Below are 115,343 nucleotides of genomic sequence, written 5' to 3' on the forward strand. Positions count from 1 at the left end.
CGCCGGCGAATCGGGCGAGCTCCTCATCCGTGGGCCGCAGGTGTTCCAGGGCTACTGGAAGCGGCCGGATGAGACGCGCGAAGTGCTCCTCGCCGGCGGCTGGCTTCGCACCGGCGACATCGTCACCGTGTCCGACGACGGCTTCGTGACGGTCGTCGACCGCAAGAAGGAGCTCATCATCACGGGCGGCTTCAACGTGAGCCCCTCCGAAGTCGAGGAAGCCCTCACCGCGCACCCCGATGTCGAGGGCGCCGCAGTTGTCGGCCTCCCGCGCAGCTCCGGGGGTGAGGATGTGACCGCCGCGGTCGTGCTCCGCGACGGTGCCACGTTCGACGGCGACGCCCTGCGCGACTTCTGCCGCTCACGCCTCGCGTCCTACAAGGTGCCCAAGCGTGTCGTGCAGGTCGAGGAGCTCCCCAAGTCGCTCATCGGCAAGGTGCTCCGTCGTCAGGTCCGAGACCGACTCGTCGCCAAGCGCAGCGAGTAGCAGCCCACGGCCTGGCTCCCGCGCCGCCCGCGACTGCCGCTCGGAACCAGAGAGATCACCGGAGCGCAGATTCCGTGGCGACGGCTTCGCGGGTGACCTCGGGCGTCCCGAAACGCGCGTCGCCGCGTGCTGCTGCGCGCGCGTCGAGGCGTGCGTCGAGCCAGTCGAGCAGCACCTCGTTGACGGCGGTCCGGGCGAGGGGTTCGCAGTGAGAATCGGCGCCGTTGACAGCCGTGAACCGAACCAGCTCCGCGTCTGGCACAAGGCCTGCCAGCTCGTCCGACTGTCCGGGCCAGAACTGCTCGTTCTCCGGCGCCGTGATGAGCAGCGGCGTGGTGATCAAGCCGGCGAGCTCCGGATTGAGCCGGTACTTCCCGACCTCCCGGTAGACCGCGAAGTAGCCGGTGCTCGCGTAGGGCTTGGCGCGGAAGTTCCACACGGCTCGTTCGGCGGCGCTGTGCCCGAGACCGAGCTTCATGTACTGGTCGAAGTGCTTCGAGTCGCCCTTCTCCAGCTCGTGACGCAGCGGTGACGGCAGGTGTCCGACCCACGAGGTCGACACGTCCGTCACCCCGGGGTCGACGATCGCCGCTGCCACGCGATGCTCGAATGCCAGCGCCCGCGGCACCCAGTACCCCGCCTGGCTGACCCCGTAGACGGCGACGCGGGACCCGTCGACGCCCGGCAGACCAAGCGCGTGGTCTATCACGGGCGTCAGGACCGCTTCGAAGTCGGGTCTGAAGTGGGAGCCGGCGACGAGCTGGCTCTGCTGACCGGGCCCGTCGAAGTACAGCACGGCGTACCCGCGGGTGGCCGCGGCCGCACCGATCGTCGCGTAGAGGTCCGTGAGCGTCCCGTCGCTGCCGTTGACCAGCACGAGCAAGGGCGACAGCCCATCCCGCGGTGGCACATCCGGGCGCTGCAGGTAACCGGGAATGGCGCCTTTCCCGTAGCGGATCGAACACCCCTCGAGGGGCACACGCCTGAGCGACGCGAAGCGGTCCCATGCCGCGCGGTGCATGGCGAACGCGTTGGCGTACCCGTCGGTGTCGCCGATCGCCGCGATCGCGTTGAGCGCGTGGCCGTAGTAGGCGGATGCTCGCAGCCACTGCGCGGCCGCGGTGGCCGCCCGCCCGTTGCTCTCGGAGACCTGCGCGAGCTGCTGCGTGGCCTGCGCTCTCGCGAACCAGGCCCTGACCCACGACTCCCGCTTGCCGTCCTCGACAGCGGCGAGCGTTGCGAAGATCTCGCCGAGGTCGCCGGCACCTGCGCCGACGGATCCGAGAACGATCTTGGCTTCGAAATTCTGATCTGCGTCGTGGAACAACGGCCGCGACAGTGCTGGATGGTGCGACATAGCCACATCATCCTCCTGTCGCCACCGGCCCGGTCCGATCCGCAGGGAGTTAGGAGGAAACACCGATCGCTAAGATGCCAGCACGGTCGTCGATCAGCGGCGAACCCAGGGAGGGAGCATCCATGTCGTTCCAGTCGTACCTCGACAACATCGAGGGCAAGACGGGCCTCACGCCGCGTCAGTTCATCGCCATCGCCCAGGAGAAGGGTCTCGATGCGCCAGACACGAAGGCGGGCGACATTCTGGCCTGGCTGAAGGAGGACTACGACCTCGGGCGCGGGCACGGCATGGCGCTGGTGCACGTCATCAAGAACGGTCCGCAGATCAGCGCGAAGCACGTCGGCAAGTCGGGGGCACACGGCGACGAGTCGGACACGCTCTGGCTCGACGGCGTGGCGACGAAGCCAGCGGCGGGGGAGTGAGCGCACCAGAGGGGGCGCCACGCGGTTCTGCCCGAGCCCCTGCGGAACGCGTCGACAACGCAGCTCCGCCTGCTGCCGACGTCTGCCCCTGCGGCAGCCGCCTCGCGTACGAGCCATGCTGCGGAGCCTTTCACGCCGGTCGACCCGCCCCTACAGCAGAGACGCTCATGCGCTCCCGCTACTCGGCATTCGCGCTCGGCCTGCCCGGCTACCTCGCGGAGACGTGGGCGGAGGCGACCAGGCCCGACGAGATCGACCTCGACGATGGCACCGTCTGGCGCCGCCTGCAGATCGTGGACATCCTCGACGGAGGCCCGGATGATGAATCCGGAATCGTCGAGTTCCGGGCCGCGTACCGGGACCCTGACGGCGCGGGCCTCCTCCACGAGCGCGCCCGCTTCATCCGCGCCGACGGCCGCTGGGTCTACCTCGACGGGCAGATCCGCGGGAGCTGAGGTCGAGAGCATGGCCGCCACCCAGCACGGGTGACGGCCATACTGTCGGCTTCGCGCGACGACGTCCCGCCGTCGCGGAGCGTCAGCCGGTGTTCTGCAGTCCCGCTGCGACGCCGTTGACCGAGAGCAGCAGGAGGCGCTGGAGCTCCGCCGCCTCGTCGCTGTCTGGCTTCCTGGCGTCGTCGCGCAGGCGACGCAGTGCGCGGAGCTGCAGCAGCGAGAGCGCGTCCACGTACGGGCTGCGCATCTTCACGGCACGCTGCAGCACCGGCTTCCGCTCGAGCAGCTCAGCGCCGCCGGTGATGCGGGTGACCCAGCTGGCCGTGAGGTCCAGCTCGTCCGTCACGAGTCCCGCGAGCTCCGGCCGGTCCCCGAGTTCGAGGTAGCGGCGCGCGATCCGTACATCCGTCTTCGCGAGGCTCATCGCGACGTTGTCGATCATCGACCGGAAGAGGGGCCACTCGGCGTAGGCCGCCTGCAGCTGCTCGAGGTCGCCGACCGCCTCGAGGGCGGTGCCCAGGCCGAACCACCCGGTGAGGTTGATGCGAGCCTGCGTCCACGCGAAGACCCAGGGGATGGCGCGCAGGTCCTCCAACGACTCCACCGACAGGCCTCTGCGTGCCGGTCGTGAGCCGAGTGCGAGCATCCCGACTTCCTCCATCGGAGTGACGCGAGCGAACCAGGGCGCGAAGCCGGGCGCCTTGACGAGCGCGAAGAAGCGCTCGCGCGAGGCCGCATCCATCGTGGCCGCGACGCCGGCGTACTTCTCGGCGGCGTTCGCATTGCGCGACTCCGTTGAGGGTGCGGAGGCGAGCAGCGTCGCGGAGATGACCTGGTCGATGTGGCGGGCCGCGATGTCCGGGTCGCCGTACCTGGCGAAGATGACCTCGCCCTGCTCGGTCAGCTTGAAGCGGCCGTCGACCGAGTGCGGCGGCTGGGCGAGGATAGCGACGTTCGCGGGGCCGCCCCCACGCCCGAGAGCGCCACCGCGGCCGTGGAAGAGGGTCAGCTCGATGCCGTTCTCCTGCGCCCACGCCGCGATCTGGCTCTGCGCCTCGTAGAGGGCGAGCGTCGCGGCGACGGGGCCGACATCCTTCGAGGAATCGGAGTAGCCGAGCATGACCTCGAGCCTGCGGCCGTTGCCTGCGAGCAGCTCGACGACCTCCGGCTGCTCGAGCATCTCGGCGAGGATGCGGGGAGCCGCCTGCAGGTCGGCGAACGTCTCGAAGAGCGGGATGACGTTGAGCGCAGGCGGCGTCGCGCCCGGACCTGTCGCCGCCAGGGCGAGCTTGAAGACATTGGCGATGTCCTCGGATGACTGCGTGAACGAGACGATGTAGCGTCCAGCGGCGCGAGGCCCGTGACGCTCCTGGATGAACGCGACCGAGCGGAACACGTCGAGGACCTCGGCGGCGAGCTCGCTCGGCTCGTCCCCGGCTTCCAGCTCAGCCAGCTCGGCGAGCACCTTGCGGTGCACCTGGGAGTGTTGGCGCACCTCGAGCTCCGTGAGGTGGAAGCCGAACGTCTCCACTTGCCAGATCAGGTGCTGCAGCTCGCCGTACGCGTGCCGGCCCGCGCCAGCCGCGACGAGCGAGGCCTGCAGGATGCGCAGCTCGCGCAGCAGCTCGTCTGGCACCGTGTACGCAAGGTCGGCGTTGCGTCGCCGCGTGGCCTCGATGCGCCGCGCGATGAGCAGCAGCACCCGGCGGTGCGGTTCACCGGGCGAGCGCTGTGCGATCTCCGCAGCAGCCGACTCGTCGGCACTCCCGAGGCGCGCGAGCAGAGTCGCCGCGGCCGCATCGAGCGGGGTCGTGTCGGACCCGAGCGTGAGGGTACGGCCGATACGGGCTGACGCGCGCTCAAGGCCGAGCAGCACGTGCTCGGAGGCGATGACGGCCGCCTGCCGGCTGACCTTGGCGGTCACGAACGGGTTGCCGTCCCGGTCGCCGCCGATCCAGGAGCCAACCCGCACGAACGGCTTCGCGAGGGGAGCCACCGTGCCGGAGATGCCACCCTGCAGCGCCTCATCCACCCGGCGGTACACGCGCGGGACGGTCGTGAAGAGCGTCTCATCGAAGACCGCCATGACGGTGCGCACCTCGTCGACGGGAGTCGGCTTGTCGCTGCGCAGCGGTGACGTGCGCCAGAGGAGGTCGATCTCCTCGAGCAGGCGACGCGTGAGTTCCTGCGCGGCCGCGCTGCCGTCGGACGCGGAGCCCAGGAAGCGCAGTTCGTCGCGCTCCTCGAGCAGGTCGCTGATGCGGCGGATCGCGGACGACACGGCCCGGCGGCGGGCCTCCGTGGGATGCGCGGTGAACACCGGGTGGAAGCGGAGGCCGCGGACCCGCTCAGCGGCCTTGTCCTCGCCGATCTCCGAGCTGAGGCGAGCGAACGCCTGAGAGATGGTGTCCTCCTGCTGCTTCTCTGGGGAGGCGCCGCGGGCGCGGAGCACGCGAACCCGGTGGTGCTCCTCGGCCAGGTTCACGAGGTGGAAGTAGCAGGTGAACGCACGGGCGACCTCATCCGCACGCGCCGGCGAGAGTGCATCCACCAGCTCCTCGGCGGATGCGAACGAGTCGTCCGCGACCTCGGCCCCGTGCTCGTACGCCGCGATCGTCAGGCGGCGCAGCCGCTCGACGTCGTCGAGGAGCTCCGGGCCTCCCGTCTCGGTGATGACCTGGCCGAGCAGGGTACCGAGAAGGTGCACATCAGAGCGCAGTTCGTCCGGCAGTTCTGCGCCAGCCTCAGTTCGGCTGGCGGGGGAGTTCGTAGGGGCTTCGAGCATGAGCACAGGCTACCGATGCTGTGTCTCGACAATGTGACACGCCATCCATCATGACCGGGAATGACATTCGGCGGCGGGTGGTTGCTGGGGTCCCGTCTCAGTCGGCACCGGGGGTTGGCGGCTCGAGGTAGTCCTCGAATACGGGCTTCTCGAGCCCATCTTTCGCGGCCAGCATCGTGTCGAGGTAGAAGTTCCAACCGGCACGGATGTCCGTCAGCATGCCGACGGGCACATCGAAATGCTCGAAGATGAGCCGCGTCGATGCTCCACCGGGGCCTTCAGGCTCCAGCGAGACCTGAAGATGCCACACGCCTGCAGCATCCTCGGTCGTGACCTCCAACACTCCCGGCGCCTCACAGCGTCCGATCGTCGCGCTGCTCGCCGGGGTGCCCTCCTCAGCCACCAGCTGGAGTCCGATCTGCCCGGCAGCCTGATCGGTGTAGTGCCACGGGCCGATCCACTGCGCAGTCCGGTCGCTCTCCGTGAACCACAGCCACAGGTCCTCCCGGGGAGCCGCCACGACGCGCTCGATGCGAATGGACTGTGTGCCGGCGTCGCCGGATGGTGTCTCAGACATGTCCGTATCTCAGCACACGACGTCGGGAAGCAGCTCGAACTCGGCGAAGCCGAAGCGAACGCCGTTGACCTGCAGCTCGATGGCGTGAACTCCAGGGTGGTAGCGGCGCGTCGTGATCGGCACGATCTTGTGGCGCTTCGCAATCTTGAGCGACTCGCCCGGAGCGAGCGTGGTTGTCGAGATCTTGAAGGTCTTCGGGGTCCTGCTCCCATCCGCCTTGACATGGTGTACGACGTAGTCGACGACCAGTTTCGCGGGCTCCTGGCCGGTGTTCCGGATCGCTCCGCAGATGAGCAGCTCCTCGCCGAGCACGATGCTGCCGCGGTCGAGCGTCGGCCCGTCCACGACCACGTCGGTCGCGACGAAGCCGAGGATGCCCAGCGCCTGCTGGTCGCCACGCTTCACGAGCGTCCTGAGGGCGCGGCGCACGAGCTTCGGCGTGTGCTCGTCGCCCTCCGCCAGCCAAGCCGCGGCCAGTTCGCAGACGAGTCCCGCGTCGTGCCGACTGATGTCGTTGAGGTGATTCGCGACCGAGCGGCGGACGTACTCGCTGTCGTCCCTGGAGAGGGCATCCAGGATCGGCGCGGTCAGGCGAGCGTCGCGAGTGATCCCCGCCACCCTCGTTCCCCACGGAAGGTAAGGGCGCGTTCCCTCGGACGCGAGGCGACGCACGTGCTCATCACTGCTGCGCGTCCACGCGAGCATGATCTCGAGCGCCCGTCCGAGGCGCGCACGAAGCATCGCCCGAACCGCCCACTCGCACGTGAGTCGAGGAGTCAGCTCGGCGAGCAGCTGCATGCCGTCGTCGAACGCCTCCTCACCGCCGTCGGCGATCGCCGCCGCGGAGACGGCCACCGAGACGGGCCAGATCATCCACCCGGTGAGGGATGGAGACTCCAGCGCTCGGCGCACGATCGCTGCGAAGGCGGGGTACGGCACAGCGAGGTCGACGGCGAGCGAGGCGGCGAGGTGCGCGCTCCGAGCACCCAGCGGAAGGTCGTCGAGCTGCTGGGCAGCGCTGCGTGTCTCGGTGAGGCGAACGGCGGCCGCCGTTTCCAGCAGGTCCGTCATGGCGGAGGCCTGCTGGCGTCCGAGCAGTTCGTCTGCGAAGGGCATGCGTCATCTCCTCTCTGCCCGAGGCCATCTCGGTCGAAATCGTCGTGGGATCGTCGGGAACGCGGCTGGGTTGGGCTGGTCGGTCATTGCGCAACAACGTGGTCATCGAACACCGAGTCGAGGAGGCCTGCGACGCGCTCCGCCTGCTCGGGGGTCGTCAGACTCGGCAGAATGATCCGCCAGTGCGTGGCGACCCGCGCCACAAGGTCGTGTCGGCAGCTCACAGCGCCCGAGAGGAGCTGGGTCCCCGTGAACGTCGACACGAGCAGAGAGCTGAGGTCCGCCGCCGCCACATCGCGGCGGATGCTTCCCTCGCGCTGGCAGAGCTGGATGAGCGGCTGCAGGCGTGCGAGCCAGTCGAGATACGGCCCGTGAGCGAGGAAGTTCGACCCGATCTCCGTCGTGACCAGGACCCCGGCGAGCACCACGACGTCGCTGCGCAGGAGCCGGGCGAAGGCGAGCGAAACCTTGAGGAGAGCCTCGATGCCACTGGTCGCGGAGCTCGTCGCATCCGTCACCGAGCGCGTCGCGCGCTGCGCGTACTCGGCGAGGACCGCCTCCGCGACCGCCTCGCGGGTCGCGAAGTGGTGGTAGAACGCCCCGTTGGTCACCCCGGAGTGCTCGCGGATCCGCGCGAGCGTCGACCCGGCGAAGCCGAACTCCACGAAGGTGGTGGCGGCTGCGAGCACCAGCCGACTCCGCGTCTCCACGCTCCGCTGCTGCTGGGGCGCGTTCGACGGTCGGGGGAGGGCGCTCATAGCCAGTGAGTGTAATGACGACCGCCCCGCCGCCGACAGAAGGCGAGCGGGAAAGGCCGAATTCTGCGCCCGGGCCGGAGACGGTCGTCGTGCTGACGGAGGTGACCCTCGCCCCCGGCGGCATGCAGTCGTGGGCGCAACCACCGACGGTAGCGGGCACGGCTCCTGGCATCCTTGAATCATGAAGCTCTCGCATCGCGCCCAGACCGTCGAGCCGTTCCACGCCATGGCCTTCGGGCAGCGGGCGGCGGTCCTCGAAGCCGCTGGTCACCGGATCGTGAAGCTCTCGCTCGGCGAACCCGACTTCGGGGCACCCCCGGCCGTGCGCGAAGCCATGCGCGAAGCCATGGACGGTCGCCCCCTGCCCTACACGGTCGCGCTCGGGCTGCCCGCGCTCCGCCAGGCGATCAGCGGCTTCTACCGTCTCCGCCACGGTGTCGACATCGACCCGGCGCGCATCATCGTGACGTCAGGAGCATCCGCCGCGCTGCTCCTGGTCGTCGCAGCCACCACCGACGACGGCGATGACGTCCTCATGGCCGATCCGTCCTACCCGTGCAATCGTCAGCTGGTCGAGGGCTTCGGCGGCCGAGTCGTCAGCGTGCCGTCGACCGTGGGGTCTCGCTACCAGCTCGACCTGGCCAGCGTGCGCGCCGCCTGGAGCGAGCACACGAACGCGCTCATGGTGGCGACGCCATCGAACCCGACCGGAACATCGATACCGTTCGACGAGCTCGCGACCATCTGCGCGTTCGCCCGCGAACAGGGAGCGTGGCGCATCGTCGACGAGATCTACCTGAACCTCTCCGACCCAGGTGCCGACGGCACGCCACCGCGGAGCGTCCTCAGCGTGGACCCGGACGCGATCGTCATCAACAGCTTCTCGAAGTACTTCGGCATGACGGGGTGGCGGCTCGGCTGGGCGGTGCTGCCGGAGGCCCTCGTGCCCGCCGTCGAGAAGCTCGCAACCAACTACTTCCTCTCGGCGTCGGCGCCCGCGCAGATCGCGGCGCTCGCCGCGTTCACGCCCGAGTCGCTCGAGATCTGCGAGGCGCGGCGCGCGGAGCTGCGTGTGCGACGCGACCTCGTGCTGGATGGGCTCGCCCGCATCGGGCTGCCTGTCCCGGTTCTCCCAGATGGGGCGTTCTACGCGTACTTCGACGTGTCGGCCACCGGTCTCTCCGCGTGGGAGTTCTGTGACCGAGCGCTCGAGGAGGCACACGTTGCCCTCACGCCAGGACGCGATTTCGGAGCGGCGACGGGGGAGACGCATGTGCGGCTCTCCTACGCCGCCTCAGCGACCGAGCTGGCGGAGGGGCTGGCGCGCCTCGGTCGCTTCCTGGAGACGCTGCGCCGCTGATCGCAGGCGACTCCGCGTTCGTGACCCCGAGGTGCAGACGAGCGCCGTCGGCCAGCTGCTCGTGAGGCGACTTGCTCAGCGTCTGCGGGCACGGGAGGATGGATGCATGCCAGCGGTCCGCGTCGAAGGGGTGTCCGTAAGACGCGGCGGGACCCGTGTGCTCGCCGCGGTCGACTTCGAGGTGGCGGCGGGCTCCGTGCTGTGCCTGACCGGCGAGAACGGGTCCGGGAAGACGACAGTGCTGCGCACGCTCACAGGACAGGTCACGCCGAGTTCAGGCCGTGTCCTCATCGTCGGGGAACCCGTTGATGAGCGGAGCCCGAGGTTCCGGCGAAGGCTGGCGGCGCTGCTCGGGTCCGTCCCCTTCTCCATGACGATGACCGCGCGAGAGCATCTCACCGCGGTGGCCGCCTCCTGGGGTGCCTCGGTCCGCGACGCGAACGCCAGCGCCGATGAGGTGCTCGCGCGTCTCGACATCCTGGACCTCTCCGATCGCTTCCCGCACGAGCTGTCGTCCGGCCAGTTCCAGCTCCTCTCGCTGGCCACCGCGCTCGCGCGACCGTTCGAGGTGCTGGTGCTCGATGAGCCGGAGCAGCGCCTCGACGAGAACAGGCGCGAGCTGCTCGCCCGCATCTTGACCGAGGAGCGAGCCCGCGGCGCGGCGATTGTCGTGGCGACCCACAGTCGTGCCCTCATCGATGAGCTGGGAGCCGCCGAACTGCGTCTCGCGCGCAGTCCCGGTGCCCGCGACAGTGGCATGGGTGACGCTCGCGGTCCTGGCGGTGACGATGGCCGTGCGGCGTGAGGGTGCATACCGGGTCTACCTCGCTGTCGCCGTTGGGCTCATCGCGGTTGCTCCGGTCGTGCGGATGCTCTTCCTCGCGCTTCTCCAACCCCCGTCGGTCGGCTGGCTGACCTCTCCGGACTTCCTCGAGCAGCTGCGTGTCCTCGCGGCCGCAGTTGGCCCTGTCGGCATGCTCGTGGGCACCGTGAGAGGGCCGGCCCTGCTTACCCCGTTCGCGACGGTGACGCTCGGCTCGAACCACCTCCCGAGGAAGCTCACGCTGAGGGGCCCGTTCCTGAAGAGCCTGATCGTCGCGGCCGCCGTCTCCGCCGCAGTCGTGTGTCTCCCTGGAACCGCGCTGGGTGTGGGCCTCGGCGCTCCGGCTCTGTCGGTGGTGGCCTGTGCTGTCGCGGCGGCGGCGGTGGCCTCCCTCGGCGTGGTGTCGGCGTTGCTCGGTCAGGTGATCATCGGCCCGCGAGTGTGGGCTTGCGCCGTGCTCCTTGGAGTCTGGGGTGCGTCTCCGTTCGGTGCGGGTCACTGGTTCGCAGCGGCTTGGGCTGGTCTCATCGGCGACGCCAGTGCCGGTATCACCGGCACAGTTCTCCTGGTCGCCGCGGCGGCTGTCGCACTCGCCGCTGTGCCTGGCCTCCTCGATCGTCTGCGCGGTGACGCTCTGCTGCCGCAGGCGGCACGCCGCGAGTCGGCGTCTGTCGCGGTTGCCACCGGTGAGTTGGCGGGTGTTGCGGCGACGTATCGAGAGCGCCCCACCGCAGGCAGAAGGCTGAGCGCCGTGGTCGGTGGGCCACGCGTCCTCGGGATGCTGGTCCGCGATGCGGTCGGGGCAATGCGAACGCCCCAGCGGACGGTTCTGGGCGCTCTCGGTCTCGCGGTCGGTGCCGTGCTGCTCGGGTTTGCCACGGCACCCTCGGGCGCTTCCGAGCTTGCGGGAGCGGTGACGACGACTGGAGCGATCGCTGGCATCGCCGCCGTCGCATCCGTGCTCATGTATCTCGCGCTGGGGAGCTTCGCAGACGGCTTCAGGCACGCCGCCGACGCTGCGGTCGGCGCCGCGGTCTTCGGAACCCCGGTCGGAGAGCAGTTCCTCCTGCACGCGGTGTTCCCCGTGGCTCTGGTCGTGCTCGTCGTCGGCGCGCTCGTTGCGATCTCAGGGGGTGGTCCGCTGCCCGTCCTCGTCGGCCTCGCCCTGGTCGCCGTCCGAGCGTTCGACGCCGCACGCGGGCACCTGCCTCCCCTCTTGTTGACACCTATGCCGAGTGAGGTCGGCGATCTGTCGGTGGTCGCGCGTATTGCCTGGCAGTTCGATGGCGTGCTCCTCTCCGTCGCGCTCGGTCTCGGCCTCACGCTTCCCTGGCTGGCGGGCGCGCCAGCCCTCTCGATCGCGACTCTCGTGGTCGCGACGCCGCTGCTCGCCCTCGCAACGGCGGCGAGGCTCCGTCAGGGGCGCGGGTAGCGGACCTCGTAGTGCGCGTGCACGAACTGGCCTTCGACGTGCGCCGACTTCAGGTGGAGCGCATCCGCCTCGATGCGACGCGGGAGCACCGGCGCCCCCGACTCGAGGACGACGGGGGCGATGGAGAGTCGTATCTCGTCGAGCTGCCCGGCCTCGTAGAACTGACCAGCCAGGTCACCGCCACCGACCACCCACACGTCGCGGCCGCCGGCCGCCTCCGCGATCTCGCCGAAGTGGTTGCTCACGGCGCCCTGGACGAGGCGGATGTCGAGTCCGTCCGGGACCGGGAGCTCGCGTGTCGTGAACACGAACGCGGGACGCTCGGCGTAGGAATCCCGCCACTTCTCGGGATGCTCGTCGAGCCCCTCATGGGTGTAGACCCACTCGTAGGTCGTCGAGCCCATGACAAGGGCACCGACCCCCTCGAGGAACGGGCCGAAACTGTTGTCCTCTGGCTGCTCGACCACGAACAGCCAGTCGAGCGAGTTGTCGTCGTCTGCGATAAATCCGGAAAGCGTTGTCGCGGTGTTGTAGATCACGTTCGTCATGTCGGCACGGTACCCGTGGCCACCGACAAATCCGGTGGAGCCCTGATCGCACCGTCGGCACACCTGGAGGGCCGACGCGAGAGGGGCCGGGAATGCCACGCAGGTCCCGAACGCTGTGCCCTGCATGCGCAAGAACATCGGCTTCCTCTCCTTCGGCCACTGGCATCCATCACCCCAGTCGGGAACACGGACCGGCGGTGATGCGCTCGTGCAGTCGATCGAGCTCGCCGTCGCCGCCGAGGAGCTCGGCATCGACGGCGCGTACTACCGGGTCCACCACTTCGCGCGGCAGCTCGCCGCGCCGTTTCCGCTGCTCGCAGCCGTGGGGGCGCGCACGAGCCGAATCGAGATCGGCACGGGCGTCATCGACATGCGCTACGAGAACCCCCTCTACATGGCGGAGGAGGCCGCCGCGGCCGACCTCATCAGCGCCCACTCCGGCGGCGAAGGTCGACTGCAGCTCGGGCTGAGCCGAGGCTCACCGGAGCCTGCCCAGAACGGCGCGCACGCGTTCGGGTTCACCCCGCCGGAGGGGAAGACCGACGACGATCTGGCCCGCGCGAAGACGGAGCTGTTCCGCGCGGCCATCGCGGGGGCCGGTCTGGTCGAGGGCAACCCGCAGATGACAGGATCCAACGCCCCACTGCCAATCCAGCCGCGCTCGGCGGGTCTCGACGACCGCATCTGGTGGGGATCCGGGAGCCGCGCGAGCGCGGTCTGGGTCGCCGAGCAGGGCATGAACCTCATGAGCTCAACCTTGCTCACGGAAGACACCGGTGTGCCCTTCGACGAACTGCAGGCCGAGCAGATCCGGGGCTTCCGTGACGCGTGGGCCGCTGCAGGCCACGCCCGCGAGCCGCGGGTCTCCGTCAGTCGCAGCGTCATCCCCATCACGACCGACGAGGACGTCACCTACTTCGGGGGTCGCGGCGGCAGCGAAGGCGACCAGGTCGGCATGCTGGAGGGCATGCGCTCTCGGTTCGGGCGCACGTACCAGGGCGCCCCCGACCGCATAGCCGAGGAGCTGGCGGCGGATGCGGCGGTCCAGTCCGCAGACACGCTCCTGCTCACGGTGCCGAACCAACTGGGGGTCGCCTACAACACGCGCCTGCTGGCGACCATCGCCGAGCACATCGCGCCGGCGATCGGCTGGTCGCGGCAAGTGTGACCGCGAAGGTCGTCTCCGCGGTGTCGCTGCTCACCGGATGACGCGGTAGCGGAGGTGCACGACCCCGGACTCGAAAGTGCGCGTGTCGAGCAGCTCAAGTGCAGTGCGGCGGTTGTTCCGAGAGAAGAACGGCGTTCCGCCTCCCACGAGGACCGGGCAGATGCGAAGCAGGTATTCGTCGATCAGATCGAGGTCGGCAACCTGGTGTGCGAGTTCAGCGCCGCCGATGGCGATCGTGCCATCACCTGGCTCGTTCTTCAGCTGGGCGATCTCCTCGGCGAGCGTGCCGACAGCGATCCGGGTATTGCCCCGCACCTCGGCGATCGTGTTCGAGAAGACCACTTTCGGGAGGGCGCGCCAGAGATCCGCGAACTCCTCCTCGAACTGCCCGTGGTCTCGCTCCTCATCGGTCGGCTCCCAGTAGACCATCGTCTCGTAGAGCCTGCGCCCCATCAGGTGGACGTCGACGCCGCGAACTTCGTCGGTCGCAAGCCGGAACACCTCCTCGCTGGGGTCGCCCCAGTCGAAGCTGCCGTCCTCATCCTTGATGTAGCCGTCGAGCGTGAGAGCAAGCGAGTACGTGACCTTTCGCATGAGCGAACCTCCTTGTTCGAGAGTCTGAACCTACCACCGGCGAATGGTGCCGCTCGAAGCGGGTGTCGGGTGTGCGAGACACGCACGTGACCTGGCCTTTTTCTGCTAGTTTCGCCGTCTTCGTCTGGAATGTCGGTGGTCCGGTCCAGGCTGCAGCTATGTACTCCTACGACGGTGAACCGCTGAAGGTCCTGGGGCTTGACGCCCAGGACCCGGCTTCGGTCGCGGCGTGGCGGAAGTTCCTGCTGGACTGGGATGCGGACCTCGCTGTCATGGCGGCCATCGTGGCCGCGGACCAGGTGCGGGTACGCGCGAAGTTGGCGGAGATGGCGTCGGTTCTGGATGCCCTTGACGGCACCGCGGAGCATGCCATGCACGTGCAGTCGGTCGCGGCGGAGGTCGCACTGATTGAGCAGGTCGGGCAGTCGGCGGCTGAGGGCGCGTTGTCGGATGCTGGCATCGCGGTGCGCGAGTTTCCTGGTCTCGTCGATGCGCTCGGTGAGGGGAAGCTCAGCGAAGAGCAGCTGCGGGTGCTCACGGGTGCCGGGTTGTCGGTGTCTCATGTTGATTCGGTCGAGCAGGCGGCGCGGCGGGGTGAGTTCGTGCGGGTGATGCTCGCCGAGCTGGGTTCGCGAGTGCTGCCGCCGAAGGCGCTGCGGATGGCCGCGGCTCGGGTCGCGGAGTCGCTGACGGAGGAGTCGGTGTCCGAGCGGCACGAGCGGGCGCGGAAGACCCGCTATGTGTCGGTGACGGCGACTGAGAACGGCATGTGCCTGTTGCGTGCGAGGCTCCCGCTGATTGAGGGCACGGCGATCGCGGACCGGCTGCGGAAGCAGGGCAAGGCGCTCATCAAGGCGCGACCGAAACCCGCTAGCACGAAATTCGCCAGGAGCGCGACGAGCGCCGGTGCAGCCGGGAGGCGAGGGCCGTCCGGGGCCGGGGCCGGGGCAGGCGCAAGGGCAGGGGCAGGCGCAGGGGCACATGCCGATGCCGCTGCCCGCGCCGATGCCCATGCCCGTGCCGATGTCGACGCCGGCGCCGCTGTCGATGCCCGCGCCGACGCCCATGCCGATGTCGACGCCGGCGCCGCTGTCGATGCCCGCGCCGCTATCGACGCCGCTGCCGGCGCCCGTGCCGCTGCCCCTGCCGGCCCCGCCGTGGTTGCGCCTGATGAGCGCACCATCGACGAGGTCAAGGCCGACCTGTTCGCGGACATGCTGCTCACGTCCGACCCGATGTCCTGCGCCGCTGCGGCAGGCATCCAGGCGAACGTCGCCTTCACGATCCCGATCCTTTCGGCCCTCACCGCGCCGGGGAGGAATGGCGCGGCCCGTAATGCCAGTGCTGTTGCTGGTTCCGGCGTGAGCGCCCTGGTGGTGCGTGCGGCGTCGTTGCCGGCGCCAGCCGCGCGTCAGGCGCTCCCCGCCTCACCCCGGCCCCAGCGCTGCTCGACGGCATGGTCCCGGTTCCGCTCGAAGAGGCGATGCGCCTCGCCGCGAATGCACCGTCATTCCTCCGGATCCTCACCGACCCGATCACGGGCACCGTCGAAGCCGTCGACAGCTATCGCCCTACGGCGGCGATGCGGAATTTCCTGGCCGCCCGCGACATCCACTGCCGCTGGCCCGGCTGCCGACAACCCGCCGCGAGATGCGACCTCGACCACACCCACGCTTGGGAACACGGCGGCACCACAACCCTGGAGAACCTCTGCGGGCTCTGCAAGCACCACCACGTCATGAAACACGCCACCGCCTGGAGCGTCGAACAACTCGGCGGCGGCATCCTCGACTGGCGCACCCCAAGCGGCAAGGCGTGCACAGACAGACCCGAGCACCACGACGTCTACTTCACACCCAACGACGACTACCTCACGCCGGGGGAGTCATCGCCAGCAAACGGCGGGACGAGCCCGCCCGCTGCTGAGCCCCCGGACACGAGACCAGCCGATGAAGCTCCGTTCTGACCGAGGCCCCAGGGTTCGAGGCCCGACGTCGCGGACAGGCGCTACCGATTGGCGACACGCTTCGGTTGGTCGGGCGACACCGCCTGGTTGGGCGACACCGCCTGGTTGGGCGACACCGCCTGGTCGGGCGACACGGCTTGGCCAGGCGACACGGCTTGGTCGGGCGACACGACACGCGCGCGGTGTGCCCCTGATGGGGCGGCTGGCGCGCACCGAACCGACGGATGAGGATGGGGAACGTCCGAGACGCGTGCGGAACCTTTACCGGGCTTACCGGGCTTAACGGCGTTTGCGCTTCCCGCCCGAGCCACCAGCCTTGGCCCGCTTCGCAGCCAACTGGGCGCCACGGCTCGTGCCGGACGACGTGCCGATCCGCTTCGCCGTCGCGCGCTTCTTCTGCTGCTCCTTTACGCGGCGCTCCGCCTCCGCGAGCGCCTGCTGCTCCTCACGCTGCAACGCCGCCGACTTCGCGCCCGTGCGGCCTCGCGAGCTCCCGGCCGTCCGTCCTCGGACGATGCCCACGAACTCCTCTGTGTCGAGGCGATCATCCTCAGCCGCCCAGATGATAGACACCGGAACCCGGGGGAGATCGCTGATGACGCGATACGTGACGTCCTTCCGCGCGTGCTGCCGAGCGACGGACTGCGGGACGACAGCAACTCCAGCGCCTCCAGCTACCAGCTCCATCGCATCCGCGGCGTCGGTGGTCATGGCCGACGCACCCGAGTCGAGCCCGAGCCGCTCGGCGGCCTCCGCCCAATCGGGCGTCCAAGCGGCCAGCACCAGCTGCCAGTCGTCGAGCTCCTCGAGCTGCAACGGCTCGTCGACATCGAGGTCTGACTCCACGGCGACCACGGCCACCACATCCTCGGCGAACAGGTCGATGGCGTTCACGCCATCACGGTCGAAGGGATGGCGCACGAACGCGACCTGCGCTACGCCGTCGAGGACAAGCTGGCGAGCCTCGGCAGCGTGCACGGTCGTGAACTCCAGCGGCGTCTCCGCTCGTCGCTCCTCCCACACACGAGACCACTTCCGTGGATTGATGCCGGGGGCCAGAGCGACCGTGAGGTGCGTCGGAGTCTCCATGCCCGCAAGGCTACTGGGTACGATGCACAGATGAGCGAATCAGAGGGCACCTCGACCGACAACCAGCCGACGGACGAGAACGACACCGCAGCAGACCGCGGGCCGGAACAGAAGATGAAGCCGGCCACGGCGGCCAAGAAGCTCGGCATCTACCTGCCGGCCGCACCCGAGGCATTCCAACAGACGCCGCTCACCCGCAGCGCCTTCCTCGAACTGCAGGAGACCCCGCCGGAGTGGCTCCAAGAGCTGCGCCGCACCGGCCCCCACCCGCGGGACGTCGTCGCCCGCAAACTCGGCATCACCAACTCGGGCCTCGCCAGGGGCGGCGTCACCGAAGCGCTCACGACCGCCGAGATCCATGCGCTCCTCGAAGAGGCCCCGTCATGGCTCTCCCACGAGCGCGGCGTCCAGGCGAAGGTCCGCGCCGAGGACGCCCGCGTCGCCAAGCTGCACGCCAAGCGCGCCAACTGAGCCGACCTTGGCCAGTCTGCTCGCCGTCTGCGCCGTCGCGCAGCTCCGTGAAGATCCAGGCGCCATCGGCGTCACCGCCATCGACAAGCGTCCGCTCAATGGGACCGTGAAGGTTGGCCGCTACGGGGTCTACGGCGACGTGCAAGCGGACCGCAAGCACCACGGTGGACTCGACCAGGCCATCTACGCCTACTCGCAGACGGACGCCGACTATTGGGCAGCGGAACTCGGGAGGGAACTCGCGCCGGGCTTCTTCGGCGAGAACCTCCGCATCGACGGCATCGACGTCAACGAGCTCCGCATCGGGGACACGCTCCGCATCGGCGACTCGACGTCGGCGAGTTCGTCCCGCACCGTCGAGCTCGTCGTCACCGCCCCGCGGGTTCCGTGCCAGACCTTCGCCCGTTGGGTCGGCGGCGAGGACGAGCGCGGCTGGGTCAAGCGATTCGGCTCGACCGGCCGCGTCGGCGCGTACCTGCGCGTCGCGAAGACGGGCAGGGTCGCCGCCGGCGACCTCGTCGAGATCGTTCCGGGTGCCGTCGGAGCGCCGACCGTGCGAGAGGTCTTCGCCGGCACTGGCGCCTGATGCCGGGCCCGGCATCACCTGCCCCCGTGATGCCCGTGTGCCGTCGGGCTATTCGGGCCGCCCGTAGGCTTCAAGCAGACGCAACCACAGTTCGCTCATCGTCGGGAACGATGGCACCGCGTGCCAGAGCCTCGACAGCGGCACCTCACCGACGACTGCGATCGTCGCCGAGTGCAGCAGCTCGCCCACATCGGGGCCCACCATGGTGAACCCGACGATGACGCCACGATCCTCGTCGACGACCATCCGCGCCGTGCCCTCGTACCCCTCGGCGTGCAGCGACGCCCCCGAGACCTTGCCGATCGGGACGTCAACCGACCGCACACGGAGGCCCTGCTCCTCCGCCGCCGCTCGCGTGAGACCGACGGCAGCCACCTCGGGATCCGAGTAGACCAGCTGCGGCACCGCGACGTGGTCGGCCGTGGCCACGTGGGTTCCCCACGGCCCGTCGTCCAGAGCACGTCCCGCGGCCCGAGCCGCGATCGCGTCGCCTGCAGCCCGAGCCTGATACTTGCCCTGGTGGGTGAGAAGCGCGCGATGGTTCACGTCGCCCGCCGCGTACAGCCAGTCGCTCCCGCGCACCAGCATCGTGTCGTCCACGTCGATCCACGAACCGGGTTCGAGCCCGGCCACCTCGAGGCCCACATCATCGGTCCGAGGGACGCGCCCCGTCGCGACGAGCAGCTCAGCGCTCTCGAGCACGCGGCCGTCGTCGAGACTCACCGCGACGCGGCCAGCTGCGTCACGGGCCACGCTCGACGGCGAAGCGCCCAGGATGACCTCCGCGCCGCGCGAGCGCAGGGCGTCAGCCACCGCCTTCCCGGCGAACTCCTCGAACCCGCCGAGCACGCGGCTCCTGACGATCAGGGTCACCTTCGCGCCGAGGTCCGTGTACGCCGTCGCGATCTCGACCGCCACGACGCCTCCACCGATGATCGTGATCGACTCGGGGATGCGCTCGACGGCAGTCGCCTCTCGGCTCGTCCAGGGGGACGCGTCGGCGAGGCCGGGGATATCGGGCAGGAGCGCCGCCGAACCGGTCGCGACGACCACGGCGACCCTCGCCGCGTACGTGGTGTCGCCGACGGTCACCTCCCGTTCCCCCGACAGGCGCGCGTGCCCGCGGACCAGGTCGATGCCAGCGCCAGACAACCACTTCACCTGACCCTCGTCGTCCCAATCGGAGACGTAGGAGTCGCGCCGAGCGAGAACGGCCGAGACGTCGAGGTCGCCGGCCGCGGCTTCCCGAGCCCCGGGGACCGCGCGCGCCGCGCGGAGCGCTGAACCGCTGCGGAGGAGCGCCTTCGAGGGGATGCATGCCCAATACGAGCACTCGCCCCCGACGAGCTCCTTCTCGACGACGAGGGCCTTCAGGCCCCCACGCACGGCACGGTCCGCCACGTTCTCGCCGACTGGGCCCGCGCCGATCACGATCACGTCGTAGGCGGTTGCGTCGGCTGCCCCGCTCTGTGAGTCAGTGTCCACGAGCGATCCATTCCTCGAGATGCGGAGCTTCCGCGCCGATCGACGTCGCGTCACCGTGTCCCGTGAGCACCGTCGTCTCGGGCGGCAGGGTCAGCAGGCGATCCGAGATCGAGGCGATGATCGTGCCGAAGTCGCTGTAGCTGCGTCCCGTGGCTCCCGGGCCGCCGCTGAAGAGCGTGTCGCCGCTGAACAGCGTCCCGAGCGCCGGCGCGTAGAAGCACACCGACCCTGGGGAGTGGCCCGGGGTGTGCAGCACCTGCAGGTCGACCTCGTCGATCAGGATGCGGTCGTCATCAGTGAGCTCGATGTCGGGTGCTGCGTCCGGGTAGACGGCGTCCCAGAGCATCCGGTCGCCCCCGTGCAGTGCGATGGGGGCGCCGACGAGCGTCGCAAACTCCTGCGCCGCCGCGATGTGGTCGTCGTGCCCATGCGTGAGGAGGACGCGCCGCACGCGCCGATCTCCCACCGCGTCTCGGACCGCCTGCGCGTCGTGGGCAGGGTCGATGACCACAACGTCATCGTCGTCACCGACGAGGTAGACATTGTTGTCGACGTCCCAGGTGCCACCGTCGAGTGAGAACGTGCCCCTCGTGACGATGCGATCGATGCGGACCTTCCCGTGGGCGCTCACAGCTCCACCACCGATCGGAGGACGGTGCCGTCCTTCATCCGCTCGAACGACGCCTCGATGTCTTCGATGCCGATGCGCTCCGACACGAACGCGTCGAGGTCGAGCCTGCCGAGGCGGTACTGCTCGACGAGCATCGGGAAGTCGCGGCTCGGGAGGCAGTCGCCGTACCAGGACGACTTCAGGGAGCCGCCTCTTCCAAACACGTCGAGTAGCGGTAGCTCGAGGGTCATCTCGGGGGTCGGCACCCCGACCAGGACAACCCGGCCCGCCAGGTCGCGCGCGTAGAACGCCTGCTTGTACGTCTCTGGCCGTCCGACAGCCTCGATGACGACGTCGGCGCCGAAGCCGCCCGTGAGGGCGCGGACGCCCTCGATGACGTCCTCTTCGCGGGAATTGATGGTGTGGGTTGCGCCGAAATGCGCCGCACGCTCGAGCTTCGCGGCGTCGATGTCGACGGCAATGATCGTGGTGGCACCGGCGAGGGCGGCGCCAGCGATGGCCGCCATGCCGACGCCACCGCAGCCGATGACCGCGACCGACTCGCCGCGCTTCACCTCGCCGGTGTTGATCGCGGCTCCGATGCCGGCCATGACGCCGCAGCCGAGGAGGCCGACCGCAGCGGCGTCCGACTCCTCGTCGACCTTCGTGCACTGCCCTGCGGCGACGAGCGTCTTCTCGATGAAGGCGCCGATGCCGAGAGCGGGGGAGAGCTCGGTGCCGTCCTCGAGCGTCATCTTCTGCGTCGCGTTGTGCGTGTTGAAGCAGTACTGCGGCTGCCCCTTCGCGCAGGCGCGGCACTCGCCGCACACGGCGCGCCAGTTCAGGATGACCCGGTCGCCGACCTCGATCTCGGTCACGCCCTCGCCGATCGCCGACACACGGCCGGTGGCCTCGTGGCCGAGCAGGAACGGGAAGTCGTCGCTGATCCCACCCTGCTGATAATGGAGATCGGTGTGGCAGACACCGCTCGTGATGATGTCGACCACCGCTTCGCCTGGCCCCGGATCGGGGACCAGCACCGTCTCAATCGACACCGGTTCGTTCTTGCCACGGACAACTGCACCTTTGACACGGGAGACCATGTGGCAAGGGTAGTCGTAGTCTCTCTGGATGGTCATCCTGATCGATCCGCCCGTCTGGCCCGCGCACGGCACGACCTTCTCGCATCTCGTCTCCGACTCCTCAGTGGATGAGCTGCACGCGTTCGCCGCGAAGGCCGGCATCCGGGGCAGGGCCTTCGACCTCGACCACTACGACGTTCCCGCTGAGCAGTACGGCGCCCTCGTCGCGATGGGAGCCGAACCGGTCGGAGGCTCCGAGCTCGTGCGCCGCCTCGTCGCAGGGGGCGTGCGCGTACCGGCGAGGGACCGGCCGAAGCGAGCCCGCCTCACCCTGATGCGCCGCTGGGACGAGCTCGAGCGAGAGATAGCCGGCGACAAGCAGTCGGCGGCGGATGCGCTCCGCGATGACCTGCTCGACGCCTGGTCAGGCACCTCCCGCAATTACCACGACGTCACGCACCTGCTGTCGGTGCTCGACGCCGTCGACACGCTGCGCCGCAGAGCCGCCGAGACGGGGTTCCCGCTGAGGGGGCGCGAGCTGCTCACTGCCCGCCTCGCCGCCTGGTTCCACGACGCCGTCTACGAGGGAGCGGCGGGTGACGACGAACGCGCCAGCGCAGCCCTGGCGGTGGAGCGGCTCGGTGCCCTCGGTCTCGAGCCCGAGCTCGTGGCGGACGTCGAGCGCCTCGTGCTCGCCACGATCGACCACCGGGTCCAGCCCGGGGATACCGCGGGGCAGATCCTCATGGATGCGGACCTCGCCGTGCTCGCGCGTCCCGAGGACGGCTACGCGCGTTACGTCGCCCTTGTCCGGCGCGACTACGCGCACGTGCCAGACGCGCAGTGGCGCATCGGCCGAGCGTCTGTGCTTCGCGCGCTCCTCGGGTCGGCGCGCCTCTTCGTCTCGCCCGCGGCTCCCGAAGACTGGGAGCCGCGAGCACGACGCAACCTCGAGCGCGAACTGAACGGTCTCGAGGCGAGCACGAGCTGACCAGTCTCGCTGGATGACGTTCCGCCGGGTGCCGCCGCGCGATCGTCGGCCTCCGCGACGCTACGCGCCGACGTAACGTGCCAGATGCTGCCCGGTGAGCGTCGAGGAGTGTTCGACGAGCTGCGCAGGGGTTCCCTCGAAGACGACGGAGCCCCCGTCGTGCCCTGCACCTGGCCCGATATCGATGATCCAGTCGGCGTGCGCCATGACGGCCTGGTGGTGCTCGATGACGATGACCGACTTCCCCGACTCGACGAGCCGGTCGAGCAGCGAGAGCAGCTGCCGCACATCGGCGAGGTGCAGACCGGTCGTCGGCTCGTCGAGCACGTAGACGCCGCCCTTCTCGGCCATGTGGATCGCGAGCTTGAGCCGCTGGCGCTCGCCTCCCGAGAGCGTCGTCAGCGGCTGGCCGAGGCCGAGATAGCCCAGGCCGACGTCGACGAGCCGCGCCAGCACCTTGTTGGCCGGCCCCGTCGAGAAGAACTCGTGCGCCTCGTCGATCGACATCGAGAGCACCTCGCTGATGTTCTTCCCGTCGAGCGTGTACTGCAGCACCTCGGCCTGGAAGCGCTTCCCTTCGCACTCCTCGCACACGGTCGACACGGCCGCCATCATCGCAAGGTCCGTGAAGATCACCCCGAGGCCGTTGCACTTCGGGCAGGCCCCTGAGGAGTTCGCGCTGAACAGGCCGGGCTTCACGCCGTTGGCCTTCGCGAAGGCCGTGCGGATCGCGTCCAGCACGCCCGTGTACGTGGCGGGCGTGCTGCGGCGAGACCCGCGGATCGACGTCTGGTCGACGACCACGACGTTCGCGGACTTCGGGATCGACCCGTGGATGAGGGAGCTCTTGCCGGAACCTGCGACGCCGGTCACGACCGTCAGCACCCCGAGAGGGATGTCGACGTCCACGTCTTTGAGGTTGTGGCGCGTCGCGCCGCGGACCTCGAGGCTCGACGTCGAGGTGCGAGTCGTGTCCTTCAGCGAGACGCGGTCGTCGAGGTGCTTGCCCGTGAGCGTGCCGGACGCGCGCAGTCCCTCGACGGTGCCCTCGAACATCAGCTCGCCGCCGCCAGAGCCGGCGCGCGGGCCGAGGTCCACGACGTGGTCGGCGATCGCGATGGTCTCCGGCTTGTGCTCGACGACCAGCACCGTGTTGCCCTTGTCGCGCAGCCGCAGCAGCAGCTCGTTCATGCGCTGGATGTCGTGGGGGTGCAGCCCGACCGTCGGCTCGTCGAAGACGTAGGTGATGTCGGTGAGGCTCGAGCCGAGGTGACGCACCATCTTCACGCGCTGCGCCTCGCCCCCGGAGAGGCTCCCGGACTCGCGGTCGAGGCTGAGGTAGCCCAGTCCGATGTTCACGAGCGAGTCGAGGGTCTCCTGCAGCGTGGCGATGGCGGGCGCCACCTGCGGGTCCTGCACGCCCGCCATGAAGACGGCCAGGTCGCTGATCTGCATCGACGAGCAGTCCGCGATGTTCTTGCCGTCGATGCGGCAGGCGAGGGCCGCCTGGTTCAGGCGGGTCCCCTCGCAGTCGGGGCAGGCCGTGAACGTGACGGCCCGATCCATGAAAGCGCGGATCGCCGGCTGGACCGCCTCGGGGTCCTTCGACAGGATCGACTTCTGGATGCGCGGGACGAGCCCCTCGTACGTCATGTTCATGTTCAGTGCTGGCACGTGGACCTTCGTGGCCTCCTTGTACAGGAAGTCCTGAAGCTCCTGGTCCGAGTACTCGGCGACCTTCTTTTCGCCGTCGAGGAAGGGCGCCTCGGAGTAGCCGCGAACCATCCACCCGTCGACCTTGTAACCGGGAATGGTGATGGCGCCCTCGTTGAGCGACTTCGAGCGGTCGACGACCTCGTCGAGATCCAGGTCGGTCACGCGGCCGATTCCCTCGCAGCGCGGGCACATGCCCTCAGCGAGGTTGAAGCTGAAGTGACCGGCTGGCCCGGCCGAGGGCGACCCGAGCCTCGAGAAGATGATGCGAAGCATGGTGTGCGCGTCGGTGGCCGTGCCCACCGTTGAACGCGCGTTCGACCCCATGCGCTCCTGGTCGACGACGATGGACGCGCTCAACCCCTCCAGCACCTCGACGTCGGGCCGAGCCAAGCTCGGCATGAACGACTGCACGAAGGCCGTGTACGTCTCGTTGATGAGTCGCTGAGATTCCGCGGCGATCGTGCCGAAGACGAGCGAGCTCTTTCCTGAGCCGGAGACGCCGGTGAAGACCGTCAGCTTGCGCTTCGGGATGTCGACGTCGACTCCCTTGAGGTTGTTCTCGCGAGCACCGCGAACGCGGATGGTTTCATACATGCAGTGATCGTAGCGAGCGGCATGCGGTTCGCGGCGGGCAGCCGGACCTCGGCGTCGACCGGATGCGGCGCGCGGGCGGCGGGACCAGTGCCTGAGTGTGCTTGCATTTCCCACATGCCCCCGTTCCACTCTCTCGACGATCTTGTCGAACTCGTGACCACCGAACTCGCCCGGGGAGACCTCAGCGCTGTCGCGTCTGCGCTGGGGAGCGCGCCGATGCCCGACGTCGCCGTGCTGCTGGAACGCCTGCCTGCAGGAGACGCCGGGGTCGCGTTCCGGCTCCTGCCGAAGGACGAGGCCATGACCGTCTTCGAGCGCATGGACGCACCCGCGCAGCGCGAGGTCGTCGCGCAGCTCTCCGACGCCGACGTCGCGAGGGTGTTCTCGGAACTCGACCCAGACGACCGGGTCGCCCTCATGGACGAGCTCCCGGCGAAGATCGCGAAGCGGCTCATCCAGGACCTGCCGGCGGATGAGCGCGGCGAGACGGCCATCATCCTGGGCTACCCGGTCGGCTGCGTCGGCAGGCACATGACCCCCGACTACGTCCACGTCTACCCGCACGAGCGCGTCGGCGTCGCCCTCGAGCGCATCCGGCAGCGGGGCGGTGACGCGGAGACCATCTACACGATCCCCGTCATCGACGACGAGCGGCGCCTGCTCGGTGTCGTGAGCCTCCGGGAGCTCTTCTTCGCCGACTCGGACGACGCGGTCGAGCACCACATGGCCACGGCCTTGTACGCGCACGCCGACGACGACGCCGAGGTGACGGCCCGCACCCTCGTCGACCGGGGCGTGCTGGCGATGCCGATCGTCGACAGCGAGAGCAGACTCATCGGGCTGCTCACGAGCGACGACGCGCACCGGATGGTCGAGGCCGCTCGCGACGAGGACGAGGCCCACGCGGGCGCAGCCGAGCCGCTGCGGCGCCCGTACCTGACGACACCGGTCTTCGCCGTCGTCCGCTCCCGCATCGTCTGGCTGTTCGTGCTCGCCGTCTCCGCGATTCTGACGGTGAGCGTGCTCGAGCTCTTCGAGGCGACCCTCGAGCAGCAGGTGGCGCTCGCGCTGTTCATCCCGCTCCTGACCGGCATCGGCGGCAACACCGGTTCGCAGGCGGCGACCACGGTCACGAGGGCCCTGGCCATGGGGGAGGTGCGCCCCAGGAACGCCTGGCCGGTCGCGCTCAAGGAGCTGCGTACCGGCATCGTGCTCGGCATGACGCTCGGGGCCGTCGCATTCGCTATCGCGACCACGTTCTACGGCATCGGCATCGGCACGGTCATCGGTCTCACCCTGCTGTCGGTCTGCACGATCTCGGCGACGGTCGGTGGCGTCATGCCGCTCGTGGCGAAGTCCATCCGGGTCGACCCCGCAGTGTTCTCGACGCCATTCATCTCCACGTTCTGTGATGCGACGGGGCTCCTCGTCTACTTCTCGATCGCGAAGTCGGTCCTGGGCATCTGAGCCGAGACACGCCCGAGCGAACGCGGTCCAAAAATTTGCTCCGTGGGCCGGTTACCCGGTGAATTCATGGTCGCTCTCACGCTTTGGCGTCACAAATATGTGAAATGGGCCAGCGAAACTCGGGCTTCATCCAAGAAACGGGTGCGGCGACCCGAGACGCGGCGCGAACGCATACAACGCGCGTGTCCCCAAAACCGTATCGTGGGGGCGCGGCGTGGTAGCGGAGGACGATCTCCGCGATCGTGCCGGACTCTGGGGGGAGTCCACGGCGCCCGACGCCGAGAATCAGCAGGAGAGAAGCGAATGTCCAGCACGACGCTCAACGGCGACCACCGCGGGGGAGAGCCTTGGCAGATCGCGGAACGCGACCGCCTCTCCGGCGTTGCTCTCGAGGGCCACGCCCTGACCTTCCTCGTCGGCATGCCGGGAAGCGGACGCACCACGTTGCTCCGGCAGATGCAGACGAGGCTCGAGTCCGTCGGCGAGGCGCACGTCTGGTGCTCGTCACGCTCGGGGTTGCAACGTGTTCTGGACGACCTCGACGACGGGAAGCGCTCGGGGCGCCTCGCGATCCTCCTCGACGACGTCATCGTCGCGCAGGACGACCAGCTCTGGGACCGCATCAAGCGGCTGGCCATGCCGGCGGACGGCGATGAGGCCGCGGACCGAGGAAGCGCCCCCCGATTCCTCATCGCATCGCTGTCGATGCCCGATTGGGCCTCCGCGCACGGAGCAGCCGGTGCGGTCCTGAGGCCCCGAGACCTCGCCTTCGACGCGTCGGAGCTGAACGCGGTCCTTGCAGCCAACGCGCCAGGCGCGCCCCGAGAACTCCGGATGCAGCTCCTCGACTCGTTCGCCGGGCATCCGCTCACGACTCGCGTCGCGTTGCAGCGATTCCGGGTCAACGCCCACGCTGAGGGCTGGTCCGTCGTCAGCGGCAGCTCGAGTGCCGCTCTGACGCTCCAAGAGCTTCGTCGATTCGACCCTGCTGAGCTCGACCGCGTCGACGCCGTGCAAGTGATGCGCGCCGCCAGCATTCTGCGGCGCCTCTCGAGGGATGACCTTCACCTGCTCGCGCCGGAGCTGACCGGTGACTACTGGTTCGACGAGCTCGCGTCATCCCCGTACGGTGTCACGGAGATCAACCCGGTGTCCCTCGACGTCGAGTTCGTCTGGCACGCCGACACCTTCGCGCGCCTCGGCGCCGAGCGTTCACCTCACGAGGTCCGCGCGCTCGCCGCGCGGGCCGTGGCAGCTTTCCCCGGCGAGAGCAACGTCATGCAGAGGCTCTTCCTCTCCCTCCGGGCTCGCGCCTGGGGCGAAGTCGAGTCGATCGCGCAGCGCCACTTCAGAACCATCTACGAGTACGCCCCGCGGGAGACCGTCGAGGAGATGCTCCAGGCCCCATCCAGTGTGCTCCCGCGGCTCGTCAGCACGAACCTGCTCATCGCCCTCTTCCGCTGGCGCAGATCCGGTGCGACGCGGAGCGTCCTCCACAGCCTGCGCGAGTCCAGCATCGCCACGACTCGCATCGCCGCCAGCGACCCGATCGGGTTGTTCTCGCAGGTCACCAGGCACTCCCTGGCCACCTCCTTCGGGGGAGATCGTGCCGCGGCCGACCGCTGCCTTCGCGACGCGAAGGCCCTCATCCGGGATGTGGAGGGGAAGCTGCACGCCGCCCTCTACGCGTCGCCCATCGCCCGCGGTCGCTTCGCGGCTGACTGCCTCGCGCTGGTCTGGGCGGCCAGCCTCCTCGAGGACATGCCGCTCGCGCTCGAGCTGTCGAATATCGCCGCCGAGCACGGCCAGAGCTTCAACCGCACCGACACCGACGCGCTCCGGCACATCGAGATCATCGGGGTCATCGCCGGCGTGCGGCAGGCCGATGCGGCCAAGCTCACCGGTCGCTCCCTGCCGGGCTTCGCGGACTGCTTCGACCTGCTCGACAACGGGGAGGAGGCGAAGGCGCGCGACCTGGCGCGTCAGCTACGCGACCTCCCCCGTTCCGTCCTCCCGCACGACATCGGGGCGAGCGTGCGGATCCTCCTCGAGGCCCTCGTGGGCGACGAGGACCCGATCGCCGAGGTCGATGAGCTCCTCGAGCTCAGCGGGGCCTCATGGCGCGACGGGCTCCCGTCCACGCTGCTCACCCTGTCGGCGACGACCTTCTACCTCACGCGCGGCCAGAGCCTGCGCGCCCAGAAGGCGGCGGACTACTCTGGTGCGGAGGGCGACTGCTATGTGAGCCTCGCGCGCGCCCTCGTCGAGCTTGCGAACGGCCGACCCGGGGAAGCCATCGCCCACGCCGAAGCCTCCCTCGCCGACGACAAGATCGCCCCACGCTTCGCGTCGATCGCGCGCACGCTCGCGGCACTCTGCATGCTGAGGCTCGGGAACCTGGATGCGGCGGCCAACCGCATCGCGACGATGGCAACGCAGTGCCTCGACGATCGCAACGCCAGGTTCGCCCTGCGCTTCGCGACGACAAGCGATGCTGAGCTCATGACCTCCATCAGCGATAGGCTGCCGAAGCGCATCGCCGATCTGCTGGTGGTCTCCGCACTCGACTCGCGGCCGCTGTCAGATTCCACCGTCGGCGAGGAGCTCTCGAGCGCCGAGATCGAGGTTCTGCGCCTCGTGGGGAGGAACAGGACCAACGCGCAGATCGCCGCGCAGCGCTTCGTCTCCGTGCATACGGTCCGCGCGCAGCTGCGCAGCGTGTTCCGAAAGCTCGGCGCGAGCGACCGGCGCTCGGCCGTGGCGGCAGCTGAGCGGCGGGGGCTGCTCGACTAGCTTCGTTGGGTCCTCGCCGTGCTGCGCGTCGCAGCCGCGTGATCGGCGAGACGCTGCAATCCCTCTTCGAGGGAGACCGCAGGCGACCACTCGAGGTCGGCTCGGGTGCGGCGCTGGTCGAACCAGTGCGCGGTCGAGAGCTGCTCGGCGAGGAAGCGCGTCATGGGCGGCTCATCCTGACCTGGTCGGATGCGCCACACGCCTTCGATGATCGACCCCGCAGCACGAGCCACCCCGGCTGGGATGCGCAGTCGCGGCGGTGGCGCACCGCCGGCCAGGCAGATGCCCTCCATGAGCTCGGCGACGGTGCGCGGCTCGCCGTTCGTGATCACGTAGCTGTTGCCGTGCGCGGCGGGCGCTCTCCGGAGCGCCGCTGCGATCCCGGTTGCGGCGTTGTCGACGTAGCAGGAGTCGATGAGCGCGGCTCCGCGTCCGAGGATCGGGAGGGTCCCCTTCGTGGCGCGCTCGAGGATGCGCCCGATGAGCTGCGTGTCACCCGGCCCCCAGACGAGGTGGGGACGAACCGCGATCACCGCGAACTGGGGGGCGTCCGCCGCGAGGGCGAGCAGCTCGGCCGTCGCCTTCGTACGGGCGTAGCTGCCGTGCGCGAGATCGGGCCTCGCCTCATCGGCGCTCGCGCCGTGGATGGCGGCGCCGAAGTGCGCCACCGATGGGGAGGACACCATGACGAAGCGTGTGGCGCCAGCGGCCCTCGAGTGTGCGAGCAGACGCTTCGTTCCCGTGACGTTGACGGCCTCGAACTCGTGTTCCGCGCCGCTCAGCGACACCTTGGCGGCGAGGTGCACAACGCCCTCGGCGCCGGCGACGGCTCGTTCGATGGCAGCCTCGTCGGTGAGCGATCCGAGCGCATCCGTCACCCCGTCGATGCCGCTGGGACCGCGCTGCATCGTCGTGACCTCGTGGCCGCTGTCGCGCAGCTCGGTCGCGACGGCGCGCCCCAGCATTCCGCTCGCGCCCGTGACGAGAACCCTCACGGCGCTGAGACCCGTTCCCCGGAGAGCGCGCGCTCAGCCCAGGCGGCCAGCGCGCTCCGGTCGATCTTCGAGTTGTGCCTGATGTCGGCGGGGAGCTCGGGCACGATGAAGGCGGCCGCGATGGGATGCGTCGTGGACGCGCGCAGGGCGTCGGCGAGTTCCGCTTCGGCGACGCGCACCCGACGCGTCGGCTCGCGCGTCTCGAGCACCGCAACCGCCTGCGCCGTGCCGGCTGGGCCGACGCCGACGACGGCAGCACGCCGAACCCAGGGCAGCGTCTCGAGGTCCTGCTCGGTGCCGACGGGCGCGAGGGGTCCGTCCGCCGTCACGAACACGTGGGGGAGGCGGCCCTCCACCCAGAGGCGGCCTTCGTCGTCGAGGTGGCCGACGTCGCCCGTGCGATGCCAGCGCCCCTCGGGGGGCAGTTCGCGCGCGGCGGCGCGGTCCGTCATCGCGAGTCGGTCGTAGCGCTCTTTGAGGTGCGGTGCGCTGATGACGATCTCGCCGAGCACGCCGGGCTCGTCCGAGGGCTCACCCCGCGCGGCTCCAGAGGAGTCGAGGGCGCTGATGCGCACCACGTTGCCGCCGATGGGCGCGCCCACGCAGACCCCGTCGTCGGGGGCGAGCGCCGCGGCCGAGATGCCGTCGCGGTCGATGTCGGTCACGAGCAGGCACTCGGTCATGCCGTAGGGTGTGTGCGCCTCGGCGTTGGGCATGAGCGCGCAGGCATCGTCGAGCAGCCTCGCGCCGATGGGCGCGCCCGTCGAGAGGAACGTCTGGACGCGCTCGAGCGCCGCACGCTGCGTCGCGTCGAGCCCGTCTCGGGTCGCGACGACGTTGAGGATCGCCGCTGGCGACAGGAACACGATGCGGGCGTCCGCTGCGATGACCGCGTCGGCAACAGCCGTCGCCGTCAGTGTGCGTGGCGAGGTGACGTCCATGTCCGGGGTCACTGATCGTGTCCCGAGGGCCGGGCCGAGCAGCGCGAACGGCGCGAACCCGGTGACCAGGCCCGACTCGGCGGTGACGCCGTAGGTGTCGCGAAGCGTGTCTCGCACGGCCTGCAGCTGGTGATGCGTGTACACGACGCCCTTGGCGGGCCCCGTGGAGCCGGAGGTGAAGAGCACCGCTGCCAGGTCGTCGGGGCCGGGGGCATCGGGAAGGGCCGCGCCGCGCCCGAGCTCGGCGACCTCGGCGAGCGAGTGGGCGACCCCGAGAGCCGCGCGGCTGCTGGCGGGGATGCTCGTGGCACTGATGCGGAGGCCCGGCCAGCCGAGCACCTTCGCCGCGGTCAGCCCGGGGACCTGCCCGATGACGACGTCGGGCCACGCGCCGCGGACGGCACGCGAGAGGCCTTTGACACCGAGGCCCGCGTCGGCGACGACGACGACTGCGCCGATGCGCAGGCAGGCGTAGACGATGGCGGTGAGGGTCACGCCGGGCTGCACGAGCAGCGAGACGCGGTCTCCGCGGCGGACGCCGACGGCGCTCAGGCCCGCGGCGAGCTCGTCGACGCGGGCGGCGAGCTGACGCCAGGAGACGGCGAGCGGTGCCCCGTCGGGACCGCGTCCCATCTCGAGCGCGGCGACGGACGGGTCGTCACGGTGCTCGTCGAGGGCCGCCCACATGGGTGCGGCGCTGCGGACGATGACCGGGGCGGGGGAGTTCGCCGGCTGCTCGCGCCGGCGCGCACGACCGGCGGCGACGTCGTCGAGCCAGGTGAGGAGATGCGTCGCGTACGGGGCGTCCTCGGCGATGAGGTGGCCAGCGCCTTCGAAGCGGTGCACCTCGGCGTGGGGGAGCCGACGCATGAGGTCGCCGAGATAGAGGTCGGTGAAGATCGGGTCGCGGGGGCCCCAGAGCAGCAGGGCGGGCACCTCGAGCTCTGCGACGCCCGATGAGACGTCCAGCAGCGCCTCGTGGCTCTCTGTGTCTTCGTCGACGGGGATGTCGGCGACGAACTGCTCGATGCCGAGACGCGACGCGCGGTCCAGGTACGGCGCGGAGTACGCTGCCTTCACCTCGGTCGGAAGCGGGGGGTTCGCAAGGGCGAGCGTCGTCCGCAGGAACGCCGGGCTCGTCGACGTGGAAGCGCGCAGCACCGGACCGAAGCGGGCGAGTCGCAGCGCCGCCGGGATGGGCAGGTCGCTCGGCTGGTCGACGGCGGTGTTGAGGGAGGCGACGGCGGCGAGCAGCTCAGGATGGCGGACCGCCCAGCCGAGTGCGACGACGCCGCCCCAGTCGTGGCCGAGCGAGACGATGCGGCCGTCCAGGCCGAGCTCGGCGGTGAGGGACCCGAGGTCGAGGATGCGCTGCTCGAGCGTGCGGCGCACGTCGGTTCGCTCGGAGAAGCCCATATCGAGCTGGTCTACTGCGACGACACGCCAGGCGGCGCCTCCGGACTCAGCGGCCGCGAGCGACTCGTTGGCGAGGGCGCGCCACAGGTAGGACCACGTCGGGTTGCCGTGCACAGCGAGGACCGTGCCGACCGGCTCGATGCCGAGCTGCGCCAGCGACGGCCCGGTGTCGAGGACATGCCAGCCTCGCCGGGTGCCGGCGTCCGCGCCGACGCCCGGAGCATCGACGATGCGGCTGAACCTGTCCTGGAGTCCGGGCAGGCCGGAGGGTGGGCGTGTGGCCGACCTCACCACTTGAGTTCCATCATCGCCGTGTTCAGGCCTGAACCGACCCCCATGAGCAGCACTCGGTCGTCGCGCTTCAGCGTGCTCGACTGCAGGTCGAGCGTGATCGGGATGGAGGCGGGGCCGACGTTGCCGAGCGTCGGGTACGTCGTGGGCACTCGCTTCCTGTCGAGCCCGACCGCCTTGACGATCGCGTTCGTGTGCACGCGGGAGACCTGGTGGGTGATGTAGTGGTCCATCGACGACCAGTTCCAGTCGGCCTGGGCTTCCTTCCAGGCGGAGACGACGAGGTCGAGCCCTCCCTTGAGGAGCGCCTTCGCGTCGGTGAACATGCCCTGGACGCTGCCGACGCAGAGCTCGTGGAACTGGGTGGCCGCCCGGGTCACGCCGCCGAGGATCTGGTGGCCCTCCGGATGCTCGTCGGTGCGGCCGAGCACGGCCGCCGCCGCCCCCGAGCCGAGCGTGAGACTCGCGAACTCGCTCATGAAGTCCTCGCGGCCGATGTCGTCGCGCAGCAGGCGGTTGATGGTGTTGACCTGGATCTCGTCGGCGTCCTCGCCGTTGACGATGATGGCGTAGCGGATCTGCCCGGCCTCGATCATCTGGGCGGCGAGCGTCATGCCGTTCACGAAGCCCAGGCACGCGTTCGCGATATCGAAGTTCACGGCCGAGCTCGGCATCCCCAGTCCGTGGTGCATGCGGACGGCGACCGAGGGCTCGAGGTGCGTGCGGGTCACGGAGGTGTTGATGAGGAGGCCCACGTCGCTGGCGTTGACGCCGGCACGCCGCAGCGCCTCCTGTCCCGCGGCCACGGTCGCGTCGGTGAAGGACTCGCCGTCGGCCCAGTTTCGCCGTTCGGTGACCCCGGCGACGCGCTCGAGGAGGTTGCCGGGGAGTTTCAACCGCTTCAAGCCCGAGGCGAGCTGGCCTTCGATTTCCGAGGAGGCGGTGGCCTTCGACGGGAGGCGGCTCGCGACCGACAGCAGCGAGACGTTGTGGAAGCGAGTAGTCGCGTTACCTGTCATAGATGTGATTTGCGTCCTGAGCCGTACGAGGGGTGTGGAGGGGCGTAACCACGTCAGTCTAGGTGCTCGACGGTGACCGAACTCTCAGGCCGAATCAATAGCGTGCAGAGATGTTGCCAAGTGATATTCCCACCCATGAAGATCTGCTTGAACTGACCGAGTACCGGGGCGAGGGCAGCGTGAGCATCGCCATCCCGGCATCGAGTGCTCCGAGCGAGTCCGAGGCTCTGCGACTTGAGCTGCGCGCGGCGGTGAGCCAGGCGGCGAAAGAGCTCGAGGCGCTCGGCCTGGACCGGACGCGAATCGCGAAGACCCTCGATCCCGCGAAGCAGCTGGAGTCCGATCCTGAGTTCTGGCGGGCGCAATCCCGGTCGCTCGTCATCCTCGCCTCACTTGACCGCTTCCGCACCTTCCGCCTCGCGAACCGCCTCGGCCAGCACGTCGCCGTCGGCGACCGCTTCGATGTCGGCGCACTCCTGCGGGCCACCACCTTCCCGAACTGCGGGTTCGTGCTCGGGCTCTCCCGAGGCGAGGTGACGCTGTTCGAGGTGCTCGCCGACGCGAAGCCGCGCCAGCTGCCCATCGAGGGGCTCCCCGACGACCTCCCCCTGGTGCTCGAGCACACGACGACGGGCGGACGCTTCGACCGACAGCGAGCGCAGGGCACGACGGGCGACCGCATCGGCCACGAGCGGTTCGCGAGGATCGTGCAGGAGCAGGTCATCCCGATCCTCCGGGAATCGGGCGCACCGCTCATCCTCGCGGCGACGGGCGACTTCGACACCGCCTACCGGGCAGTGAACGAGTACCCGGGGCTCCTCGAGCAGCGCATCGGAGCGCATCCCGGGTCGTTGGCCGCCGGCGAGCTCGACGCGAAGGCCCGCGGCATCCTCGACGACCACTACCGCAGCGAGATCAACACGTGGCGCGAGGAGTTCGGGACGAAGCGCAGCAACGGGCACGCGACGACCTCGATCAACGAGGTGGCGAGGGCCGCGTCGCAGGGCGCCGTCGCTGAGCTGTACTTCGACATGGACTCCACGCTCGAGGGAGAGCTCGACGAGCACGGCAGGCTGACGCGCGCCGAGACCCCCGGTCCGCACACCTACGCGATCGTCGACGAGATCGCGGCGCGCGCCCTCAAGCACGGCGCGAAGGTCAGGGCAGTGCGCAGAGGCGACCTGGTGGACGGTGCGGAGGTGGCCGCGACGCTGCGCTACCCGCTCGACGCCACCGCGTAGACCGGCGGCAGGGCCCGACGGGGGTGGGGTGCGGACTCGGATCGAGTCGGTGTCCCACCCTTTCCCGTGCGTCCCCTCACGCGCCGCCGAACCGGAGCGCCTCGGCGTCGAGGCGGTTTTGGGCCTGCTCGATCGTCCGCGACGAGTAGGTACCGGATGACCTGGCGTCGAGCAGCGCGAGCTGGGCGTTCTCGAGCAGGATGCGCGTGAGCTCTTGGCGCTGCAGGTGCGCGTCGTCGAGATCCTCGTCGAGCTCCGCGCGGTTGGCGAGCAGGCCGCCCATGCGGGACGCGAGCGCGCGCACCTGCTCGAGGACCTCCGGGTCGTACGCCTGTCCGTCCGCGCGCCGCAGCTCGGGGTTCGCGAGCGAATCCTGCGCGACCTCGAAGACCTCGTCAGCGAGGCTCGAGAGCTCCCGCGCGTCTGCCTGCGCGTCGGTGCCGGTCACGCCGAGCCGCTTGATGAGCCACGGGAGCGAACCGCCCTGGACCACGAGCGTGACGATCGCGACGGTGAAGGCGATGAGGATGAGCTGCGGACGGTACGGGAAATCCGAGGGCAGCGACTGTGCGGCGGCGAGCGTCACGACGCCCCGCATCCCCGACCAGGCGAGCACGGCTCCACCGCGCCATCCCAGCCCCTCGTCCCGGTAGAAGGCCATGTCCGCGCTCGCCCGCTTCGCCCGGTCGAGCAGGCGTGGCCGCACGTTGTCCTTGCCGGCGACGCGTTCCAGGAACCGGTCGAGGCGAGGAGCGACGAGCGTGGCCCTGCGCTGTTCGCTGCGGAGCATCAGCACCAGGGGAATGACGAACGCGACCCTGATGAGGACGAGTGCCGCGGTCGCGAGGAGTCCGATGCCGACCGCGCGCAGGAGGCCGATGCCGTCCTCGTCGCCGTCGACCGACTCGATGAGCGCCGAGAGTTCGAATCCCATGAGGAGGAAGACGCCGTTCTCAAGGAGCAGCTGCGCCGTGCGCCAGTTGGTGCGCTCGCTCATTCGGTCCTGTGGACTGAAGCGGCTGGCACTCGCGTGCCCTGTGACGAGACCCGCGACGACGACGGCGAGCACGCCGGAGCCTCCGATCTCCTCGGTGGGCACGTAGGCCAGGAACGGAACCGTGAACGAGATCGCGGTCGTGAGCACGGGGCTGCCCAGCTTCGAGCGCACGAACACGGTCACTGCACCGACGACGGCGCCGAGCACCACGGCGAGCGCCACGGCGAGCACGAAGTCGCCGACCGCACCCCAGAACGAGAGGGCCCCGGCCGTCGCCGCGATGGCACTGCGCAGCATGACGAGGGCCGTGGCGTCATTCACGAGCCCCTCGCCCTCGAGCACCGTCACGAGACGGGGTGGCAGCCCGAGCCGCTTGCCGATGGCTGTCGCCGCCACGGCGTCCGGCGGGCTGATGACGGCGCCGAGCGCGACCGCTGCGGCGAAGTTCAGATCCGGGAGCAGCGCGAAGAGGAGCAGCCCGCTGCCGAACGCGGAGATGATCACGAGCAGCACGGACAGGCCGGTGATGGAGCGCAGGTTGCGGCGGAAGTCGGTCAGCGGAACGTTCACGGCGGCCGAGTAGAGGATCGGCGGGAGCACGATCGTGAGGATGATCTCCGGCGGGAACTCGAAGTCGGGGACCCCGGGGAGATAGCCGACGCCGATGCCCACGAGGACCAGCAGGATGGGCGCGGCCACCCCGAGCCTCGGTGCGATCGCGGCGACCGCGACGATGATGAGGATCGCGGCGACGCCGAAGACTGCGAGTTCGAGCTCCATGGAACAGCAGACTAATCGGCTGGGGAAGACCGGCCGCCCCGGGACGCGCGTCGAAATGTTGCACTCCATTTCGGTCGGTGACGCGCCCCGACTCACGGCCTTCACGCGCGGACCTACGATCGGGCAACTCCACGCACCGTCAGCACCTCTGCTCCGGCGTTCGTGGGGCCCACGATCCCGTGAGAGAGGCACCATGACGAGACGCCAAGGCCCCGGACGATTCACGGTCGGACTCGCCCTCCAGGGAGCAGGCTGGCATCCGGCCGCCTGGACGGTCCTCCCGCGCGGTGACGGCACCAGGCTCACTGAGCTCGGCTACTGGCGCGACCTCGTGCAGCACGCCGAACGAGCCGGCATCGACTACGTCACCTTCGAGGACGCCTACCAGATCGAGGGGAGCGCCCCAGACTGGGAGGCGCCCCGCGACCTCGCCGAGGTGTCGCTCGACGCGACCCTCCTGGCAGCGTCGCTCGCGCCGCTCACGAAGCGCATCGGTCTGGTCCCGACCATCGGTCTGACGCACGCGGAGCCCTTTCACGCGGCCACGAGCATCCAGACCCTCGACCACGTCTCGCTCGGCCGCGCCGGACTGCGCGCGAAACTGAGCGCGAGCGCGGCCGAGGCCGCGAGCTTCGGCCGCAAGAGCTCGCTCGGCCTCGACGCGATCTTCGCGGAGGGCACCGACGCCGTCGAGGTCATCCGCCGGCTCTGGGACAGCTGGGAAGACGACGCCGTCATCCGCGACGAGAGTACCGGCCGCTTCATCGACGCCGATCGCCTGCACTACGCCGACTTCGAGGGAGAGCACTTCAGCGTCAAGGGGCCATCGATCGTGCCCCGCTCACCGCAGGGCCAGCCCCCCGTCTTCGCCCTCGCGCAGGCCGAGGAGTCGTTCGAGTTCGCGGCTCGGCAGGCAGATGTCGTGTTCATCACTCCGGGTCGCTCGACGGTCGCGGAGCTGGTGGCGACCATCAGGGACGCGGAGCTGCGTGTGGGCCGCACGGGGGAGCCGCTGCGCATCGTCGCCGACCTGGAGATCTTCCTCGGCGACGAAGACGGCTCCACCGAAGAGCACTTCCGCGCCCTCGACGAGCGTGTCCGCGCGGACTCCGGGTATCGCAGCGACACGAGGGTCGTCGTGCGCTCGAACGTCATCACGGCAGAGCTGATCGCGAAGTACGCCGACGCTGGCCTCGACGGCGTCCGGGTCCGCCCGCTCACGCACGGCGACGTGGCCGAGTTCGTCGACCGCGTTCGGCCGATGCTCGAGGCCAGGGGCATCGTCGCGCCCCCGAACCCGCGCGAGAAGTCGCCGAGCCTTCGAAAGACGTTCGGCCTCGTCCCTCGGCCGGCCAACCGGTTCGCAGCCTCCCACGCGGAGCGGCCCGGGACCGCAGGCTCCGCAGCGACTCGCGCTCACAAGAGCTCCGCGCAGCCGGCACCCGCACGAAAGGCACACCGCGCATGACCAGCTCACCACTCAAGCAGGTCCACCTCGCCGCGCATTTCCCCGGCGTCAACAACACCACCATCTGGACCGACCCGGACGCCGGGAGCCAGATCGACCTCGCCTCCTTCCGCACCTTCGCGGAGACAGCGGAGCGCGGCAGGTTCGACTACCTCTTCCTCGCAGAGGGGCTGCGGCTCCGCGAGCACAAGGGGCGCATCCACGAGCTCGACGTCGTCGGTCGCCCTAACACGCTCGTGATCCTCGCCGCCCTCGCGAGCCTCACCACCCACATCGGGCTCGTCGGCACGCTCTCCTCCACCTTCAACGAGCCCGCCGACCTCGCACGCCAGCTCGCGACGCTCGACCACCTCTCCGGTGGCAGGGCGGGCTGGAACGTCGTCACCTCGAGCGACGCCTTCCATGGCCAGAACTTCCGCCGCGGCGGCTTCCTCGAGTACTCGGAGCGCTACGAGCGCGCCGAGGAGTTCGTGCGGCTCTCGAAGCGCCTCTGGGACTCCTGGGAGTCCGACGCGATCGCCGCGAACCCCGGCCGTGGAGAGTACCTGCGCCAGGACGGCGTGCAGCGCATCAACCACGTCGGCAAGCACTTCGACATCGAGACAATCTCGAACGTGCCGCGAAGCCCGCAACGGTATCCGGTCATCGTGCAGGCCGGCGACTCGCCGGCGGGGCGCGACTTCGCATCCGCGAACGCCGAGATCATCTTCTCGCTGCACGCGGCCTTCGAGGACGGCAGGCGCTTCTTCGACGACGTCAAGTCCCGCCTCCCCGCCGTCGGGCGGTCGAAGGACTCGCTCCTCATCATGCCTGCCGCGACCTTCGTCGTGGGGGACTCCGAGGCGGATGCACGCGAGCGGTCCCGCGAGGAGGCACTCGCCCAGATCAGCCCGCAGACGGCGATCGCGATGCTCGAGCAGGTGTGGGGGAAGGACCTGTCCGACGTCGACCCGGACGGGCCGCTTCCCGACCTCGAACCCGGCGACCAGCTCATCCGTGCCGGTCAGGCCAACGACCTCTCCAAGCAGCGCGCCCAGATCTCGAAGTTCCGGGAGATCGCGGAGCGCGAGTCGCTCAGCGTCCGAGAGCTCATGCTGAAGCTCAACACGCGCCACACGTTCGTCGGAACCGGCTCGCACATCGCCGACGAGATCTCGCGCTACGTGCAGGGCGGTGCCGCGGACGGGTTCGTGATCGTCCCCTCCCTGATCCCGAACGGGCTCGACCGGTTCGTCGACGAGGTCGTCCCCGAGCTGCAGGAGCGCGGCGTCTATCGCGAGGAGTACACGCCGGGTGCGACCCTCCGCGAAACCCTCGGCCTGCCGTCCGAGCCGCCGTCGGCGGAGGCACCGAGCGGTCAGCTGCTCGGCACGGGAGGCACCGTGGGGGCCTGAGCTCCTGGCGCAGGGACGAGCGCCCCGAGTGCGCGGCGAGGTCAGCGCTGGAGTGGCGCGAGGCCTCGCGCGTCGAGCGCGGTCTCCAGAAGGCCGACGGCCCTCGGGCCCACACCGTGCAGCGACAGGAGGTGCTCGCGGCTCGCGCCAGCGACGTCTCCGAGCATCGTCTGGCCAGCCTCCGCCAGCGCGCGCGTCGCCGGAGCGCCGATCCCGAGGCGCGCGAGCGGTTCCGCGTCGGCCGTCGAGGGCTCGGCGGGAATGCGATGCACGCCGAAACGGTCCTCTGGGTCGATCCGGCCCAGCAGCTTCTGGGAGAGGCGGCCGAGCGTGCTGAACTCTTCCGGGGTGAGGGCGTCGACGATGAGCTCGCGCACCTTGGCGACGTGCCCTGGCGCGGTCTCCTCGAGGAACGACATCCCCTCGTCGCTGAGCTTGGCGATCTTCGCCCGTCGATCGTCTGGGTGGCTCGTGCGCTCGACGTAGCCTCGCTGCTCGAGACCGAGGACGACCCTGGAGAGGCGGGGGAGCGTCGCGTTGGTGCGCGTCGCGAGGTCGGTCATCCGCAGGCTGCGCCCCGGCGATTCCGAGAGCACGGCCATCACGAGGTACTCGTAGTGCGTGACGCCGGCGTCACTGCCGAGCTGAGTGTCGAGTGCCCCCGGGAGGAGCTCGACGACCCCGATGAAGTGCAGCCACGAGTGCTGCTCGTCTGCGGTCAGCCATCTGGGTTCGGTCATTGCCCCATTGTCCCGACTTTTAGTTGTAGATGCAAGTTTTTGAGTGCTACGGTTCCTGCCATGACGACAACAGACGGCGACAAGCTCGACGCAGGCACCGGCATGGGCCTCGTCTCCCTCCACGTCGGCGACCTCGCCGCGCAATCCGAGTACTACCGAACGGCCCTCGCGCTCGAGCCGATGGCCGAGGCCGACGGCGAGATCACGCTCGGCCGCGGGCAGACTCCGCTCGTGCGCCTGCGCCACACCCCGGGCCTCCCGATTCCCTCGCGCCGTGCCGCCGGGCTCTTCCACACGGCGCTCCTCTTCGAGACGCCGAGCGACCTCGCCGCGACGGTCTACCGAGCCGCGCAGCACAAGCGCTCGCAGTTCGTCGGCTCCTCCGACCACCACGTGAGCGAGGCGTTCTACTTCACCGATCCAGAGGGCAACGGCATCGAGCTCTACACCGACCGGCCCCGCGACACCTGGCTCGACGCCTCCGGCCGCATCGCCATGTCGACCGAGTTCCTCGACCCGAACGCCTACCTGCGCGCCAACCTCGTCGAAGCGACCGCGGATGCGCCGAACACCGCAGCGGCCGACGTCGGCCACGTGCACCTGCAGGTCGGCGACGTCGACACCGCTCGAGGGTTCTACGTCGACACCCTCGGCTTCGAGACGACCACGACCTATCCGGGTGCCCTCTTCGTGAGCGCAGGCGGTTACCACCACCACGTCGCCCTCAACGTGTGGAACAGCGCGGGAGCCGGCCCCCGAGCCGCGACTCTCGGACTCGGCCAGCTCACCATCGAGGTGCCGGCCCGCGAAGAGATCGATGCGGTCGCCGACCGACTTCGGCGCGCAGGCCTGCAGTTCGCGGATGACGGCGCCTCCATCACCGTGCTGGACCCGTGGCGCTCCGAAGTGGTGCTCCGAACACGCGACCAGGCGGTCGCCGCATGAGCCACCTCGCCATCACGACGGCCCTCACCTCCGCTGGGGGAAGCCTTCAGGACGAGGCGACCGCCCGTCCGATCCTGCTGCTCATGCATGGCTACGGCTCCCATGAGGACGACCTCACCAGCCTCCTCCCGTCACTCGGCGACGGCTTCGCCTGGGCCTCGCTCCGCGCGCCGCTCGTTCTCCGCGAGCAGACACCCGCCGAAGTCGGCTCGTACGCGTGGGTGCCCATCGAGCGTCCCGGGCTCCCGGACCCGGCGCAGGCCGCGGCCGCGACCCACGCAGTGCTCGCTTGGCTCGACGAGCACACGCCGCCGACCGCGAGCATCATCCCCGTCGGGTTCTCCCAGGGTGGGCTCATGGTGACGCAGCTCCTCCGACGCGACCCGCAGCGGTTCGCGCGGGGCGCCGTGCTCTCCGGCTTCTCCCTCCAGGGCGAGCAACCCGGTGACGCTGAGCTGGCACGCATCCGCCCGCCGGTGTTCTTCGGTCGCGGAGACCGGGACCAGATCATCAGCGACCTGACCTTCGAGCGCACCACGGGCTGGCTCGCGGGCCACGCCACCCCGACGGAGAAGGTCTACCCGGGGCTCGCGCACGGCATCTCGCCGCAGGAGCTCCAGGACCTCGCGGCGTTCCTCGCCTGAGAACCGGCCACACGGAATGTGACCCCGCGTGTCCCCCTGGTACTCGAGATTTCGGCCGCCCGCTTCCGCTGGCGGCCGTCTTCCTAGTCTCTGGACATCCCCACCACGAAGGAGTCCAGATGACCCGCTCGACCAGATCCCTCTCCGCTGCCGCCCTCGCTGCGGTCGGGATGATGGCCCTGGCGTCGTGCGCCGGGCAGTCCGGGGCGACCCCGGCGGCGGATGCGGACCCGGTGCAGGGCGGCAACCTCCGCGTCGGCATCCTCAGCGACATCGGGTGCATCGACCCAGCGCAGGTCGGCAACAACAACAACGTCAACATCGCCCGCCAGACCGTCGCATCGCTCACGACGCAGGACGTCGAGACGGGTGAGGTGCTGCCGTGGCTCGCCGAGTCGTGGGAAATCTCCGACGACGCCAAGGAGTTCACCTTCACTCTCGCCGAGGGCCCGACCTTCGCCGACGGCACGCCGATCGATGCGGAGGCCGTCAAGGCCAACGCCGAGGGCATCCAAGCGCTCGGCGCGAAGTCGCCGCTGGGCAATCTCTACCTGGCCGGCCTCGAATCGGTGACGGTCGTCGACCCGCAGACCGTCACCTACACCTTCGCCGAGCCGTCCGCGCAGTTCCTGCAGGCCACCTCGACCTTCACGCTCGGGCTCGTCTCCGCGGAAAGCAGCAAGCTCAGCCAGGAAGAGCGCTGTGCCGGCAACCTCGTCGGTTCCGGACCGTTCTCCGTCGAGTCGTACACGCCGAACGCCGAGACCGTGCTCACCGCGCGCGAGGACTACGCGTGGGGTGCATCCACGACTGGGAACACCGAGCGTCCCTACCTCGACACCATCACGTACTCGGTCATCCCAGAGGCCTCGACGCTCACCGGCTCGCTCCAGTCCGGTCAGCTCGACGTGTCCACCGACGTGTCCTTCGTCGACCTCGACCCGCTCAAGAGCGCAGGAGCAACCGTCGAGAACCGGGCGAACCCGGGCGTCGTCTACAACCTCATCCCGAACGCCTCCCACCCCATCCTCTCGGACGAGAAGGTGCGCCTCGCCGTGCAGAAGAGCATCAACCGCGAGGAGCTCCTCGCGCTCCTGACGCCGGAGGACAGCCCGGCGACGAGCGTGCTCGCAACCTCGACCCCGTACTACAGCGACAAGAGCGACATCCTCGAGTTCAACACCGAAGAAGCCGCCAAGCTGCTCGACGAAGCGGGCTGGACCGAGGGAGCCGACGGCGTCCGCGAGAAGGACGGGCAGAAGCTGAGCTTCGAGCTCGCCTACTGGCAGCCGACCACGAACGTGCTCGAGCAGGTGCAGGTGCAGCTGGCAGCCGTCGGCATCGACCTCCAGCTCCGCGAAGCACCCATCGCCGACGTCACCGCCATCAACGACGGCACGCAGCCGTTCACCTGGGCCAACATCACCCGCGCCGACCCGGACGCGCTGCGCATCTTCTTCTCGGCCGAAGGCGGCAACAAGTACAACTACCGCGAGGTGGGCCCGATCGACGAGGTCCTCAACTCGCAGGCGGCCGTCATCGACGCGGACGCGCGCCAGACGTCGGTCGACGCCGCCGTCACGCAGCTGCTCGAGGAGGGCTACGCCGTTCCTGTCATCCAGCTGTCGACGAACCTCGTCCAGGCGCCCGGCGTGCAGGGCACCCAGTTCGAAGCCTCCAGCCGACTCGACTTCTCGGCAGCCTGGAAGGCCGCGGAGTAGTTCATGGTCCGCTACTTCGCTGCCAGGCTCGCCCTGGGGATCCTGGTCCTCTGGGCGGCCTTCACGCTCTCGTTCCTCCTGCTCTACCTTCTCCCCGGTGACGCGGCCGCAGTGGCCGCGGCCGGTGGAGGTGAAGGCGCGGCCGATCCTGCGGCCGTCGAGGCGCTGCGTGCGGAGCTCGGGCTCGACGCCCCGTTCCACGAGCAGTACCTTGCGGCCCTCGGCGGGGCCCTGATGCTCGACTTCGGCAGCTCCGTCCAGAACGGCATCCCGGCAACCGAGGTACTTGCCCGCGCCCTCCCGTCGACGGCCACGCTCGCCGGCGCAGCGCTTGTCCTCTCCATCGTCGGCGGCGTCGGCCTCGCACTCGTCAGCAACCTCGTCCGGTCGTCCTGGCTGCGCGGCATCCTCCAGTCGCTGCCGTCGCTCGCCATCGCCGTCCCGACGTTCTGGCTGGGCCTGCTGCTCCTGCAGGTCTTCTCGTTCCAGCTCGGCTGGGTGCCGGCCTTCGGAAGCACCGGAATCGTCGGGCTCATCCTGCCCGCGCTCACGCTGTCCATCCCGACGGGGGCCTACCTCGCGCAGGTGCTGACGCGCAGCCTCCACGAGACGCTCGCGCGGCCGTTCGTCGAGCAGGCGAGGGCCAAGGGCGCGGGAGACACGCGCATCCTCGTCCGCCACGCTCTGCGCAACGCGGCCCTCCCGACCCTCACGATCGGCGGCGTGCTCGTGGGCCAGCTCCTCGCCGGCACCGTCGTCACCGAGACCGTCTTCTCCCGCGACGGCATCGGCCGCATGATCGTGACGGCCGTCGCGAACCGCGACATCCCGCTTGTCATGATCGCTGTCGTCTTCGCCGCGGTCGTGTTCGTCGTGACCAACCTCATCGTCGACGCGCTCTACCCGCTCATCGACCCGCGCCTGTCGCACTCCACGAAACAGCAGCGCCCCTCGTCGAAGGGGCGATCAACGCCCCCGCCGACGCCCGGGCTCGTCCCGAACGAGCCGGCTGCCGCGAGGAAGACCGAGGTCCCAGCATGAGCCAGCGTCTTCTCGAGACCGGGCCGGGCCTCGCCCCGCTCAGCCGCACGGAACGCTACGTCGCACCCAGCGCCCGGGACACCCAGGAACACCGCGACGCCCCGGACTGGCAAGAACAGAGAATCGCTGAGCGGACGCCGCAGCCGGTGCCCGAGGCGGTCAAGCCGTCGTCGTTCGCACGCTTCAGCGGCCTCCTGCGCCTGCCATCCCTCATCCTCGCGCTCGCCGTGCTCGCCACGGTCATCGCCTGGGCGATAATCCCGTCCGTCTTCACGCCGTACGACGCCATCAACGGCACGCTCCTCGACCGCCTGCAGCCGCCGAGCGCCGCGCACCCGTTCGGGACGGACAACCTCGGCCGTGACACGCTCGCTCGGTTCATCTACGGGTCGCAGACCACGCTCCTTGCCTCCGGCCTCGCCGTGGTCATCGCCCTCGGCACCGGCGCGCTCCTCGGCCTGCTCGCGGGGTACCTTCGCGGGTTCGTCGACGAGGCGATCATGCGGTTCATGGACGTCATCCTCGCGATCCCGGCGCTGCTGCTGTCCCTCACGATCATCACGGGACTCGGCTTCGGGACGCTCAACATCGCCATCGCGGTCGGCCTCGCCTCGACCGCGGCCTTCGCACGCATCATGCGCTCACAGGTGCTCTCGGTCGCGACGGCCGGCTACATCGAGGCCGCGAAGCTGTCAGGCGCCCGCTGGCCGAGCATCATCTTCCGCCAGGTGCTGCCCGCCGCGATCACCCCGGTGCTCGCGCTCGCCGCCATCGAGTTCGGCGCAGCCGTGCTCGCCATCTCCGCGCTCAGCTTCCTCGGCTTCGGCGCCCCGCCGCCCCAGCCCGAGTGGGGCGCGCTCATCTCCGAGGGCCGCGACTACCTGCAGGCCGCCTGGTGGCTCACGACGCTGCCCGGCCTCGTCATCGTCGCGGTCGTGCTCTCCACCGCCCGCCTCTCCCGCTGGCTCCAAGACCGAGGAGACCGCTCATGACCGCAACGCAGTCACCCACCGTCGGCGGGGCTCCTGCCGAGCCACTGCTCTCCGTGCGCGGCCTGCAGCTCGCCTACAAGGGGGCCACGACGCTCGCCGTCGCCGGCGTCTCCTTCGACGTCTACCCGGGCGAGCAGGTCGCGATCGTCGGCGAGTCCGGCTCCGGCAAGACGAGCGTCGCAAAGTCGATCGTCGACCTCCTCCCGTCGAGCACGGACGTCAGCGCGGATGCGCTCCGCTACGACGGACTCGACCTCACGGCCCTCACCCCGCTCGAGTGGCGCGCTGTGCGCGGCGCCCGCATCGGCCTCATCCCGCAGGACCCCTCAGCGTCGCTCAACCCGCTGCAGACGGTCGGCTCGCAGGTTGCCGAGGTGCTCCTCATCCACGGCCTCGCGACGAAGAAGGACGCTCGTGCGCGGGCCGTCGAGCTGCTGGCGGATGCGGGCATCCCGGACGCCGCGAAGCGCGCAGCCCAGTACCCGCACCAGTTCTCCGGCGGCATGCGGCAGCGCGTCCTCATCGCGTCAGCGCTCGCCGCCTCGCCTGGCCTCATCATCGCGGACGAGCCGACAAGCGCCCTCGACGTGACGGTCCAGCGCCAGATCCTCGACCTCATCGCGGAACGCGCCGCCGAGGCCTCAACGGCGGTGCTCTTCATCACCCACGACCTCGGCGTGGCCGCCGACCGTGCGGACCGCATCCTGGTCATGCAGCACGGCGCGATCGTCGAAGCGGGACCTGCCGCTGAGGTGCTCGAGGACCCGCAGCATCCATACACGAAGCGACTCGTCGCGGCGGCTCCGACGCGGAGCTCGACCAGGCTCGTGCCGGCGCAGGGCTCCCTCGCGGTAGACCGGAGCAGGCCCGTGCTCGAGGTCTCCGGCCTCAGCAAGGCCTTCCGGCTCCCAGGCGGGGCACGCGTGGATGCGACGAAGGACGTCGGGTTCTCGATCGCCCGCGGCGAGAGCTACGCGCTCGTCGGGGAATCGGGCTCCGGCAAGAGCACCACGGCGCGACTCGCGCTGCTGCTCGAACGGCCAGACCAGGGCAGCATTCGCCTCGACGGCGTCGAGGTCGCCGGAGCGCGAGGCGGCGCGCTCAGGGCCTTCCGTCGCAGGACGGGGCTGGTGCACCAGGACCCGTACTCCTCGCTCGACCCGCGGTTCACCGTCGCCGAGTCCATCGAGCAACCACTGCGCGCCTTCGGCGTCGGCGACAAGGCGTCGCGGCGAGCGCGCGTCCTCGAGCTGCTCGACGACGTCGCACTGCCCGAGAGCTTCGCCGAGCGGCGCTCCACGCAGCTCTCCGGCGGGCAGCGCCAGCGCGTGGCCATCGCCAGGGCGCTCGCGCTCAGGCCCGAGCTCATCGTGCTCGACGAGGCAGTGTCGGCGCTCGACGTCTCCGTGCAGGCACAGATCCTGCAGCTGCTGGTCGACCTGCAGGCGGAGCACTCGCTGAGCTACCTCTTCATCACCCACGACCTCGGCGTCGTGCGGCAGATCGCCGACAGGGTCGGCGTGCTCCGCCGGGGAGAGCTTCTGGAGGAGGGCACGGTCGACGAGGTCTTCGAGCGCAGCACCAACGACTACACGCGGGCGCTCGTCGACGCGATCCCGGGTGTGCGACCCGCCGAGCGAGTCCTGGAGGTCATCGCGTGACCTCCGCCGCCAGACTCGTCGACAGCGACAGCAGCAAGGGCGCGCGCTGCATCGCCGTGATCGGCGCGGGCCCGCGCGGCGCCGGACTCCTCGAACGCATCGTCGCCAACTACGACGCCGACCGCACCGGTCAGCTCGTCGTGCACCTCATCGACCCGCACCCGCCAGGCGCCGGGCGCATCTGGCGCGACGCGCAGTCCGGGCTCCTCAAGCTCAACTCGCTCGCGGCCGACGTCACGATGTTCACCGACGAGACGAGCACCATCGAGGGGCCCGTCCGCGAGGGGCCATCGCTGGTCGAGTGGGCGCAGCTCGCGACGCGCGGCGCGCTGCCCGGGTACGACCTCGACGCGGAAGTCCCGCAGCTCGCCGCGGAGATCCGGGCACTTGGTCCCGCGAGCTTCCCCACCAGGCGGCTCCAGAGCCGGTACCTCGGATGGTTCTTCGAGCAGGCCGCGGATGCCGCGCCGGAAGGGCTGACCGTGCTGGTGCACACCGCGCACGTGACAGGCGTCACGACGCTCGAGAACGGCTCCCAGCGGGTCGAGCTCGACACGGGCGACGGGCTCACGGTCGACGTGGTCGTCTACGCCCTCGGCCACTCGGGGACACGCGTCCACGAGGGCACCAGGACGGCCGAGCTCAGCGACTTCGCGGCGCGCCACGAGCTCGCATACGTGCCGCCCTCGTTCACTGCAGACGCCGACTTCAGCGCCGTTCGAGCAGGGGAGCCCGTCATCGTCCGCGGGCTCGGACTCGCCGCCGTGGACCTGCTCGTGCTCCTCACCGAGGGCCGGGGCGGGGCGTTCGTGCGGAGCCCGGACGAGGGACGCCTGACGTACCTACCTTCAGGACGCGAGCCGCGCATCCTCGTCGGCTCAAGGCGCGGCGTCCCGTACCACTCGAAGGTCACCAGCGTGCTGCAGGGAGAGCCATTCGAGACGCGCTACTTCACGCCGGACATCGCGCGGGAGGTCGTCGCGCGGCACGACATCCTCGACTTCCGCGCGCACTTCTGGCCGCTGCTCGCGAAGGAGATGCTCCACGGCTACTACCGGGAGCTGTTCACGGGCCACCCGGAGCGCGTCCGCATCTCCTGGGTCGAATTCCGGGCGGAGCTCGACCGTTTCGGCGCGCAGTCTCCAGAGCTGCACGACGCGGTCATCGCCGCGCTCGTCGACCCAAGCGACGAACTCGACATCGCGACCTTCGACCACCCCCTTCGCGGGGCCACCGCCACAGACGTCGGGTCGGTCTCAGCCTCGCTGCACGCGTACATTCGCGAGGATCTGCGACGCAGGAACCGGCAGGAGCACAGCGAGAGCCAGGGGCTCTTCCTCGCGCTCCTCTTCTCGTACATGACCTTCGTGGAGTTCCAGGACGCACCCAACTGGTCACCCGCATCCCTCGTGGGGGACGTGCGCGTCTGGTGGAAGGGCTTCTTCAGCTACGTCGCCTCCGGTCCACCCGGGCACCGCCTCGACGAGCTCCTCGCGCTCAGCGAAGCCGGTGTCGTCCACTTCCTCGGAGGCGACCTCCGAGTCTGGGAAGACGAGGAGACCGGGTCGTTCCGCGCGAGAGGCAGCACGCTCGAGCAGGAGGTCTCGGCCCGCGCGCTCATCGACGCCTGGCTCCCGGACTCCGACGTCGCGCACACCGACAACGACGCGCTGCGCCAGCTCCTCGCGTCCGGTGAGGGACGCGAGCGCGTCGCCGTCACGCCGGAGGGCAGCCTCGCCATCGGCGTCATCGAGGTACGACGCGCTGACTCGCGCATCGTGCGAGCCGACGGAACCGCGCATCCGCGACGGTTCGCCGTCGGTCCGTACACCTCGAATCCGTTCGTGGGCGCCTTCTCGCGCCCGAGGACCAACGCCGTGTCATTTCGCGAGAACGACGCCGTCGCGCTGAGTACCTTGAGACTTGTCGGCGACATCAGCAGAGAGAACCAGGATCGGGAGCAGCATGACCACGCAGCAGAGCACCACCACCGGAGACCAGTTCGGCAGGCGCTGGGCGGCCTGGCACGACAGTCGTGAACGCGCGGTCCGAGCACCGTACGGGCCCGCGGCGCTCGTCGCCACGAACTGGCTGGCCGACGGCATCGAACTCAAGCTCGACACCGTAGCGGGAGCCTGGACGATCACGGACGGGGCCGTCGTCGGCACGGGGCTCGCCTCGAGCGGGTACACCGACGCTTCCGGCGAGGCGGTCGGGGACCGGGTCGCGCTCACCGCGGGAGAGGAGCTCCGCGACGGCGAGCGCATCCTCCGTGCCTTCGCTCGAGACGACCAGCGGGCGCTTCGCGTGCTGGACCCGGGAGCTCCCGGACGCGCGGCGCTGCTCGGCATCGACAGCTACGCGCCCGGTGACGACTACGTCGTCTCCGCCACCTTCCGCCCGTCGACCGAGCAGGTCGACGTGCTCCAGGCCGACGGCTACGTCTCCAGGAAGGACCTCGGCGGGAAGCTCGACTTCACGCTGGGCGGAGCCCAGTTCTCGATCGACGCCGACCCCTCGGAGGCTGGCCTGCAGGTTGTCTTCGCGGATGCCACCAGCGGCGACGAGAGCTACCGTTTCCGGTTCCTCACCGTCCCAGCGCCAGAGGCCGATGGGTCGACGACGATCGACTTCAACCGCGCCTACCTGCCGCCGTGCGCTTTCAGCGACCAGTTCGTCTGCCCGACGCCCGCCGCAGACAACCGCCTCACGGTGCCGGTACGAGCGGGGGAGCGTAACGCCATCACGGCGTAGGACTCGACGTTCCCGGTTGGAGCCTCGTCCCGCTGGAGGTCGATTCGGGCACGGATCGACGGCGCCACGGCCGCAGGCCGCCCGCTCACTCCTCCGCGCCCCAGGGCTCCGGTTCGATGTCGCGACCGCGGATGCGATCGATCTCGCGCCGCTCGCGCTTCGTCGGCCTGCCGGCACCACGGTCGCGGAACGCGATGGGCGCGGCGAACTCCCGCGGGGGAGGCGGCGGCGAGTTGTCGATGAGAGCCTTCGCCGCGATCGGCGCGCCGACGCGCTTCTTGAGCAGCTGCTGCGCGACCAGGATCCGATCACGATCCGTGCGCACGCGAACCTCGTCGCCGACGTGGATGCGCTGGGCGGGCTTCGCCCGGTCGCCGTCGATCTTCACGTGCCCGGCCTTGCAGGCGGCCGTGGCGGCGCTGCGCGTCTTGAAGATGCGCACGGCCCAGAGCCAGACGTCGACGCGCACGGACGCGGGGCCGGCTTGTGGGGAGCCATGCTCGTCGGGGTCCATCCGCTGATGGTAGCGAGTCCGAGCTCGTCCGCGAATCGCGGTCCGCCGTCGGCGTACGACGCGACCATCCGGCGACACGCTGGCCCACCCAGTCGCTGGGGTGCTGCCGCTGAGAGAATGTGCGCATGGTGAGCAGAGAGCCGGAGGCCCCGATGCGGTGGGTGACGCTGCCGAACGCCATCTCGGTGGCTCGGCTGCTCGTCTTCGTGCCGCTCACGATCTGGCTCGCCGACGATGGCAGAGCACTCGCGGCGACCCTGAGCCTCGCTGCCTTCGGCGCGACCGACTGGATCGATGGGTTCCTCGCCCGCCGCCTCGGGCAGGTCTCACGGGTGGGGGAGGTCCTCGACCCGGTCGCGGACCGACTCGGCATCATCGCCATCGGCCTCGGGCTTGCCCTCCTGGGCTACTTCCCGTGGTTCGTCCTCATCACGATCTTCGTGTGCGACGTGGCTCTGCTCGTGATCGGGCTCACCCGCCTCGACCGCGTCCGCGAGGGGAGGGTCAACCTGCTCGGCAAGGCCAGGTCGGCGTTCATCATGGTCGCGATGCCGCTCCACCTGCTCTCCTACGCCGCTCAGGTGCCGGCTGAGCCCCTGCGCGGCATCACGTGGTGGATGCTCGCGATCGGCACGGTGCTGCACGTCGCCGCTGGTGCGGTCTACGCCGTCAGGTACCTGCGCCGCCGGGCTCCGTGACGAAGTCGATGAGCTCCTCGACGCGGCCGAGCAGCGACGGCTCCAGGTCGCGGTAGTCGCGGACCTGCTCGAGGATGCGCTGCCACGCTCTCGCGGTGTCCGCCTGCTCCTCGGCCGGCCAGCCGAGCGCCCGGCAGATGCCCTTCTTCCAGTCTTGCCCACGGGGGATGACCGGCCAGGCCTTGAGCCCGAGGCGCTCGGGCTTGACCGACTGCCACACGTCCACGTAAGGGTGCCCGACGACGCGGACGTGGGACGCGCCGAAGCGCTTCGTGATGTCGTCCGCGATGCGCTGCTCCTTGGAGCCCTTGACGAGGTGGTCGAGCAGCACGCCGACGCGCCGCGTCTGGCTCGGGCCGAAGACCGTGAGCACCTCGGCGAGGTGGTCGGCGCCCTGCAGGAACTCGACGACGACGCCGTCGATGCGGAGGTCGTGGCCCCAGACCTTCTCGACGAGCTCGGCGTCGTGCTTCCCCTCGACGAAGATGCGACCCGCCCTCGCGGTGCGGGCCTTCGCGTCCGCGACGTGGAACGACCCGGATGCGCTCCTCGCGCGCCCGGACGGCTGCTTGGCGACCGGAGGGCCGAGGAGGACCGGCTCGTCCTCGAGGAGGAAGATCGAATCGGCCGGGAAGGCCTTGCGCTGCCCGTCGAAGTCCAGCAGCGTCACGGTCTGCTTGTTGGCCGAGGCGAGGCGACCGTAGAAGCCCGTAGCGGCGTCCTCGAGCCACATGCCGCTCGCCATGGGGACCTTGCGCGTCAACGGGGCGGATTTGCGCGCCCGCATCTGTGCGACGGGATCACCGCCGTAGCGGTCGTCGGATGCGTTCTCGTCAGAAGAAGACAGGTGTGCCACCCAGGGAGTGTACGCCGAGGGTGAAAACCGGCAACGATTCGGTCGCTCGTTTCGACAACACTCAGTCGTCTGACGCACAATGGCTGGCGGTGCTTGTGCAGTTCACCGACCGGAATTCGGGCACCCCCGATTCCGCTACGCTTGAGCACCGACTCGAGGAGGCAAATATGGCTGGGTCTGACGCTGAGGCGCGAACCCCTGACGGCGACGGCGTCGTCGATGAACAGACGCAATCGTCGACGATGTCGTTCACTGGCGATTTCAGCGCGCAACTCGCCGCGCTCATCGCCGGCGGTGTCTCGAAGGAGGAGATGGAGTCGATCAGCGCCCTTCCCTCCGGCTCCGCGCTCCTGATCGTGCGCAGGGGCTCCAACGTCGGGGCCAGGTTCCTGCTCGACACCGACCTCCAGGTCGCCGGTCGCCACCCGAACGCTGAGATCTTCCTCGACGACGTCACCGTCTCTCGTCGTCACGCTGAGTTCACGAGGCACGGCCGCGAGTTCCACATGCGCGACCTCGGCTCGCTCAACGGCACCTACTACAACGGCGAGCGCATCAACTCCGCAGTGCTCACGAACGGCGGAGAGGTGCAGGTCGGCAAGTTCCGGCTCACGTTCTACAGCTCGCCGCTCGACACGAGCCTCACGTCCGCGTCTGCCGGGAACTGACGGTGGCCGCTATCGCGGCGGCTTCTTCCAGTGGACAGGGCCGCATGCTCAGCATCGGACAGGTCCTCCAGCGGCTGAACGTCGAGTTCCCCGAGCTGAGCCCGTCGAAGCTGCGGTTCCTCGAGGACAAGGGGCTCGTGCATCCCGAGCGCACGCCCAAGGGCTACCGCAAGTTCTCCGCCGCCGACGTCGCTCGGCTGCGCGAAGTGCTCACCATGCAGCGGGACCTCTACCTGCCGCTCAAGGTCATCGCGGAGTACTTCGACGCGCTCGACCGTGGACTCGAGCCAGAGCTGCCGGGTTCGAGGGCGCCGCAGCGGCAGACGATGCTCGCTGCCGGCACCGTGCTCGATCGCGCACAGCTCCTCGAGCGCTCCGGCGCGAAGCCCGCCCTCCTCGAGCAGGCAGTGAGCGCTGGGTTGATCCCGGCGGCCAGCCGGTACCAGGACGACGAGCTCACGATGCTGAGCACGCTCGTCGAACTGGAGAAGGTCGGTATCGAGCCGCGACACCTCCGACCGTTCCGCGCCGCAGCGCACCACGAGTTCGGTCTCATCGAGCAGGCCCTGTCGACAAGCACTCGACGGTCGCGTTCGGGTGGCGAGACGCTCGAGCGGGCCCACGAGCTGGCTGAGCACCTCGAATCCGTCCGGCGATCGCTCATCCGCCAGGCTGTCCGCGGTCGCAGGTAGCTTCACCCTCCACTTGAACGTCAAGCGGATTCGCACGGCGCGAGCTCTCGTCGCGACACGCCGCTGCTCGCATCCCGAAGCCCGAGATTCAGGGCGACACAGCTCGGGATCACATCGTTGTCGTTCGGAAGTAGCCGAGTCGCACGCGCTCCAATAGAATCAACTCAGACGGCTCGGGACTTACCTCAAGTTCCCCTGTGGTAAGACCCACTGCTTCCGCCCCAGTGCTACTGGGAGCTGAGCCAGTCGAAAACGTGTGAAAGGTGCAGGCATGAGCGAGCAGGGACAGGGCGACGCGCCAACCGGCGGCGAGTTGGTCTTCACCGACGGCATTCCGGACCTCGATCCGGGTTCCGGCTACCGCGGCGCCGTTGCCGCGCGGGCCGCCGGCATCACCTACCGCCAGCTCGACTACTGGGCTCGGACAGGCCTCGTCGAGCCGACCGTGCGCGGTGCGAAGGGGTCTGGCTCCCAGCGTCTCTACTCGTTCAGGGACATCCTCGTCCTCAAGCTCGTGAAGCGACTCCTCGAGACCGGCATCTCGCTGCAGCAGATCCGCACCGCAGTCGACCAGCTGCACGAGACCGGTGTCGTCGACCTCGCGCAGACGACCCTCATGTCCGACGGTGCGAGCGTGTATCTCTGCACCTCGAACGACCAGGTCATCGACCTCGTGCACCGCGGTCAGGGCGTCTTCGGTATCTTTGTCGGCCAGGTGCTCCGCGAGGTCGAATCGACGCTCGTGGACTTCGAGCAGCAGACCATCGACCCTGTTGACGAGCTCGCCGCTCGCCGCGCAAGTCGCGCCAGCTAGCCGCCGGACGCCGCGCCCTCGTTCTTCGACCGGCCCCGCTGACGCCCACGCGTCACCGGGGCTTCGTCGTTGGTGCCGGCGGCGTTCGCGTATGGGCCGAGACGCCCCGCGCGCATGATGCGCTCGAGGAGCGTGTCGAAGCTCGCGGCCATCTCCTCGGCGGAGCTCCCGGGCCACAGGTGCACGGGCTTCGCCGCGCCCGTGGCCTGCTGCAGCGACGTCCGCTCTGGCAATGCGGGGGAGAGGACAAGCGGTCCGAACATGTCGCGCAGCTCGCCGAGCCTGAACTGGTGCTCGATCGACTGATGCTTCGCTCGGTTGACGATGATGCCGAGCGGCTGCAGCCTCGGCGAGAGCTCGCGCCTGATCTCGTCCACGGCGCGCAGGGCGCGGTCCGCGGCCGCCACCGAGAAGAGTCCCGGCTCCGTCACGACGGCGACCCGGTCAGACGCAGCCCAGGCTGTCCTGGTGAGGGCGTTGAGGGATGGCGGGCAGTCGATGAGGACCAGGTCGTAGTCGGCTTCGACGATGGCCAGGGCCTCCTCGAGGCGCCAGATCTCGCGGATCGACGGGTTCGGAGTGTCGAAGCTCAGCGCTGCCGGGCTTCCGACCATGAGGTCGATGACGCCGTGGCCGCCCTCGCCCCACGACGAGCGGGCGATCGCGGCTCGCACGGTGCTCGGCTTGGGAGAGCGGAGCACGTCGGCGATCGTGGCGCCATCCTGCGCGCGCGCGTCGAGCCCGGTCGAGACATCCGACTGCGGGTCGAGGTCGACGACGAGGGTTCTGAGCCCGCGGGCCCATGCGGCGGAAGCGAGGCCAAGGGTCACCGTGGTCTTGCCGACGCCGCCCTTGAGGGAACTGATGCTGAGGACGAACACCAGCCCAGGCTACATTCACTAGGCTGGCGTCACGTTGCTGCATGCCCCTGTCGTTGTTGTCGGAAGGTGGAACACCGGTGTTCAAGAAGATCCTGGTTGCCAATCGAGGCGAGATCGCCATTCGCGCATTCCGTGCTGCCGTGGAGCTCGGAGCCCGGACGGTGGCGGTGTACCCCTACGAGGACCGCAACTCGCTTCACCGCCTGAAAGCTGACGAGGCATACCAGATCGGCACCGTGGGACAGCCGGTCCGGGCCTACCTCGACGTCGCGGAGATCCTGCGAGTCGCGAAGGAATCCGGCGCAGACGCGATCTACCCCGGCTACGGTTTCCTGAGTGAGAACCCAGAACTCGCGCGGGCCGCCCAGGAGGCGGGGATCGCCTTCATCGGGCCGCCCCCTCGGGTCCTCGAATCCGCCGGCAACAAGGTCACGGCCAAGAACCAGGCGATCGCCGCGGGGGTGCCGGTGCTCGCTTCGAGCCAGCCCTCCACCGACCTCGACGCGCTGTGCGCCGCCGCCGACGAGATCGGCTTCCCGATCTTCGCCAAGGCGGTCGCGGGCGGAGGCGGGCGGGGGATGCGCCGCGTCGAACGCCCGGAGGATCTGCGCGAAGCGCTCGAGTCCGCGATGAAGGAGGCGGACAGCGCCTTCGGCGACCCCACCATGTTCGTCGAGCAGGCTGTGCTCCGTCCGCGCCATATCGAAGTCCAGATCCTCGCCGACGAGCACGGCAACGTCGTGCACCTCTTCGAGCGCGACTGCAGCGTCCAGCGACGCCACCAGAAGGTCGTCGAGATCGCTCCTGCGCCCAACCTCTCGCAGGAGGTGCGGGAGCAGCTGTACGCCGACGCGGTCGCCTTCGCCAAGTCCATCGACTACGTGAACGCCGGCACCGTCGAGTTCCTGCTCGACACGGCGGGCCCACGAGCCGGGCAGCACGTGTTCATCGAGATGAACCCGCGCATCCAGGTCGAGCACACGGTCACCGAGGAGGTGACGGATGTCGACCTCGTGCAGGCGCAGATGCGCGTCGCCTCTGGCGAGCGCCTCGATGACATGGGGCTCGAGCAGCACCAGCTGGAGCTGCACGGCTTCGCGCTGCAGTGCAGGATCACGACCGAGGACCCGTCCCAGGGGTTCCGGCCGGACACGGGCGTCATCACGACCTACCGCTCAGCCGGAGGTTCCGGCATCCGCATCGACGGCGGCACCATCGCGACGGGAGCCGAGGTGCTGCCGCACTTCGACTCGATGCTCATGAAGCTCACGGCCCGCGGGCGCGACTTCCCGGCCGCGGTGCGGCGCGCACGACGCGCGCTGTCCGAGTTCCGCATCCGAGGCGTCGCCACGAACATCCCCTTCCTCCTCGGTGTGCTCGACGATCCCGACTTCCAGCGCGGCGACGTCGCGACCGACTTCATCGAGAAGCGCCCAGGCCTGCTCGAGTACCGTCGCCCCGGCGACCGCGGCACGAAGATCGTGAACTGGCTCGCCGACGTCACGGTCAACGCGCCACACGGCGTGCGCCCGACTTCCGTCGAGCCGCGGACGAAGCTGCCCGCGCTCGACACCTCCGTCCCGCTTCCCGACGGGCGGCGGCAGGAGCTCCTGGACCTCGGCCCCACGGGGTTCGCAGCCCAGCTCCGCTCCGAGAAGCGCCTCGCGGTCACAGACACCACCTTCCGTGACGCCCACCAGTCGCTGCTCGCGACGCGCGTCCGCACCCGCGACCTCGTCACAGCGGCGCCCTACCTCGCGAGGCTCACACCCGAGCTGCTCTCTATCGAGGCCTGGGGCGGCGCGACCTACGACGTCGCGCTCCGCTTCCTCGGCGAGGAGCCGTGGGAGCGCCTCGCGAGTCTCCGCGAAGCCGTCCCGAACATCCCCCTCCAGATGCTGCTGCGGGGCCGCAACACCGTCGGCTACACGCCGTACCCGGAGGCCGTGACGAAGGCGTTCGTCCACGAGGCGACCGCGACCGGTGTCGACATCTTCCGCATCTTCGATGCCCTCAATGACGTCTCCCAGATGCGGCCCGCGGTCGAAGCGGTCCTGGAGACGGGAACGGCTGTCGCCGAGGTCGCTCTCTGCTACACGGGCAACCTCGCCGACCCCGACGAGCCGTTCTACACGCTCGACTACTACCTGCGCCTCGCGGAGCAGATCGTCGACGCGGGCGCCCACATCATCGCCATCAAGGACATGGCCGGGCTGCTCCGTCCGCAGGCAGCCTCGAAGCTGGTCACCGCGCTCCGCGACCGTTTCGATCTGCCCGTGCATCTGCACACGCACGACACGGCTGGCGGACAGCTCGCCACACTCCTCGCCGCCAGCGAGGCTGGCGTCGACGCCGTCGACGTCGCGAGTGCCCCCATGTCGGGCACGACCAGCCAGGCGAGCCTCTCCGCGCTCGTCGCCTCCCTCGAGCACACCGAGCGGGACACCGGCATCAGCCTCACGAACGTCACAGACCTCGAGCCCTACTGGGAAGCGGTCAGGCTCGTCTACCGTCCCTTCGAATCCGGGCTCCCGGGCCCGACCGGTCGTGTCTACAAGCACGAGATCCCGGGAGGTCAGCTGTCGAACCTCAGGCAGCAGGCCATCGCGCTCGGCCTTGCGGACCAGTTCGAGCGCATCGAGGACATGTACGACGCAGCCGACAAGATCCTCGGCCGCATCCCGAAGGTCACGCCGTCCTCGAAGGTCGTGGGCGACTTGGCCCTGCACCTCGTGGCCGTGGGCGCAGACCCGGCCGATTTCGCGGAGAACCCCGGAAAGTACGACATTCCGGATTCGGTCATCGGCTTCATGGCCGGTGAGCTCGGGGAGCTGCCGGCCGGATGGCCGGAGCCGTTCCGCAGCAAGGTGCTCGAGGGACGCGACGTCAGGATCGAAGTCACACCGCTCTCCGACGCCGACGAGGCAGGACTGGCGGGGGACAGCCTCGAGCGCAGACGGACCCTCAACCGCCTCCTGTTCCCGCAGCCGACGGCGAGCTACGAGGACACCGTCCGGCTCTTCGGCGACCTCTCCGTGCTCGACACCCTCGACTACCTGTACGGGCTCGAACCGGGAGAGGAGCACGTCATCCACATCGGCAAGGGCGTGCAGCTCTTCGTCGGGCTCGAAGCCATCGGCGAGCCGGACGCGGACGGCATGCGCACGGTCATGGCGACGCTCAACGGGCAGCTGCGTCCGGTCTTCGTCCGCGACCGCAGCATCAAGGTCGACACCATCGAACGTGAGAAGGCCGACAGTGGCAACCCCGGTCACGTCGCCGCGCCGTTCTCCGGAGTCGTGACGCTCCGCGTCGAGGTCGGCGAACGTGTGGCGCAGGGGCAGACCGTCGCGACCATCGAGGCCATGAAGATGGAGGCCGGCATCACGGCCCCTGTCGCGGGCGTCGTCGAGCGCCTCGCCATCTCCTCGCCGCTCGAGGTCGGCAACGGCGACCTGCTGGTCGTCGTCCGCCCTGGCGCTGAGCGTGCAGATGACTGAGCGCCCGGTCGCCGAGCACTTCGACCTGCTCATCATCGGCGCAGGCTCCGGCAACACGCTCCCACCAGGTGACGAGGGCGGGCCGAAGACGGCCATCGTCGATGACGGTCCGCACTTCGGCGGCACGTGCCTCAACGTCGGGTGCATTCCCACGAAGATGTTCGTGCACGTCGCCGACGTGGTTCGAAACGCACGGGATGCGCAGCGGCTGGGCGTCCATGACGTCCGCCTGCGTCCGTCATGGCCGGAGGTGCGCGACCGCGTCTTCGGGCGGATCGACCAGATCAGCGAGGGCGGGGAGAGCTACCGGGAGCACGGGAACCCGCGGGTGACGCTCGTGCGCGAGCGCGTCGAGATGCTCGGTGACCGCGAGGTGCTGACCGCCTCCGGGCGAAGGCTGAGCGCGGAGACGCTGGTCATCGCTGCGGGCAGCCGGGCACGCCACCACGATGTGGTGCCCCTCAGCTCGCCGCTCGTGCACACGTCGGACACGATCATGCGCATCGACGATGTGCCGCGCCGCCTCGCGATCATCGGCGGTGGGTCGATCGCATCGGAGTTCGCGCATGTCTTCAGCGCCTTCGGCTCCGAGGTCACGCAGCTCGTGCGCGGGCGCGTGCTCTCCTCGCTCGACGCGGACGTCGCCGCGACGTTCACGGAGGCAGCCCGCGAGCGTTGGCGTGTCGAGACCGGCACCTCCGTCGTCGACTTCTCCGAGGACGGTCGAGTCGCGACGCTCACGACCGACGCGGGGGAGCGGATCCAGGTCGACGCCGTGCTGGTGGCAATCGGCCGCATCCCCAACACGGACACGCTCGGCACCTACGAGGTCGGCTTCGACCACCACGATGACGGCCGGTTGCGAGTGGACGCCTACCAGCGTGTGCTGCGTGACGGCCACCCGGTCCCCGGAGTGTTCGCGCTCGGTGACATCGACTCGGAGCACCAGCTCAAGCACGTCGCCAACCACGAGGCGAGAGTCGTCGCGCACAACATCGCTGTCGAGTCCGGGCGCCGTCTCATGAAGAACACGCTGGGCCCCGTGCCGGACGTGGTCTTCACCGACCCCCAGATCGCGAGCTTCGGAGTGACGCTCGAGCGCGCCGAGCAACTGGGCTACGACGCCTTCGAGGTCATGAACCACTACGGTTCCACCGCGTGGGGCTGGGCGCTCGAAGACCAGCGGAGCTTCTGTAAACTCGTCATCGCGCGGGGCAGCGCGACCATCCTCGGGGCACACATCGTGGGTCCGGATGCGGCGGTCCTGCTCCAGCCCCTCGTCCTCGCGGCGAGCTTCGGGCATTCCATCAGGGGCCTCGCGCGTGGCCAGTACTGGCCTCACCCCGCAGCGAGCGAGGTGGTCGAGAACGCGCTGCTGCGCGCCGAGGAGGAACTGTGACCGTTCGCCCCATCCGCTACTACGGTGACCCGGTGCTCCGCACGCCCGCCGAGCAGATCACCGTGATCGATGACCGCATCCGCAGCCTCGTCACCGATCTGCTGGACACGACATCGCTCGAGGGGAGGGCCGGCGTCGCCGCGCCGCAGATCGGCGTGGGACTCGCGGCCTTCTCGTACAACATCGACGGTGCGACCGGCTACGTGCTCAACCCGGTGCTCGAGAGCGCCTGGGGCGAGCTCGACGAGATCGACGAAGGCTGCTTGTCGGTTCCTGGGCTCTGGAACAAGACATCGCGGTACGAGCACGCGCGTGTGACCGGCATCGACCTGGACGGCGAGCCCGTGGTGCTCGAGGGTTCCGGGCTCATGGCGCAGATGCTGCAGCACGAGACCGACCACCTCAAGGGCGTGGTCTACATCGACACGCTGGCTCCGGAACACCGGAAGGCAGCGATGCGCGAGATCCGCGGCAGCGAGTGGTTCGCGCCGGCGACGGCGGCCAGTGCGTCCAAGGCAGGCACGAGTGCAGCAAGCGCCTTCGGCCGCCCGACTCGCTGAGGGGCATGGCCGAAGGCGCAGGATCGCTGCTCTGCCGATCTACTTGAGCGTGATGCCCTGCGTCGCGGGGGCTGCGTTGTAGATGCCCTCAATGATGCCTCGATACTTCTCGAGGATCACGTGGCGCTTGATGGACATCTTCGGCGTGAGCGTTCCGTTGGCTTCCGTGAACTCCCCGTCGAGCACGACGAACTTGCGGATCGACTCGGCCCGCGAGACGCGCGTGTTCGCGCGATCGACCGCGTGCTGGATCTCGGCGAGTACCTTGGGGTGCTCGGCCGCCTGGGCGACCGTGAGCTCCGGGTTCTCGCCGTTGTTGCTCAGCCAGGTCTTCAGCATCTCCGGGTCGAGCGTCACGAGCGCGGAGATGAACGGACGCTGGTCCCCGACGACCACGATCTGCCCGACGAGGGGGTCGGCGCGAATCGGGTCCTCGAGCGCCGCGGGGGAGACGTTCTTCCCGCCGGAGGTGACGATGATCTCCTTGATGCGACCGGTCACCGTGATGTAGCCGTCATCGTCGATCGAGCCGAGGTCCCCGGTCTTGAACCACTCGCCGTCGAACGCCGCAGCGGTCGCCTCTGGGTTCTTCCAGTACTCGCGGAAGACGTTGATGCCCTTGACCTGCAGCTCGCCGTGCTCGTCCGTGCGCACTGCGACGCCGGGCAGCGCGGGGCCGACGGTCCCGATCTTGGACTTCTCGGCGAGGTTCACGGACGCGGGGGCCGTCGTCTCGGTGAGGCCGTAGCCCTCGAGGATGTTCACGCCGATGGCGCGGTAGAAGTGGCCGAGGCGCGAGCCGAGCGGGGCCGAGCCGGAGACGGCGTGCTTGACGCGCCCGCCCATCACTTCCCGCAGCTTCGAGTAGACGAGCTTGTCGAAGAGCTTGTACTGGAGCCCGAGCACGAGGGGCGTGCGCCCGGCGTCCTGCGACTCCGAGTAGCGCACGGCGACATCGGCCGCCTTCCGGAAGATCTTGCCGCGGCCGCCGGCCTCTGCCTTCTGCTCCGCGGAGTTGTAGACCTTCTCGAACACGCGGGGCACCGCGAGCAGGAAGGTCGGGTGGAACGTGCCGAGGGACTCCACGAGCTTCGTGGTGTCGTGCTGGTGCCCCACCTTCACGCCGCCGTAGATGCAGAGCACGGAGATGAAGCGGGCGAAGATGTGGGCGAGCGTGATGAACAGCACGGTGGATGCGCCAGGGTAGATGAGCGCGCCGAGCGGGCCCTTGACGTTCCGGCAGAGCTCGACGAAGTTCGAGTGCGTGATGACGCAGCCCTTGGGTCGTCCCGTGGAGCCTGACGTGTAGATGAGCGTCGCGATGTCGTCGCCGTTCGCGATGGAGCGCCTGCGCTCGATCTCCGCATCGTCGACGCCAGCTCCGAGGCGGATGAGCTCCTCGATGGCACCAGCGTGCAGGGCGTAGCGCACGCGCAGCGTCGAGACGGTGTCGGCGATCTCGTCGAGCTTGTCGTCGTGCTCGGCGAGCTCGGAGATGATGCCGACGGCCTCCGAGTCCTCGAGGATCCACTCGATCTGGGCAGAGGAGCTCGTCTCGTAGACGGGGACCATGACGGCGCCCGCGTACCAGAGCGCGAAATCGACGAGCGTCCACTCGTAGTTGGTCTTCGCGACGAACGCGATGCGCTCGCCGACCTCGACGCCCGCGGCGACGAAGCCCTTCGCGAGCTCGTTCACCTTGGCGTGGAACTCCTTGACGGAGACATCGCGCCAGCGATCGCCGTCCGGCAGTCCGAAGAGGGCGAGATCCGGCGATTCTCGAAGTCGGTACTGGAGCAGGTCGGTGGTGTTCCAGCTCGGCTCCGGGCTGACTACGGCGGGGGTCTCGGATAGCTTCATTGCAACTCCTGAGTGTGGTCCTGGTCGTGAGCCGCCTGAACGTCCATCGGCCAGTGTCGTCCGGCTTCACGTCCAGTGGCCTCCAACACTACCGTTTCGGACACGGCGAGCGGCGCACCGGTGCGTGGCATGTCCCGAGTACACTGATGTGCCATCGCCTATCGGGAGGCCACGCATGTTGTATTGGGTGCTCAAGCATCTCTTCGCAGGGCCCTTGGTGCGCGCGACGTTCCGTCCGTGGGTTCGAGGAATCGAGAACATCCCCGCGAAGGGGCCGGTCATCCTGGCGTCGAACCATCTCTCGGTCGTCGACTCGTTCTTCATGCCGCTCTCGATCGACCGTCGCGTCTACTTCCTCGCGAAGAAGGAGTACTTCACGGGCACCGGCATCAAGGGTTGGCTGACCGCGCAGTTCTTCAAGTCAACCGGGATGCTCCCTATCGATCGAGGCGGCGGAGCCGCGAGCGAGGCGTCGCTCCAGACCGGGCTCCGCGTCCTCAGCGAGGGCCGCGTCCTCGGTATCTATCCGGAGGGCACGCGCAGCCCGGACGCGCGCATGTTCCGAGGCCGGACGGGCATCGCCCGGATGATCATGCAGGCGGACAAGCCGGTGACCGTCGTGCCGGTCGTGATGGTCGACACCGAGCGTGTCCTGCCGATCGGTGCGAAGGTGCCGCGGCTGCGCAAAGTCGGCATGGTGTTCGGCGAGCCGCTCACCTTCACTCGCTATGAGGGCATGGCGGCTGATCGGTTCGTGCTCCGCTCCATCACGGACGAGATCATGAGCGAGCTGCACGCCCTCAGCAACCAGGACTATCGCGACATCTACGCCTCGTCCATCCGAACCAAGATGGATGCAGAGGCAAAGGCGCTCGCCGCGGCGCAGAAGCCCTGAACGCGCGAGAGCCCGTGATTGCTGTCAGCGATCAGACGAGCAGAGCGCGCGCTGCCCCGGGTAGTGTCGGGCCGTCCGGCGTGAGATTCAGAACAACCAGTGCTGCAGCGCGTGAGCTGTCAGCGTGAGATCCGAGACATGAGATCAGAGAAGCGAGCATGAGCCAATTCACCTCCACCCGCACAGAGTCGATCCCGACGCCCCCCGGCGTGCTCGAGGGCCTCGACGCCTGGCGCGAGCTGCCGATCAGGCAGCAGCCGCAGTGGGGCGACGCGACGAAGGTCGCGAGCGTCTCCGGTGAGCTCGCGTCCCTGCCGCCGCTCGTCTTCGCGGGCGAGGTCGACAGGCTGCGCGATCGCATCGCCACTGCCGCGGCGGGCCAGGCGTTCGTCCTCCAGGGTGGCGACTGCGCCGAGACCTTCGCGGGGGCGACCGCCGACAAGATCCGAGCGCGCGTGCGCACGATCCTGCAGATGGCTGTCGTGCTGACCTACGGTGCCTCGATGCCCGTCGTCAAGATGGGCCGGATGGCCGGGCAGTTCGCGAAGCCCCGCTCGAGCGACAACGAGACGCGCGGCGACGTGACGCTACCCGCCTACCGCGGCGACATCGTCAACGACTTCGACTTCACGACGGAGGGTCGGACACCGGACCCCGAGCGCATGCTCCGCGGCTACCACACGGCTGCATCCACGCTGAACCTCGTCCGCGCGTTCACGACTGGCGGCTTCGCCGACCTCCGCGAGGTGCACTCCTGGAACCAGGGCTTCGCCGCGAACCCGGCGAACGCGCGCTACGAGCAGCTCGCCGCGGAGATCGATCGCGCCGTCCGCTTCATGGCGGCCGCTGGCGCCGACTTCTACGCGCTGCGCGACGTCGAGTTCTTCGTGGGCCACGAGGGACTCCTCATGGACTACGAGCGCCCCATGACCCGCATCGACTCGCGGACCGGCCAGCCCTACGACACCTCAGGCCACTTCATCTGGATCGGCGAGCGAACGCGTGACCTCGACGAGGCGCACGTCGACTTCTTCAGCCGCGTCAAGAACCCGATCGGCGTGAAGCTCGGGCCCTCGACGACGCCGGACACCATGCTGCGGCTCATCGACAAGATCGACCCGAACCGTGAGCCCGGGCGCCTGACGTTCATCACGCGCATGGGTGCCGGCAAGATCCGCGACGCCCTCCCGCCCCTGCTCGAGGCCATCAAGGGCGCAGACGCGCAGCCGCTGTGGATCACCGATCCGATGCACGGCAACGGCATCACCACCCCGAGCGGCTACAAGACGCGTCGCTTCGATGACGTCGTCGACGAGGTCAAGGGCTTCTTCGAGGCGCACCGCGCCGCGGGGACGCACCCGGGTGGCATCCACGTGGAGCTCACGGGTGACGACGTGACCGAGTGCCTCGGCGGCTCCGAGCAGATCGACGAGAAGACGCTCGAGACCCGCTACGAGTCGCTCTGCGACCCGCGCCTCAACCACATGCAGTCCCTCGAACTCGCGTTCCTGGTGGCAGAGGAGCTCCGCGCCGCGAAGCGCTGAGCCGGCCGTACGACAGGAGAGGCGCATCCCGGAAACGGGATGCGCCTCTCCTGTCGTACGGTGCAGCTGGCCCTGCTGCCCTCAGCAGCCCCGCTGCTAGAGCGTCGCTGTCGCGGTCAGCGTCACGTTCGAGCCCGCAGGCACCTCGACCCCCGCCGCTGGAGACTGCGTCGACACCACGAACTTGATGACTGGGTTCGGGTCGTTGACGATGCCAGGGGGCACGTTGTGGCCGACGGTCAGCCCGAGTCCCTCCAACTGCGAGATCGCCTCGGCGATGGGCTTCCCGACGACGTCCGGGAGTGTGACGGGTGCCGGGCCGCGTGAGACGGAGATGTTGATCGTGTCTCCAGGGACAACCGGGTCCGTCGTCGTGGAGAACGCGATGACGACGCCGCTCGCCACCGACGCCGAGTACTCGCGGCTGGAGACGTTCACCACGAGGCCCGCGTCTTCGATCAGCTGGGTCGCGTTGGCTTCCGTCTCGCCTGCGACGTCAGGAACGATTCCAGCCGAGGCGACCAGTCGAATCGGCTGGCCTTCAGCGAGGGTCGCGGGCAGCGGCGCCCCGTTGTTGTCGGTTGCGGAGAGGACGATGTCCGCCTCCTGATCGGAGAACTGGCGCAGCGTCGTCGCCGGGTCGTAGGTGAACCCCGCCTCGGTGATCGCGCTCTCGGCGTCCTCGAGCGTGAGCCCTTCGAGATCGGGCACGTCGAGCATCTCAGGTCCAGCGGACACCACGAGCGAGATCGGGGTCTCCGGCGCGAGGGATGTGCCCGCCTGCGGGTCCATGTCCATGACGGTGCCCGCCGCGACGTCGAGCGAGAACTCCTGCGTCACGTCGCCGACGGTGAAGCCAGCGCCCGTGATGGCGGCCTCGGCATCCGCCTGCGTCAAGGAGACCGCCTCCGGAACCGTGTCGTACGACCCCGGGCCGAGTCCGAACCACCAGCCGACGCCACCCGCGGCGGCGATCAGGGCGATGACCAGCACGGCGAGCACGGCGCCGAAGCGCCGACGCTTTCGCGCGCCTGACTCCGCCGTCGTGGTTGCCGGAGGGAGCTGGGGGGAGAGATCGGCCGCAGTGTCCTCTGGGAAGAGGGGAGGGCCGGCCATCACGGGCGGCGAGCCCGGCGTGAAGGGCTCGACGTGCCGCTCGAATGCGTCGGGAGGTGAAGACGCGGAGGAAAGCTGGCTGGTGATGGCCGCCAGCTCGGTCGGGTCGGTGTCCTCGATGTCCTCGTCGCCCGCCTGGGCCATCACGGCCGTCGCCGGGAGCGGACGTGCGGACTGCCCGAGCTCGGCCTCGGCACGACGAAGGGCCTCGAGCATGACGCCAGCATCGGCGGGGCGCAGCTCCGGGTCGCGTTCCGTCGACCACGCCACGAGCTCGTCGAGCTCGTGGGGGACGTTCGGGTTCACCTCGCTGGGCGCTGGCACCGTCTCGTTCGCGTGGCGGTACGCGATGTTCACGGGCTGGTCGCCGCGGTACGGCTGCTCACCGGTGAGCATCTCGAAGAGCATGATGCCGAGCGAGTAGATGTCGCTGCGCACATCCGCCGTGCCCTTGGTCACGAGCTCCGGGCTCAGGTACGCGATCGTGCCGAGCAGCACCTGGCCTGTCGCCGTGTTCGCGCTCGCCGCCCTGGCCAGCCCGAAGTCACTGAGCTTGATGCGGCCGTCGTCGGCGAGTAGGACGTTCTCCGGCTTGAGGTCGCGGTGCACGATGCCGAGCTTGTGCGCCGCCTGCAGGCCGGCCAGGACAGCATCCATGACATCGATGGACTGCTCAGGGGTGAGCTTGTGGTGGTCGTGGAGCAGGTCGCGCAACGTGATGCCCGGGATGTACTCCATCACCATGTAGGCGAAGACCTCGTCGTCGCCCTGGTCGTACACGTTCACGACGTTCGGGTGCGTGATCTTCGCCGCGGAGCGGGCCTCGCGGATGAATCGCTCGCGGAAGCGCTCGTCGGCCGCGAGGTGATCGTGCATCACCTTGATCGCGACGCGGCGTTCCAGGCGCAGGTCAGTGGCGACATAGACCGTAGCCATGCCGCCCTTGGCGATCAGAGAGCGCACTTGATATCGGCCGTCGATCAGACGGCCGATCATGTCGTCGGGACCAACGGGACTCACGTCGTGCAGGATAGCCCGAGCAGGCGGTCAGCCCCCGGATGAAACACCGGACGACGCCGATCAATCGCGTCGGCTCGCATCGACGGGCGGCGTCTGCGACGATGTGAGACGTGAGTGACGTCTTCAGTACCCGCGAGTGGTACACGATTCCCCAAGCCGCTGCCGAGCTCGGCGTCTCGACGGGGCGCGTGTCGACCCTGATCGAGGACAAGCAGCTGCTTTCGTTCCGCATCGAACGCGAGCCGCGCATCCCGCGAGAGTTCATCAAGGACGGGGAGCCGCTCGTCGGCCTCCGCGGCACGCTCTTCCTGCTCGCTGACGCGGGCCTGAGCGCACACGAGCAGATGGTCTGGCTCCTGAGCGTCGACGAGACGCTCGGCGTCGCACCCGTGGATGCGCTCGTCGAGGGACGCAAGACGCAGGTCCGTCACGCGGTGCAGCTGCTCGCCATCTGAGGCGTCCGCGCTCCAGCCTGGATCCCCTGCCCCGGACGCCTCCGGGTGCTCGTGGCTACTGCGCTGTGGCTCTGAGCTGTGGTTCGCCCGAGTACTCGTCGTGGTGATCGTCGGCGGGGAGCCGACGACCGGTTCCGCGGCTCTGTCAGTGCGCGCGGTGCGCGGTGCGCTCTGCGAGGTCCTCGAGCAGCTGCCGCGACTCGGTGTCGAGTTCGAGCGCAGCCAGGCCGGCGAGTGCCTCGCGCAACGACGTGCTGATGAGATCCTCGGTGCGCTGCAGTCCGCCTGACTCGGCGATGAGGGACTGCATCCACGCGATGTCGGAGTCGCTCAGGTCCGGGTCGCCGAGCAGCTCGTCGAGGCGTGCGGAGTCGGCGGGCGCCGCCAGCTCCTGCGCGGCGGCGATCATGAGCGTGCGCTTCCCTTCCCGCAGGTCGTCACCGCTCGGCTTCCCGGTCACGGCCTCGTCGCCGAAGACGCCGAGGACGTCGTCCCGGAGCTGGAAGGCGAGCCCGAGGGGCAGCCCGAATGACCGGATCTGCTCGACGTGCGAGTCCGATGCCCCTCCGAGGAGCGCGCCGAGCACGAGCGGCTCCTCGACGCTGTACCTCGCGGATTTCGAGATCGCGATGGTCTTCGCTCGAGAGGCGCGCGCGTCGATGGGGACGACCGGCCACGCGACCTCCTCCACGAGGTCGAGGTACTGTCCGACGGTCACCTCGCTGCGCATCCTGCTGAACTCCGCCCTCGCTCGCACCGCGTTCTCGGGGGAGACGAGCGCGCAGGCCTCGACGAAGAGCTGGTCGCTCCAGACGAGCAGGAGATCACCGAGCAGGATCGCGGCGCTCAGGCCGAAGTGCTTCTCGTCGCCCGCCCAGGCCGAGGCGCGGTGGTGGCGCGCGAACGCCCGATGCGTGGAGGGCGCGCCTCGCCGCGTGTCGGAGCGATCGATGATGTCGTCGTGGACGAGGGCGGCGGCGTGGAAGAACTCGATAGAGGCCGCTGCGCGGACGACGGCCTCGGTGTGCTCGCTCGTGCCGGTCGCGCTGCCGAAGCCTGCGGCGCAGAAGGAGGCGCGCAGTCGTTTTCCACCCGTCGTGAAGGTCGCGGCCTGCTCGAGGAAAGCGGGCACGTCGACACCGATCGGGCCGAGAACTCGCAGGTTCTCGTCGATTGTGGCGTCCAGGCGACGCTGGACTTTGGAGGACAGCGAAGAACTCTCAGACACGACACCACTCTACCCAGGTGCGCGCGCCTACAATGGGCGCAATACTTCGGAGCGGGGCTCCGATCGCCCCCTTGAGCACGAGGTCAACATGGCACTATCTGAGCAAGAGCAGCGGTTGCTTGATGAGATGGAGCGCAGCTTCTACCAGAACGATGCGGACGTCGTCTCCACATCGCCGAGAAGCGGTGCTGCGGTCACCACGCGAGCCGTCGTCGTCGCGTTTCTTTCTGTGGCAGTCGGCATCGGCGTCGTCGTCGCCGGCGTCGCCACGAACATCCCTGTCCTGGGGGTCATCGGGTTCGTCCTGATGCTCGCCGGCGTGGTCTACGCGTTCGCGGTCCCGAAGGGGGCTTCGGAATCCGATCCGCTGCCGACGGGTCGCCCGTCGCCGAAACGGGGCGAGTCCGCAGATGGGTCGTTCATGGACAAGCTTGGCAACCGCTGGGACAAGCGGCAGCAGGGGGAGTAGAGGGAGCGGTCTCCGAGCGGCCCCACCTCGCCCCACCACCAACCACCACTTCGCACCACCATCGGGACCGGCCACCTGGCCGGTCCCGTTTTTTGTGCCCTCGATCGCGCCAGATAGCTCCACTTCCCTCCACCATGCTGAGGCCAGTAAATTACTGGCCTCTTTTCGCATTCACAGGGAGCAAATCGAGTGTTTGCGTAGCTCAGTGGTTGGTTGTGGAGTAAAGTGGAGCATGTGGGGATTCAGCGACGGGGAGGGAGGCGTGCATGTTCCTTGGCACGTACTCGCCCAAGCTCGACGAGAAGGGGCGGCTCATCCTGCCGGCCAAGTTCCGGGACGAGCTCGCGGAGGGCGTCGTGCTGACCCGTGGGCAGGACCGCTGCGTCTATGTCTTCTCCACCAGCGAGTTCGAGGAGCTCCACAACCGCATCCGCCAGGCGCCCGTCACGAGCAAGCAGGCGCGCGACTACCTGCGCCTCCTGCTCTCCGGTGCGCACGCGGAGACGCCAGACCGCCAGAACCGGGTCACGATCCCGCAGCAGCTCAGGCAGTACGCCGGACTCGACCGCGAGCTGGCCGTCATCGGGGCGGGAACCCGCGCCGAGATCTGGGATGCCGAGGCCTGGAACACCTACGTCGAGGCCAACGAGGCCGCCTTCTCCGAGACCGCTGAGGAGGTGATCCCGGGACTCTTCTGACCCTGACCGCCGATTCTCAGCCGTTCCGCTCTGAAGCGCCTTCCCTCGCCGCAGAGCACAGCAGCACCGCAGGAGCCCCATCTGAAGCCACTTCCCCGGCGGCAGACGGAATCTCCACTTCGCTCCCCTCGCCCTCCCCGGCGAGGAGAGAGAACGGATGGGAATCAGTGATCAGGGAGGACCCCGGAACGTCATGACAGAGAACAACCAGAACGCGCAGGACAGTGGGGGCAGCGAGCGCGACCCCGCGACGCTGCACACTCCGGTCCTCCTCGAGCGCTGCGTCGAGCTCCTCGCGCCTGCCCTCCAGAACCCGGGCAGCATCTACGTCGACGCGACACTCGGCATGGGCGGGCACAGCGAGGCCGTCCTCGACCGGTGCCCGAATGCCCGCCTCGTCGGCTTCGACCGCGACTCCGAAGCACTTGGCCTCGCCGGCCGTCGACTCGCTCGCTTCGGCGACCGAGTCACGCTGGTGCACGCCGTCTACGACGAGTTCGAGTCGTCGCTCGACGAGCTCGGCATCGACACGGTCGACGCCGTCTTGTTCGACCTCGGGGTGTCCTCGCTGCAGCTCGACGAGGCGAGCCGCGGCTTCTCCTACATCCAGGACGCGCCCCTCGACATGCGCATGGATGCGACGGCGGGTGTCACGGCCGCCGAGATCGTCGCGTCCTACGGCGAGGAGGAGCTCAAGGAGCTCTTCTACCGCTACGGCGACGAGAAGCTGGCACCTCGCTACGCGAGCTGGATCGTGCGAGAGCGCGCGCAGGCGCCGATCGAGACGACGGGGCAGCTCGTCGATGTGCTCCAGCGCGCGACCCCGGCGGCGAAGCGCGACGCGGGTCACCCGGCGAAGCGCGTCTTCCAGGCGCTGCGCATCGAAGTGAACGCCGAGCTCGGCGCCCTGGAGCGCGCGCTTCCCCAGGCGCTCGACCGCGTTGTAGTCGGCGGCCGGGTCGTCGTCGAGGCCTACCAGTCGCTCGAGGATCGCTTCGTGAAGCGGCTCTTCGAGGCGAAGACCACGTCGACGGCGCCAAGTGGCTTGCCGGTCGAACTTCCAGAGCACAAGCCGGAGTTCTCGCGCCTCGTGCGCGGAGCCGAGCGCGCCGGTGCCGCAGAAGGCGAGAACAATCCACGAGCACTGCCCGTGCGCCTGCGCGCGGTTGAACGAGTGAGGAGCCCACGGACATGACGGCAGCAACGAGCATCCTTCGAGGATCCACGGCCCCCCGTCGCTCGAAGGCGGCCCCCAAGAAGCAGGCGCAGTCTCCTCGGCTGCGACTCGTCGAGGCGCCAAGCGCGCGGCGTCTGCCGAGCCTGCGCTCGATCATGATCTCGCTCGGCATCCTCGCAGGTGTGTTCGTCACGCAGCTCGCCCTGAGCATCGCGATCTCGCAGGGCGCTTACGAGGTCAGCGGCCTCGAGCAGACGCAGACGGAACTCCAGCGCGAGGAGTCGGCCGCGCTCGAGGAGCTGAGCGCCATGTCCTCCGCGCAGAACCTCGCCGTCGAGGCGACGAAGCTCGGCATGGTCCCGACCGACTCGCAGGCCTTCCTGCAGGTCGGGAGCGCCTCGCTCGCGACGGACGCGAACGCCACAGGCACGTCGGCTCCCATCAACACGGGGCTCGTCACCAACGAGGTGACCCAGCCCGCACCGGCTCCCGCTGCTGACGGAGTTTCACCGCAGCCAGCGGCGGCCCCTGAAGTACCGTCGGTCAGCGAGCTGCGCTCTCCCTCGACGAGGTAGAACCACGACCGAGGCTGATGTGCCGAGAGGCTGATCAGCTGGGAGCATCGCCGAACAAGGGGGAGGACCACCGTGTCACCGAAAGTGTCCAGGCGCAGGGCTGGCCTCGTCATCATCCTCGTGACCGCAGTGCTCATCGCCTTCGGGGTCCGCCTGATCGACGTGCAGCTCGTCTCGGCATCGACCATCAACGCCGACGCCGAATCGAAGCGCGGAGTCTCCAGCACGATCTTCAGCGAACGTGGGTCGATCGTCGACAAGAACGGCGAGATCCTCGCCGACTCCGCCGACCGCTTCGACCTCACGGTCGCTCCCGTGAACGTCAAGGAGTTCGACCGCACCGGTGACGACGGCAAGACCAGCGAGGTCTCTCGCGAGCAGGCGCTCGGTGAGATCGCCGCGATCACCGGCCAGCAGGAGGCAGAGCTCGTCGGCGTCGTGGATGCGGCCCTCGCGATCGACCCGGACAGCAACTTCGCCTACCTCAGCCGAGGCCTCGAGCTCGCCGCCTACGAGAAGATCCGGGCGCTCGAGATCCCCTGGATCTACCCGAAGCGAGAAGCCGCTCGTGTCTACCCGAACGGGCAGGTCGCCGGCAACCTCACTGGGTTCCTCGGCGCGGACGGGGAGCCGCTCGCCGGACTCGAGCTCTCAGAGAACCAGTGCCTCGCCGGCGTCGACGGCGAGGAGACCTACGAGCGCAGCGCGGACAACGTGCGCATCCCCGGCACCGAGGTCACGCTCACCGAGGCCAAGCAGGGCGGCACGCTCAAGCTCACCGTCGACGCCGACCTGCAGTGGTACGCCCTGCAGGTGCTCGCCGAGCAGGTGACCGCGATGGGCGGGAAATGGGGGCACGCGACCGTCGTGGAAGTCGAGACCGGCAAGGTCCTCGCGGTCGCCGACTACCCGTCCGTCGACCCCAACGACCCGGGAGCCACGGCAACCGAGGCTCGCGGCTCGCGCGCGTTCACCGCGCCCTACGAGCCCGGTTCGACGATGAAGGCCCTCACCGCAGCCATGGTGTTCGACAAGGGGCTCTCCACTCCCGGCGAGCAGATCACCGTTCCCGGGCGCTTCGAGCAGACCGACGTGAGCTTCGGCGACGACTGGGCGCACGGCGACGAGCGGTGGACCGCGGCTGGCATCATGACGCGCTCCTCCAACATCGGCATCGCCATGATGGGCGAACGCCTCAGCGCGAGCGAACGCTACGACTACATGCTCGACTTCGGGCTCAACGCAGACACCGAGGCCGACTTCCTCGGCGAGGAGTCCGGCACCGTCCACCCGTGGGAGGACTGGGACCCGCAGACGAACTACGCCACGATGTTCGGGCAGGGCCTGCAGGTCACCGCCCCCCAGATGGCGAGCGCCTACGCAACCATCGCGAACGGCGGCCAGCGGCTCCCCGTCCAGCTCGTCGAGGGCTGCGAGACCGAGGACGGCTTCGTCGAGACGGAACCGGGCGAGGCACGTCAGGTCGTGTCCGCGCAGGCGGCAGCCGACACGCTCACCCTCCTCGAGGCGACGGCCCAGAGCGGGAGCCTCGCCAAGGAGGTCGCGATCCCCGGATACCGAGTCGGCATCAAGACGGGCACCGCCGAGGTCTCCGCGGGCGACGGCACCTACCTGCAGGGGCAGTACATGGCCTCCATGGCCGGAGTCGCCCCCATCGACGACCCGAAGTACGTCGTGACGGTCTCGATCATGAACCCAACTACGATGACTGGAAGCGCCGCCACCGCGCCCGCATGGCACGATGTCATGGCGTACGTCCTCCAATCCAACCGGGTGGCACCATCGCCGAGTCCGTGGCCGACCATCCCGACCACGTTCTGATCCGCACTACTGCACAGGAAGTCATGCCCGCAGCAAGCATCCGTCCATCCCATCCAGTGCCGCGCTCGCTCTCCGAGCTGTGCGCGCACTTCGGACTCGACGCCCCAGAAGGCGTCGACCAGGTCGAGGTGACCGGCGTCTCCATCTCCTCGATGGATGTCGAGTCCGGCGACCTCTACGTGGGGCTGCCAGGCGCGCGAGTGCACGGCGCCAGCTACGCCGCGAAGGCCGAGGAAGCCGGCGCCGTCGCAGTCCTCACCGACGCGGCTGGCGCCGAACTCGCCGGAGAGCTCGGCATTCCCGTTCTCGTCACCGAGGAGCCGCGCCTCGCACTCGGCGACGTCTCGGCCTGGATCTACCGGACCGACCCCGACCAGCCGAAGCTCTTCGGCGTCACGGGGACCAACGGGAAGACGTCCGTCGTGTACATCCTCGACGGGCTCCTGCTGCAACTCGGCGTCGTCACCGGCCTCACGACCACCGTCGAGCGTCGCATCGGCGAGGAGCGCATCGAGGCGAGCCTGACCACCCCTGAGGCGAGCGAGCTGCACGCCCTGCTCGCCCGCATGCGCGAGGTCGGGGTGCACGCGGCCAGCATCGAGGTGTCGGCGCAGGCCGTCACCCGCCACCGTGTAGACGGCATCGAGTTCGACGTGGTCGGCTTCATCAACCTCTCGCACGACCACCTCGACGACTACGCCGACTTCGAGGAGTACTTCGGTGAGAAGCTCAAGCTCTTCACCCCGGAGCGCGCTCGGCGCGGCGTGGTGTCGCTCGACTCCGAGTGGGGCGCGCGGGTCGTGGAGGACTCCCGCATCCCCGTCACGACCATCTCCTCGAAGCCCGGAACCGACGCCGACTGGAACCTCGTCGTCACGGGCGCAGAAGGCGGCAGCACGAGCTTCACGCTCACGAGCCCCGACGACCGGGTGCTGCACTCGAGCATCCCCATGCCCGGCTGGTTCTCGGCGGCGAACGCCGGGCTCGCGATCGCGATGCTCGTCGAGTCCGGCTACGACCTCGGCGAGATCGCGGAGGTGCTCGAACGTGACGGCGGCATCGACGCGTTCGTGCCCGGACGTCTCGAGCTGGTCTCCGGAGACAAGGGGCCGCGCCTCTATGTGGACTACGGGCACACCCCGGACGCCTTCGAGCAGACGCTCGGTGCGCTGAGAGAGATGACCACGGGCCGCCTGTTCATGGTCTTCGGCGCCGACGGCGACCGCGACCGAACCAAGCGCCCGGAGATGGCGCGCGTCGCCGCGGCTGGCAGCGACGTCGTCATCATCACCGACTACAACCCGCGCACCGAGGACCCGGACGAGATCAGGAGGGTGCTCGTCGAGAGCGTGAGGGCGAGCCACCCGGAGCGGGAGCTGCACGAGATCGCCGATGCGAGCCTCGGGCTGCGCAAGGCGGTTTCGCTCGCAGGGCCAGAGGACACTATCCTCGTTGCCGGCCCAGGCCACGAGAGCTACACCGAGGTCGCGGGCAGCAAGATCCAGTATTCGGCACGAGACGAGGCCAGAGCGGCGCTCAGGGAAGCAGGGTGGTGAGCGGATGATCGAACTCCGACTTCGCGAGATCGCTGAGATCACCGGGGGAGAGGCGCACACTGCTGGCCAGGACACGCTCGAGTGCGTGTTCGCCGGCACCGTCGACACCGACTCCAGACTCATCCGGCCGGGCGACATCTTCGTCGCCAAGCCCGGAGAGGTCACCGACGGTCACCTCTTCGCGCCGAAGGCCGTCGAGAACGGTGCCTCGCTCCTCATCGTCGAACGCGTGCTCGACCTTCCTGTCACGCAGGTCGTCGTCGACGACGCGGTCCTCGCCCTCGGACGCCTCGCCACCGAAGTCGTGACCCGAGTGAAGTCCCGCGGACAGCTCGTCACGATCGCGGTCACGGGGTCGAACGGCAAGACGACGACCAAGAACCTCCTCAATGAGATCTTCTCGGCGCGAGGCGAGACCGTCGCGCCCATCGCCAGCTTCAACAACGAGGTGGGCGCGCCGCTGACGTTCCTGAAGCTCACGGAGGACACGCAGACCCTCATCGCCGAGATGGGCGCGAGCGCTCCGGGCGAGATCCGCAGGCTCATCTCGATGGCGAAGCCGGACGTCGGCATCGTCCTGACGGTCGGCCTCGCGCACGCTGGCGAGTTCGGTGGCATCGAGGTAACGCTCACCTCGAAGACCGAGATGGTGCAAGGGCTCGTCGCGGGCGACACCGCCGTGCTCAACGCCGACGACGCGCGCGTCGCCTCGATGGCAGACAAGACCGACGCGAACGTGCTGTGGTTCGGTCGAGGCGAGCGAGCGGATGTCCGCGCGAGCGACGTCTCGACGAGCCTCGACGGCACTGAGTTCACGTTGCACCTTCCCGAGCAGGAGCCCGTCGTCGTCCGCTTCAGCGTGATCGGGGAGCACCACGTCACCAACGCGCTCGCCGCCGCGGCAGCAGCCCACACGCAGGGGGTGCCGGCCACGGAGGTCCGTGACGCCCTCCAGCGCGTCACACGCGCCGAGCAGTGGCGAATGGAGCTCCAGCACGCCGGCTCCGTGCACCTCATCAACGACGCCTACAACGCGAGCCCCGACTCCATGGCCGCCGCCCTCAAGACGATCGCCCAGATCGCGCCGAGCGGCGCCCGCACGGTCGCGGTGCTCGGCGCCATGAGCGAGCTCGGGGACGCCTCCATCGAGGAGCACGACCGCCTCGGACTGCTCGCCGTTCGCCTCGGCATCGACCAGCTCATCGTCGTCGGCCGCGACGCCCGCGCGCTGCACCTCGGAGCGATCGCCCAGGGCTCCTGGGACGGAGAGTCGATCTTCGTCGAGTCGATGGACGAGGCCTACGAGCTGCTGGTCCGCGAGACGCGACCCGGCGACCTGGTCCTCGTGAAGTCATCGAACTCAGCGGGCCTCCGACACCTCGGAGACCGTTTCGCCGAGCACCTCAGGGGGCACTTCGCGTGATTGCGATCCTTATTGCCGGAGGTGTCGGGCTGGCGTTCACGCTGTTCATGACGCCGCTGTTCATCCGCCTGTTCCACAAGCTCGAGTGGGGCCAGTTCATCCGCGAGGATGGGCCGGAAGCCCACCACTCGAAGCGCGGAACCGCCACGATGGGCGGCATCGTCTTCATCGTCGGCTCCGTGCTGGCGTACTTCATCGCGACGCTGGCCACTGGCGACCAGGTCACGGCCGCCGGGCTCCTCATCCTCGGTATGATGGTCGGCCTCGGCGTCATCGGCTTCATCGACGACTTCCTGAAGGTCCGCAAGCAGCAGTCCCTCGGACTCGGTGGATGGTCGAAGATCGTCGGGCAGGTGATCGTCGCGGGACTCTTCGCGGTGATCGGCCTGCAGTACCGCAACCCCGACGGCGTCCCCGTCCTCTCGACGCACATCTCGTTCATCCGAGACCTGCCCATCGACTTCATGGCGCTCGGTGCCGTTGCCGGAACGATCGCCCTCATCGTCTGGATCGTCGTCATCACGACCGCGACGTCGAACGCCGTGAACGTGACGGACGGCCTCGACGGCCTCGCGACGGGTGCCTCCATCATCTCGATCGGCTCCTACGGCATCATCGCCTACTGGCAGTTCAACCAGGCCTGCGGCACGGAGCGCCTCGCCGAGTCGCTCGAGTCGGCCTGCTACACGGCCTACGCGCCCCTCGACGTCGCCATCGTGGCGGCAGGCATCGCTGGCGCGCTCATCGGGTTCCTCTGGTGGAACACCTCGCCGGCGCAGATCTTCATGGGGGACACGGGCTCGCTCGGCCTCGGTGGCGCCATCGCCGCCTTCGCCATCATCACCCGCACGGAGCTGCTGCTCGTCCTCATCGGCGGCCTCTTCGTCATGACCACCGGCTCCGTTATCGTGCAGCGCATCTACTTCAAGCTCACCAAGGGCAAGCGCATCTTCCTGATGAGCCCCATTCACCACCACTTCGAGCTCAAAGGGTGGGCCGAGACCACGGTCGTCGTCCGGTTCTGGATCATCGCCGGACTCTGCGCCGCCCTCGGCATCGGGCTCTTCTACGCCGAGTGGGGAGTCACGACGTGACCCGCGAGGGAGCGGGCCGCGACGTCGAGGGTCTCCGGAGCTGGCACGACGACTGGACCGGCCTGTCGGTCGCCGTGCTCGGCCTGGGGAAGACGGGGTTCTCCGTCGCGGACACCCTTGCCGAACTCGGAGCCAAGCCGCACGTCATCGCGCAGTCGCATGACGACGAACGTGAGCGCATCCTCGAGGTGCTCGACGTTCCCGTGACGATCGCCGACGGTGACGAGTCCGCCGTCGACGCGCTGAAGGCTCTGGACGCCGACCTCATCGTCGCGTCTCCCGGCTTCGCCCCGAGCCATCCCCTCATCGTCGCCGCCGACGCGCTCGACGCGCCAGTGTGGGGTGACGTCGAGCTGGCCTGGCGACTCCGCGACAAGTTCGGCGAGCCCGCTCCATGGCTCGCCGTCACGGGGACGAACGGCAAGACGACGACAACCCAGCTCGCAGCGCACATGGGACTGGCCGCAGGTATCCGGACGGCCCCCTGCGGCAACATCGGCGTGCCCGTCCTCGATGTGCTGCGCGACCCCGCCGAGTTCCAACTCCTGGTGGTCGAGCTCTCGAGCTTCCAGCTCCACTCCCTCCACTCGATGTCGGCGCACGCCGCGGTCGTCCTCAACATCGCGGACGACCACCTCGACTGGCATGGCAGTGCTGAGGCCTACCGCGCAGCGAAGGGCCGCGTCTACGAGAGAGCCCAGATCGCCTGCGTCTACAACAAGGGCGACGAGGCGACACTCGACCTCGTCGAGGCGGCCGATGTCGTCGAGGGATGCCGCGCCATCGGCTTCGGGACCGACGTGCCAGGGCCGAGCGATTTCGGAGTGGTCGACGGGATCCTCGTCGACCGTGCGTTCCTCGACGACCGAGCCCGCACCGCGCTCGAGCTCACGACCCTCGAGGAGCTGCGCCCGCGCGGGCTCTCCTCGAGGCACCTCGTGGAGGATGTGCTCGCCGCGGCCGCCCTCGTTCGGGCTGTCGGCGTCCCGGTCACCGCGATCTCCGAGGCGCTCTCGACCTTCTCGGTCGATCGGCACCGCCACGAGATCGTCGCGGAGGCTGCCGGGGTCCTCTGGGTCGACGACTCGAAGGCGACCAATGTCCACGCCGCCGACGCCTCGCTGGCCGCGCACCGCAGCGTCGTCTGGCTGGTGGGAGGGCTCCTCAAGGGAGTCGACATCGCGCCGCTCGTCGCGAAGCACGCCGGACGCCTCCGAGGTGCGGTGGCCCTCGGAGTCTCTCGATCCGAACTGGCCGACGCGTTCGCGCAACACGCCCCAGAGGTCGCGTTCATCGAGATCGACGTGAGCGACACTGACTCCATCATGGGACGCGCCGTGGCGGAAGCCGCGCGGCTCGCGCAGGACGGTGACACCGTGCTGCTCGCTCCGGCGGCAGCCTCCATGGACCAGTTCGTGAGTTACAGCGACCGTGGCCAGCGTTTCGCGCTCGCCGTCGCGTCGCATCTTGAAGGGGGCCGGCATGCCGAGACAGAAGGCTCCCAGGACCGCACCTCCGAGCCGGACACCAGCGCCGACTAGGCCAGGCGCGGGCACTCCGGCCGGTGGTTCCGCACGCAAGAGCTCCTCGAGCGCGGTCGTCGTCTCGCTCGGCAAGCGCATCCGCGGGGTCAACCGCAACTTCGTGCTCCTGCTGTCGATCACGCTGTTCCTGGTCGCCTTCGGCATCGTGATGGTGCTCTCGAGCTCCTCGGTCGAGGAGTTCGCGGGCGGGAACGCGGTCTCCGCTCGGTTCGTCAGCCAGGCGACGTTCGCGGCACTCGGCATCCCGCTCATGCTCTTCGCATCCCGGATGCCGCTCCGGTTCTGGAAGCGGATCGCCTGGCCAGCCCTCTTCGTGGCCGTCATCCTGCAGGCGCTGGTCTTCACCCCCATCGGCGTCGACGTCAACGGCAACCGGGCCTGGATCGACCTCGGCTTCACGACGATGCAGCCCGCAGAGGCGCTCAAGGTGGCGCTCGTGCTGTGGCTCGGCCTCATCCTCGGGCGCAAGCAGGGCAAGCTGCACGTCGCCAAAGAGGTCGCGGTCCCCATTCTCCCCGTCCTCGGCTTGAGCTTCGGCGTCATGGCGCTGAGCAAGGACCTCGGAACGATGATCGTCGTCGGCGCGCTCGTCCTCGGAGCGCTGTATTTCGGCGGCGTCGCATCCAGGTTCCTGTGGCTCGCCGGGTTCGTCGCCGTCGCAGCGGCGCTCCTGCTGTCGATCTTCAGCGACAACCGCATGGCACGCATCACGAACTTCTTCCAGGGAGAGGTCGACTACGAGACCTGGGGCTGGCAGAGCGCGCATGGGCTCTACGCCCTCGCCGCCGGCGGCCTGTTCGGCTCGGGGCTCGGCAACTCGAAGGCCAAGTGGTCGTGGCTGCCAGAGGCCGACAACGACTTCATCTTCGCCATCATCGGGGAGGAGCTCGGGCTCGTCGGGGCGATCATCGTCATCGGCGTCTTCGTCCTGCTCGCGGTCGTGCTCGTCCGCATCTACCACGAGGCGGAGGACTGGACGGCGAAGACCATCGTCGGTGCCGTGACGACGTGGCTGATCTTCCAGGCGTTCGTGAACATCGCCGTCGTCATCGGGTTCCTGCCGGTCCTCGGCGTGCCATTGCCGCTCGTCTCCTCCGGCGGATCGGCCCTCATCACGACCCTCTTCGCAATCGGCATAGTCTTGTCGATCGCCCGCAACCCGAAGCGATCGGAGTCCCGCACGTGACCAACTACCTGCTCGCCGGAGGCGGCACGGCCGGCCACGTCAACCCGCTGCTCGCGGTCGCGGATGCGCTGCGCGAACGCGACCCCGACTCGAAGATCCTCGTGCTCGGCACGAAAGAGGGGCTGGAGGCTCGGCTCGTTCCCGCCCGCGGCTACGAGCTCCTCACGATTCCGAAGCTGCCCTTCCCTCGACGCCCGGGCATGCAGGTGCTGACGTTCCTGCCGCGACTCCGTGAGACGGTCGCCTCCGTGCGCCGGATGCTCGACGAGCACAGCATCGACGCGGTCGCCGGCTTCGGCGGGTACGCGGCGGCCCCCGCCTACCTGGCAGCACGGGGTCGGGTCCCCAGCGTCGTGCACGAAGCCAACGCGCACCCCGGGATGGCCAACAAGCTCGGCGCGCGCTGGGCGAAGCGCGTGGGCGTCGCCTTCGACGGCACCCCCCTCCGCGGTGCCGTGACCGTCGGGATGCCCCTCAGGGCTGAGATCGAGCACCTCGACCGCGCCGCGAAGCGCGACGAGGCTGTCAGGTTCTTCGGGCTGGCCCCCGACCGTCGCACGCTCCTGGTCACCGGCGGCTCGCTCGGCGCGAGGCGCGTCAACGAGACGGTCCGGGCCGTCGTGCCCGAGCTCATCTCCGAGGGCTGGCAGGTCCTTCACCTCGTCGGCGGGCTCTCGAAGTTCGAGCACGACCACGTCGAGGGCTACCACGTGCTCGAGTACTGCGACCGCATGGACCTCGCGTTCGCCGCCGCCGACCTGGTCGTCGCGCGTGCGGGCGCATCCACCGTCAGCGAGCTCGGCGTCGTCGGCCTCCCGGCTGTCTACATCCCGTACCCCGCCGCCACCGGCGACCACCAGACCACCAACATCCGCTCCGTCCTGTCCGCAGGTGGTGCCATACGGGTGGCCGACGCGGACTTCACGCCCGAGTGGGCGTCGAAGGAGCTCCTCGCCCTCGCCCGCGACGATGACCGCCGAGCCCGAATGGAGCAGGCGACTCGCGCATCAGCGCAGCGCGACGGGGCCTCGCGGGTCGTCGCCCTGCTGGACCAGGCGGTCGAGGACGCTCGGACCGGATAGGCGCCTTCGGACGTGAAGGCGGAGTACCCTCGACCATCGACGCGGAAGAGACCGCGCAGCTCGCAGATCGAGCGAACTCAGGAGCAGCAATGATCAATCCAGACGCCACCGCGCAGATTCCCGACGACATCGGGAACGTGCACTTCATCGGCATCGGCGGCTCAGGCATGAGCGGTATCGCGCGCATGATGCTCGACCGAGGCCTGACGATCTCCGGAAGCGACCGGACAGAGAACTACGCGACACGAGAGCTGCGCGATCGAGGCGCGCGTGTCGAGATCGGCCACGCGGCGGAGCACCTCGGCGACGCGGACACCGTCGTCGTCACCAGCGCACTCTGGCCCGACAACCCCGAACTCGTCCTCGCGAAGGAGCGTGGGCTGAACATCCTGCACCGCTCGCAGGCGCTCGTCTGGCTCACGCGCGGCAGCCGACTCGTCTCCGTCGCCGGGGCGCACGGCAAGACGACCTCGACGGGCATGATCGTGACCGCGCTCGACGCCCTCGACGCGGCCCCGAGCTTCGTCAACGGCGGGATCATCTCAGCGCTGGGAACGAGCTCAGCCGTCGGAAGCGGCGAGGCGTTCGTCGTCGAGGCCGACGAGTCCGACGGGTCCTTCCTGTTCTATGACACGGCGATCGCCCTCATCACGAACGTCGACAACGACCACCTCGATCACTACGGCAGCGTCGAGGCCTTCGAGGCCGCGTTCGTCCAGTTCGCGGATGCCGCCAGCGAGGCAGTGGTCATCTCGAGCGACGACGCACTCGCCGTCGAGCTGACCGAAAAGCTCACCCACAAGCGGGTACTGACCTTCGGGCAGGCTCCGTCCGCCGACGCGCGCGTCTCCGACATCGCATCCGAGGGTGGCGAGACCCGCTTCACCGTCACCTGGCAGGGTGTCGACTACCCGGCGCTCCTGCACGTGCCCGGCGTCCACAACGCGCTCAACGCGACCGGCGCGTTCGTCGTCCTCGTCCAGCTCGGCTTCGAGCCCGCCGCCGTCCTCGACGCGCTCTCGACGTTCGGCGGCACCAAGCGGCGCTTCGAACTCCACGGAACGGTCGGCGGAGTGAGCGTCTACGACGACTACGCCCATCACCCCGCCGAGGTCGAGGCGGCACTCTCGGCTGCCCGCACCGTCGTCGGCTCCGGACGCCTCATCGCCGTGCACCAGCCGCACCTGTACTCGCGGACGCGAGACATGAGCGACGTCTTCGCCGCGGTGTACGAGCGTCTCGCCGACGAGACCGTCGTGCTCGACGTGTGCGGCGCACGCGAGGATCCGATCCCCGGCGTCACGGGCGCGCTGGTCGAAGAGGCATTCGCCGACCGCAGCAAGGTCGCCTACCGCCCCGACTGGCAGGATGCGGCCGACACGGTCGCCGAGATCTCCCGGGACGGCGACTTCGTCATCACCTTCGGCTGCGGCGACGTCAACCTCATCGTGCCCCAGCTCCTCGAGGCGCTCGGCGCGAAGGAGCCAGGCAAGCCGTGAGCGTGCTCGGCGACGATGCGCGCCGATTCACCTGGCGCGCCAGACGACGCCGCCGCATCCTGATCTGGGTCGCGGCGGCGGTGGCCGCACTCGTCGCGTTCGTCGCGGTCGCCGTGTACAGCCCCATCATGTCCGTCCGCGAGATCGTCGTCGCCGGCACGCAGCGCGTCGACGCGACGCAGGTCGACGAGTCGCTCGCCGACCTGCACGGGCAGCCCCTGGCGCTCGTCACGAACGACGACGTGGAGAGCCGACTCCAGTCGTACGTGATGGTGCAGAGCTACTCGATCCGCGTCGAGCCGCCGAGCCGTCTTGTCGTCACGATCGTCGAGCGCTCGCCGATCGGCGCGGTCGCCGTGCCAGCGGGATACGACGTCATGGACGCGGCCGGTGTCGTGCTGTGGACCCAGCCGGAACCCGCGGGGGATATCCCGACTCTCGAGCTGGGTGGGCAGGGCATCGACTCGGAGGCATTCGCCTCAGCCTCGGCGGTGTCCCTCGCACTGCCCGTGGACTTTCGGTCCGGCGTCGCGACCGTGACGGCGAGGAGTATCGACGACGTCCGGTTGACGATGCGCAGCGGCGCCGAGGTCGTGTGGGGGAGCGCCGAGAACTCCGATCGCAAGGCGGAGGTGCTCGCTGCTCTGGTGGCGGCGACGGGCGACCAGTCCATCACCAGCTACGACGTCTCGAGCCCGGAGACCCCGGTCACTCGCTGAGGCGTCCTCCGGACCACGGTGCCGAACCTTCAAGTGAGGGTTGAAGCGACTCGGCGGCATTCGGCGCGCAAAACGCAACACACCTGCGGACTGCACGGATGGGGCGGCGTTCGCGACCTAGCGTCGAAGCAAGCAATCAGGAAACAGCATATCTCTGAGCTTCAAGTAGAGGTTGAAGCTCGTACGCAGTCGCCAGCGGTGACTTGTCGAGGTGTGCGCTCCGTTCTTCAACCACACCACACGCCAACGAGGGGCCGGACACGTGTCGAACACCAACAACTACCTCGCCGTCATCAAGGTCGTCGGCATCGGCGGCGGCGGCGTCAATGCAGTCAACAGAATGATCGAGCTCGGCCTCCGCGGCGTGGAGTTCATCGCGATCAACACCGACGCGCAGGCGCTGCTCATGAGCGACGCCGACGTCAAGCTCGACGTCGGTCGCGAGCTGACACGTGGTCTCGGTGCCGGGGCTGACCCGGAGGTCGGCCGCCGCGCAGCCGAGGACCACGCCGAGGAGATCGAGCAGGCGCTCGCCGGCGCCGACATGGTCTTCGTCACGGCTGGCGAGGGTGGCGGAACCGGAACAGGGGGCGCTCCCGTCGTCGCGCGCATCGCGAAGTCGATCGGCGCGCTCACCATCGGTGTCGTCACCAAGCCGTTCAGCTTCGAGGGCCGCCGCCGCATGCAGCAGGCCGAGCAGGGTGTCGCCACCCTGAAGGAAGAAGTCGACACCCTCATCGTCGTCCCGAACGACCGCCTCCTGGAGATCAGCGACCGCGGCATCTCGATGATCGAGGCGTTCTCGACGGCCGACCAGGTGCTCCTTGCCGGTGTGCAGGGCATCACCGACCTGATCACGACCCCGGGTCTCATCAACCTCGACTTCGCCGACGTCAAATCGGTCATGCAGGGTGCGGGCTCCGCGCTCATGGGCATCGGCTCGTCCAGGGGTGCCGACCGGGCGATCAAGGCAGCGGAACTCGCGGTCGCGTCGCCGCTCCTCGAGGCGAGCATCGAAGGTGCCCACGGCGTCCTGCTCTCCATCCAGGGCGGTTCGAACCTCGGCATCTTCGAGATCAACGACGCAGCGAAGCTCGTGCAGGAGGCCGTCCACCAGGAGGCCAACATCATCTTCGGTGCGGTCATCGACGACACGCTCGGCGACGAGGTGCGCGTCACCGTCATCGCGGCGGGCTTCGCCGGGGGCGAGCCCAAGACGCTGCAGGAGCAGCAGTCCGTGCCAGCGCCCGCGGCCGCGCCTGTCCAGCAGGCGAACACCGGCGCCATCGGTCTCGGTGCGGCCGCGGCCGCTGTCGCCTCCGCACCGTCCGTGCCCGTCGAGCGCGAGCCCGTGCAGGCGCCAGCACCGGTCTCGCAGGCTCCCGCCTGGTCGACGGCCGAGGCGCCCACCATCGCGCCTCGCCGCGAGCCGGAGGCGGCCTACGACGACGCCGAGGACATCCTCGACGTTCCGGACTTCCTCAAGTAGAGCGCGAATGCCAGAGCAAGCTGCAGAGGCGCTCGGCCAGGGTCATCAGACGCTGTCCGAGCGCCTCTCGGCCGTCCAGACCGCCATTCGTGAGAGCTGTCTCAGCGCGGGACGCGACCCCTCCGAGGTCACCCTCATCCCCGTCACGAAGTTCCAAGGCCCCGAACTCGTCGCCGACCTCGTTGACCTCGGCGTCCGTCGCTTCGCGGAGAGCAGGCACCCGGAGGCCAGAGACAAGGCCGCGGCGCTCGCAGAGCGCGCCGACCTCGAATGGCACTTCGTCGGTCAGATCCAGACGAAGAAGGCGCGCCAGATCGCCCAGTACGTGGATGCCGTGCATTCGATCGACAGGGGTGGGCTCGTCGACGCACTGTCGAACATCGAGCGGGCACACCCGCTTCGCGTGTTCGTGCAGGTCAACATGACCCCGGATCCCGCCAGGGGCGGCGTCCAGCCCGCGGAGTTGGAGGCGCTCGTCGAGCAGGTCCTGCGTACCGAGTCGCTCGACCTCCAAGGCCTCATGTGCGTCGCGCCACTGGGGGAGGAGCCACGCGCGGCCTTCGCCGAGCTCCGGGCGCTCGGGCAGCGCATCCGACCGCTTGCTCCGTCGGCGACCGCACTGTCGATGGGCATGTCCAACGACTTCGCAGAAGCCATCGAAAACGGTGCGACACACCTCAGAATCGGCGCGGCAATCACGGGAAAGCGACCCGAACGGACGTAGCGTGGGGGCACGCCGAACACACGGAGGAGCACAATGGCCAACCCGCTGCGCAATGCCATGGTCTACCTGGGCCTTGCTGACGAAGACGAGCAGAATCTGCACGACGAGACGCCACAGGCGCAGCAGCAGAGGCAGTCGCCAGCCGCGGCACCTTCGCCGCAGCTCTCTCCGGTCGTCACGGAGCGCCCGAAGCCGGCGCCAGTGACCCCGATCACCAAAGCTCCCAAGCACACTTCAACCCCGGCGATGGCGGAAATGAACGAGATCCTCACGGTCCACCCGAAGGCCTACAACAAAGACGCGCAGGTCATCGCCGAGAACTTCCGCGATGGCGTCCCCGTCATCATGAACCTCTCCGAGATGGACGAGGCCGAGGCGCGTCGCCTCATCGACTTCGCGAGTGGGCTCTCCCAGGGCCTCTATGGCAAGATCGAGCGCGTGACGAGCCGGGTGTTCCTGCTCTCGCCTCAGCACATCGCCGTCCACGGCGAGTCCAGCAAGCTGGAGGCGGAGAAGGAAGCCTCGTTCTTCCAGTAGACCCCAACCAGCCTGACTCTGCCGAGCGGCAGAGCGGCCCGCTTTCGCGCGAACGGTGAGACGGTGCATCCAGAGGGTGCACCGTCGCCGTGTCTGCACGACAACATCTCAGGAAACGAATGAATATCCTCGGCGCGATCCTCGGCTTCGTCATCGGCCTCTACATCATGGTGATGTGGGGTCGGCTGATCCTCGACTACGCGCGCATGTTCGCGCCTCGGTGGAAGCCGAAGGGATTCGTGCTCGTCCTCTGCGAGGGCGTCTACTCGCTGACCGACCCGCCCCTTCGTGCGGTCCGCAAAGTCGTGCCTCCGCTTCGCATCGGCAACATCGCCCTCGACCTCGCCTGGATCATCGTCATGTTCGCGCTGGTCATCACGTCGAATCTCGTGCGCCTGCTCTAAGCCGTGAGCTCTCTCCATTAGGTGAATGGCGACTTTCCCGACAGAATGTGACGCACGGGACCCAAGTGCCGTAATGTGACCTATGTGCTGCGCAGCACAGCAACGTTCTGCGTGCACATCTGGGCAACGCTAGTGTTGTCACGCCAGACCCAGAGTCTGCTCATCAGACCCAGAGTCTTTTCCAGATACAGACCAATCGCAGAGAGAGTCGAAAGGTGGCCGACATGGCACTCACTCCTGAGGACGTCATCAACAAACGCTTCCAGCAGACCAAGTTCCGCGAGGGGTACGACCAGGACGAGGTCGACGACTTCCTCGACGAGGTCGTTGCAGAAATGCGCCGCCTCGTGGGGGAGAACGAGCAGCTTCGTCAGCAGCTCGAAGAGGCAGAGGCGCGCGCCAGCAGCGCGCCGGCAGCCGCAGCTCCCGCCCCGGTCGAGGAGCCCAGCGTCGAGGTCGAGGCAGCTCCCGAGCCAGAGCCTGAGCCCATCGCGCCGCTCGCGCAGCCTGCAGCTCCCGCTCCCGTCGCCGTAGAGGGTGCCGACGAGGCCGAGACGAGCAGCTCGCTCATCGCCCTCGCCCGCCGCCTTCACGACGAGCACGTCGAAGAGGGAACGCGCAAGCGCGACGAGATCATCGCCACGGGCGAGACCCGTGCTCGTGAGATCATCGCCGAGTCCGAGACCCGCGCACGTCAGATCGAGGGCGACAGCGAGAAGCGCGCCCGCGAGATCACGGTCGAGTCCGAGGGCCGTGCCCGCACGATCGTCACCGAGGCCGAGGCCAAGGAACGCGAGACGATCGGTCGACTCGAGGAGGCCAAGACAAAGCTCGAGGCCCGTATCGAGGAGCTCCGCATCTTCGAGCGCGAGTACCGCAACAACCTCCGCTCCTACATCGAAGGCCAGCTCAACGACCTGAACCGTCAGGCCAGCGACGTCCTCGAAGGCTCCGCACCAGCGGGCCAGTAGCACTCGGAACGTGGAGGACACACCTCTGCAGACCACCGAACGGCGATCGCGTCCGAGCATCCGCATTCTTGCGTTGCTCGCCGCGGTCGCCGTCGGCGCGTTTGCGCTTGACCAGATATCCAAGGCGCTTGTCGTCTCCTCGATGACTGAGGGGCAGACGATCGAGGCGCTCGGTGGCTTCCTGCAGTGGCACTTCGTCAGGAACCCGGGCGCTGCGTTCTCGTTCGCCGCAGGCTCCACGTGGATCTTCACGGGCGTGTCGACGGTCATGGTCATCGTCATCTTGGTCGTTGCTCGCCGGCTCGCGTCGAAGCGCTGGGCCGCAGTGTTCGGACTCGTGCTCGGTGGCGCTCTCGGCAACCTCTTCGACCGGCTCTTCCGCGAGCCCGGCTTCGGCGTCGGCCACGTCATCGACTTCATCTACACGCCGTGGATGCTCCCGGCGATCTACAACGTCGCCGACATGTGCATCGTCGTGGGGATGTCGGCGTTCGTGCTGCTCACCCTGTTCGACATCGGTTTCGACGGCAAGCGCCGCCCCAAGGCGAAGAAGGACGCGTAATGCAATCCAGGACGATCCCGATCCCTGACGGTCTCGAGGGCACCCGCGTCGACGCGGGTGTCTCCAAGCTCCTCGGTCTCAGCAGGACGCAGGTCGCTGATATCGCGGCGGCGGGCGGGATCACGATCGACGGAAAGCCAGTCGGCAAATCCGACCGGATGACAGCCGGTGCCGTCATCTCCATCGAGTGGGAGCAGGCCGGGCCGGTGAAGGTCATTCCGATCGCCGTGCCCGACCTCAAGATCGTGCACGACGAGGACGACTTCGTCGTCATCGACAAGCCCGTCGGCGTCGCCGCGCACCCGTCGATCGGCTGGGACGGCCCCACCGTGCTCGGCGCGCTCGCCGCGGCAGGATTCACCATCTCGACCTCCGGGCAGTCGGAGCGCCAGGGCATCGTGCACCGTCTGGATGCAGGCACGAGCGGACTCATGGTCGTGGCGAAGAGCGAGCTGTCGTACGCGCAGCTCAAGAAGGCCTTCCACGATCGCCAGGTCGAGAAGGTCTACCACGCGGTCGTCCAGGGGCACCCTGACCCACTGTCCGGCACGATCGACGCCCCCATCGGCCGGCACCCCGGATCGTCGTGGAAGTTCGCTGTCACGAGCGACGGCAAGCCGTCGGTCACCCACTACGAGACCGTCGAGGCGTTCCGCCGGGGAGCACTGCTCGAGGTCCATCTCGAAACCGGGCGCACCCACCAGATCCGCGTGCACATGGCCGCTCAACGGCACCCATGCATCGGGGACCCGCTGTACGGCTCCGACCCGGTCGTGGCCGCCAAGCTCGGCCTCAAGCGACAGTGGCTGCACGCCAAGGAGCTCGGCTTCGCCCATCCCCGCACGGGTGAGCCCGTCCGCTTCACCACCGAGTACCCAGACGACCTGGCGCACGCGCTCGAGCTGCTGCGCGACGGCGAGCTGTAGTCCACAGCCTCGTCCGCGAAGGCGCTCCGGCGACCTAAGATGGGTGCGCCGATCCACCCATCTTCTCGGAGAGACATTGCCTTCAGCAGACTCGTTCGCCCACCTCCACGTCCATAGCGAGTACTCGATGCTCGACGGAGCGGCCCGGATCGGCGAACTCATGAAGGCCGCCGTCGAGCAGGGCATGCCCGCCGTGGCGATGACCGACCACGGGAACGTGTTCGGGGCGTACGAGTTCGCGAAGGCCGCGAAAGAGCACGGCATCAAGCCGATCATCGGTACCGAGGCGTACCTGACTCCGGGAACGCACCGCGGTGACCGCACTCGTGTGAAGTGGGGCAACGGCGGGGGAGACGACGTCTCCGGCTCCGGTGCCTACACGCACATCACGATGCTCAGCGAGACGACGCAGGGCATGCACAACCTCTTCCGCCTCTCCAGTCGGGCCTCCATGGAGGGGTACTACTTCAAGCCGCGCATGGACCGCGAGCTGCTCAACACGTACTCGAAGGGACTCATCGCGACGACCGGATGCCCCTCGGGCGAGGTTCAGACGCGGCTTCGGCTCGGGCAGTACAACGAGGCGCGTGCGGCAGCCGCCGAGTTCCGCGACATCTTCGGGGCGGAGAACTACTTCTGCGAGATCATGGACCACGGCATCGACATCGAGCGCCGCGTCATGCCGGACCTGCTGAAGCTCGCTAAGGACCTCGGCCTTCCCCTGGTCGCGACCAACGACCTGCACTACACGCACTCGCACGACGCTGACAGCCACTCCGCGCTCCTGTGCGTGCAATCCGGGTCGACGATGGACGACCCGAACCGGTTCCAGTTCTCCGGCACCGGCTACTACCTGAAGTCGGCAGCCGAGATGCGAGCCATCTTCCGCGATCACCCTGAGGCGTGCGACAACACGCTGCTGATCGCCGAACGCTGCTCAGCCGAGTTCGATGAGAACGCGAACTACATGCCCCGCTTCCCCGTGCCGGAGGGCGAGACGGAGAGCACCTGGTTCATTAAGGAGATCGACGCGGGTCTCGACAAGCGGTACCCGGCCGGGGTCCCGAGCGACGTCCGCAACCAGGCGGACTACGAGATCGGCGTCATCAACCAGATGGGCTTCCCTGGATACTTCCTGGTCGTCGCCGACTTCATCAACTGGGCGAAGGACAACGGCATCCGCGTCGGGCCAGGTCGCGGTTCCGGTGCAGGGTCCATGGTGGCCTACGCCATGGGCATCACCGACCTCGACCCGCTGCGGCACGGCCTCATCTTCGAGCGCTTCCTCAACCCGGACCGAGTCTCGATGCCCGACTTCGACGTCGACTTCGATGATCGCCGCAGGTCGGAGGTCATCCGGTACGTCACTGGGAAGTACGGCTCGGAGCGCGTCGCCCAGATCGTCACCTACGGCACGATCAAGGCCAAGCAGGCGCTCAAGGATGCCTCGCGCGTGCTCGGATACCCGTTCTCCATGGGCGACCAGCTCACGAAGGCCATGCCTCCCGCCGTCATGGGCAAGGACATCCCCCTCAGCGGGATCTTCGACAAGGAGCACAAGCGCTACTCGGAGGCCGCCGAGATGCGCGCCTTCATCGAGAGCAACCCGGACGCGAAGAAGGTGTTCGACACCGCGAGCGGCCTCGAGAACCTGAAGCGCCAGTGGGGCGTGCACGCGGCTGGCGTCATCATGTCGAGCGACCCGCTCATCGACATCATCCCGATCATGAAGCGGGAGCAGGACGGCCAGATCGTCACCCAGTTCGACTATCCGGCGAGCGAGTCCCTCGGGCTCATCAAGATGGACTTCCTCGGACTGCGCAACCTCACCATCGTGAGCGACGCGGTGGTCAACATCAAGGCGAACCGCGGCATCGATCTCGTCCTCGAGGACCTCGAACTGGACGACGTCGGCGCCTACGAGCTGCTGACGCGCGGTGACACGCTCGGGGTCTTCCAGCTCGACGGTGGGCCCATGCGCTCCCTGCTCCGCCTCCTCAAGCCCGACAACTTCGAGGACATCTCCGCGGTCATCGCGCTGTACCGTCCCGGGCCGATGGGGGCCAACTCCCACATCAACTACGCGCTGCGCAAGAACGGCGAGCAGGAGATCACGCCGATCCACCCGCAACTCGAGGAGCCGCTCCAGGAGATCCTCTCGACCAGCTACGGCCTGATCATCTATCAGGAGCAGGTCATGGCCATCGCGCAGAAGGTCGCCGGATTCTCGCTCGGCCAGGCCGACATCCTTCGCCGCGCCATGGGCAAGAAGAAGAAGTCGGAGCTGGACAAGCAGTTCGCCGGCTTCCAGGGCGGAATGCACGCCAATGGCTACTCCGACGAAGCCGTGAAGATGCTCTGGGACATCCTGCTCCCGTTCTCCGACTACGCCTTCAACAAGGCACACTCGGCCGCCTACGGCGTCGTCTCCTACTGGACCGCGTATCTGAAGGCGCACTTCCCCGCCGAGTACATGGCGGCGCTGCTCACGAGCGTCGGCGACTCGCGCGACAAGCTGGCGATGTACCTCAACGAGTGCCGCCGCATGGGCATCACGGTGCTCGCCCCCGACGTCAACGAGTCCTTCGTCAACTTCACCGCGGTGGGGGAGGACATCCGCTTCGGTCTCGGCGCCGTGAGGAACGTGGGAGCCAACGTCGTCGAGGAGATCCAGAAGGCGCGCGAGTCGAAGACCGCATTCGTCTCGTTCCATGACTTCCTGAAGAAGGTGCCGACGACGGTCGCCAACAAGCGCACCGTGGAGTCGCTCATCAAGGCCGGCGCCTTCGACTCCCTCGGCAACACTCGCCGAGCCCTCGTCGAGGTGCACGAGAACGCCATCGACGTCGCGGTGTCGCGCAAGCGGAACGAAGCGCACGGGCAGGTCGACCTCTTCGCGGGTCTCGACGAGTTCGAAGCCGAGGAGGACGACGTTCCCGTCCGCCCCGAGTTCAATCGCCGCGACAAGCTCGCCTTCGAACGGGACATGCTCGGGCTCTACGTCTCCGACCACCCGCTTGCGGGGCTCGAGCGAGAGCTCGCGAAGCTCGCCACCACGAGCATCCTCGATCTGACGCAGGCCGAGCACCTGGAGGACGGGCAGCAGGTCACGATCGCTGGTCTCATCACGAGCGTGCAGCATCGGGTGGCCCGGAACTCGGGCAATCCGTACGGGATGATCGAGGTCGAGGACTTCGGCGGCACCATGACCGTCATGTTCATGGGCAAGACATACCAGGAGTTCCAGACACAGCTCCAAGGCGATGTCATCGTGGCCGTCAAGGGTCGCGTGTCGAAGCGAGACGATGGCATGAACCTGCACGCGCAGGGCCTCACGCTGCCGAAGATCGCAGCGGCCGAGGACGCGGGCACGCTCACGCTCACCATCCCGGACACTCGGGCGACGGAGCCGGTGGTGGATGCACTCGGCAAGGTGCTCCGCCGGCATTCGGGCGAGAGCGAGGTCCGGCTCAGGCTGCGCACCCCCGGGGTCGTGCGCCGCTTCGAGCTCCCTCACCGGGTGCGCATCACGCAGGACCTGTACGGGGAGCTGAAGGCGCTGCTCGGGCCGAGCTGCCTCGAGTAGCGGGCGGCAGGGCCGCTCCGCTCACGAGGCGACGGTGCTCGCTCGCCGCTTGACTACGATGGAGACACCATGATGCAACTCATCGATCTGCGTGGTTCTGCGCTCAGCGCCTCCGAGCTTCGGAACATCCTCCCTCGTGCCGAGCTGGACGTCGGGCGTGCCCTCGGCACGGCTGCCGAGCTCATCTCGGCGGTCCGCGACGACGGAGCCACCGCGCTCCGTGAGCAGGCGGTGCGCCTCGACGGTGTCGATCCACCGCACCTGCGGGTCCCGCAGGAGGCGATCGACGAAGCGGCGGCGAGTCTCGAACCCCGGGTGCGTGCTGGCCTGGAGGCCATGATCGAGCGTGTTCGTGCTGGCTCGGCCGCGCAGGTCCCCGACCCCAGGGTCACGACGCTCGGTGACGGCGCCGTCGTCGAGCTCCGCTGGCACCCCGTGGCGCGTGTCGGCCTCTACGTACCTGGCGGGAAAGCCGTCTACCCATCGAGCGTCGTCATGAACGTCTGCGCCGCGATGGCGGCGGGCGTCTCCTCGATCGCGATCGCGTCGCCGCCGCAGCGGGACTTCGGTGGGGGCGTGCACCCCACGATCCTCGGTGCGGCTGGGCTCCTCGGCGTCACCGAGGTCTACGCCATGGGCGGGGCGGGCGCCATCGGCGCGCTGGCGCACGGCGTCTCCGACATCGGCCTCGAACCGGTCGAGGTCATCACCGGCCCGGGCAACGTGTACGTCGCCGCAGCGAAGCGCATCGTGCAGTCGTTCGTCGGCATCGACTCAGAGGCGGGCCCGACGGAGATCCTCGTGATCGCAGACGACTCCGGAGACGCGGACCACGTCGCCGCGGACCTCGTGAGTCAGGCCGAGCACGACGAGCTCGCGTCGGCGCTCCTCGTCACCCCCGACGCGGAATGGGCGAGGCGTGTGCTCGAGCGCGTCGAGGTCAGAGCGGCAGCGACCAAGCACGCCGAGCGCGTGCGCGTCTCCCTCGGTGGACGCCAGTCCGCCGTCATCCTCGTCGACGACCTCGCCGCGGCAGCCAGGGTGTCGAACGCCTACGCGCCCGAGCACCTCGAGGTGCAGACTCGTGAGCCAGAGGCGGTGCTCGCGATGCTCCACAACGCTGGAGCCATCTTCATGGGCGCCAACTCGCCGGTGAGCCTCGGCGACTACCTCGCTGGCTCCAACCACGTGCTGCCGACGGGCGGCCAGGCGGCGCACACGCCCGGTCTCGGCGCGCACACGTTCCTCCGCCCGCAGCAGATCATCCGATACGACCGGGAAGCCCTGCGCGCCGTGAGCGAGCACGTCGTGGCGCTCGCAGACGCCGAGGACCTGCCGGCGCACGGTGAAGCAGTGACGGCGAGGTTCAGCTGATGCACTGCCCGTTCTGCCGCCACCCAGACTCACGGGTCATCGACTCGCGAACCAGCGACGACGGCTTCGCGATCCGTCGAAGGAGGCAGTGCCCGGAATGCGGGCGCCGATTCTCCACGACCGAGACGGCGAGCCTCACGGTCATCAAGCGCAACGGCGTCGTCGAGTCGTTCTCACGCGACAAGGTCGTGGCCGGTGTCCGCAAGGCATGCCAGGGGCGACCCGTGACCGACACCGACCTGGCGCTCCTCGCGCAGCGCGTGGAAGAGAGCATCCGCGCGACCGGGGCCTCGCAGATCGAAGCCAACGACATCGGCCTGGCCATCCTGCCGCCGCTGCGTGAGCTGGACGACGTCGCCTACCTTCGGTTCGCGAGCGTCTACCAGGGCTTCGCCGGCCTCGATGACTTCCGGGCGGCCATCGATCGAATGCACGAGGACGGCATCAGAGCGCAGTACGCCACCGAGACCGCCGACGGCGAGTCGACCGTCAAGGGGGAGACCCGATGAGCGCCGCCTACCGTCTGCTGTTCCGTCACGTCCTGTCGAAGATGGATCCGGAACGCGCGCACGCATTCGCGTCCGGGGTCATCAGGGCGCTCGGTCGGCGCGGCCCGGCTGCACTGATCTCGCCGTTCGGAGCGCCTGCCGAATCGCTTGCCGTCGAGGCGATGGGCCTCCGCTTCGCGTCGCCGTTCGGCCTCGCGGCCGGTTTCGACAAGGACGCCGAGGACATCGACGGCCTCGCTGCGCTGGGCTTCGGCCACGTCGAGGTCGGCACCGTGACGCCCCGCCCGCAGCCAGGCAACCCAGGGCCGCGGCTCTTCCGGCTCGTCGCTGACGGCGCGCTCATCAACCGCATGGGCTTCAACAACCGCGGTGCCGAGCTCGCAGCCGCCAACATCGCGGCTCGTCGCAACCGCTCCGTCATCGTCGGCGTCAACATCGGCAAGAACAAGACGACCGAGGCCGACGACGCGCACCTCGACTACGCGGCCGCCGCCACGGCCGTCAAGGAGGTCGCGGACTATCTCGTCGTGAACGTCTCCTCGCCGAACACCCCGGGGCTGCGCAGTCTGCAGTCCCTCGAGTCCCTGACGCCGATCCTGCGCGCGGCCCGAGACGCCGCACCAGGCGTTCCTCTGCTCGTCAAGATCGCCCCTGATCTCGACGATGACGAGATCAGGGAGGTCACGCAGCTCGCCATCGACGAGGGTCTGGCCGGCATCATCGCGGCCAACACGACGATCTCGCGCTCGGGCCTGCGCACGTCCGCCCGCGTCGTGGAGGCGTTCGGCGCTGGAGGCCTATCCGGTCGTCCGCTCACCGAGCGCTCACGCGAGGTCCTGCGGGTCGTCAAGGAGACGTCCGGGGACAGGCTGTGCATCATCTCCGTCGGAGGGGTCACGGACGCGGCCGAGGTTCGCCGACGCCTCGACGCAGGCGCGACGCTCGTCCAGGGCTACACCGAGTTCCTCTACTCCGGTCCCACCTGGGCGGCCAGCATCAATCGCGGACTCGCCCGCCTCGCACGCTGATCGACGCTTCCGCGCGAAGGTCTCATTTCGGGCACCATCTCGGATTCCCAGCCGCCTGACACCTTCTGGCCACCCCGCGGGTCTACATTGTGAAGCAGCGAAGGCCCGAGCGGAATACCGTTCGGGCCTTCGAGTTTTCCTGACGCGAGCCGGTCGGGCCCCGCTGGATGACTATTTGCCGGTGAACTCGATCTTCGCGCCGCGCTTGACCTGCGACTTCGGCATGCGCATGACTCGCAGCTGCAGGCAGCGGGCGATCGTACCGATCATGATGCCCTTCTCGACCTTGTCCTTGCCGACGACCGCGGCGATGCGACGCTTGATCATGTTGGCGACCATCACGGCCTCGAGGATGCACACGGCGAGGAACGCCCAGATGAAGCTCATCGCCCAGATGCCGACGGACTGGCTCGGGATGAACGTCGCGAAGATCACGAGGAACATCATCGGCAGGAGGAGCTCGCCGATCGAGTACCTCGCGTCGATGTAATTGCGCATGAAGCGCTTCTGCGGACCGCGCTCGGTCGGACGGAGGTAGCGGTCGTCGCCCTTGGCGAGCCCCTCACGTGCCTTGGCCTGCTCGATTCGGACCTTCGCCTGCATCTCGCGCTTGGCCTGCTTGCGGTCCTCAGGGACGAGGGGACGCAGGTTCTGCGCTTCGCGCTCGCGCCTCGTGGGGGTCGGCTGCTGCTTCTTCGCCGGAGACTTCGCGGGAAGCGATGCTGTCTCGGCGCTCTTGGACTCGTGCTTCGACATGATGCCTCTCAAGAACTCTGGTGTGATTTAGCCTAACCGCTATGACTCTCCCCGAAGCCCCACTCGATGCACACGATCAGGAACAGCGACTTCTCGAAGCGGTCGAGGACCGCTTTCCCGCCACGATCGCCCGACTTTCCGGCCTCGTCCGCATCCCGTCCGTCTCCTGGGACGCCTTCGACCGAGTGCACGTGCAGCGCAGCGCCGAACGCACGGCGGAGCTGCTGCGCGAGCTCGAGCTGTTCGATGCCGTCGAGATCGAGGGCGTCGAGACGTCCGACGGCTACACGGGCCAGCCCGCTGTGATCGCGACGAGACAGGCCGAGCCCGGCCAGCCCACCGTCCTCCTGTACGCGCACCACGACGTGCAACCCCAGGGGAGTGCCGACGACTGGAGGACCCCGCCGTTCGAGCCGACCCTCCGCGATGGTCGCCTCTACGGACGCGGTGCGAGTGACGACAAGGCGGGAATCATGACGCACATCGCGGCCCTCGAGGCGCTCGGCACGGCCACGTCCGGGAGGCCAAGGATCGGGCTCTCCGTGTTCATCGAGGGCGAGGAGGAGAACGGTTCCCGCAGCTTCTCGGACTTCCTCGCCAAGCACAGGGCAGCGCTCGGCGCCGACGCGATCATCGTCGCCGACAGCGACAACCCCTCGACGACGACTCCCGGACTGACCGTCTCCCTCCGCGGCAACGTGACCATGAAGGTCACCGTTCGAACGCTCGGGCACGCCTCCCACTCCGGAATGCTCGGGGGTGCCGTGCCGGATGCGATGCTCGCGGCCGTCCGTCTGCTCGACACGCTCTGGGACGCGGACGGCGCGGTCGCCGTCGCAGGCCTCGGCACGCGCAGCGGGGGGCTCGCAGGCGGGGACGAGGCGGATATCCGGCGCGACGCGGAACTCCTCGACGGGGTCATGACGATCGGTCGGGGGAGTGTTCACGACCGCCTCTGGAACCAGCCTGCCATCACGATCACCGGCATCGACGCGCCGAGCGTCGCTGAAGCGTCCAACACGCTCCTGCCCGTCGTGTCGGTCCGCCTGTCGGCCCGCATCGCCCCCGGCGACGACGCAGCCGAGGCGTACGCGGCACTCGAGCGCCACCTGACCGAGCACGCCCCCTTCGGAGCGCGCATCGAGATCACCCAGCCAGACGTCGGGCAGCCGTTCCTCGTCGACACCGCGGGACCCGCGGTCGGCCTCATGAAGTCCGCGATGCGCGATGGGTGGGGTGTGGACGCCGCCGAGACGGGCATCGGCGGGTCGATCCCATTCATCGCCGCGCTCGCCGAGGTGTACCCGGACGCCGAGATCCTCGTGACTGGAGTGGAGGACCCGGCCACGATGGCGCACAGCCCCAATGAGTCGCAGGACCTCGGCGTGCTGCGTCGCGCGATCTCGGCTGAGGGGCTCTTCCTCCTGCGCTTCGCGCGGCCGGACACCGACGTCAGCTGATGCGATTCCGGCTGAGGAGGAATACCCTGGAGCCATACGCCGTTACTGATGTGAAGAGCGCGGGAGCAGGTCGTCCCGCCCAGCAGCACGAGGAGAATCCATGAGCGCAGTTCTTGAAGGCATCACCGTGAGCGAGGCCACGCACTCCGTGACCCTGACCCAGGCGGCACTTGACAAGATCAAGAACCTGATCGGCCAGGAGAGCGAGGGTGGCCTGCGACTGCGTATCGCCGTCCAGCCGGGAGGATGCTCCGGCTTGATCTACCAGCTGTTCTTCGACGAGCGCATCCTCGATGGCGACGCGACGGTCGACTTCGACGGTGTCGAAGTCATCGTCGATCCGATGAGCGTTCCCTACCTTGACAACGCGAAGATCGACTTCGAGGACACGATCCAGAAGCAGGGCTTCACGATCGACAACCCGAGTGCGCAGGGTTCCTGTGCTTGTGGCGACTCCTTCCACTGACTCGACACGCGGGGCTCACCCCCGCGACACACCCGAAACGGCGCGGTCTCTGACCGCGCCGTTTTGTCGTCCCCGCGCGCCCCGGGTCATCGACCCTCCCGATTCGCACTAGACTGACAGCAACCTGTATGCGTCACCTCGAAAGGTTTGCCGTGCGAGACACCCGCCGCGTGAAGTGGTTCGCCGCTCCGATTGCAGCAGCCCTGATTCTGATCCTGGCTGGCTGCACGTCGCAAGAACTACGGGGCTACATGCCCGGTGACCCCGGTGTCACCAACCATTCCGACGCCTTCACGAACTTCTGGGTGAACTCCTGGATCATCCTCCTCGTCGTGGGAGGGATCACCTGGGGTCTCATCATCTGGGCGTCAGTTCTGTTCCGCCGCCGCAAGGGCGAGAAGGGCCTGCCGGCGCAGCTGCGCTACCACATGCCCATCGAGATCCTCTTCACCGTGGTCCCGGTCATCCTCGTCGCCGGCTTCTTCGCCTTCACCGTGCGCGAGGAGGCCCCGGTCGTCTCCAACTTCGCCGAAGAAGAGCAGGACGTCAAGATCGAGGTCTACGGCAAGCAGTGGGCGTGGGACTTCAACTACCTGCCCACGAGCAACACCGAGTACGACTCCGGTGTCTACTACGAGGGCATCCAGGCGCAGGAGATCCGCGAGCCGTCCGAGGGCGGCGAGCGCGGCGCCGCCACCGGAGAGATCGACGAGGCTGCACTGCCGAAGCTCGTCCTTCCGGTCGGCGCGAACGTCACGCTCGACATCAAGTCGCGCGACGTCATCCACTCCTTCTGGATCGTCGACTTCCACTACAAGATCGACAACATCCCCGGCCACACCAACACCATGTCGTTCGTGCCAGAACGTGAAGGCACGTACATGGGCAAGTGCGCCGAGCTCTGCGGCGAGTACCACTCGATGATGCTCTTCCAGGTCGAGGTCGTCTCGCAGGCCGAGTACAACGCCTACATCGCCGAGCTTCGCGCGGCGGGCAACGTCGGCTCCCACGGAGACGACTACAACCGCAACCAGAACCTTCCGGGCACTGATGTTCCCGAGTTCAACCACGAGTCGGAATAGGGGCGACGAATATGACGTCAACGCTGAACCGTCCAGGCATCACCCCGGTCTCTGAGGCGACCACCGCCCCCAGCAGCTCTGTCGAGCGCAAGGGCAATGTCCTCGTTTCCTGGATCACCTCGACGGACCACAAGACCATCGGGTACATGTACCTGATCTCCAGCTTCGTCTGGTTCTGCATCGGTGGTGTGATGGCGCTGGTCATCCGCACCCAGCTCTTCGAGCCGGGAATGGAGATCATCGACACCAAAGAGCAGTACAACCAGCTCTTCACCATGCACGGCACGATCATGCTGCTCATGTTCGGGACGCCGCTGTTCTCCGGCTTCGCGAACGTGCTCGTGCCCCTGCAGATCGGCACGGCCGACGTCGCCTTCCCGCGACTCAACGCCTTCGCTTTCTGGCTCTTCACCTTCGGGGCGCTCATCGCCGTCGGCGGCTTCCTCACGCCGGGAGGTGCGGCATCGTTCGGCTGGACGGCCTACGTCCCCTTGTCGACGACCACCTATTCCCCTGGCGTCGGTGGCAATCTGTGGGTGGCGGGGCTCGCGGCGACCGGCTTCGCGACGATCTTCGGTGCCGTGAACTTCATCACGACGATCATCACGATGCGCGCGCCTGGCATGACGATGTGGCGCATGCCGATCTTCACCTGGAACGCGATGATCACGTCCATCCTCGTGCTGTTCGCCTTCCCCGTCCTCGCGGCTGCGTGGTTCGGCCTCCTCATGGACCGCGTATTCCTCACGCATATCTACGACGTCGAGGCCGGTGGTGCGATCCTCTATCAGCACCTGTTCTGGTTCTTCGGCCATCCAGAGGTCTACGTGCTCGCCCTGCCGTTCTTCGGCATCGTCTCCGAGATCTTCCCGGCCTTCAGCAGGAAGCCGATCTTCGGCTACAAGACCCTCGTGTACGCGACGATCGCGATCGCCGCCCTGTCAGCGTCCGTGTGGGCGCACCACATGTACGTGACCGGTACCGTACTGCTGCCGTTCTTCGCGCTCATGACGATGCTGATCGCCGTGCCGACGGGAGTGAAGATCTTCAACTGGATCGGCACCCTCTGGCGGGGATCGGTGACGTTCGAGACCCCCATGCTGTTCTCGCTCGGCTTCCTGGTCACGTTCGTCTTCGGCGGTCTGACCGGTGTCATCCTGGCCTCGCCGATGCTCGACTTCCACGTGTCCGACACCTACTTCGTCGTGGCGCACTTCCACTACGTGGTCTTCGGAACGATCGTGTTCGCGATGTTCGCCGGCGCCTTCTTCTGGTGGCCGAAGTGGACCGGCAAGATGCTCAACGAGCGTCTCGGCAAGATCCAGTTCTGGTTGCTGTTCATCGGCTTCCACATGACGTTCCTCATCCAGCACTGGCTCGGTGTGATGGGCATGCCGCGCAGGTACGCCACGTACCAGCCCGAGGACAACTTCACGTGGATGAACCAGCTGTCGACGATCGGCGCGTTCGTGCTCGCCATCTCGCTGCTGCCGTTCTTCCTGAACATCTTCATCACGGCGCGCAACGCGCCGAAGGTCACGGTCGACGACCCGTGGGGCTACGGCTCCTCGCTCGAGTGGGCGACCAGCTGCCCGCCGCCGCGACACAACTTCACGTCCATCCCGCGCATCCGCTCGGAGCGCCCCGCGTTCGACCTCAACCACCCCGAGGTCGCACCACACGGATACCGTGACCTGACGCCCGTCAACGACAAGATCGGAGAACGAGAGTGAAGACCTCAGCCCGCCTCCTCTGGGTCCTCGCCGTCTTCTACGCGGTTGTGACCGTCATCTATGTCCTCTGGACTCGTGCGGCTCTCGGGCACTACGAGTGGGTCGGCATCGTCGCACTGGCGCTGTCTGGTCTGTTCGTGGCGTTCGTCGCGTTCTACCTGGGCAGCTCAGCGAAGCCGTTCCGCGTGCACGTCCTCCCCGAGGACCGTCTCGACGGAGAGATCGCCGACGCCGACCCCGAGCTCGGGTTCTTCCCGCCGCAGAGCTGGTGGCCGTTCGTGCTGGCACTCGCCGTGGGACTGATCTTCCTCGGCCTCTCGATCGGCGGATGGTGGTTCGCGTACTTCGCGGCGCCGCTGTTCATCATCGCGATCGTCGGGTGGGTGTTCGAGTACTACCGCGGACGCTACGCCCACTAGGCACGTCCGAACGCTTCTGGCCCGCCCCTCTCACGAGGGGCGGGCCTTTCGCATGCGGCGGATCGGTGCGTGCTGCGCTCGGTGCGTGCGCGGCCAGCCGGGTCCCACAAGGCCGGGAAGGCGTGATCACGTGCTGGTGCTGGTGCTGGTGTTGCTCCTGGCCGGGGCCGGGGCGACATGGGCCCGGTGTGGGCGTTGTATGCCGGAGGCTCTTCGCTTCGTGAGTCCTCTGCAGGCGCTACGTCTCCGCGGGAGCCGGGACTCTCGCGGCGCAGAAGGGGCTGCGCGAGACGATGACGATCGGCAGTGTGCGCGTGCATGGCGTCTGCTCGGCCCATCACGAGTCATCGGCGGGCCTCACGCACGCGCGCTGGGGTGTCCGCGACCCCGAGGTACGAGGGGGAGGGGAGACAGGCACTCATCGTCCGAGGGCCGCAGACTTCGCTCACTGGGACCACGCGCGTCTCGGCCTGGAGGATCGGCGCGGACGAGCGGGTTCAGACGGGCTGAACCCCTCGCTAGTGATGATGCGTAGTCCTGGACTCCGCGGGCGCAGCACGAAGAATGTCGTAGTCGCGCCCTGGAGGGGCCGAGCGCTGGACCCGGTGGCGAGAACAAATAGTCCCGCTCTGCACGCTGTGCTGCCTCGTCCGGCTGGTCTATACACCACTGATGGGCGAGCCCGGGTGTTCGAGATCCAGTCCTCAGCGGCTGCGTGCGCGTCCATGACACGCGCCTGCTCGGACCAGTGAGAAGACTCGAGAGGTCTGACACTTGCCGGCACGGCAGTCGACCGACCAGACGAGCGGGTCTCGTCACGTGACACCCGCGGGGACGACAGAGCGCACTCCGTGTGGACCGCCGCGCATCGGAGCCCAACGCACACCACAGGACGACGGCTCCTCACCGCGCCTGGCGCGGTCGAGACACGACCCAATCCGGCGCAGCGCCGGTCCGGCGACAGGGGGGGGGGGGGAGCAGTTGCGGTTCTCATCTGCTCGGAGAGACGACTACAAGTGGGGCCTGGGACGCTGAACCATCGTCCCGGGTCGTTTCCGCCCGCCAGGGTGTGGCCTGCAACGGGGGCACTGCAGCGCCTCGCTGATCGCACCCATGCACCCGATCGTTCGCGAGCCTGAGGCTCGACAGCCGGGACGAGAATGGGGCTGCCAGACCGCTTGCGCGGGCCTGACAGCCCCATCTGCAACCCAGGAGGGCGCGGGACTTGCCTACGACCTAGTGGTGGCCGTGGTGTGCCTGCTCGAGCTCGCCCTTGGCGACGGGCTCGACACGGTCCTCGAAGAACCACCGCGACAGAGCGGCACGCACTCGCATGGGCGCCGTGATCTTCCCATCCGCGTTCGGACGGAGCATGATCGGTGCCTGCTCGTTGTAGGAGACCAGCTCCCAGCGGTCGTACTTGTCGAGGGGAACTTCGACTTCCACGAACTCGCCGTGGGGAAGTCGGAGCACGCGTCCCGACTCGACACCGTGGAGTGCGAGCGAACGGTCCCGCTTCTGCAGGCCGATGCAGATTCGCTTCGTCGCGATGTACGCGATGATCGGTCCGAGGATGAGCATCACCTGGAGGAAGTGGATGACGTGTTCCATGGCCAGGTGGAAGTGCGTCGCCATGAGGTCCGAGCTGGCTGCCGCCCACATGACCGCGTAGAACGTGACGCCGGCGGCACCGATAGCGGTGCGGGTCGGCGCGTTGCGCGGACGGTCGAGCAGGTGGTGCTCGCGCTTGTCACCCGTGATCCAGGCCTCGATGAAGGGGTACACGACGACCAGCACGATGAAGATGCCGATGACGATCAGCGGTGTGAGGATCGCGAACGACCACGTGTGGTTGAACCAGTACACCTCCCAGCCCGGTGGGATGAGGCGGAGCATTCCGTCGGCGAACCCGATGTACCAGTCAGGCTGAGTTCCAGCAGACACGGGGGACGGGTCGTACGGGCCGTAGTTCCACACCGGGTTGATCGAGAAGAACGACGCGATCAGGAAGATGAGGCCGAAGATGAGGAAGAAGAACCCTCCAGCCTTCCCAGCGAAGACCGGGAGGACCGGGTTTCCGACGACGTTGCCGTTCGTGCGGCCGGGTCCAGGCCACTGGGTGTGCTTGTTGATCACCATGAGGGCAAGGTGCAGCGCGATGAACAGGATGACCATCGCGGGCAGGATCATGATGTGCAGCGAGTAGAGACGGCCGACGATCTCGGTGCCGGGGAACTCGCCGCCAAAGAACAAGAACGAGACCCACGTTCCGACGAGCGGGATGCCCTTCATGATGCCGTCGATGATGCGCAGGCCGTTGCCGGAGAGCAGGTCGTCGGGAAGCGAGTAGCCCGTGAAGCCCTCAGCCATCGCGAGGATGAAGAGCACGAAGCCGACGACCCAGTTGAGCTCACGGGGCTTGCGGAACGCGCCGGTGAAGAAGACGCGCAGCATGTGCAGGCCGATGGAGGCCACGAACAGCAGGGCCGCCCAGTGGTGCACCTGGCGCATGAGGAGGCCACCGCGGATGTCGAACGAGATGTCGAGCGTGGATGCCATCGCGGCCGACATGCCCATGCCCTTGAGCGGCAGGTAGGAGCCTTCATATTCGACGTGCGCCATCGATGGGTCGAAGAAGAACGTCAGGAACGTGCCAGAGAGCAGGATGACGACGAAGCTGTAGAGCGCGATCTCGCCGAGCATGAAGGACCAGTGGTCCGGGAAGATCTTGCGCCCGAACTCCTTGACCGCACCCGAGATCGTGGTGCGCTCGTCGAGGTAGTTGGCGGCGCCGGCGATGAAGCCGCCTTCGCGGACCGGAGCTTTATACGTTGTAGTCATGGCGTCGCTCCCAGAAGCTCGGTCCGACAGGTTCGGTGAAGTCGCTCTGCGCGATCAGGTAGCCCTCGTCGTCGACGGCGATCGGCAGCTGCGGGAGCGGACGACCAGCGGGTCCGAAGATGACCTCGCAGTGGTTCTTGACGTCGAACTGCGACTGGTGGCAGGGGCAGAGCAGGTGGTGCGTCTGCTGCTCGTACAGAGCAACAGGGCAGCCGACGTGCGTGCAGACCTTGGAGTAGGCGACGATGCCGTCGTACGACCAGCCTGCACGGTCTTCGCGCTCGTTGAGCTGGTCTGCGGGGAGACGCATCAGGAGGACGACGGCCTTGGCCTTCTCTTCGAGCAGGTGGTGCTCGAGGTCGATGAGGCCGTCCGGGATCACGTGGAACGCGGAGCCGTACGTGACGTCGGCCGCGCGGATCGGGGTGCCCGTAGGGTCGCGGACGAGACGCGTTCCTTCTTCCCACATGGTGTGTGAGAGGGACTCGACCGGGTCCGGGTTGTTTCCGTTGTAGAGGTCACGGAAGAGGACGATGCCTGGAAGCGGCATGGCGACGAGCGCACCGATGAGCGAGTTGCGGAACAGCTTGCGGCGGCTGAAGCCGGATTCCTCGTTGGCCTGCGCGAAGATCTCGACTGCGCGCGAGCGCGTCGCGGGCGACCCCTTGCCCGGGTGGCGTGCCTCTGCCATCTCGTGGTCGGCCATGAGGTACTTCGACCAGGCGACCGTGCCGATGCCGATAGCGAGCATCGCGAGGGCGATGCCGATGCCGAGGAACATGTTGTTCGCACGCACCGTGGAGATGTCCTCGCGGCTGATCGGCCACACGAAGTAGGCGACGACAGCGAAGATGCTGGCGAGCGCCGAAAAGACGAAGAGCGCGACGAGGAGGCGCTCGGTGCGCTTCGCCTGTGCGGGGTCTACGTCGGTGATCCGGTCGCGGTGCGCCGGCATGCCAGGGTTCTCGAAGCCGTCCTTGGGAAGGATCGCGGTCCCGATGTGAGGCGCCCGCTCCGACGAAGGAGCAGTGCGAAGCTCTCCGCCGTGTTCGCCATCAGCCATGGTGATCCCTTTCTGGGTGTGTCTGTTCAGCTGCAGTATGTCTTGGATGCCTGTGCCAGGCCTCAGCCGGCACTAGTTCGGTCGAGTGGCGATCCAGACCGCCATGGCGACGCCGGCACCGATGCCGAAGATCCAGATGAAGAGGCCTTCGGAGACGGGTCCGAGCGAGCCGAGGCTGTTGCCGCCGATCGTGCCGGTGACCTCGGTCTGCCAGCGGATGGCCGTGATGATGTCGGCCTTGTCCTGGGGGGTGAGGTTCGCGTCGTTGAACACGGGCATGTTCTGCGGACCGGTGATCATGGCCTCGTAGAGGTGCACCGGCTCGACGGTCATGAGCTCGGGAGCGAACTTGCCTTCGGTCAGGGCACCGCCCGCGCCGGCCACGTTGTGGCACATGGCGCAGTTGATGCGGAAGAGCTCCGCTCCTCGTGCCGCGTCGCCGTCGGCCTGCAGGTACTGCTCGTCGGGGACAGCGGGACCTGGGGCCAGCGATGCCACGTAGTCAGCGAGGTCGCTGATGCCCTGCTCGTCGAACTGGACGGGCTTCGCGGGCGCCTGGGCGGCGTTCGCCTGCATCGGCATGCGTCCGGTGCCGACCTGGAAGTCGACGGCGGCCGCTCCGACGCCGATGAGGCTCGGCCCGTTCTCGGTGCCGGCGGCGTTCATGCCGTGGCAGGTCGCGCAGTTCGCGCCGAAGAGCGCAGCGCCGTTCTCGATGTCGCTCGCCGCGGCGGGGGCGGCACCCTGTGCTGCGGCTGCCGTCGTGGCGGAGTCGATCGCCGTGTACGCGCCTCCGGTGAGAAGGAGGCCGGCTCCGAGGAGTGCGGCGGTGGCGAGGGGGGTGCGGCGGCGTGCCGTCTTGCGGGTCGCCGTCTTCGCAGTCCGTGGTTTGGTCGTTCGGAACATTTGGGTGTTCTCCAGGATCGGGCTACGAGAAGTAGGGCAGCAGGTAGATGACGAAGAAGAGGGCAACCCAGACCACGTCGACGAAGTGCCAGTAGTAGGAGATGCCCAGCGCGCTGCTGACCTCACGGGTGCCCATGCGCCTGGCCGAGTACATGCGGCCGATGACGAGGAGGAACGTGACGAGTCCGCCGGTCACGTGCAGGCCGTGGAAGCCGGTCGTCATGTAGAAGGCGCTCGTGTACGCGTTGAGGTTGAGGACGTAGCCCTCGCTGACGAGCGTGGCGTACTCCCAGACCTGGCCCGCGACGAAGATGCCGCCGAGGAGGACCGTGAGGTAGAACCATTCGATGGCACCCCAGTGCTTGGGGCTCTTGCCGGTCGCACGCGCCTGCTCGCGCTCGGCCGCGAACGTGCCGAACTGGCACGTGAACGACGAGCTCACGAGGATGAGCGTGTTGATGGTCGCGAAGGGGACGTTCAGCACGCTGTGGCCTTCGGCGAACTGCTCCGGCGCCATCGAGCGCAGGGTGAAGAAGATCGCGAAGAGCCCAGCGAAGAACATCACTTCGCTCCCAAGCCAAACGATGACGCCGATGGCAGTCGTATTGGGGCGATGGACCGTGTGCACGGCCTGAGCGGAGGTTGCAGCAGTCACCTGACCATTATGACCGATTTCCCAGGCTCCCGAGACAAGGCGGCCCCGACCGGCGGGTCGCGTCCGATTAGGTGTGCCTGGGTGGTGGACGACTATCGTTTCCTGCATGACTTCGACCGAGACCTGGCCCGGACTGCTCGAGAAGCTGCTTGGCGGTGAGGACCTGAGCGTCGCGCAGGCGACGTGGGCGATGCGCCAGGTGATGGCGGGTGAGGTGAGCGAGGCTCGGCTCGCGGCGTTCCTCGTGGCGCTCCGTGCGAAGGGGGAGACGGTCGAGGAGGTCGTCGGCTTCCGGGACGCGATCCTCGAGCACGCGGTGCCCCTCGATGTGCCTCCGATGGCGCTCGACATCGTCGGCACCGGCGGAGACATGGTCGGAACCGTCAACGTGTCGACCATGTCGTCCATGGTCTGCGCCGGTGCCGGGGTGCCGGTCGTGAAGCACGGTGGCGGTGCGTCCAGCGCGAAGTCGGGTTCGAGCGACGTCCTCTCGGCGCTCGGCGCCGTGCACACGGCCGACCCGGTCCGCGTGAAGCGGATCTTCGAGGAGGTCGGCCTGACGTTCGTGTACGCGGCGCAGTTCCATCCTGGATTCGGGCACGCGCGCAAGGTGCGCGGCGAGCTCGGGGTCCCCACCGTGTTCAACCTGCTCGGCCCGCTCACGAACCCCGCACGACCGGAGGCGTCGGCGGTCGGCGTGGCGCGCCAGGCCGCGATCCCTCTCATCACGGGCGTGTTCCGCACGCGTGGTGCGACGGCACTCGTGTTCCGAGGCGACGATGGGCTCGACGAGCTGAGCGTCACGGGATACAGCCACATCTGGGAGGTCTCGAACGGCGCGATCACGGAGCACGACCTCCACCCCCGCGATGTCGGCCTCGGCACGTACGACATGCACGAGCTCCTCGGCGGCATGCCAGAGGAGAACGCGGGGATCGCCCGCGACGTCCTGTCCGGGAAGCGGCACGGTGCCGTCCGTGACATCGTGCTGCTCAACGCCGCCGCTGGCCTCGTCGCCTACGACCTCGCCCAGAATCCCGAGGCGGCGGAGCGGCCCCTTCGGGAGCGGCTGTCGGCCAGGATCGTGGACGCAGCGGCGAGCATCGACAGCGGGCGGGCGATCGAGACGCTCGACGCCTGGGTCGCCGCGACACGCTCCGCCTGACCGGACGAGGGTCAGGACCACTGAGAACGGCCGAGGCCCTCAGCAGATGCTGCTGAGGGCCTCGGCCGTGTTGGCTGTGCCTCGTGGGCTACGAGACGTCCTCATCGACCCAGTCGAGGGTCTTCGAGACGGCCTTCTTCCAGTTGCGGTAGAGACGCTCGCGCTCTTCTTCCGGCATCTGCGGGGTCCAGCGCTTGTCCTCCTGCCAGTTGGCGGAGACCTCGTCGAGGTCCTTCCAGAACCCGACTGCGAGACCGGCCGCGTAGGCGGCGCCGAGCGCCGTGGTCTCCGTGACGACAGGGCGAACGACGTCGGTGTTGAGGATGTCGGCCTGGAACTGCATGAGCGTGTCGTTGGCGACCATGCCGCCGTCGACCTTGAGCTCGGCGAGGGGCACACCGGAGTCGGCGTTCGACGCCTCGAGGACGTCGCGCGTCTGGTACGCCGTGGACTCGAGAGCCGCTCGCGCGATGTGGTTCTTGTTCACGAAGCGCGTCAGGCCGACGATGGCGCCGCGTGCATCCGGTCGCCAGTACGGCGCGAAGAGGCCCGAGAACGCGGGGACGATGTACGTTCCGCCGTTGTCCTCGACCTTGCTCGCCAGTTCTTCGATCTCCGGGGCCGAGCTGATGAGCCCCAGGTTGTCGCGCAGCCACTGCACCAGCGAGCCGGTCACGGCGATGGAGCCCTCGAGTGCGTAGACGGGAGCCGCGTCGCCGAGCTTGTAGCAGAGCGTCGTGAGGAGCCCGTTCTCGGACTTCACGATCTTCTCGCCGGTGTTGTAGATGAGGAAGGATCCAGTGCCGTACGTGTTCTTGGCCTCGCCCGACGTGAAGGCCGTCTGCCCGAACGTCGCCGCCTGCTGGTCGCCGAGGATGCCGGAGATCGGCACCTCGCGGAGGAGCGACTGCGTGCTCGCGTGGCCGTAGATCTCGGACGATGACTTGATCTCGGGGAGCATCGAAGCCGGAACGCCGAAGGCGTCCAGGATCGACTGGTCCCAGGCGAGCGTCTCGAGGTCCATGAAGAGCGTCCGGGAGGCATTCGTGACGTCGGTGACGTGCACTCCGCCGTTGACGCCGCCCGTCAGGTTCCACAGGACCCAGCTGTCGGTCGTGCCGAAGATGAGGTCGCCCGCCTCGGCCCGCTCTCGCGCTCCTTCGACGTTCTCGAGGATCCAGACGATCTTGGTGCCGGAGAAGTAGGTGGCGAGGGGGAGACCGACGGTGTCCTTGAAGCGCTCGACTCCGCCGTCGGCGGCCAGGCGGTCCACGATGGCTTGAGTGCGGGTGTCCTGCCAGACGATGGCGTTGTAGACCGGCTCGCCCGTGGTCTTGTCCCAGACCACGGCCGTCTCGCGCTGGTTCGTGATTCCGATCGTGGCGATGTCGTGGCGAGTGATGTTCGCCTTCGAGAGCGCCTGGCCGATGACCTCTCGCGTGTTGTTCCAGATCTCCTTCGGGTCGTGTTCGACCCAGCCGGCCTGCGGGAAGATCTGCTCGTGCTCGAGCTGACCCGTGGACACGATCGACCCGGAGTGGTCGAAGACGATGGCTCGAGAGGAGGTGGTGCCCTGGTCGATGGCGATGACGTACTTGCTCACGGAATGACTCCCTTGTCAGAGATGGTGATGTGCCAGTGGTGGTGACAGCGATGCCGGTCTGGCGCGAGCATCGCGGGTGGTGTCATGCAGACAGTTTCGGGGCCGGATCTGTGAGGAGTCCGGCCCCGAGGTCGTGTCGGTGTGCTCGTGGGTGCTAGGCGGTGACGCCGGGGAGGATCGCGGTGCCGACAAGACCCGCGAGGATGCCGCCGATGATCGGACCGACGATCGGAACCCACGAGTAGCTCCAGTCGCTGCCGCCCTTGCCCTTGATGGGGAGGAAGGCATGCGCGAGGCGGGGCCCGAGGTCACGGGCTGGGTTGATGGCGTACCCCGTGGGGCCACCGAGGCTCGCGCCGATGGAGACGACGACGATCGCGACGGCGAGCGGCGCGAGGTTGCCGAGGCTCGTCGAGTCCGGGGCGGTCGATCCGAGGTCGCTGCCGAGGATGCCCGGGAAGTTCGTGAAGGCGATGACGGCGAGGACGAGGACGAACGTCGCGATGATCTCCGTCACGGTGTTCCAGCCGAGGCTGCGCTTCGCCGGTCCGGTGGCGAACACGGCGAGCTTGGAGGCCGGGTCGGGTTCGTCGTCGAAGTGCAGCTTGTAGGCGAGCCACACGATGACGGCACCGAGGATGGCACCGATCAGTTGCGCCAGGATGCGCAGGCCGATCTCTCCTCCGTCGATCGGGTCGCCGTTCACGAGGCTGTTGGCCGCGAGACCCAGCGTCACTGCTGGGTTGAGCTGGCCGCCGGAAGCCGCAGAGGAGAGCACGCCGATGAAGACGGCGAAGCCCCAGCCGAAGTTGATGAGGAGCCAGCCGCCGCCGTTGCCCTTCGTGCCCTTGAGGACGACGTTGGCGACGACACCGCAACCGAGGAGGACGAGCACTGCGGTGCCCACCAGCTCGGCCAAGAAGATCGATCCTAGATCCACGGGATTGCCTTTCTGGGAAGTTCGATACGGGCGAGCCCGTGCCGCGATTGAGCGGTTCTTCACCCTAGGCACAGGGCGCACTAACACGCGCGTGTTACGCGGGAATTTCCCCGAATTGTGACAACCCCTCGGCACTAGGCTGGGTCTGGTTGCAATGCTGCCGCCAACATCTCGTCGAGAGGATGATCGTGAAGAAGCTGATCAACGATCCGAAGGACGTTGTCAAAGAGGCCCTGGAAGGCATGGCGCTGGCGCACGCGGATATTCTCCGGCTTGCCCCGGAGCCCGCTTTCCTGGTCCGAGCCGATGCGCCGGTCGAGGGCAAGGTCGGCATCGTGTCCGGCGGTGGATCGGGACATGAGCCGATGCACGGGGGGCTGGTCGGGTTCGGGATGCTCGATGCCGCGGTTCCAGGACCGGTGTTCACCTCCCCGACGCCAGACCCCATCCTCGAGGCCACGAAGGCCGTCGACTCCGGCCGCGGGGTCCTCCACATCGTCAAGAACTACACCGGCGACGTCCTCAACTTCGAGACGGCCTCCGATCTCGCGCTGGCCGAGGAGATCGAGGTGCGGAGCGTCATCGTCGATGACGACGTCGCCGTGAAGGACTCCCTCTACACGGCTGGCCGCCGGGGAGTCGCGGGAACCGTGCTCGTCGAGAAGATCGCTGGCGCCTCGGCTGAGCGCGGCGACGACCTCGACACCGTCGCGGGATTGGCTGAGAAGGTCAACGCCAACGCCCGCTCGATGGGCGTCGCCCTCTCTGCGTGCACAGTTCCGCACGCCGGGGAGCCGAGTTTCGACCTGGGGGAGGATGAGATCGAGATCGGCATCGGCATTCACGGCGAACCGGGGCGCGCGCGAATCGCGATCGAGCCTGCGGATGCGATTGTCGACCGTCTGCTCGCTCCGATTCTGGAAGATCTTCCTTTCGCGTCGGGAGACGAAGTTCTTCTCTGTGTGAACGGAATGGGCGGTACACCCGAAATCGAGTTGTACATCGTGTTCCGGAGGGCGGCAGAGGTGCTCAGGGAACGAGGAATCACGGTGACCCGCCATCTCGTGGGGAACTTCACGACATCGCTGGAGATGCAGGGCTGCTCGATCACCGTGCTGAGACTCGACGACGAACTGACGGAATTATGGGATGCGCCCGTCCACACGGCGGCGCTCCGATGGGGAAGGTAGAACATGGCACTCGACGGAAACTGGGCTCGCAGATGGGTGGAGCTCGCCGCGGCCTCCATGGCTGAGAACCGGACTGAGCTGATTCATCTCGACAGGAACATCGGCGACGGGGACCACGGCGAGAACATGGACCGCGGATTCCAGGCGGCGCGCGGGAAGCTGCCGTCGCTGGAGGAGGGCGCCTCACCCGCCGACGTCCTGAAGCTCCTCGCGACGACGCTCATCTCGACCGTCGGGGGAGCGGCCGGGCCGCTCTACGGGACGGCCTTCCTCAAGGGGGCCGTCGCGTTGAAGGGCAAGGCGGAACTCGAGCCGGGAGACGTCGCGGCGTTCGTCGATGCGGCATCGGCTGGGCTCCAGCAGCGCGGCAAGGCGCAGCCGGGGGACAAGACCATGGTCGACGCGTGGGCCCCAGCCGCCTCCGCGGCGGAGAAGGCTGCTGGCGCGGGCGAGGATGCGGTTGCCGTGCTGCGCGCCGCAGCGTTCGCCGCCGTCGAAGGAGCCGCGGCCACCGAGCCGCTCGTGGCGAGGAAGGGGAGGGCGAGCTACCTGGGGGAGCGGAGTGCTGGGCACCGCGACCCCGGCGCGCAGTCAACGGCCTACCTCCTCGGCGCAGCCGTCGAGGCGGCCTCGTGACCGTCGGCATCGTCGTCGCGTCTCACTCCGCGCGCATCGCCGAGGGGATCGTGGAGCTGGCCGGTCAGATGGCGCAGGACGTCGCGATCATCGCGGCGGGTGGCACGGACGATGGTCGTGTCGGGACGAGCTTCGACCTGATCGAGAGCGCGGTCGCGCGGGCGCAGTCCGGGGACGGCGTCGCTGTCTTCACGGACCTCGGCTCCGCGGTCATGACCGCGGAGACCGTCCTGGAGATGCTCGACGAGGACGCCGGCGAGGTGCGGCTGGTCGACGCCCCCCTCGTCGAGGGCTGCGTCGCTGCGGCAGTCGCCGCGGCGGGTGGCGCCGCCCTGGGGGAGGTCGTCGCCGCGGGCGAATCAGCGTGGCGGCGCGACGGCGACGCGTCGCCGGACCCCGGTCAGGACTCCTCGAGCGGCACCGCTGCAGAGCGCGCGGCCGATGCTCTGCCAGCTGACGCGTCACCGAATGCAAGCGCCCGCGTCACGATCGTCAACGAGCAGGGGCTCCACGCGAGGCCGGCGGCTCAGCTCGTCGCCGCAGCCGCGAAGTTCGAGGCGGAGATCACGATCGGCGGGGCGGATGCGGACAGCCTCCTGCGCATCATCTCGCTCGGGGCGTCACAGGGGCAGGAGATCGAGGTCACCGCGACCGGTCGGGACGCGGACCAGGCCGTGCGCGAACTCGCCGAGCTCATCAGCTCCGGCTTCGGCGAAGCCTGACGATCACGCAACCGCGGAACGCGGCACCGGCGCGGAGGAGAAGTTTCCGCGCGTCGGCGTCCGCGCCTTCGGTAGAATCATTGCCAGGCGGGGGCACACCCCGCCGCACGCGGCCACCAGGGAGCTCACCGTCATGACCGTCTTCATCATCATCGGAGCGATCGGCCTCGGACTACTCGTCTTCTCGATGTTCTTCGGGGAGATCCTCGACGTCGATGCGGGCGGGCTGCTCTCGGTTCCAGGCCTCGCGGTCGCCCTCGTCGTCTTCGGCGCCTCCGGGGCGATCACGGACAGCATGGGACTCCCGCAGTTCTGGGCCTACATCGTCGCGATCGTCATCGGCCTGATCGCCTACGTCGGGTCAGCGCTTCTCGTGCGCAACCTCTCGAAGAGCAGCGATGGCGTGCCGCGCGACGTGACCGGTGACACCGGGACGGCGATGTCCCGCATCACGAACGCCAGCGGCGAAGTCGCGCTCGACGGCTCCCACGAGATCGAACGACGCCTCGCCTTCGCCGATGGCGACATCGAGCAGGGAACGCGCATCCGAGTCGTGCAGCACCTCGGCTCGCGCGTCAAGGTCGAACGCGAATCCAAGTGACCCCTGCCGCGCTGACCGGACGACGCGGCAGGCGCGGCACCCCCACAGCATGACCATCCACGACCTCCACGACAGGAAATCGACCATATGGACTTGATAGCTGCCAACGTCTCCGTGATCGGCGTCATCGCGATCATCATCGCGCTGCTCGCCCTCGGTGTCTTCATCGCATCCCGCATCCGCCGCGTCCCACCGAACGAGGCCCTCATCATCGTCGGCCGCGGCGCCGGGCAGAAGGCCCAGAGCGACATGACGGGACAGCGCGTCGTCATCGGAGGCCGCACGTTCGTCTGGCCGATCCTGCAGCAGGGCTTCGCGCTCTCGCTCGAGCAGCGCCAGATCGGCATCCAGGTCGAGGGCGTCGACAAGAACCGCATCAAGATCGCCATCAAGGCGTCCATCAACTTCAAGGTGTCCGGCACCGAGGAGGGCGTTCGCCGCGCGGCCCAGCGATTCCTCGACCAGCAGGAGGCGCTCACCGACATCATCCGCGAGTCGCTCGAGGGCTCGCTTCGCTCCATCGTCGGAGACATGACGATCGAGCAGATCATCTCCGACCGCAAGAGCCTCTCCGACCGCGTCGTGTCCGAGACGAAGGCCGACCTCATCGAACAGGGCCTGCAGGTCGACCTCCTCAACATCTCCGACATCTCCACGCCCGGCAGCGACTACCTGCAGAACCTCGGTCGTTCCGAGTCCGCTCGCGCCCGTCAGGTCGCCGAGGTCAGCGAAGCCGAAGCGGCTCGCGTCTCCGAGTTCGCGAAGATCGAGGCCTCGGAGCGCATCGCCGAGCGTGAGAAGGAACTGCGCCTGCGTCAGGCCTCCATCAAGGCCGAGACCGACCGCGCAAACGCGGAAGCAGAGGCCGCCGGCCAGTTCGCACGAGCCGAGCAGGACCGACTCGTCGCACAGCAGGAGCGCGAAGCGCTCATCGAGCAGGCGCTCGTGACGCAGGAGCGACTCGACATCGAGATCCGCAAGCCGGCCGAGGCAGACGCCTACGCGAAGGTCCAGCAGGCCAACGCCATCCGCGACACCGAGAACGCGGCGACCGACGCCGAGGTCTACAAGCGCACCCGCACGGCAGAGGCCAACAAGGTCGCCGCCGTCCAGGACGCGGAGGCAGCGGCAGCCGCCGTGCGCTACTCGGGTGAGGCCGACCGTGACCGCCAGATCGCGCTCGCCGCGGGTATCCGCGCCGAGGGTGACGCCCGCGCCGCGGCCATCCAGGCCGAGGGTCTCGCGGAGGCCGCGGCGACCGACGCCAAGGCGCAGGCGCTGCAGAAGTACGGCGAAGCCGCCATCGCGCAGGAGATCATCTCGCGCCTGCCGGAGATCGTCCGTGCCGCGGCCGATCCGATCAGCAACATCGAGAAGCTCACCGTCATCTCCACGGATGGCGCGAGCGCCGTCACGAAGACGGTGGGCTCGGTCCTCGGCGAGGGCACCGAAGTGCTCAAGACGCTCACGGGCATCGACCTGCAGCAGCTGGTCGGCTCGTTCGCCAAGGACGGTGGCCTCGCGCCCTCTGGCACGGCCACGGGGGACGCCACACCGAACAGCTGACCGAGAGTCGCGATCTCTCGTTCCGTGCACTGAGACGGGGCGGCCCCACTGGGGGTCGCCCCGTCTCGTCGTCTCCGGCCGCTACACTGACCC

The 115,343-nt window shown here is 68.6% G+C and carries 100 protein-coding genes (1 of these 100 only partly in view); 70 read left to right on the forward strand and 30 right to left on the reverse strand.

The features are described from left to right. Positions 1–487, forward strand: the 3' portion of a protein-coding gene (locus C5C17_RS07625) for a long-chain-fatty-acid--CoA ligase (protein WP_104252770.1). Its footprint begins 1,241 nt before the window's first position; only the last 487 of its 1,728 coding nucleotides appear in the window; the start codon falls outside the window, past its left edge; its stop codon occupies positions 485–487. 55 nt (positions 488–542) lie between these two features. Here C5C17_RS07625 and C5C17_RS07630 read toward each other — a convergent pair whose 3' ends face one another. Then, positions 543–1,844 (reverse strand): S9 family peptidase, encoded by a 1,302-nt coding sequence (locus tag C5C17_RS07630; RefSeq protein WP_104252771.1) that lies wholly within the window; start codon positions 1,842–1,844, stop codon positions 543–545. 122 nt (positions 1,845–1,966) lie between these two features. Here C5C17_RS07630 and C5C17_RS07635 point away from each other — a divergent pair, with 122 nt between their 5' ends. Beyond that, on the forward strand, positions 1,967–2,266 hold the full coding sequence (locus C5C17_RS07635) for a DUF4287 domain-containing protein (RefSeq protein WP_104252963.1): 300 nt from the start codon (positions 1,967–1,969) through the stop codon (positions 2,264–2,266). Then, a complete protein-coding gene (locus C5C17_RS18915; protein ID WP_104252772.1) occupies positions 2,263–2,721 on the forward strand; it encodes a YchJ family protein in 459 nt (152 codons plus the stop codon). The genes C5C17_RS07635 and C5C17_RS18915 overlap by 4 nt, the downstream gene beginning before the upstream one ends. A gap of 82 nt (positions 2,722–2,803) precedes the next feature. Here the strand turns inward: C5C17_RS18915 and C5C17_RS07645 are convergent, their stop codons facing one another. The 4 genes from C5C17_RS07645 to C5C17_RS07660 form a co-directional block, all read right to left on the reverse strand. After that, positions 2,804–5,506 (reverse strand): phosphoenolpyruvate carboxylase, encoded by a 2,703-nt coding sequence (locus C5C17_RS07645; RefSeq protein WP_104252964.1) that lies wholly within the window; start codon positions 5,504–5,506, stop codon positions 2,804–2,806. Positions 5,507–5,603: 97 nt separating this feature from the next. Further along, positions 5,604–6,083 carry an SRPBCC domain-containing protein gene (locus C5C17_RS07650; protein ID WP_104252773.1) on the reverse strand — a complete coding sequence of 160 codons (480 nt, stop codon included), beginning with the start codon at positions 6,081–6,083 and terminating at the stop codon, positions 5,604–5,606. A gap of 9 nt (positions 6,084–6,092) precedes the next feature. Then, a complete protein-coding gene (locus C5C17_RS07655) occupies positions 6,093–7,199 on the reverse strand; it encodes a DNA alkylation repair protein (protein WP_104252774.1) in 1,107 nt (368 codons plus the stop codon). A gap of 83 nt (positions 7,200–7,282) precedes the next feature. Continuing rightward, on the reverse strand, positions 7,283–7,957 hold the full coding sequence (locus C5C17_RS07660; protein ID WP_181028518.1) for a ScbR family autoregulator-binding transcription factor: 675 nt from the start codon (positions 7,955–7,957) through the stop codon (positions 7,283–7,285). 181 nt (positions 7,958–8,138) lie between these two features. Here C5C17_RS07660 and C5C17_RS07665 point away from each other — a divergent pair, with 181 nt between their 5' ends. The 3 genes from C5C17_RS07665 (at position 8,139) to C5C17_RS07675 (ending at position 11,572) form a co-directional block, all read left to right on the forward strand. Next, on the forward strand, positions 8,139–9,317 hold the full coding sequence (locus tag C5C17_RS07665; RefSeq protein ID WP_104252775.1) for an aminotransferase class I/II-fold pyridoxal phosphate-dependent enzyme: 1,179 nt from the start codon (positions 8,139–8,141) through the stop codon (positions 9,315–9,317). A 106-nt stretch (positions 9,318–9,423) separates the two neighbouring features. Beyond that, a complete protein-coding gene (locus C5C17_RS07670) occupies positions 9,424–10,122 on the forward strand; it encodes an ABC transporter ATP-binding protein (RefSeq protein ID WP_181028519.1) in 699 nt (232 codons plus the stop codon). Next, positions 10,079–11,572, forward strand: coding sequence for a hypothetical protein (locus C5C17_RS07675; protein WP_146079109.1), 1,494 nt, complete (start codon positions 10,079–10,081; stop codon positions 11,570–11,572). Before C5C17_RS07670 ends, C5C17_RS07675 begins: the two co-directional genes overlap by 44 nt. On the opposite strand, the gene C5C17_RS07680 is transcribed toward C5C17_RS07675, so the two are convergent. Continuing rightward, complete coding sequence (locus tag C5C17_RS07680) at positions 11,557–12,120, reverse strand: dihydrofolate reductase family protein (protein WP_104252778.1); 564 nt, start codon at positions 12,118–12,120, stop codon at positions 11,557–11,559. The genes C5C17_RS07675 and C5C17_RS07680 overlap by 16 nt on opposite strands. Positions 12,121–12,244: 124 nt before the next feature. Here C5C17_RS07680 and C5C17_RS07685 point away from each other — a divergent pair, with 124 nt between their 5' ends. Beyond that, a complete protein-coding gene (locus C5C17_RS07685; RefSeq protein ID WP_104252779.1) occupies positions 12,245–13,288 on the forward strand; it encodes an LLM class flavin-dependent oxidoreductase in 1,044 nt (347 codons plus the stop codon). A 30-nt stretch (positions 13,289–13,318) separates the two neighbouring features. Here C5C17_RS07685 and C5C17_RS07690 read toward each other — a convergent pair whose 3' ends face one another. Beyond that, positions 13,319–13,882 (reverse strand): dihydrofolate reductase family protein, encoded by a 564-nt coding sequence (locus C5C17_RS07690; RefSeq protein WP_104252780.1) that lies wholly within the window; start codon positions 13,880–13,882, stop codon positions 13,319–13,321. Between the two features lie 272 nt (positions 13,883–14,154). On the opposite strand from C5C17_RS07690, the gene C5C17_RS07695 reads away from it, so the two are divergent. Both C5C17_RS07695 and C5C17_RS07700 read left to right on the forward strand, forming a co-directional pair. Continuing rightward, the gene (locus C5C17_RS07695; RefSeq protein ID WP_146079110.1) at positions 14,155–15,624 is read left to right on the forward strand and encodes a DUF222 domain-containing protein; all 1,470 of its coding nucleotides are present in this window, start codon (positions 14,155–14,157) and stop codon (positions 15,622–15,624) included. Further along, entirely contained in the window at positions 15,621–15,848 is a 228-nt protein-coding gene (locus C5C17_RS07700) for a hypothetical protein (protein ID WP_104252782.1), read from the forward strand. The genes C5C17_RS07695 and C5C17_RS07700 overlap by 4 nt, the downstream gene beginning before the upstream one ends. Positions 15,849–16,127: 279 nt before the next feature. On the opposite strand, the gene C5C17_RS07705 is transcribed toward C5C17_RS07700, so the two are convergent. Next, positions 16,128–16,937: a LysR substrate-binding domain-containing protein gene (locus tag C5C17_RS07705; protein WP_104252783.1), complete on the reverse strand. Its 810-nt coding sequence runs from the start codon at positions 16,935–16,937 to the stop codon at positions 16,128–16,130. Between the two features lie 114 nt (positions 16,938–17,051). Here C5C17_RS07705 and C5C17_RS07710 point away from each other — a divergent pair, with 114 nt between their 5' ends. After that, on the forward strand, positions 17,052–17,408 hold the full coding sequence (locus C5C17_RS07710) for a DUF5997 family protein (protein WP_104252966.1): 357 nt from the start codon (positions 17,052–17,054) through the stop codon (positions 17,406–17,408). Positions 17,409–17,415: 7 nt separating this feature from the next. Then, positions 17,416–17,994 (forward strand): MOSC domain-containing protein, encoded by a 579-nt coding sequence (locus tag C5C17_RS07715; protein WP_181028520.1) that lies wholly within the window; start codon positions 17,416–17,418, stop codon positions 17,992–17,994. A gap of 48 nt (positions 17,995–18,042) precedes the next feature. On the opposite strand, the gene C5C17_RS07720 is transcribed toward C5C17_RS07715, so the two are convergent. Genes C5C17_RS07720 through C5C17_RS07730 form a run of 3 tightly spaced genes read right to left on the reverse strand, consistent with a single transcriptional unit; the run spans position 18,043 to position 21,192 of the window. Continuing rightward, the gene (locus C5C17_RS07720) at positions 18,043–19,479 is read right to left on the reverse strand and encodes an NAD(P)/FAD-dependent oxidoreductase (protein WP_104252785.1); all 1,437 of its coding nucleotides are present in this window, start codon (positions 19,477–19,479) and stop codon (positions 18,043–18,045) included. After that, on the reverse strand, positions 19,469–20,110 hold the full coding sequence (locus tag C5C17_RS07725) for an MBL fold metallo-hydrolase (protein WP_104252786.1): 642 nt from the start codon (positions 20,108–20,110) through the stop codon (positions 19,469–19,471). The genes C5C17_RS07720 and C5C17_RS07725 overlap by 11 nt, the downstream gene beginning before the upstream one ends. Further along, positions 20,107–21,192 (reverse strand): S-(hydroxymethyl)mycothiol dehydrogenase, encoded by a 1,086-nt coding sequence (locus C5C17_RS07730; protein WP_104252787.1) that lies wholly within the window; start codon positions 21,190–21,192, stop codon positions 20,107–20,109. Before C5C17_RS07730 ends, C5C17_RS07725 begins: the two co-directional genes overlap by 4 nt. A gap of 28 nt (positions 21,193–21,220) precedes the next feature. On the opposite strand from C5C17_RS07730, the gene C5C17_RS07735 reads away from it, so the two are divergent. Beyond that, a complete protein-coding gene (locus C5C17_RS07735) occupies positions 21,221–22,162 on the forward strand; it encodes a DUF4031 domain-containing protein (protein ID WP_104252788.1) in 942 nt (313 codons plus the stop codon). A 60-nt stretch (positions 22,163–22,222) separates the two neighbouring features. Here the strand turns inward: C5C17_RS07735 and C5C17_RS07740 are convergent, their stop codons facing one another. Continuing rightward, a complete protein-coding gene (locus C5C17_RS07740; protein ID WP_104252789.1) occupies positions 22,223–24,472 on the reverse strand; it encodes an excinuclease ABC subunit UvrA in 2,250 nt (749 codons plus the stop codon). 114 nt (positions 24,473–24,586) lie between these two features. Here C5C17_RS07740 and mgtE point away from each other — a divergent pair, with 114 nt between their 5' ends. Both mgtE and C5C17_RS07750 read left to right on the forward strand, forming a co-directional pair. Then, positions 24,587–25,939 carry a magnesium transporter gene (mgtE, locus tag C5C17_RS07745; protein ID WP_104252790.1) on the forward strand — a complete coding sequence of 451 codons (1,353 nt, stop codon included), beginning with the start codon at positions 24,587–24,589 and terminating at the stop codon, positions 25,937–25,939. A gap of 303 nt (positions 25,940–26,242) precedes the next feature. Continuing rightward, positions 26,243–28,732, forward strand: coding sequence for a LuxR C-terminal-related transcriptional regulator (locus tag C5C17_RS07750; RefSeq protein WP_104252791.1), 2,490 nt, complete (start codon positions 26,243–26,245; stop codon positions 28,730–28,732). On the opposite strand, the gene C5C17_RS07755 is transcribed toward C5C17_RS07750, so the two are convergent. From C5C17_RS07755 to C5C17_RS07765, 3 genes are read right to left on the reverse strand one after another with little or no spacing between them, the layout of a single operon-like run. Then, positions 28,729–29,727: an NAD(P)-dependent oxidoreductase gene (locus C5C17_RS07755; RefSeq protein ID WP_104252792.1), complete on the reverse strand. Its 999-nt coding sequence runs from the start codon at positions 29,725–29,727 to the stop codon at positions 28,729–28,731. The two genes, C5C17_RS07750 and C5C17_RS07755, sit on opposite strands and share 4 nt — an antisense overlap. Beyond that, the gene (locus tag C5C17_RS07760; protein WP_308471306.1) at positions 29,724–32,375 is read right to left on the reverse strand and encodes an alpha/beta fold hydrolase; all 2,652 of its coding nucleotides are present in this window, start codon (positions 32,373–32,375) and stop codon (positions 29,724–29,726) included. Before C5C17_RS07760 ends, C5C17_RS07755 begins: the two co-directional genes overlap by 4 nt. Continuing rightward, positions 32,372–33,394: a 3-oxoacyl-ACP synthase III gene (locus C5C17_RS07765; protein WP_104252794.1), complete on the reverse strand. Its 1,023-nt coding sequence runs from the start codon at positions 33,392–33,394 to the stop codon at positions 32,372–32,374. Before C5C17_RS07765 ends, C5C17_RS07760 begins: the two co-directional genes overlap by 4 nt. Positions 33,395–33,504: 110 nt before the next feature. Here C5C17_RS07765 and C5C17_RS07770 point away from each other — a divergent pair, with 110 nt between their 5' ends. Then, positions 33,505–34,635, forward strand: a complete 1,131-nt coding sequence (locus C5C17_RS07770; protein WP_146079112.1) for a hypothetical protein — start codon at positions 33,505–33,507, stop codon at positions 34,633–34,635. A gap of 76 nt (positions 34,636–34,711) precedes the next feature. Here C5C17_RS07770 and C5C17_RS07775 read toward each other — a convergent pair whose 3' ends face one another. Further along, positions 34,712–36,412 carry a sodium:proton antiporter gene (locus tag C5C17_RS07775; RefSeq protein ID WP_104252796.1) on the reverse strand — a complete coding sequence of 567 codons (1,701 nt, stop codon included), beginning with the start codon at positions 36,410–36,412 and terminating at the stop codon, positions 34,712–34,714. A 193-nt stretch (positions 36,413–36,605) separates the two neighbouring features. Between C5C17_RS07775 and C5C17_RS07780 the strand changes: the two genes are divergently transcribed. Together C5C17_RS07780 and C5C17_RS07785 are read left to right on the forward strand one after the other, a co-directional pair. Further along, entirely contained in the window at positions 36,606–37,880 is a 1,275-nt protein-coding gene (locus C5C17_RS07780) for an LLM class flavin-dependent oxidoreductase (RefSeq protein WP_104252797.1), read from the forward strand. Continuing rightward, the gene (locus C5C17_RS07785) at positions 37,877–39,274 is read left to right on the forward strand and encodes an NtaA/DmoA family FMN-dependent monooxygenase (RefSeq protein ID WP_104252798.1); all 1,398 of its coding nucleotides are present in this window, start codon (positions 37,877–37,879) and stop codon (positions 39,272–39,274) included. Before C5C17_RS07780 ends, C5C17_RS07785 begins: the two co-directional genes overlap by 4 nt. A 41-nt stretch (positions 39,275–39,315) precedes the next feature. Here C5C17_RS07785 and C5C17_RS07790 read toward each other — a convergent pair whose 3' ends face one another. Beyond that, entirely contained in the window at positions 39,316–40,014 is a 699-nt protein-coding gene (locus C5C17_RS07790) for a MarR family transcriptional regulator (RefSeq protein WP_104252799.1), read from the reverse strand. A 60-nt stretch (positions 40,015–40,074) separates the two neighbouring features. Here C5C17_RS07790 and C5C17_RS07795 point away from each other — a divergent pair, with 60 nt between their 5' ends. From C5C17_RS07795 to C5C17_RS07830, 8 genes are all read left to right on the forward strand, one after another. After that, a complete protein-coding gene (locus C5C17_RS07795) occupies positions 40,075–40,959 on the forward strand; it encodes a VOC family protein (RefSeq protein WP_104252800.1) in 885 nt (294 codons plus the stop codon). After that, positions 40,956–41,603 carry an alpha/beta hydrolase gene (locus C5C17_RS07800; RefSeq protein WP_104252801.1) on the forward strand — a complete coding sequence of 216 codons (648 nt, stop codon included), beginning with the start codon at positions 40,956–40,958 and terminating at the stop codon, positions 41,601–41,603. The genes C5C17_RS07795 and C5C17_RS07800 overlap by 4 nt, the downstream gene beginning before the upstream one ends. 119 nt (positions 41,604–41,722) lie before the next feature. Continuing rightward, positions 41,723–43,324 (forward strand): ABC transporter substrate-binding protein, encoded by a 1,602-nt coding sequence (locus C5C17_RS07805; protein WP_104252802.1) that lies wholly within the window; start codon positions 41,723–41,725, stop codon positions 43,322–43,324. A 3-nt stretch (positions 43,325–43,327) separates the two neighbouring features. Then, positions 43,328–44,365 (forward strand): ABC transporter permease, encoded by a 1,038-nt coding sequence (locus C5C17_RS07810; RefSeq protein WP_104252803.1) that lies wholly within the window; start codon positions 43,328–43,330, stop codon positions 44,363–44,365. Beyond that, on the forward strand, positions 44,362–45,357 hold the full coding sequence (locus C5C17_RS07815) for an ABC transporter permease (protein WP_104252804.1): 996 nt from the start codon (positions 44,362–44,364) through the stop codon (positions 45,355–45,357). Before C5C17_RS07810 ends, C5C17_RS07815 begins: the two co-directional genes overlap by 4 nt. Then, complete coding sequence (locus C5C17_RS07820) at positions 45,354–47,018, forward strand: ABC transporter ATP-binding protein (protein WP_104252805.1); 1,665 nt, start codon at positions 45,354–45,356, stop codon at positions 47,016–47,018. Before C5C17_RS07815 ends, C5C17_RS07820 begins: the two co-directional genes overlap by 4 nt. Further along, the gene (locus tag C5C17_RS07825; RefSeq protein ID WP_219820487.1) at positions 47,015–49,057 is read left to right on the forward strand and encodes an FAD/NAD(P)-binding domain-containing protein; all 2,043 of its coding nucleotides are present in this window, start codon (positions 47,015–47,017) and stop codon (positions 49,055–49,057) included. Before C5C17_RS07820 ends, C5C17_RS07825 begins: the two co-directional genes overlap by 4 nt. Further along, a complete protein-coding gene (locus C5C17_RS07830; protein WP_104252806.1) occupies positions 48,984–49,772 on the forward strand; it encodes a DUF1684 domain-containing protein in 789 nt (262 codons plus the stop codon). Before C5C17_RS07825 ends, C5C17_RS07830 begins: the two co-directional genes overlap by 74 nt. Positions 49,773–49,857: 85 nt before the next feature. On the opposite strand, the gene C5C17_RS07835 is transcribed toward C5C17_RS07830, so the two are convergent. Further along, complete coding sequence (locus C5C17_RS07835; protein WP_104252807.1) at positions 49,858–50,286, reverse strand: RNA-binding S4 domain-containing protein; 429 nt, start codon at positions 50,284–50,286, stop codon at positions 49,858–49,860. A gap of 125 nt (positions 50,287–50,411) precedes the next feature. Here C5C17_RS07835 and C5C17_RS07840 point away from each other — a divergent pair, with 125 nt between their 5' ends. Continuing rightward, the gene (locus C5C17_RS07840) at positions 50,412–50,984 is read left to right on the forward strand and encodes a CDP-alcohol phosphatidyltransferase family protein (protein WP_104252808.1); all 573 of its coding nucleotides are present in this window, start codon (positions 50,412–50,414) and stop codon (positions 50,982–50,984) included. On the opposite strand, the gene C5C17_RS07845 is transcribed toward C5C17_RS07840, so the two are convergent. Next, positions 50,956–51,771 carry a DUF3097 family protein gene (locus C5C17_RS07845; protein ID WP_104252968.1) on the reverse strand — a complete coding sequence of 272 codons (816 nt, stop codon included), beginning with the start codon at positions 51,769–51,771 and terminating at the stop codon, positions 50,956–50,958. The two genes, C5C17_RS07840 and C5C17_RS07845, sit on opposite strands and share 29 nt — an antisense overlap. 236 nt (positions 51,772–52,007) lie before the next feature. On the opposite strand from C5C17_RS07845, the gene C5C17_RS07850 reads away from it, so the two are divergent. The 3 genes from C5C17_RS07850 (at position 52,008) to C5C17_RS07860 (ending at position 54,014) form a co-directional block, all read left to right on the forward strand. Then, positions 52,008–52,508, forward strand: a complete 501-nt coding sequence (locus C5C17_RS07850; protein ID WP_104252809.1) for an FHA domain-containing protein — start codon at positions 52,008–52,010, stop codon at positions 52,506–52,508. A gap of 44 nt (positions 52,509–52,552) precedes the next feature. Further along, on the forward strand, positions 52,553–53,200 hold the full coding sequence (locus C5C17_RS07855; protein WP_104252810.1) for a MerR family transcriptional regulator: 648 nt from the start codon (positions 52,553–52,555) through the stop codon (positions 53,198–53,200). Between the two features lie 271 nt (positions 53,201–53,471). After that, the gene (locus C5C17_RS07860; protein WP_104252811.1) at positions 53,472–54,014 is read left to right on the forward strand and encodes a MerR family transcriptional regulator; all 543 of its coding nucleotides are present in this window, start codon (positions 53,472–53,474) and stop codon (positions 54,012–54,014) included. Here the strand turns inward: C5C17_RS07860 and C5C17_RS07865 are convergent. After that, the gene (locus C5C17_RS07865; protein WP_104252812.1) at positions 54,011–54,895 is read right to left on the reverse strand and encodes a ParA family protein; all 885 of its coding nucleotides are present in this window, start codon (positions 54,893–54,895) and stop codon (positions 54,011–54,013) included. The genes C5C17_RS07860 and C5C17_RS07865 overlap by 4 nt on opposite strands. Positions 54,896–54,972: 77 nt before the next feature. Between C5C17_RS07865 and C5C17_RS07870 the strand changes: the two genes are divergently transcribed. Genes C5C17_RS07870 through def form a run of 3 tightly spaced genes read left to right on the forward strand, consistent with a single transcriptional unit; the run spans position 54,973 to position 60,354 of the window. Beyond that, on the forward strand, positions 54,973–58,395 hold the full coding sequence (locus C5C17_RS07870) for a pyruvate carboxylase (protein ID WP_104252813.1): 3,423 nt from the start codon (positions 54,973–54,975) through the stop codon (positions 58,393–58,395). Continuing rightward, the gene (locus tag C5C17_RS07875; protein ID WP_181028521.1) at positions 58,388–59,794 is read left to right on the forward strand and encodes a mycothione reductase; all 1,407 of its coding nucleotides are present in this window, start codon (positions 58,388–58,390) and stop codon (positions 59,792–59,794) included. The genes C5C17_RS07870 and C5C17_RS07875 overlap by 8 nt, the downstream gene beginning before the upstream one ends. Further along, positions 59,791–60,354 (forward strand): peptide deformylase, encoded by a 564-nt coding sequence (gene def / locus C5C17_RS07880; protein ID WP_104252815.1) that lies wholly within the window; start codon positions 59,791–59,793, stop codon positions 60,352–60,354. Before C5C17_RS07875 ends, def begins: the two co-directional genes overlap by 4 nt. A gap of 39 nt (positions 60,355–60,393) precedes the next feature. Here the strand turns inward: def and C5C17_RS07885 are convergent, their stop codons facing one another. Then, entirely contained in the window at positions 60,394–62,214 is a 1,821-nt protein-coding gene (locus tag C5C17_RS07885) for a long-chain fatty acid--CoA ligase (protein WP_104252816.1), read from the reverse strand. A gap of 175 nt (positions 62,215–62,389) precedes the next feature. On the opposite strand from C5C17_RS07885, the gene C5C17_RS07890 reads away from it, so the two are divergent. Both C5C17_RS07890 and C5C17_RS07895 read left to right on the forward strand, forming a co-directional pair. Then, positions 62,390–63,109: a 1-acyl-sn-glycerol-3-phosphate acyltransferase gene (locus C5C17_RS07890; RefSeq protein ID WP_104252817.1), complete on the forward strand. Its 720-nt coding sequence runs from the start codon at positions 62,390–62,392 to the stop codon at positions 63,107–63,109. A 158-nt stretch (positions 63,110–63,267) separates the two neighbouring features. Beyond that, positions 63,268–64,653: a class II 3-deoxy-7-phosphoheptulonate synthase gene (locus tag C5C17_RS07895; RefSeq protein WP_104252818.1), complete on the forward strand. Its 1,386-nt coding sequence runs from the start codon at positions 63,268–63,270 to the stop codon at positions 64,651–64,653. 96 nt (positions 64,654–64,749) lie between these two features. On the opposite strand, the gene pknB is transcribed toward C5C17_RS07895, so the two are convergent. Further along, positions 64,750–66,765, reverse strand: coding sequence for a Stk1 family PASTA domain-containing Ser/Thr kinase (pknB, locus tag C5C17_RS07900; RefSeq protein WP_104252819.1), 2,016 nt, complete (start codon positions 66,763–66,765; stop codon positions 64,750–64,752). A 134-nt stretch (positions 66,766–66,899) separates the two neighbouring features. Between pknB and C5C17_RS07905 the strand changes: the two genes are divergently transcribed. Next, positions 66,900–67,244 (forward strand): Rv2175c family DNA-binding protein, encoded by a 345-nt coding sequence (locus tag C5C17_RS07905; protein WP_104252820.1) that lies wholly within the window; start codon positions 66,900–66,902, stop codon positions 67,242–67,244. Between the two features lie 145 nt (positions 67,245–67,389). Here C5C17_RS07905 and C5C17_RS07910 read toward each other — a convergent pair whose 3' ends face one another. Beyond that, positions 67,390–68,472 carry a polyprenyl synthetase family protein gene (locus C5C17_RS07910; protein ID WP_104252821.1) on the reverse strand — a complete coding sequence of 361 codons (1,083 nt, stop codon included), beginning with the start codon at positions 68,470–68,472 and terminating at the stop codon, positions 67,390–67,392. Positions 68,473–68,560: 88 nt separating this feature from the next. On the opposite strand from C5C17_RS07910, the gene C5C17_RS07915 reads away from it, so the two are divergent. From C5C17_RS07915 to C5C17_RS08030, 24 genes are all read left to right on the forward strand, one after another. Further along, positions 68,561–68,941 (forward strand): DUF3040 domain-containing protein, encoded by a 381-nt coding sequence (locus C5C17_RS07915; protein ID WP_104252822.1) that lies wholly within the window; start codon positions 68,561–68,563, stop codon positions 68,939–68,941. Between the two features lie 266 nt (positions 68,942–69,207). Beyond that, positions 69,208–69,639 (forward strand): division/cell wall cluster transcriptional repressor MraZ, encoded by a 432-nt coding sequence (mraZ, locus tag C5C17_RS07920; protein WP_104252823.1) that lies wholly within the window; start codon positions 69,208–69,210, stop codon positions 69,637–69,639. 193 nt (positions 69,640–69,832) lie between these two features. Continuing rightward, positions 69,833–70,834 carry a 16S rRNA (cytosine(1402)-N(4))-methyltransferase RsmH gene (gene rsmH, locus C5C17_RS07925; RefSeq protein WP_104252969.1) on the forward strand — a complete coding sequence of 334 codons (1,002 nt, stop codon included), beginning with the start codon at positions 69,833–69,835 and terminating at the stop codon, positions 70,832–70,834. Continuing rightward, positions 70,831–71,391 (forward strand): hypothetical protein, encoded by a 561-nt coding sequence (locus C5C17_RS07930; protein ID WP_104252824.1) that lies wholly within the window; start codon positions 70,831–70,833, stop codon positions 71,389–71,391. Before rsmH ends, C5C17_RS07930 begins: the two co-directional genes overlap by 4 nt. 72 nt (positions 71,392–71,463) lie before the next feature. Then, positions 71,464–73,233, forward strand: coding sequence for a penicillin-binding protein 2 (locus tag C5C17_RS07935; RefSeq protein ID WP_104252825.1), 1,770 nt, complete (start codon positions 71,464–71,466; stop codon positions 73,231–73,233). A gap of 23 nt (positions 73,234–73,256) precedes the next feature. Then, a complete protein-coding gene (locus tag C5C17_RS07940) occupies positions 73,257–74,789 on the forward strand; it encodes a Mur ligase family protein (protein WP_104252826.1) in 1,533 nt (510 codons plus the stop codon). Positions 74,790–74,793: 4 nt separating this feature from the next. Further along, positions 74,794–76,212: a UDP-N-acetylmuramoyl-tripeptide--D-alanyl-D-alanine ligase gene (gene murF / locus C5C17_RS07945; RefSeq protein ID WP_104252827.1), complete on the forward strand. Its 1,419-nt coding sequence runs from the start codon at positions 74,794–74,796 to the stop codon at positions 76,210–76,212. After that, a complete protein-coding gene (gene mraY / locus C5C17_RS07950) occupies positions 76,209–77,306 on the forward strand; it encodes a phospho-N-acetylmuramoyl-pentapeptide-transferase (RefSeq protein ID WP_104252828.1) in 1,098 nt (365 codons plus the stop codon). The genes murF and mraY overlap by 4 nt, the downstream gene beginning before the upstream one ends. Next, the gene (gene murD, locus C5C17_RS07955) at positions 77,303–78,847 is read left to right on the forward strand and encodes a UDP-N-acetylmuramoyl-L-alanine--D-glutamate ligase (protein WP_258066068.1); all 1,545 of its coding nucleotides are present in this window, start codon (positions 77,303–77,305) and stop codon (positions 78,845–78,847) included. Before mraY ends, murD begins: the two co-directional genes overlap by 4 nt. After that, entirely contained in the window at positions 78,789–80,036 is a 1,248-nt protein-coding gene (gene ftsW / locus C5C17_RS07960; RefSeq protein ID WP_104252830.1) for a putative lipid II flippase FtsW, read from the forward strand. The genes murD and ftsW overlap by 59 nt, the downstream gene beginning before the upstream one ends. Then, the gene (gene murG, locus C5C17_RS07965; protein WP_104252831.1) at positions 80,033–81,118 is read left to right on the forward strand and encodes an undecaprenyldiphospho-muramoylpentapeptide beta-N-acetylglucosaminyltransferase; all 1,086 of its coding nucleotides are present in this window, start codon (positions 80,033–80,035) and stop codon (positions 81,116–81,118) included. Before ftsW ends, murG begins: the two co-directional genes overlap by 4 nt. 89 nt (positions 81,119–81,207) lie before the next feature. Then, positions 81,208–82,617 (forward strand): UDP-N-acetylmuramate--L-alanine ligase, encoded by a 1,410-nt coding sequence (murC, locus tag C5C17_RS07970; RefSeq protein WP_104252832.1) that lies wholly within the window; start codon positions 81,208–81,210, stop codon positions 82,615–82,617. Further along, positions 82,614–83,336: an FtsQ-type POTRA domain-containing protein gene (locus C5C17_RS07975; RefSeq protein ID WP_104252833.1), complete on the forward strand. Its 723-nt coding sequence runs from the start codon at positions 82,614–82,616 to the stop codon at positions 83,334–83,336. Before murC ends, C5C17_RS07975 begins: the two co-directional genes overlap by 4 nt. 262 nt (positions 83,337–83,598) lie before the next feature. Next, the gene (gene ftsZ, locus C5C17_RS07980) at positions 83,599–84,825 is read left to right on the forward strand and encodes a cell division protein FtsZ (RefSeq protein ID WP_104252834.1); all 1,227 of its coding nucleotides are present in this window, start codon (positions 83,599–83,601) and stop codon (positions 84,823–84,825) included. 7 nt (positions 84,826–84,832) lie between these two features. After that, a complete protein-coding gene (locus tag C5C17_RS07985) occupies positions 84,833–85,549 on the forward strand; it encodes a YggS family pyridoxal phosphate-dependent enzyme (RefSeq protein ID WP_104252835.1) in 717 nt (238 codons plus the stop codon). 33 nt (positions 85,550–85,582) lie between these two features. Next, positions 85,583–86,086, forward strand: coding sequence for a cell division protein SepF (locus C5C17_RS07990; RefSeq protein WP_104252836.1), 504 nt, complete (start codon positions 85,583–85,585; stop codon positions 86,084–86,086). 119 nt (positions 86,087–86,205) lie between these two features. Then, a complete protein-coding gene (locus C5C17_RS07995; protein WP_104252837.1) occupies positions 86,206–86,490 on the forward strand; it encodes a YggT family protein in 285 nt (94 codons plus the stop codon). Positions 86,491–86,714: 224 nt separating this feature from the next. Next, positions 86,715–87,461 carry a DivIVA domain-containing protein gene (locus C5C17_RS08000; protein ID WP_104252838.1) on the forward strand — a complete coding sequence of 249 codons (747 nt, stop codon included), beginning with the start codon at positions 86,715–86,717 and terminating at the stop codon, positions 87,459–87,461. Positions 87,462–87,471: 10 nt separating this feature from the next. Beyond that, entirely contained in the window at positions 87,472–88,023 is a 552-nt protein-coding gene (lspA, locus tag C5C17_RS08005; RefSeq protein WP_258066069.1) for a signal peptidase II, read from the forward strand. Beyond that, entirely contained in the window at positions 88,023–88,949 is a 927-nt protein-coding gene (locus C5C17_RS08010; RefSeq protein ID WP_104252839.1) for an RluA family pseudouridine synthase, read from the forward strand. The genes lspA and C5C17_RS08010 overlap by 1 nt, the downstream gene beginning before the upstream one ends. Before the next feature lie 76 nt (positions 88,950–89,025). Continuing rightward, complete coding sequence (gene dnaE / locus C5C17_RS08015; protein WP_104252840.1) at positions 89,026–92,535, forward strand: DNA polymerase III subunit alpha; 3,510 nt, start codon at positions 89,026–89,028, stop codon at positions 92,533–92,535. Between the two features lie 69 nt (positions 92,536–92,604). Continuing rightward, positions 92,605–93,909, forward strand: a complete 1,305-nt coding sequence (gene hisD, locus C5C17_RS08020) for a histidinol dehydrogenase (protein WP_104252841.1) — start codon at positions 92,605–92,607, stop codon at positions 93,907–93,909. Beyond that, positions 93,909–94,418 (forward strand): transcriptional regulator NrdR, encoded by a 510-nt coding sequence (gene nrdR / locus C5C17_RS08025; protein WP_104252842.1) that lies wholly within the window; start codon positions 93,909–93,911, stop codon positions 94,416–94,418. The genes hisD and nrdR overlap by 1 nt, the downstream gene beginning before the upstream one ends. Further along, positions 94,415–95,446, forward strand: a complete 1,032-nt coding sequence (locus C5C17_RS08030) for a quinone-dependent dihydroorotate dehydrogenase (RefSeq protein ID WP_104252843.1) — start codon at positions 94,415–94,417, stop codon at positions 95,444–95,446. The genes nrdR and C5C17_RS08030 overlap by 4 nt, the downstream gene beginning before the upstream one ends. Before the next feature lie 171 nt (positions 95,447–95,617). Here the strand turns inward: C5C17_RS08030 and C5C17_RS08035 are convergent, their stop codons facing one another. Continuing rightward, positions 95,618–96,202 carry a DUF3043 domain-containing protein gene (locus C5C17_RS08035; protein ID WP_104252844.1) on the reverse strand — a complete coding sequence of 195 codons (585 nt, stop codon included), beginning with the start codon at positions 96,200–96,202 and terminating at the stop codon, positions 95,618–95,620. Positions 96,203–96,243: 41 nt separating this feature from the next. On the opposite strand from C5C17_RS08035, the gene C5C17_RS08040 reads away from it, so the two are divergent. From C5C17_RS08040 to C5C17_RS08060, 5 genes are all read left to right on the forward strand, one after another. Continuing rightward, complete coding sequence (locus tag C5C17_RS08040; RefSeq protein WP_104252845.1) at positions 96,244–97,662, forward strand: dipeptidase; 1,419 nt, start codon at positions 96,244–96,246, stop codon at positions 97,660–97,662. A 100-nt stretch (positions 97,663–97,762) separates the two neighbouring features. Next, entirely contained in the window at positions 97,763–98,128 is a 366-nt protein-coding gene (locus C5C17_RS08045) for an iron-sulfur cluster assembly accessory protein (protein WP_068476349.1), read from the forward strand. Positions 98,129–98,256: 128 nt separating this feature from the next. Beyond that, positions 98,257–99,210, forward strand: a complete 954-nt coding sequence (gene coxB, locus C5C17_RS08050) for a cytochrome c oxidase subunit II (RefSeq protein ID WP_104252846.1) — start codon at positions 98,257–98,259, stop codon at positions 99,208–99,210. Between the two features lie 11 nt (positions 99,211–99,221). Further along, positions 99,222–100,943 (forward strand): cytochrome c oxidase subunit I, encoded by a 1,722-nt coding sequence (gene ctaD, locus C5C17_RS08055; RefSeq protein WP_104252847.1) that lies wholly within the window; start codon positions 99,222–99,224, stop codon positions 100,941–100,943. Beyond that, a complete protein-coding gene (locus C5C17_RS08060; RefSeq protein WP_104252848.1) occupies positions 100,940–101,362 on the forward strand; it encodes a cytochrome c oxidase subunit 4 in 423 nt (140 codons plus the stop codon). Before ctaD ends, C5C17_RS08060 begins: the two co-directional genes overlap by 4 nt. A 1,236-nt stretch (positions 101,363–102,598) precedes the next feature. Here the strand turns inward: C5C17_RS08060 and C5C17_RS08065 are convergent. The 4 genes from C5C17_RS08065 to C5C17_RS08080 all read right to left on the reverse strand — a co-directional run bounded on the left by C5C17_RS08065 (position 102,599) and on the right by C5C17_RS08080 (position 106,827). Further along, a complete protein-coding gene (locus tag C5C17_RS08065) occupies positions 102,599–104,203 on the reverse strand; it encodes a cytochrome bc complex cytochrome b subunit (RefSeq protein ID WP_104252849.1) in 1,605 nt (534 codons plus the stop codon). Beyond that, positions 104,187–105,266: a ubiquinol-cytochrome c reductase iron-sulfur subunit gene (locus C5C17_RS08070; protein WP_104252850.1), complete on the reverse strand. Its 1,080-nt coding sequence runs from the start codon at positions 105,264–105,266 to the stop codon at positions 104,187–104,189. The genes C5C17_RS08065 and C5C17_RS08070 overlap by 17 nt, the downstream gene beginning before the upstream one ends. 72 nt (positions 105,267–105,338) lie before the next feature. Beyond that, positions 105,339–106,172: a c-type cytochrome gene (locus C5C17_RS08075; protein ID WP_104252851.1), complete on the reverse strand. Its 834-nt coding sequence runs from the start codon at positions 106,170–106,172 to the stop codon at positions 105,339–105,341. A 22-nt stretch (positions 106,173–106,194) separates the two neighbouring features. Continuing rightward, positions 106,195–106,827, reverse strand: a complete 633-nt coding sequence (locus tag C5C17_RS08080) for a heme-copper oxidase subunit III (protein ID WP_211890514.1) — start codon at positions 106,825–106,827, stop codon at positions 106,195–106,197. A gap of 106 nt (positions 106,828–106,933) precedes the next feature. Here C5C17_RS08080 and trpD point away from each other — a divergent pair, with 106 nt between their 5' ends. After that, positions 106,934–107,992, forward strand: a complete 1,059-nt coding sequence (gene trpD, locus C5C17_RS08085; protein ID WP_104252853.1) for an anthranilate phosphoribosyltransferase — start codon at positions 106,934–106,936, stop codon at positions 107,990–107,992. 88 nt (positions 107,993–108,080) lie between these two features. Here the strand turns inward: trpD and glpK are convergent, their stop codons facing one another. Together glpK and C5C17_RS08095 are read right to left on the reverse strand one after the other, a co-directional pair. After that, the gene (gene glpK, locus C5C17_RS08090) at positions 108,081–109,595 is read right to left on the reverse strand and encodes a glycerol kinase GlpK (protein ID WP_104252854.1); all 1,515 of its coding nucleotides are present in this window, start codon (positions 109,593–109,595) and stop codon (positions 108,081–108,083) included. A 154-nt stretch (positions 109,596–109,749) separates the two neighbouring features. Continuing rightward, positions 109,750–110,535 (reverse strand): MIP/aquaporin family protein, encoded by a 786-nt coding sequence (locus C5C17_RS08095; protein WP_104252855.1) that lies wholly within the window; start codon positions 110,533–110,535, stop codon positions 109,750–109,752. Positions 110,536–110,723: 188 nt separating this feature from the next. Here C5C17_RS08095 and dhaK point away from each other — a divergent pair, with 188 nt between their 5' ends. From dhaK to C5C17_RS08120, 5 genes are all read left to right on the forward strand, one after another. Further along, positions 110,724–111,725 carry a dihydroxyacetone kinase subunit DhaK gene (gene dhaK / locus C5C17_RS08100; RefSeq protein ID WP_104252971.1) on the forward strand — a complete coding sequence of 334 codons (1,002 nt, stop codon included), beginning with the start codon at positions 110,724–110,726 and terminating at the stop codon, positions 111,723–111,725. A gap of 3 nt (positions 111,726–111,728) precedes the next feature. Continuing rightward, positions 111,729–112,361, forward strand: coding sequence for a dihydroxyacetone kinase subunit DhaL (gene dhaL / locus C5C17_RS08105; RefSeq protein ID WP_104252856.1), 633 nt, complete (start codon positions 111,729–111,731; stop codon positions 112,359–112,361). Beyond that, entirely contained in the window at positions 112,358–113,083 is a 726-nt protein-coding gene (gene dhaM, locus C5C17_RS08110; RefSeq protein ID WP_104252857.1) for a dihydroxyacetone kinase phosphoryl donor subunit DhaM, read from the forward strand. Before dhaL ends, dhaM begins: the two co-directional genes overlap by 4 nt. 133 nt (positions 113,084–113,216) lie before the next feature. Continuing rightward, positions 113,217–113,684 carry an NfeD family protein gene (locus C5C17_RS08115; protein WP_104252858.1) on the forward strand — a complete coding sequence of 156 codons (468 nt, stop codon included), beginning with the start codon at positions 113,217–113,219 and terminating at the stop codon, positions 113,682–113,684. 87 nt (positions 113,685–113,771) lie between these two features. Next, a complete protein-coding gene (locus C5C17_RS08120) occupies positions 113,772–115,250 on the forward strand; it encodes a flotillin family protein (protein WP_104252859.1) in 1,479 nt (492 codons plus the stop codon). The last annotated feature ends 93 nt before the right edge of the window (positions 115,251–115,343 follow it).

The organism is Pseudoclavibacter sp. RFBA6 (assembly GCF_002931575.1).
GTDB lineage: Bacteria > Actinomycetota > Actinomycetes > Actinomycetales > Microbacteriaceae > Pseudoclavibacter > Pseudoclavibacter terrae.

Bases quoted from the DNA above. Each gene is read 5' to 3' on its own strand.
- C5C17_RS07630 (WP_104252771.1), bottom strand. From the start codon at position 1,844: ATGTCGCACCATCCAGCACTGTCGCGGCCGTTGTTCCACGACGCAGAT.
- C5C17_RS07635 (WP_104252963.1), top strand. From the start codon at position 1,967: ATGTCGTTCCAGTCGTACCTCGACAACATCGAGGGCAAGACGGGCCTC.
- C5C17_RS07645 (WP_104252964.1), bottom strand. From the start codon at position 5,506: ATGCTCGAAGCCCCTACGAACTCCCCCGCCAGCCGAACTGAGGCTGGC.
- C5C17_RS07650 (WP_104252773.1), bottom strand. From the start codon at position 6,083: ATGTCTGAGACACCATCCGGCGACGCCGGCACACAGTCCATTCGCATC.
- C5C17_RS07655 (WP_104252774.1), bottom strand. From the start codon at position 7,199: ATGCCCTTCGCAGACGAACTGCTCGGACGCCAGCAGGCCTCCGCCATG.
- C5C17_RS07660 (WP_181028518.1), bottom strand. From the start codon at position 7,957: ATGAGCGCCCTCCCCCGACCGTCGAACGCGCCCCAGCAGCAGCGGAGC.
- C5C17_RS07665 (WP_104252775.1), top strand. From the start codon at position 8,139: ATGAAGCTCTCGCATCGCGCCCAGACCGTCGAGCCGTTCCACGCCATG.
- C5C17_RS07670 (WP_181028519.1), top strand. From the start codon at position 9,424: ATGCCAGCGGTCCGCGTCGAAGGGGTGTCCGTAAGACGCGGCGGGACC.
- C5C17_RS07680 (WP_104252778.1), bottom strand. From the start codon at position 12,120: ATGACGAACGTGATCTACAACACCGCGACAACGCTTTCCGGATTTATC.
- C5C17_RS07685 (WP_104252779.1), top strand. From the start codon at position 12,245: ATGCGCAAGAACATCGGCTTCCTCTCCTTCGGCCACTGGCATCCATCA.
- C5C17_RS07690 (WP_104252780.1), bottom strand. From the start codon at position 13,882: ATGCGAAAGGTCACGTACTCGCTTGCTCTCACGCTCGACGGCTACATC.
- C5C17_RS07695 (WP_146079110.1), top strand. From the start codon at position 14,155: ATGGCGGCCATCGTGGCCGCGGACCAGGTGCGGGTACGCGCGAAGTTG.
- C5C17_RS07700 (WP_104252782.1), top strand. From the start codon at position 15,621: ATGAAACACGCCACCGCCTGGAGCGTCGAACAACTCGGCGGCGGCATC.
- C5C17_RS07705 (WP_104252783.1), bottom strand. From the start codon at position 16,937: ATGGAGACTCCGACGCACCTCACGGTCGCTCTGGCCCCCGGCATCAAT.
- C5C17_RS07710 (WP_104252966.1), top strand. From the start codon at position 17,052: ATGAAGCCGGCCACGGCGGCCAAGAAGCTCGGCATCTACCTGCCGGCC.
- C5C17_RS07730 (WP_104252787.1), bottom strand. From the start codon at position 21,192: ATGGTCTCCCGTGTCAAAGGTGCAGTTGTCCGTGGCAAGAACGAACCG.
- C5C17_RS07735 (WP_104252788.1), top strand. From the start codon at position 21,221: ATGGTCATCCTGATCGATCCGCCCGTCTGGCCCGCGCACGGCACGACC.
- C5C17_RS07740 (WP_104252789.1), bottom strand. From the start codon at position 24,472: ATGTATGAAACCATCCGCGTTCGCGGTGCTCGCGAGAACAACCTCAAG.
- mgtE (WP_104252790.1), top strand. From the start codon at position 24,587: ATGCCCCCGTTCCACTCTCTCGACGATCTTGTCGAACTCGTGACCACC.
- C5C17_RS07750 (WP_104252791.1), top strand. From the start codon at position 26,243: ATGTCCAGCACGACGCTCAACGGCGACCACCGCGGGGGAGAGCCTTGG.
- C5C17_RS07765 (WP_104252794.1), bottom strand. From the start codon at position 33,394: ATGACAGGTAACGCGACTACTCGCTTCCACAACGTCTCGCTGCTGTCG.
- C5C17_RS07770 (WP_146079112.1), top strand. From the start codon at position 33,505: ATGTTGCCAAGTGATATTCCCACCCATGAAGATCTGCTTGAACTGACC.
- C5C17_RS07775 (WP_104252796.1), bottom strand. From the start codon at position 36,412: ATGGAGCTCGAACTCGCAGTCTTCGGCGTCGCCGCGATCCTCATCATC.
- C5C17_RS07780 (WP_104252797.1), top strand. From the start codon at position 36,606: ATGACGAGACGCCAAGGCCCCGGACGATTCACGGTCGGACTCGCCCTC.
- C5C17_RS07785 (WP_104252798.1), top strand. From the start codon at position 37,877: ATGACCAGCTCACCACTCAAGCAGGTCCACCTCGCCGCGCATTTCCCC.
- C5C17_RS07790 (WP_104252799.1), bottom strand. From the start codon at position 40,014: ATGACCGAACCCAGATGGCTGACCGCAGACGAGCAGCACTCGTGGCTG.
- C5C17_RS07795 (WP_104252800.1), top strand. From the start codon at position 40,075: ATGACGACAACAGACGGCGACAAGCTCGACGCAGGCACCGGCATGGGC.
- C5C17_RS07800 (WP_104252801.1), top strand. From the start codon at position 40,956: ATGAGCCACCTCGCCATCACGACGGCCCTCACCTCCGCTGGGGGAAGC.
- C5C17_RS07805 (WP_104252802.1), top strand. From the start codon at position 41,723: ATGACCCGCTCGACCAGATCCCTCTCCGCTGCCGCCCTCGCTGCGGTC.
- C5C17_RS07810 (WP_104252803.1), top strand. From the start codon at position 43,328: ATGGTCCGCTACTTCGCTGCCAGGCTCGCCCTGGGGATCCTGGTCCTC.
- C5C17_RS07815 (WP_104252804.1), top strand. From the start codon at position 44,362: ATGAGCCAGCGTCTTCTCGAGACCGGGCCGGGCCTCGCCCCGCTCAGC.
- C5C17_RS07820 (WP_104252805.1), top strand. From the start codon at position 45,354: ATGACCGCAACGCAGTCACCCACCGTCGGCGGGGCTCCTGCCGAGCCA.
- C5C17_RS07830 (WP_104252806.1), top strand. From the start codon at position 48,984: ATGACCACGCAGCAGAGCACCACCACCGGAGACCAGTTCGGCAGGCGC.
- C5C17_RS07835 (WP_104252807.1), bottom strand. From the start codon at position 50,286: ATGGACCCCGACGAGCATGGCTCCCCACAAGCCGGCCCCGCGTCCGTG.
- C5C17_RS07840 (WP_104252808.1), top strand. From the start codon at position 50,412: ATGGTGAGCAGAGAGCCGGAGGCCCCGATGCGGTGGGTGACGCTGCCG.
- C5C17_RS07845 (WP_104252968.1), bottom strand. From the start codon at position 51,771: ATGCGGGCGCGCAAATCCGCCCCGTTGACGCGCAAGGTCCCCATGGCG.
- C5C17_RS07850 (WP_104252809.1), top strand. From the start codon at position 52,008: ATGGCTGGGTCTGACGCTGAGGCGCGAACCCCTGACGGCGACGGCGTC.
- C5C17_RS07855 (WP_104252810.1), top strand. From the start codon at position 52,553: ATGCTCAGCATCGGACAGGTCCTCCAGCGGCTGAACGTCGAGTTCCCC.
- C5C17_RS07860 (WP_104252811.1), top strand. From the start codon at position 53,472: ATGAGCGAGCAGGGACAGGGCGACGCGCCAACCGGCGGCGAGTTGGTC.
- C5C17_RS07875 (WP_181028521.1), top strand. From the start codon at position 58,388: ATGACTGAGCGCCCGGTCGCCGAGCACTTCGACCTGCTCATCATCGGC.
- C5C17_RS07885 (WP_104252816.1), bottom strand. From the start codon at position 62,214: ATGAAGCTATCCGAGACCCCCGCCGTAGTCAGCCCGGAGCCGAGCTGG.
- C5C17_RS07890 (WP_104252817.1), top strand. From the start codon at position 62,390: ATGTTGTATTGGGTGCTCAAGCATCTCTTCGCAGGGCCCTTGGTGCGC.
- C5C17_RS07895 (WP_104252818.1), top strand. From the start codon at position 63,268: ATGAGCCAATTCACCTCCACCCGCACAGAGTCGATCCCGACGCCCCCC.
- pknB (WP_104252819.1), bottom strand. From the start codon at position 66,765: ATGATCGGCCGTCTGATCGACGGCCGATATCAAGTGCGCTCTCTGATC.
- C5C17_RS07915 (WP_104252822.1), top strand. From the start codon at position 68,561: ATGGCACTATCTGAGCAAGAGCAGCGGTTGCTTGATGAGATGGAGCGC.
- mraZ (WP_104252823.1), top strand. From the start codon at position 69,208: ATGTTCCTTGGCACGTACTCGCCCAAGCTCGACGAGAAGGGGCGGCTC.
- rsmH (WP_104252969.1), top strand. From the start codon at position 69,833: ATGACAGAGAACAACCAGAACGCGCAGGACAGTGGGGGCAGCGAGCGC.
- C5C17_RS07930 (WP_104252824.1), top strand. From the start codon at position 70,831: ATGACGGCAGCAACGAGCATCCTTCGAGGATCCACGGCCCCCCGTCGC.
- C5C17_RS07940 (WP_104252826.1), top strand. From the start codon at position 73,257: ATGCCCGCAGCAAGCATCCGTCCATCCCATCCAGTGCCGCGCTCGCTC.
- murF (WP_104252827.1), top strand. From the start codon at position 74,794: ATGATCGAACTCCGACTTCGCGAGATCGCTGAGATCACCGGGGGAGAG.
- ftsW (WP_104252830.1), top strand. From the start codon at position 78,789: ATGCCGAGACAGAAGGCTCCCAGGACCGCACCTCCGAGCCGGACACCA.
- murC (WP_104252832.1), top strand. From the start codon at position 81,208: ATGATCAATCCAGACGCCACCGCGCAGATTCCCGACGACATCGGGAAC.
- C5C17_RS07985 (WP_104252835.1), top strand. From the start codon at position 84,833: ATGCCAGAGCAAGCTGCAGAGGCGCTCGGCCAGGGTCATCAGACGCTG.
- C5C17_RS07990 (WP_104252836.1), top strand. From the start codon at position 85,583: ATGGCCAACCCGCTGCGCAATGCCATGGTCTACCTGGGCCTTGCTGAC.
- C5C17_RS07995 (WP_104252837.1), top strand. From the start codon at position 86,206: ATGAATATCCTCGGCGCGATCCTCGGCTTCGTCATCGGCCTCTACATC.
- C5C17_RS08000 (WP_104252838.1), top strand. From the start codon at position 86,715: ATGGCACTCACTCCTGAGGACGTCATCAACAAACGCTTCCAGCAGACC.
- C5C17_RS08010 (WP_104252839.1), top strand. From the start codon at position 88,023: ATGCAATCCAGGACGATCCCGATCCCTGACGGTCTCGAGGGCACCCGC.
- hisD (WP_104252841.1), top strand. From the start codon at position 92,605: ATGATGCAACTCATCGATCTGCGTGGTTCTGCGCTCAGCGCCTCCGAG.
- nrdR (WP_104252842.1), top strand. From the start codon at position 93,909: ATGCACTGCCCGTTCTGCCGCCACCCAGACTCACGGGTCATCGACTCG.
- C5C17_RS08030 (WP_104252843.1), top strand. From the start codon at position 94,415: ATGAGCGCCGCCTACCGTCTGCTGTTCCGTCACGTCCTGTCGAAGATG.
- C5C17_RS08035 (WP_104252844.1), bottom strand. From the start codon at position 96,202: ATGTCGAAGCACGAGTCCAAGAGCGCCGAGACAGCATCGCTTCCCGCG.
- C5C17_RS08040 (WP_104252845.1), top strand. From the start codon at position 96,244: ATGACTCTCCCCGAAGCCCCACTCGATGCACACGATCAGGAACAGCGA.
- C5C17_RS08045 (WP_068476349.1), top strand. From the start codon at position 97,763: ATGAGCGCAGTTCTTGAAGGCATCACCGTGAGCGAGGCCACGCACTCC.
- coxB (WP_104252846.1), top strand. From the start codon at position 98,257: ATGCGTCACCTCGAAAGGTTTGCCGTGCGAGACACCCGCCGCGTGAAG.
- ctaD (WP_104252847.1), top strand. From the start codon at position 99,222: ATGACGTCAACGCTGAACCGTCCAGGCATCACCCCGGTCTCTGAGGCG.
- C5C17_RS08065 (WP_104252849.1), bottom strand. From the start codon at position 104,203: ATGACTACAACGTATAAAGCTCCGGTCCGCGAAGGCGGCTTCATCGCC.
- C5C17_RS08070 (WP_104252850.1), bottom strand. From the start codon at position 105,266: ATGGCTGATGGCGAACACGGCGGAGAGCTTCGCACTGCTCCTTCGTCG.
- C5C17_RS08075 (WP_104252851.1), bottom strand. From the start codon at position 106,172: ATGTTCCGAACGACCAAACCACGGACTGCGAAGACGGCGACCCGCAAG.
- trpD (WP_104252853.1), top strand. From the start codon at position 106,934: ATGACTTCGACCGAGACCTGGCCCGGACTGCTCGAGAAGCTGCTTGGC.
- dhaL (WP_104252856.1), top strand. From the start codon at position 111,729: ATGGCACTCGACGGAAACTGGGCTCGCAGATGGGTGGAGCTCGCCGCG.
- C5C17_RS08115 (WP_104252858.1), top strand. From the start codon at position 113,217: ATGACCGTCTTCATCATCATCGGAGCGATCGGCCTCGGACTACTCGTC.
- C5C17_RS08120 (WP_104252859.1), top strand. From the start codon at position 113,772: ATGGACTTGATAGCTGCCAACGTCTCCGTGATCGGCGTCATCGCGATC.